109 protein-coding genes and 10 pseudogenes (2 of these 119 running past the window's edge) are annotated in these 112,325 nt (G+C 63.1%); 35 read left to right on the top strand and 84 right to left on the bottom strand.

Features of this window, described 5'->3' with window-relative positions:
- Both gltX and G5575_RS14700 read right to left on the bottom strand, forming a co-directional pair.
- A protein-coding gene (gltX, locus tag G5575_RS14705) for a glutamate--tRNA ligase (protein ID WP_164534992.1) crosses the window boundary here: on the bottom strand, positions 1-132 show its 5' end (the start). The gene continues 1,197 nt to the left of window position 1, outside the view; the window shows 132 of its 1,329 coding nt (coding positions 1-132); the start codon lies at positions 130-132; its stop codon lies beyond the left edge, outside the window.
- On the bottom strand, positions 129-1,796 hold the full coding sequence (locus G5575_RS14700; protein WP_164534991.1) for an NAD+ synthase: 1,668 nt from the start codon (positions 1,794-1,796) through the stop codon (positions 129-131). The genes gltX and G5575_RS14700 overlap by 4 nt, the downstream gene beginning before the upstream one ends.
- Positions 1,797-1,939: 143 nt before the next feature.
- Here G5575_RS14700 and G5575_RS14695 point away from each other — a divergent pair, with 143 nt between their 5' ends.
- Positions 1,940-2,434 (top strand): response regulator, encoded by a 495-nt coding sequence (locus G5575_RS14695; protein ID WP_328766313.1) that lies wholly within the window; start codon positions 1,940-1,942, stop codon positions 2,432-2,434.
- Here the strand turns inward: G5575_RS14695 and G5575_RS14690 are convergent.
- From G5575_RS14690 to rpiA, 5 genes and pseudogenes are all read right to left on the bottom strand, one after another.
- Positions 2,431-4,254, bottom strand: coding sequence for a PAS domain-containing sensor histidine kinase (locus tag G5575_RS14690; RefSeq protein WP_207633161.1), 1,824 nt, complete (start codon positions 4,252-4,254; stop codon positions 2,431-2,433). The genes G5575_RS14695 and G5575_RS14690 overlap by 4 nt on opposite strands.
- 173 nt (positions 4,255-4,427) lie before the next feature.
- Positions 4,428-5,804, bottom strand: a complete 1,377-nt coding sequence (locus tag G5575_RS14685) for a class II 3-deoxy-7-phosphoheptulonate synthase (protein ID WP_164534989.1) — start codon at positions 5,802-5,804, stop codon at positions 4,428-4,430.
- 79 nt (positions 5,805-5,883) lie between these two features.
- Positions 5,884-7,257, bottom strand: coding sequence for a glutathione-disulfide reductase (gene gor, locus G5575_RS14680; protein WP_164534988.1), 1,374 nt, complete (start codon positions 7,255-7,257; stop codon positions 5,884-5,886).
- A gap of 104 nt (positions 7,258-7,361) precedes the next feature.
- Positions 7,362-7,862 (bottom strand): DUF2059 domain-containing protein, encoded by a 501-nt coding sequence (locus tag G5575_RS14675; RefSeq protein ID WP_164534987.1) that lies wholly within the window; start codon positions 7,860-7,862, stop codon positions 7,362-7,364.
- Between the two features lie 39 nt (positions 7,863-7,901).
- Positions 7,902-8,599, bottom strand: a pseudogene (rpiA, locus tag G5575_RS14670) (ribose-5-phosphate isomerase RpiA).
- Positions 8,600-8,840: 241 nt separating this feature from the next.
- Between rpiA and G5575_RS14665 the strand changes: the two are divergent.
- A pseudogene (locus G5575_RS14665) lies at positions 8,841-9,433 on the top strand (L,D-transpeptidase).
- Between the two features lie 87 nt (positions 9,434-9,520).
- Positions 9,521-10,521, top strand: a pseudogene (moaA, locus tag G5575_RS14660) (GTP 3',8-cyclase MoaA).
- A 3-nt stretch (positions 10,522-10,524) separates the two neighbouring features.
- Here moaA and G5575_RS14655 read toward each other — a convergent pair.
- A complete protein-coding gene (locus G5575_RS14655) occupies positions 10,525-11,004 on the bottom strand; it encodes an Lrp/AsnC family transcriptional regulator (RefSeq protein WP_164535122.1) in 480 nt (159 codons plus the stop codon).
- Between the two features lie 239 nt (positions 11,005-11,243).
- On the opposite strand from G5575_RS14655, the gene G5575_RS14650 reads away from it, so the two are divergent.
- On the top strand, positions 11,244-12,770 hold the full coding sequence (locus tag G5575_RS14650) for a sensor histidine kinase (RefSeq protein ID WP_164534986.1): 1,527 nt from the start codon (positions 11,244-11,246) through the stop codon (positions 12,768-12,770).
- A gap of 52 nt (positions 12,771-12,822) precedes the next feature.
- Complete coding sequence (locus G5575_RS14645; RefSeq protein ID WP_164534985.1) at positions 12,823-13,437, top strand: DUF6683 family protein; 615 nt, start codon at positions 12,823-12,825, stop codon at positions 13,435-13,437.
- Positions 13,438-13,565: 128 nt separating this feature from the next.
- Here the strand turns inward: G5575_RS14645 and cobT are convergent, their stop codons facing one another.
- Positions 13,566-14,585: a nicotinate-nucleotide--dimethylbenzimidazole phosphoribosyltransferase gene (gene cobT / locus G5575_RS14640; protein ID WP_164534984.1), complete on the bottom strand. Its 1,020-nt coding sequence runs from the start codon at positions 14,583-14,585 to the stop codon at positions 13,566-13,568.
- A 140-nt stretch (positions 14,586-14,725) separates the two neighbouring features.
- Between cobT and G5575_RS14635 the strand changes: the two are divergent.
- Positions 14,726-15,436 (top strand): annotated as a pseudogene (locus G5575_RS14635) (adenosylcobinamide-GDP ribazoletransferase); the annotation flags it as partial.
- A gap of 63 nt (positions 15,437-15,499) precedes the next feature.
- Positions 15,500-16,186, top strand: coding sequence for a retropepsin-like aspartic protease family protein (locus G5575_RS14630; protein ID WP_164534983.1), 687 nt, complete (start codon positions 15,500-15,502; stop codon positions 16,184-16,186).
- On the opposite strand, the gene dusA is transcribed toward G5575_RS14630, so the two are convergent.
- Positions 16,183-17,184 (bottom strand): tRNA dihydrouridine(20/20a) synthase DusA, encoded by a 1,002-nt coding sequence (gene dusA / locus G5575_RS14625; RefSeq protein ID WP_164534982.1) that lies wholly within the window; start codon positions 17,182-17,184, stop codon positions 16,183-16,185. The two genes, G5575_RS14630 and dusA, sit on opposite strands and share 4 nt — an antisense overlap.
- Positions 17,185-17,281: 97 nt before the next feature.
- Here dusA and G5575_RS14620 point away from each other — a divergent pair, with 97 nt between their 5' ends.
- Positions 17,282-18,574, top strand: a complete 1,293-nt coding sequence (locus G5575_RS14620; RefSeq protein WP_164534981.1) for an NAD(P)/FAD-dependent oxidoreductase — start codon at positions 17,282-17,284, stop codon at positions 18,572-18,574.
- On the opposite strand, the gene G5575_RS14615 is transcribed toward G5575_RS14620, so the two are convergent.
- Both G5575_RS14615 and G5575_RS14610 read right to left on the bottom strand, forming a co-directional pair.
- Positions 18,571-19,482: a DMT family transporter gene (locus G5575_RS14615; protein ID WP_164534980.1), complete on the bottom strand. Its 912-nt coding sequence runs from the start codon at positions 19,480-19,482 to the stop codon at positions 18,571-18,573. The genes G5575_RS14620 and G5575_RS14615 overlap by 4 nt on opposite strands.
- A 353-nt stretch (positions 19,483-19,835) precedes the next feature.
- Positions 19,836-22,355, bottom strand: a complete 2,520-nt coding sequence (locus G5575_RS14610) for a beta-mannosidase (protein WP_164534979.1) — start codon at positions 22,353-22,355, stop codon at positions 19,836-19,838.
- A 203-nt stretch (positions 22,356-22,558) separates the two neighbouring features.
- Here G5575_RS14610 and G5575_RS14605 point away from each other — a divergent pair, with 203 nt between their 5' ends.
- Both G5575_RS14605 and G5575_RS14600 read left to right on the top strand, forming a co-directional pair.
- Entirely contained in the window at positions 22,559-23,053 is a 495-nt protein-coding gene (locus G5575_RS14605) for a hypothetical protein (protein ID WP_164534978.1), read from the top strand.
- Positions 23,053-24,519, top strand: coding sequence for a putative bifunctional diguanylate cyclase/phosphodiesterase (locus G5575_RS14600; RefSeq protein ID WP_164534977.1), 1,467 nt, complete (start codon positions 23,053-23,055; stop codon positions 24,517-24,519). Before G5575_RS14605 ends, G5575_RS14600 begins: the two co-directional genes overlap by 1 nt.
- Positions 24,520-24,524: 5 nt before the next feature.
- On the opposite strand, the gene G5575_RS14595 is transcribed toward G5575_RS14600, so the two are convergent.
- Positions 24,525-26,387 (bottom strand): ABC transporter ATP-binding protein, encoded by a 1,863-nt coding sequence (locus tag G5575_RS14595; RefSeq protein WP_164534976.1) that lies wholly within the window; start codon positions 26,385-26,387, stop codon positions 24,525-24,527.
- A gap of 444 nt (positions 26,388-26,831) precedes the next feature.
- Positions 26,832-28,682, bottom strand: coding sequence for an ABC transporter ATP-binding protein (locus G5575_RS14590; protein ID WP_164534975.1), 1,851 nt, complete (start codon positions 28,680-28,682; stop codon positions 26,832-26,834).
- 319 nt (positions 28,683-29,001) lie between these two features.
- Here G5575_RS14590 and pepN point away from each other — a divergent pair, with 319 nt between their 5' ends.
- Positions 29,002-31,635, top strand: coding sequence for an aminopeptidase N (pepN, locus tag G5575_RS14585; protein WP_164534974.1), 2,634 nt, complete (start codon positions 29,002-29,004; stop codon positions 31,633-31,635).
- Positions 31,636-31,837: 202 nt separating this feature from the next.
- Entirely contained in the window at positions 31,838-33,238 is a 1,401-nt protein-coding gene (locus G5575_RS14580; protein WP_164534973.1) for a sensor histidine kinase, read from the top strand.
- Between the two features lies 1 nt (position 33,239).
- Here G5575_RS14580 and G5575_RS14575 read toward each other — a convergent pair whose 3' ends face one another.
- From G5575_RS14575 to ccmI, 9 genes are all read right to left on the bottom strand, one after another.
- Entirely contained in the window at positions 33,240-34,583 is a 1,344-nt protein-coding gene (locus tag G5575_RS14575) for a DUF294 nucleotidyltransferase-like domain-containing protein (RefSeq protein WP_164534972.1), read from the bottom strand.
- A gap of 17 nt (positions 34,584-34,600) precedes the next feature.
- A complete protein-coding gene (locus tag G5575_RS14570) occupies positions 34,601-36,118 on the bottom strand; it encodes a [protein-PII] uridylyltransferase family protein (protein WP_164534971.1) in 1,518 nt (505 codons plus the stop codon).
- Positions 36,069-37,574, bottom strand: coding sequence for a sensor histidine kinase (locus tag G5575_RS20620; protein WP_164534970.1), 1,506 nt, complete (start codon positions 37,572-37,574; stop codon positions 36,069-36,071). Before G5575_RS20620 ends, G5575_RS14570 begins: the two co-directional genes overlap by 50 nt.
- 4 nt (positions 37,575-37,578) lie before the next feature.
- A complete protein-coding gene (locus G5575_RS14560; RefSeq protein ID WP_164534969.1) occupies positions 37,579-38,250 on the bottom strand; it encodes a response regulator transcription factor in 672 nt (223 codons plus the stop codon).
- A gap of 68 nt (positions 38,251-38,318) precedes the next feature.
- Positions 38,319-39,857 (bottom strand): Do family serine endopeptidase, encoded by a 1,539-nt coding sequence (locus tag G5575_RS14555; RefSeq protein WP_164534968.1) that lies wholly within the window; start codon positions 39,855-39,857, stop codon positions 38,319-38,321.
- A 123-nt stretch (positions 39,858-39,980) separates the two neighbouring features.
- Positions 39,981-40,445, bottom strand: coding sequence for a cytochrome c-type biogenesis protein (locus G5575_RS14550; RefSeq protein WP_164534967.1), 465 nt, complete (start codon positions 40,443-40,445; stop codon positions 39,981-39,983).
- Positions 40,442-42,415 carry a heme lyase CcmF/NrfE family subunit gene (locus G5575_RS14545; RefSeq protein ID WP_164534966.1) on the bottom strand — a complete coding sequence of 658 codons (1,974 nt, stop codon included), beginning with the start codon at positions 42,413-42,415 and terminating at the stop codon, positions 40,442-40,444. The genes G5575_RS14550 and G5575_RS14545 overlap by 4 nt, the downstream gene beginning before the upstream one ends.
- Positions 42,412-42,852, bottom strand: a complete 441-nt coding sequence (gene ccmE / locus G5575_RS14540; RefSeq protein ID WP_164535120.1) for a cytochrome c maturation protein CcmE — start codon at positions 42,850-42,852, stop codon at positions 42,412-42,414. The genes G5575_RS14545 and ccmE overlap by 4 nt, the downstream gene beginning before the upstream one ends.
- Positions 42,853-42,881: 29 nt before the next feature.
- Positions 42,882-43,946 carry a c-type cytochrome biogenesis protein CcmI gene (gene ccmI / locus G5575_RS14535; RefSeq protein ID WP_164534965.1) on the bottom strand — a complete coding sequence of 355 codons (1,065 nt, stop codon included), beginning with the start codon at positions 43,944-43,946 and terminating at the stop codon, positions 42,882-42,884.
- Here ccmI and G5575_RS14530 point away from each other — a divergent pair.
- The 4 genes from G5575_RS14530 (at position 43,936) to G5575_RS14515 (ending at position 47,129) form a co-directional block, all read left to right on the top strand.
- Positions 43,936-44,100 carry a hypothetical protein gene (locus G5575_RS14530; protein ID WP_164534964.1) on the top strand — a complete coding sequence of 55 codons (165 nt, stop codon included), beginning with the start codon at positions 43,936-43,938 and terminating at the stop codon, positions 44,098-44,100. The two genes, ccmI and G5575_RS14530, sit on opposite strands and share 11 nt — an antisense overlap.
- Positions 44,101-44,416: 316 nt before the next feature.
- A complete protein-coding gene (locus G5575_RS14525) occupies positions 44,417-45,172 on the top strand; it encodes a hypothetical protein (protein ID WP_164534963.1) in 756 nt (251 codons plus the stop codon).
- Complete coding sequence (locus G5575_RS14520) at positions 45,169-46,719, top strand: FAD-dependent oxidoreductase (RefSeq protein WP_164534962.1); 1,551 nt, start codon at positions 45,169-45,171, stop codon at positions 46,717-46,719. Before G5575_RS14525 ends, G5575_RS14520 begins: the two co-directional genes overlap by 4 nt.
- A 59-nt stretch (positions 46,720-46,778) precedes the next feature.
- Positions 46,779-47,129, top strand: coding sequence for a hypothetical protein (locus G5575_RS14515; protein ID WP_164534961.1), 351 nt, complete (start codon positions 46,779-46,781; stop codon positions 47,127-47,129).
- Here the strand turns inward: G5575_RS14515 and G5575_RS14510 are convergent.
- The 27 genes and pseudogenes from G5575_RS14510 to G5575_RS14380 all read right to left on the bottom strand — a co-directional run bounded on the left by G5575_RS14510 (position 47,126) and on the right by G5575_RS14380 (position 67,197).
- Positions 47,126-48,319: a hypothetical protein gene (locus G5575_RS14510; protein WP_164534960.1), complete on the bottom strand. Its 1,194-nt coding sequence runs from the start codon at positions 48,317-48,319 to the stop codon at positions 47,126-47,128. The genes G5575_RS14515 and G5575_RS14510 overlap by 4 nt on opposite strands.
- Positions 48,320-48,402: 83 nt before the next feature.
- Complete coding sequence (locus G5575_RS14505) at positions 48,403-48,885, bottom strand: RT0821/Lpp0805 family surface protein (RefSeq protein ID WP_164534959.1); 483 nt, start codon at positions 48,883-48,885, stop codon at positions 48,403-48,405.
- 17 nt (positions 48,886-48,902) lie between these two features.
- Entirely contained in the window at positions 48,903-50,321 is a 1,419-nt protein-coding gene (locus G5575_RS14500) for a sensor histidine kinase (protein ID WP_164534958.1), read from the bottom strand.
- A gap of 80 nt (positions 50,322-50,401) precedes the next feature.
- Positions 50,402-51,061, bottom strand: coding sequence for a response regulator transcription factor (locus G5575_RS14495; protein WP_164534957.1), 660 nt, complete (start codon positions 51,059-51,061; stop codon positions 50,402-50,404).
- Positions 51,062-51,095: 34 nt separating this feature from the next.
- Positions 51,096-51,395 carry a hypothetical protein gene (locus tag G5575_RS14490; RefSeq protein ID WP_164534956.1) on the bottom strand — a complete coding sequence of 100 codons (300 nt, stop codon included), beginning with the start codon at positions 51,393-51,395 and terminating at the stop codon, positions 51,096-51,098.
- Positions 51,396-51,471: 76 nt separating this feature from the next.
- On the bottom strand, positions 51,472-52,209 hold the full coding sequence (locus G5575_RS14485; protein WP_164534955.1) for a glycoside hydrolase family 108 protein: 738 nt from the start codon (positions 52,207-52,209) through the stop codon (positions 51,472-51,474).
- Complete coding sequence (locus G5575_RS14480; protein ID WP_164534954.1) at positions 52,202-55,897, bottom strand: baseplate multidomain protein megatron; 3,696 nt, start codon at positions 55,895-55,897, stop codon at positions 52,202-52,204. Before G5575_RS14480 ends, G5575_RS14485 begins: the two co-directional genes overlap by 8 nt.
- A 139-nt stretch (positions 55,898-56,036) precedes the next feature.
- A complete protein-coding gene (locus G5575_RS20615; RefSeq protein ID WP_235936031.1) occupies positions 56,037-56,180 on the bottom strand; it encodes a C40 family peptidase in 144 nt (47 codons plus the stop codon).
- Positions 56,177-56,440: a C40 family peptidase gene (locus G5575_RS21230; RefSeq protein ID WP_328766309.1), complete on the bottom strand. Its 264-nt coding sequence runs from the start codon at positions 56,438-56,440 to the stop codon at positions 56,177-56,179. Before G5575_RS21230 ends, G5575_RS20615 begins: the two co-directional genes overlap by 4 nt.
- A 14-nt stretch (positions 56,441-56,454) precedes the next feature.
- Positions 56,455-57,344: pseudogene (locus G5575_RS20605) on the bottom strand (DUF2163 domain-containing protein).
- The gene (locus tag G5575_RS14460; protein WP_164534951.1) at positions 57,341-57,958 is read right to left on the bottom strand and encodes a DUF2460 domain-containing protein; all 618 of its coding nucleotides are present in this window, start codon (positions 57,956-57,958) and stop codon (positions 57,341-57,343) included. Before G5575_RS14460 ends, G5575_RS20605 begins: the two are co-directional and overlap by 4 nt.
- Positions 57,959-58,115: 157 nt before the next feature.
- Complete coding sequence (locus G5575_RS14455) at positions 58,116-58,322, bottom strand: hypothetical protein (RefSeq protein ID WP_164534950.1); 207 nt, start codon at positions 58,320-58,322, stop codon at positions 58,116-58,118.
- A gap of 35 nt (positions 58,323-58,357) precedes the next feature.
- The gene (locus G5575_RS14450; RefSeq protein WP_164534949.1) at positions 58,358-58,663 is read right to left on the bottom strand and encodes a hypothetical protein; all 306 of its coding nucleotides are present in this window, start codon (positions 58,661-58,663) and stop codon (positions 58,358-58,360) included.
- The gene (locus G5575_RS14445) at positions 58,653-58,844 is read right to left on the bottom strand and encodes a rcc01693 family protein (RefSeq protein ID WP_164534948.1); all 192 of its coding nucleotides are present in this window, start codon (positions 58,842-58,844) and stop codon (positions 58,653-58,655) included. The genes G5575_RS14450 and G5575_RS14445 overlap by 11 nt, the downstream gene beginning before the upstream one ends.
- Positions 58,841-59,155 (bottom strand): gene transfer agent family protein, encoded by a 315-nt coding sequence (locus tag G5575_RS14440; RefSeq protein WP_164534947.1) that lies wholly within the window; start codon positions 59,153-59,155, stop codon positions 58,841-58,843. Before G5575_RS14440 ends, G5575_RS14445 begins: the two co-directional genes overlap by 4 nt.
- A 157-nt stretch (positions 59,156-59,312) precedes the next feature.
- Positions 59,313-59,726, bottom strand: coding sequence for a phage major tail protein, TP901-1 family (locus G5575_RS14435; protein ID WP_164534946.1), 414 nt, complete (start codon positions 59,724-59,726; stop codon positions 59,313-59,315).
- Positions 59,727-59,878: 152 nt separating this feature from the next.
- Complete coding sequence (locus G5575_RS14430) at positions 59,879-60,271, bottom strand: DUF3168 domain-containing protein (RefSeq protein WP_164534945.1); 393 nt, start codon at positions 60,269-60,271, stop codon at positions 59,879-59,881.
- A 3-nt stretch (positions 60,272-60,274) separates the two neighbouring features.
- Positions 60,275-60,619 (bottom strand): phage head closure protein, encoded by a 345-nt coding sequence (locus tag G5575_RS14425; RefSeq protein WP_164534944.1) that lies wholly within the window; start codon positions 60,617-60,619, stop codon positions 60,275-60,277.
- Complete coding sequence (locus tag G5575_RS14420) at positions 60,616-61,182, bottom strand: head-tail connector protein (RefSeq protein WP_164534943.1); 567 nt, start codon at positions 61,180-61,182, stop codon at positions 60,616-60,618. Before G5575_RS14420 ends, G5575_RS14425 begins: the two co-directional genes overlap by 4 nt.
- A 168-nt stretch (positions 61,183-61,350) precedes the next feature.
- Positions 61,351-62,577: a phage major capsid protein gene (locus G5575_RS14415; protein WP_164534942.1), complete on the bottom strand. Its 1,227-nt coding sequence runs from the start codon at positions 62,575-62,577 to the stop codon at positions 61,351-61,353.
- Entirely contained in the window at positions 62,574-63,065 is a 492-nt protein-coding gene (locus G5575_RS14410) for an HK97 family phage prohead protease (protein WP_164534941.1), read from the bottom strand. Before G5575_RS14410 ends, G5575_RS14415 begins: the two co-directional genes overlap by 4 nt.
- On the bottom strand, positions 63,065-63,205 hold the full coding sequence (locus tag G5575_RS14405; RefSeq protein WP_164534940.1) for a hypothetical protein: 141 nt from the start codon (positions 63,203-63,205) through the stop codon (positions 63,065-63,067). Before G5575_RS14405 ends, G5575_RS14410 begins: the two co-directional genes overlap by 1 nt.
- Positions 63,206-63,209: 4 nt before the next feature.
- Positions 63,210-63,398: a hypothetical protein gene (locus tag G5575_RS14400; protein WP_164534939.1), complete on the bottom strand. Its 189-nt coding sequence runs from the start codon at positions 63,396-63,398 to the stop codon at positions 63,210-63,212.
- A pseudogene (locus tag G5575_RS14395) lies at positions 63,395-64,398 on the bottom strand (phage portal protein). Before G5575_RS14395 ends, G5575_RS14400 begins: the two are co-directional and overlap by 4 nt.
- Before the next feature lie 222 nt (positions 64,399-64,620).
- Positions 64,621-64,860, bottom strand: a complete 240-nt coding sequence (locus G5575_RS14390) for a hypothetical protein (RefSeq protein ID WP_164534938.1) — start codon at positions 64,858-64,860, stop codon at positions 64,621-64,623.
- A gap of 639 nt (positions 64,861-65,499) precedes the next feature.
- Entirely contained in the window at positions 65,500-66,750 is a 1,251-nt protein-coding gene (locus G5575_RS14385; RefSeq protein WP_164534937.1) for a DNA-packaging protein, read from the bottom strand.
- A 3-nt stretch (positions 66,751-66,753) separates the two neighbouring features.
- Positions 66,754-67,197: a hypothetical protein gene (locus G5575_RS14380; RefSeq protein WP_164534936.1), complete on the bottom strand. Its 444-nt coding sequence runs from the start codon at positions 67,195-67,197 to the stop codon at positions 66,754-66,756.
- A 121-nt stretch (positions 67,198-67,318) separates the two neighbouring features.
- Between G5575_RS14380 and G5575_RS14375 the strand changes: the two genes are divergently transcribed.
- A complete protein-coding gene (locus G5575_RS14375; protein ID WP_164534935.1) occupies positions 67,319-67,564 on the top strand; it encodes a KTSC domain-containing protein in 246 nt (81 codons plus the stop codon).
- Positions 67,565-68,179: 615 nt separating this feature from the next.
- Here the strand turns inward: G5575_RS14375 and G5575_RS14370 are convergent.
- From G5575_RS14370 to G5575_RS14350, 5 genes are all read right to left on the bottom strand, one after another.
- Positions 68,180-69,064: a DUF2254 domain-containing protein gene (locus G5575_RS14370; protein ID WP_407924868.1), complete on the bottom strand. Its 885-nt coding sequence runs from the start codon at positions 69,062-69,064 to the stop codon at positions 68,180-68,182.
- Entirely contained in the window at positions 69,007-69,417 is a 411-nt protein-coding gene (locus G5575_RS21225) for a DUF2254 family protein (protein WP_164534934.1), read from the bottom strand. Before G5575_RS21225 ends, G5575_RS14370 begins: the two co-directional genes overlap by 58 nt.
- Positions 69,418-69,465: 48 nt before the next feature.
- Positions 69,466-70,725 (bottom strand): Hsp70 family protein, encoded by a 1,260-nt coding sequence (locus tag G5575_RS14360; RefSeq protein WP_164534933.1) that lies wholly within the window; start codon positions 70,723-70,725, stop codon positions 69,466-69,468.
- 64 nt (positions 70,726-70,789) lie between these two features.
- Complete coding sequence (locus G5575_RS14355; protein WP_164534932.1) at positions 70,790-71,395, bottom strand: diguanylate cyclase domain-containing protein; 606 nt, start codon at positions 71,393-71,395, stop codon at positions 70,790-70,792.
- A gap of 72 nt (positions 71,396-71,467) precedes the next feature.
- The gene (locus G5575_RS14350; RefSeq protein WP_164534931.1) at positions 71,468-71,923 is read right to left on the bottom strand and encodes a YcgN family cysteine cluster protein; all 456 of its coding nucleotides are present in this window, start codon (positions 71,921-71,923) and stop codon (positions 71,468-71,470) included.
- Positions 71,924-72,195: 272 nt separating this feature from the next.
- Here G5575_RS14350 and G5575_RS21220 point away from each other — a divergent pair.
- From G5575_RS21220 to G5575_RS14330, 4 genes and pseudogenes are all read left to right on the top strand, one after another.
- Positions 72,196-72,841 (top strand): annotated as a pseudogene (locus tag G5575_RS21220) (transglycosylase domain-containing protein); the annotation flags it as partial.
- A gap of 333 nt (positions 72,842-73,174) precedes the next feature.
- Positions 73,175-74,239, top strand: coding sequence for a transglycosylase domain-containing protein (locus tag G5575_RS14340; protein ID WP_407924867.1), 1,065 nt, complete (start codon positions 73,175-73,177; stop codon positions 74,237-74,239).
- A 255-nt stretch (positions 74,240-74,494) separates the two neighbouring features.
- The gene (locus G5575_RS14335; RefSeq protein ID WP_164534928.1) at positions 74,495-75,070 is read left to right on the top strand and encodes a DUF1214 domain-containing protein; all 576 of its coding nucleotides are present in this window, start codon (positions 74,495-74,497) and stop codon (positions 75,068-75,070) included.
- Positions 75,067-75,618, top strand: a complete 552-nt coding sequence (locus tag G5575_RS14330; protein WP_164534927.1) for a DUF1254 domain-containing protein — start codon at positions 75,067-75,069, stop codon at positions 75,616-75,618. The genes G5575_RS14335 and G5575_RS14330 overlap by 4 nt, the downstream gene beginning before the upstream one ends.
- Here the strand turns inward: G5575_RS14330 and chrA are convergent.
- The 3 genes from chrA to G5575_RS14315 are packed head-to-tail and all read right to left on the bottom strand — an operon-like array spanning position 75,610 to position 77,809.
- Positions 75,610-76,797: a chromate efflux transporter gene (chrA, locus tag G5575_RS14325; protein WP_164534926.1), complete on the bottom strand. Its 1,188-nt coding sequence runs from the start codon at positions 76,795-76,797 to the stop codon at positions 75,610-75,612. The genes G5575_RS14330 and chrA overlap by 9 nt on opposite strands.
- A 9-nt stretch (positions 76,798-76,806) precedes the next feature.
- Positions 76,807-77,628, bottom strand: coding sequence for a hypothetical protein (locus tag G5575_RS14320; protein WP_164534925.1), 822 nt, complete (start codon positions 77,626-77,628; stop codon positions 76,807-76,809).
- Positions 77,621-77,809 carry a hypothetical protein gene (locus tag G5575_RS14315; RefSeq protein ID WP_164534924.1) on the bottom strand — a complete coding sequence of 63 codons (189 nt, stop codon included), beginning with the start codon at positions 77,807-77,809 and terminating at the stop codon, positions 77,621-77,623. Before G5575_RS14315 ends, G5575_RS14320 begins: the two co-directional genes overlap by 8 nt.
- 172 nt (positions 77,810-77,981) lie before the next feature.
- Between G5575_RS14315 and G5575_RS14310 the strand changes: the two genes are divergently transcribed.
- Entirely contained in the window at positions 77,982-79,124 is a 1,143-nt protein-coding gene (locus G5575_RS14310) for a DUF2336 domain-containing protein (RefSeq protein ID WP_164534923.1), read from the top strand.
- Here the strand turns inward: G5575_RS14310 and G5575_RS14305 are convergent.
- Genes G5575_RS14305 through G5575_RS14295 form a run of 3 tightly spaced genes read right to left on the bottom strand, consistent with a single transcriptional unit; the run spans position 79,121 to position 82,518 of the window.
- Positions 79,121-79,456 (bottom strand): DUF1491 family protein, encoded by a 336-nt coding sequence (locus G5575_RS14305; RefSeq protein WP_164534922.1) that lies wholly within the window; start codon positions 79,454-79,456, stop codon positions 79,121-79,123. The two genes, G5575_RS14310 and G5575_RS14305, sit on opposite strands and share 4 nt — an antisense overlap.
- Before the next feature lie 30 nt (positions 79,457-79,486).
- Positions 79,487-80,710, bottom strand: a complete 1,224-nt coding sequence (locus tag G5575_RS14300; RefSeq protein WP_164534921.1) for a peptidoglycan-binding domain-containing protein — start codon at positions 80,708-80,710, stop codon at positions 79,487-79,489.
- On the bottom strand, positions 80,707-82,518 hold the full coding sequence (locus G5575_RS14295; protein ID WP_164534920.1) for a sensor histidine kinase: 1,812 nt from the start codon (positions 82,516-82,518) through the stop codon (positions 80,707-80,709). The genes G5575_RS14300 and G5575_RS14295 overlap by 4 nt, the downstream gene beginning before the upstream one ends.
- Before the next feature lie 335 nt (positions 82,519-82,853).
- Between G5575_RS14295 and G5575_RS14290 the strand changes: the two genes are divergently transcribed.
- Positions 82,854-83,147, top strand: a complete 294-nt coding sequence (locus G5575_RS14290; RefSeq protein WP_164534919.1) for a hypothetical protein — start codon at positions 82,854-82,856, stop codon at positions 83,145-83,147.
- 110 nt (positions 83,148-83,257) lie between these two features.
- Positions 83,258-83,683 carry a SufE family protein gene (locus G5575_RS14285; protein ID WP_164534918.1) on the top strand — a complete coding sequence of 142 codons (426 nt, stop codon included), beginning with the start codon at positions 83,258-83,260 and terminating at the stop codon, positions 83,681-83,683.
- Here G5575_RS14285 and G5575_RS14280 read toward each other — a convergent pair.
- The 13 genes and pseudogenes from G5575_RS14280 to G5575_RS22310 form a co-directional block, all read right to left on the bottom strand.
- On the bottom strand, positions 83,680-84,579 hold the full coding sequence (locus G5575_RS14280) for an acyltransferase family protein (RefSeq protein ID WP_164534917.1): 900 nt from the start codon (positions 84,577-84,579) through the stop codon (positions 83,680-83,682). The two genes, G5575_RS14285 and G5575_RS14280, sit on opposite strands and share 4 nt — an antisense overlap.
- Complete coding sequence (locus tag G5575_RS21215) at positions 84,576-84,707, bottom strand: hypothetical protein (RefSeq protein ID WP_268904437.1); 132 nt, start codon at positions 84,705-84,707, stop codon at positions 84,576-84,578. Before G5575_RS21215 ends, G5575_RS14280 begins: the two co-directional genes overlap by 4 nt.
- Positions 84,708-84,769: 62 nt before the next feature.
- Positions 84,770-85,276 (bottom strand): DUF6456 domain-containing protein, encoded by a 507-nt coding sequence (locus G5575_RS14275; RefSeq protein ID WP_164534916.1) that lies wholly within the window; start codon positions 85,274-85,276, stop codon positions 84,770-84,772.
- On the bottom strand, positions 85,273-85,626 hold the full coding sequence (locus tag G5575_RS14270) for a helix-turn-helix domain-containing protein (RefSeq protein WP_164534915.1): 354 nt from the start codon (positions 85,624-85,626) through the stop codon (positions 85,273-85,275). The genes G5575_RS14275 and G5575_RS14270 overlap by 4 nt, the downstream gene beginning before the upstream one ends.
- 139 nt (positions 85,627-85,765) lie before the next feature.
- The gene (locus G5575_RS14265; protein WP_164534914.1) at positions 85,766-86,188 is read right to left on the bottom strand and encodes a MucR family transcriptional regulator; all 423 of its coding nucleotides are present in this window, start codon (positions 86,186-86,188) and stop codon (positions 85,766-85,768) included.
- 122 nt (positions 86,189-86,310) lie between these two features.
- Positions 86,311-86,667 (bottom strand): monovalent cation/H(+) antiporter subunit G, encoded by a 357-nt coding sequence (gene mnhG / locus G5575_RS14260; protein ID WP_164534913.1) that lies wholly within the window; start codon positions 86,665-86,667, stop codon positions 86,311-86,313.
- A complete protein-coding gene (locus G5575_RS14255; protein WP_164534912.1) occupies positions 86,667-86,969 on the bottom strand; it encodes a monovalent cation/H+ antiporter complex subunit F in 303 nt (100 codons plus the stop codon). Before G5575_RS14255 ends, mnhG begins: the two co-directional genes overlap by 1 nt.
- Positions 86,966-87,445 carry a Na+/H+ antiporter subunit E gene (locus G5575_RS14250; protein ID WP_164534911.1) on the bottom strand — a complete coding sequence of 160 codons (480 nt, stop codon included), beginning with the start codon at positions 87,443-87,445 and terminating at the stop codon, positions 86,966-86,968. The genes G5575_RS14255 and G5575_RS14250 overlap by 4 nt, the downstream gene beginning before the upstream one ends.
- 4 nt (positions 87,446-87,449) lie before the next feature.
- Positions 87,450-88,630 (bottom strand): annotated as a pseudogene (locus tag G5575_RS20590) (proton-conducting transporter transmembrane domain-containing protein).
- 161 nt (positions 88,631-88,791) lie between these two features.
- On the bottom strand, positions 88,792-89,016 hold the full coding sequence (locus G5575_RS14235; protein ID WP_164534908.1) for a hypothetical protein: 225 nt from the start codon (positions 89,014-89,016) through the stop codon (positions 88,792-88,794).
- A 3-nt stretch (positions 89,017-89,019) separates the two neighbouring features.
- Positions 89,020-89,397 (bottom strand): Na+/H+ antiporter subunit C, encoded by a 378-nt coding sequence (locus G5575_RS14230; RefSeq protein ID WP_164534907.1) that lies wholly within the window; start codon positions 89,395-89,397, stop codon positions 89,020-89,022.
- Positions 89,397-89,825: an MnhB domain-containing protein gene (locus tag G5575_RS14225; protein WP_164534906.1), complete on the bottom strand. Its 429-nt coding sequence runs from the start codon at positions 89,823-89,825 to the stop codon at positions 89,397-89,399. Before G5575_RS14225 ends, G5575_RS14230 begins: the two co-directional genes overlap by 1 nt.
- A pseudogene (locus G5575_RS22310) lies at positions 89,822-92,222 on the bottom strand (putative monovalent cation/H+ antiporter subunit A). The gene G5575_RS14225 and the pseudogene G5575_RS22310 overlap by 4 nt, the downstream one beginning before the upstream one ends.
- Before the next feature lie 178 nt (positions 92,223-92,400).
- Between G5575_RS22310 and G5575_RS14215 the strand changes: the two are divergent.
- From G5575_RS14215 to G5575_RS14205, 3 genes are all read left to right on the top strand, one after another.
- Entirely contained in the window at positions 92,401-94,482 is a 2,082-nt protein-coding gene (locus G5575_RS14215; RefSeq protein WP_164534905.1) for a S9 family peptidase, read from the top strand.
- 69 nt (positions 94,483-94,551) lie between these two features.
- Positions 94,552-95,154: a superoxide dismutase gene (locus G5575_RS14210; RefSeq protein WP_164534904.1), complete on the top strand. Its 603-nt coding sequence runs from the start codon at positions 94,552-94,554 to the stop codon at positions 95,152-95,154.
- A 154-nt stretch (positions 95,155-95,308) separates the two neighbouring features.
- A complete protein-coding gene (locus G5575_RS14205) occupies positions 95,309-95,857 on the top strand; it encodes a response regulator (RefSeq protein ID WP_164534903.1) in 549 nt (182 codons plus the stop codon).
- A gap of 172 nt (positions 95,858-96,029) precedes the next feature.
- Here G5575_RS14205 and G5575_RS14200 read toward each other — a convergent pair whose 3' ends face one another.
- From G5575_RS14200 to G5575_RS14185, 4 genes are all read right to left on the bottom strand, one after another.
- A complete protein-coding gene (locus G5575_RS14200) occupies positions 96,030-96,497 on the bottom strand; it encodes a hypothetical protein (protein WP_164534902.1) in 468 nt (155 codons plus the stop codon).
- Positions 96,498-96,570: 73 nt separating this feature from the next.
- Positions 96,571-98,046 (bottom strand): helicase HerA-like domain-containing protein, encoded by a 1,476-nt coding sequence (locus G5575_RS14195; protein WP_164534901.1) that lies wholly within the window; start codon positions 98,044-98,046, stop codon positions 96,571-96,573.
- Between the two features lie 53 nt (positions 98,047-98,099).
- Positions 98,100-99,104 (bottom strand): asparaginase, encoded by a 1,005-nt coding sequence (locus tag G5575_RS14190; RefSeq protein WP_164534900.1) that lies wholly within the window; start codon positions 99,102-99,104, stop codon positions 98,100-98,102.
- Between the two features lie 71 nt (positions 99,105-99,175).
- Positions 99,176-99,505 carry an SH3 domain-containing protein gene (locus G5575_RS14185; RefSeq protein WP_164534899.1) on the bottom strand — a complete coding sequence of 110 codons (330 nt, stop codon included), beginning with the start codon at positions 99,503-99,505 and terminating at the stop codon, positions 99,176-99,178.
- A gap of 179 nt (positions 99,506-99,684) precedes the next feature.
- Here G5575_RS14185 and G5575_RS21210 point away from each other — a divergent pair, with 179 nt between their 5' ends.
- From G5575_RS21210 to G5575_RS14170, 3 genes are all read left to right on the top strand, one after another.
- Entirely contained in the window at positions 99,685-100,035 is a 351-nt protein-coding gene (locus G5575_RS21210) for a DUF3422 family protein (RefSeq protein WP_164534898.1), read from the top strand.
- On the top strand, positions 99,981-100,940 hold the full coding sequence (locus tag G5575_RS14175) for a DUF3422 domain-containing protein (protein ID WP_164534897.1): 960 nt from the start codon (positions 99,981-99,983) through the stop codon (positions 100,938-100,940). The genes G5575_RS21210 and G5575_RS14175 overlap by 55 nt, the downstream gene beginning before the upstream one ends.
- 85 nt (positions 100,941-101,025) lie before the next feature.
- Entirely contained in the window at positions 101,026-101,712 is a 687-nt protein-coding gene (locus G5575_RS14170) for an outer membrane protein (RefSeq protein WP_164534896.1), read from the top strand.
- A gap of 59 nt (positions 101,713-101,771) precedes the next feature.
- Here the strand turns inward: G5575_RS14170 and G5575_RS14165 are convergent, their stop codons facing one another.
- Positions 101,772-102,680, bottom strand: a complete 909-nt coding sequence (locus tag G5575_RS14165) for a LysR substrate-binding domain-containing protein (protein WP_164534895.1) — start codon at positions 102,678-102,680, stop codon at positions 101,772-101,774.
- 113 nt (positions 102,681-102,793) lie between these two features.
- Here G5575_RS14165 and G5575_RS14160 point away from each other — a divergent pair, with 113 nt between their 5' ends.
- Together G5575_RS14160 and ybaK are read left to right on the top strand one after the other, a co-directional pair.
- Positions 102,794-102,997: a hypothetical protein gene (locus G5575_RS14160; RefSeq protein WP_207633159.1), complete on the top strand. Its 204-nt coding sequence runs from the start codon at positions 102,794-102,796 to the stop codon at positions 102,995-102,997.
- Between the two features lie 37 nt (positions 102,998-103,034).
- The gene (gene ybaK / locus G5575_RS14155; protein WP_164534893.1) at positions 103,035-103,508 is read left to right on the top strand and encodes a Cys-tRNA(Pro) deacylase; all 474 of its coding nucleotides are present in this window, start codon (positions 103,035-103,037) and stop codon (positions 103,506-103,508) included.
- 69 nt (positions 103,509-103,577) lie between these two features.
- Here ybaK and G5575_RS14150 read toward each other — a convergent pair whose 3' ends face one another.
- The 4 genes and pseudogenes from G5575_RS14150 to G5575_RS22305 all read right to left on the bottom strand — a co-directional run bounded on the left by G5575_RS14150 (position 103,578) and on the right by G5575_RS22305 (position 106,860).
- Complete coding sequence (locus G5575_RS14150; RefSeq protein ID WP_164534892.1) at positions 103,578-103,724, bottom strand: DUF1127 domain-containing protein; 147 nt, start codon at positions 103,722-103,724, stop codon at positions 103,578-103,580.
- A 253-nt stretch (positions 103,725-103,977) separates the two neighbouring features.
- Positions 103,978-104,112, bottom strand: a complete 135-nt coding sequence (gene cydX, locus G5575_RS14145) for a cytochrome bd-I oxidase subunit CydX (protein ID WP_164534891.1) — start codon at positions 104,110-104,112, stop codon at positions 103,978-103,980.
- A gap of 10 nt (positions 104,113-104,122) precedes the next feature.
- Positions 104,123-105,268: a cytochrome d ubiquinol oxidase subunit II gene (gene cydB / locus G5575_RS14140; protein WP_164534890.1), complete on the bottom strand. Its 1,146-nt coding sequence runs from the start codon at positions 105,266-105,268 to the stop codon at positions 104,123-104,125.
- Positions 105,265-106,860 (bottom strand): annotated as a pseudogene (locus tag G5575_RS22305) (cytochrome ubiquinol oxidase subunit I). The gene cydB and the pseudogene G5575_RS22305 overlap by 4 nt, the downstream one beginning before the upstream one ends.
- Positions 106,861-107,034: 174 nt before the next feature.
- Between G5575_RS22305 and cydD the strand changes: the two are divergent.
- The gene (gene cydD, locus G5575_RS14130) at positions 107,035-108,723 is read left to right on the top strand and encodes a thiol reductant ABC exporter subunit CydD (protein WP_164534889.1); all 1,689 of its coding nucleotides are present in this window, start codon (positions 107,035-107,037) and stop codon (positions 108,721-108,723) included.
- Complete coding sequence (cydC, locus tag G5575_RS14125) at positions 108,720-110,372, top strand: thiol reductant ABC exporter subunit CydC (protein WP_164534888.1); 1,653 nt, start codon at positions 108,720-108,722, stop codon at positions 110,370-110,372. Before cydD ends, cydC begins: the two co-directional genes overlap by 4 nt.
- On the opposite strand, the gene G5575_RS14120 is transcribed toward cydC, so the two are convergent.
- On the bottom strand, positions 110,369-111,094 hold the full coding sequence (locus G5575_RS14120) for a Crp/Fnr family transcriptional regulator (protein ID WP_164534887.1): 726 nt from the start codon (positions 111,092-111,094) through the stop codon (positions 110,369-110,371). The two genes, cydC and G5575_RS14120, sit on opposite strands and share 4 nt — an antisense overlap.
- A gap of 152 nt (positions 111,095-111,246) precedes the next feature.
- Between G5575_RS14120 and G5575_RS14115 the strand changes: the two genes are divergently transcribed.
- Positions 111,247-112,325, top strand: the start of a protein-coding gene (locus G5575_RS14115) for a heavy metal translocating P-type ATPase (RefSeq protein WP_164534886.1). 1,138 nt of this gene lie beyond the right edge of the window; only the first 1,079 of its 2,217 coding nucleotides appear in the window; it begins with the start codon at positions 111,247-111,249; the stop codon falls past the right edge of the window.

Genomic DNA, 112,325 nt, shown 5'->3' with positions numbered 1-112,325 from the left:
GGTATCGTCCATGCGCAGCACGTAACGGCCGCCATGGCGGCGGGCGAAGAACCAGTTCAGCAAAGCTGGGCGGGCATTGCCCAGGTGAATGCGGCCGGTTGGCGACGGGGCCCAGCGAACGGTGACGCTCATCCGACGACGGTATCCTTGAAGCCATTGGTGATGGGGTAGCGGCGGCCCTGGCCAAACGCCTTGGGCGTAAGCTTTGGTCCGGGAGGCGCCTGGCGGCGCTTGTATTCGGCGATGTTGACCAGACGCTGGATGCGCAGCACGAGGTCGCTCTCGAAACCATCGGCCACCATGTCGGCAACCGATTGCTCTTCCTCGATCATGGCCGTGAGCAATGCATCGAGCACCGGGTAAGGCGGCAGGCTATCCTGGTCCTTCTGGTCCGGCCGCAGTTCGGCGCTCGGCGCCTTGTCGATGATGTTTTGCGGGATGACCATGCCGGACGGGCCAAGACTGTCGCCGGGGAGATGGGCATTGCGCCAGGCGGCGAGGCGATAGACGTCCATCTTCAGCATGTCCTTGAGCGGATTATAGCCCCCGTTCATGTCGCCATAGATGGTGGCGTAGCCGACGGCCATTTCGCTCTTGTTGCCGGTGGTCAGCAGCATGGAACCAAGCTTGTTGCTCACCCCCATCAACACCACGCCGCGCATGCGGCTCTGGATGTTTTCCTCGGCAAGGTCGGATGGGCGGTCCCCGAAGATCGGCGCCAGCTGTTCGAGCGCATGGTCGACCGGATCGCCGATGGACACCACATCGTAGCGCACGCCGAGCAGTTCGGCGCATTCCTTGGCGTCCTTGATGCTGGCCTCGGACGTATAGCGGTAGGGCAGCATGATGCAGTGCACCTTGTCCGGCCCGAAGGCGTCGACGGCCATGGCGGCAACCACGGCGCTGTCGATGCCGCCGGAAAGGCCGAGCACGACATGGTTGAAGCCGTTCTTGTGCACATAGTCGCGCAGCCCGAGCACACAGGCGCGCCAGGGGGCTTCGTCGACCGAGGTCAGCTCGGTGACGATGCCTTGCGTGCAAGTCCAACCCTTCTCGCCGCGCTGCCAGGTGCTGAGTATGAAATCGGCCTCGAATGACTTGCCCTGGAACACCATCCGGTCGCCCGGCTCCATGCCGAAGGAGGCGCCGTCATAGACGAGCTCGTCCTGGCCACCAACCTGGTTGAGATACAACAGCGGGATCTGATCTTCGCCGGTGCGGGCGCGGACGAGATTTTTGCGGACATGCTGCTTGTTGCGCCAATAGGGCGAGCCATTGGGGCAGAGCAGGATTTCGGCGCCGCGCATGGCGAGGTGTTCGCAGACCGACTGGTGCCAGATGTCCTCACAGATCGGAATGCCAATCGAGACACCCTTGATCGTCACCGGCTCAGCCAGTGGGCCAGCGGTGAAATAGCGCTTTTCGTAGAAGACGTCGGTGTTGGGCAGTTCGCGCTTGAGGCGGACAGCGACGATTTCGCCGTTCTCGGCAACGATCACCGCGTTGTGGAGCCCATTGCTGTCCTGCCAGATGGTCGGAAGGATCAGCGTGACATCGCTGCGATCGGTTTCGCGCGCCAGCTCTTGGGCCGCCTCGACGGCATCGCGGATAAACTTAGGCTTGAACAGCAGGTCGTCCGGAAAGTAGCCGGTCAGAAACAGCTCGGAGAACATCAGAATGTCCGCCTTGGCGGCCTTCGCGTCAGCAAGCGCTTTACGGGCAAGCGCCAGATTGCCTTGGAGATCGCCCACCTTGGGATTGAGCTGGGCGAGGGCAATGCGGAGCTGATCGGTCACGGTGGAGCGGGCCTGATAATCGGAAGGTGCTGGGCAGACTTAACTTCTCACCCGGGTGAGAGCAAGCCAAGCCAATTGCCCGGAGCTTGCAGCTTTGGTAACCGTTCGCGTCATAATCTGTTCACAAGCCTGCCAGCGCGAGAATTTTCTGCAACCAACGTCGGCAGGTTGAGTTCCGCGTACTCTGTTATTGTTTTCGAAGTTATGCCCTCCTCATGTACCGAATTCTGATCGTCGAAGACGAGATCATCGTCGCAACCGAAATCGAGTATGTCGTGGCCGACATGGGCCATGACCCCGTCGGCATAGCGGCGGATCAGAAGTCGGCATTGGCGAAGGCGCAGAATACCGATATCGCGCTAGTCGATCTTAACCTGCGCGACGGCCCGACCGGGGCAACGATCGGCAAGATCCTGGCGCAGACGCATGGGGTGACGGTGGTGTTCATGACTGCCAACCCGACCCAACTCGGAGACGGGGTGCCGGGTACCGTAGGCGTCCTGCCCAAGCCCGCAACCGAGCGCGATCTTCGCGATGTGCTGAATTTCGCGGTAGCTCGTCACGTAGCCGAAGAAGCCAAGCCGCCCAAGAAGCTCAAGCTTTTCACCTTTTCCGGCAATGCCGGCCTCGCCAGCTAGGCGTCCGGCGCCGAGCGCAGTCGCGACGATCGGCTGAGCGCATCCTTGGGCAGGGTCACCTCGACGACCAGCCCCTCTGGCAACCAGTGGCGCTCGACCTTGCCACGCATCTGCCCCTCGACCGACATCTGCACCAGACGCGTGCCGAAGCCGCTGAGCTTTTCCGGCTCGACCGTCACTGGGCCATCGGTCTCGCGCCAGGTGAGGCTGTACTCGTCTTCGGTTTCCGACCCGGTGATGACCACCTTGCCGTCGTCGCTGGAAAGCGCCCCATACTTTGCGGCATTGGTAGCCAATTCGTGGAACAGCAGCGCCAGCGGCGTCGCCGTGGCATCGTCGATAGCGATGTCGTCGCCGGCAAAGACCACGCGCTGCTCATCTTCCTGCCGATAGGCGCGCATCAGGCGATCGACCAGCGCCGAGAGCATGCCCTGTCCGTCCCGCGATGACGACAGATGGCTGTGCGGCCGCACGAAGTCATGTGCCTCGCCGAGCGCGAACACGCGCTGCCGGAGCTGATCGGCGAACGGCTTGGCTTCGGGATGATTGCGGGCGGACAGGCTGATGATGCCGGTCAGCACGGCAAAGATGTTCTTGATGCGGTGGCTGAGCTCCTGCGCCACCAGTTCGCGCTCGTCCGCGGCATGGCGCGATTCGTGGATATCGGTGCAGGTGCCGATCCAGCGCAGGATCTGGCCCTGCCCGTCGCGGATCGGCAGGGCGCGGCCCAGGGTCCAGCGATACTGCCCGCTATGGTGCCGCAACCGATATTCGATCTGGTAGGGCTCTCCGGTCTCCAGCGAATGGCGCCACGTGGCCCAGGCGCGGGCCTGGTCCTCGGGATGGAACACGTCGTTCCACCCCTCGCCATCGGTAGTGCCTTCCGGAACGCCGGTAAACTCATACCAGCGGGCGTTGTAATAATCGTGAAAACCGTCCGGCAGGGTCGACCACACCATTTGCGGCATGGTGTCGGCCAGCGTGCGGAAGCGCAGCTCGCTGGCCGAAAGCGCCTCCGAAACCTGCTTCTGCTCGGTGATGTTGACCGAAACGCCCGGGAACCGAACCGCCTGCCCTTGCTCATTCAGCCGCGGCCTACCCGAGGCCAGGACCCACACCACGCCGCTTTCGGTTACGACACGATATTCGGAATGAAAGGGCGAGCCGTCCGTCAGCACCTTTTCGATCTCGCGACCGACACGCTCGACATCGTCGGGATGGATGCCCTTGAAGAACTCTTCTATCGGCAGGCCGAGCGCCGCCTGTTCCGGATCGATGCCATAAAGTTCGGCAAAGCGGGCGTCGCTGGTGACGCGATTATTGAGCACGTCCCAGTCCCAGGTGCCGACCAGATTGGTGCCGGAGACCGCCATCGAGAGGCGCTCTTCGCTGCGCGCCAGGGCGCTTTCGGTCAAAACCCTCGCCGTGGTCTCATGCACGATGCAGAGCGTGCCGATGGGCTCGCCGTCATCGCTGACGATGGGGCTGTAATAAAGGTCCATCCAGCCCGGCTCGAGCGTGCCATGGCGATCGAGCAGCAGGTGCTGGTCCTGCAAGGTCCAGGACTCGCCGCGCATGCCGCGTTCGATATTGCCGCGGTTGAAGTCGGCAATCTCCGGCCAGGCCTGAAGTGCCGGCATGCCGAAAATGTGCGGATGCTTGTTGCCCGCAAACTTTGCATAGGCGTCATTGTACAGCAGTTCGCCCTCGTCGCCGACCAGCATGACCATGGGTGTTGCCGCCACAACCATGGTGCGCACCGCACCGCGCAGCAGCGTTCGGGCCAGTCCGGAATCGGGCCCAGACGCGTAGATGCCCAATCGAAGTCGTTGAAGAGCTTTATGGTCGGGTCTTGGTCGAGACGGGATCGCGTTGCCTCGCTTGCATTGGGGAACAAGGATGTCAGCATTCCGTGTCGGCCCCTACACCACCAAGTCTTACCACAACCGTAGCGCTACGCGTCTCGTCGAGCACCAGATCACCATATGGCGAGTTACTCGCCCGCCATCCGGTGTTCGCGCACAGGCTTTTGCGCATGCACTTCCTCGGCGACGAGGAAGGCCAGTTCGAGGGCCTGGCTCGCATTGAGGCGCGGATCGCAATAAGTGTTGTAACGGTCCGAAAGCGTCGTTTCGGTGACGGCAGAAACGCCACCGACGCATTCGGTGACATCGTCGCCGGTCATTTCGATATGGACGCCGCCGGCATAGGTGCCCATCTCGCGGTGGACATCGAAGAAGTTGCGCACTTCGGTCAGCACCCGCTCGAAGGGGCGTGTCTTGTAACCGGTCGAGGCCTTGATCGTGTTGCCATGCATGGGGTCGCAGCACCAGACGACGGTGCGGCCGGCCTTCTGCACAGTCTCGATCAGACGCGGCAGGTGCTCATGCACCTTATCCGCACCGAAGCGCGAAATCAGCGTGATGCGGCCAGCTTCGTCGGTCGGGTTCAGCCGGTCGAGCAGGCGCAACAGGTCATCATTGGCAAGGCTCGGGCCGCACTTGATGCCGATCGGGTTGTGGATGCCGGCAAAATACTCGACATGCGCCTCGTCCGGGTTGCGCGTGCGATCGCCGATCCAGAGCATGTGGCCGGAGGTCGCGTACCAATTGTTGGTGATCGAGTCGCGGCGGGTGAGCGCTTCTTCATAGCCGAGCAGCAGGGCTTCGTGGCTGGTGTAGAAGCTCGTCTGGCGAAGCGCCGAGGTGTTGTCCGGATTGATGCCGAGCGCCGACATGAATGTGATGGCGTCGTCGATCTTGCGCGCCACTTCCTCGAAACGGGTCTCCCAATTGGAGCCCTTCATGAAGCCCATGGTCCATTCGTGGATGCGGGTCAGTTCGGCATAGCCGCCGGTCGAGAAGGCGCGCAGGAGGTTGAGCGTCGCGGCCGACTGCCGATAGGCCTGCAGCATGCGATCGGGATCGGGAACGCGGGCGCCTTCAGTGAACTCGATGGCATTGATGATGTCGCCGCGATAGCTGGGCAGCTCGACGCCATCGATCACTTCGGTGTCGGCCGATCGGGGCTTGGCGAACTGGCCGGCGACGCGCCCAACCTTGACGACGGGCTTGGACGCGCCATGGGTCAAGACCACAGCCATCTGCAGGAAGACGCGGAAGAAATCGCGGATATGGTCGGCGCCATGCTCGGCAAAGCTTTCGGCGCAATCGCCGCCCTGCAAGAGGAATGCTTCGCCGCGGGAGACGGCGGCCAGGCGGGACTTAAGATCACGGGCCTCGCCGGCAAAGACCAGCGGCGGAAAGGTCGCAAGCTGCCGCTCGGCGTTTTCTAGCGCTGCCGCGTCGGGATAAGCAGGAACCTGCTTGATCGGCTTATTGCGCCAGGAGCTCGGGGTCCAGGTGGTCATCTTTGATCTCGCTTGTGCCGGTTCACTCGGCTGCCGGGCGATCTAGCAAGCCGCCGCCCCCGTGCCAAGGGACAAAGGGCTAGGCCTTTTCACCATTGCGGTAGACATATGTCGGAGCCTTGAAGGTCACGAGCTCCTCGGCGGCCGATGGGTGGAGCGCGATGGTGCGATCAAGATCGGCCTTGTTTGCCCCCATACCCACGGCGATCGCCACCATCTGGATCATCTCGGCGGCGCTCGGACCCTGGATGTGCACGCCCAGCACCTTGCCGCCGTCCTTTTCGGTGATCAGCTTGATGATCATGCGCTCGGTGCGGTCCGACAGCGTGTTCTGCATCGGCCGGAAGCGGGCAAGGTAGACGTCGATGTCGCCATGCGTCGCCGCCTCGATCTCGGTGAGGCCGATGACGCCGATTTCCGGCTCCGAGAACACGGCCGTCGGGATCAGCGACAGGTCCACCGCCTGCGGATTGTCGTTGAACACCGTCTCGGCGAAATACTGGCCTTCGCGAATGGCAACCGGTGTCAACTGGATGCGACCGGTCACGTCGCCCACCGCGTAGATCGACGGCACGGAACTCTTCGAATAGCGGTCGACCTCGACGGCGCCATTGTCATTAAGCTTGACGCCAGCCTCTTCAAGACCGAGGCCCTTGGTATTGGGCCGGCGGCCGGTTGCGAACATGATGGCGCCGAACGGCGCCGAAACCCCATCGCTGAAGGTTGCCGTGATGTCGTCGCCGGTCTTGGCCAGTTGCTCGATGCGTGTCTGGTAGATGATGCGCACGCCGCGCTCGGTGAGACCCGCCTCGAGGCCGACGCGCATGTCCATGTCGAATTCGCGCAGGATGCAGGTGCCGCGATAGACCAGCGTCACGTGGACCCCAAGGCCGGCAAAGATGGTGGCAAACTCGACCGAGATATAGCCGCCGCCTTCGATCAGGATCGAGCGCGGCAGAGAAGGCAGGTCGAAGGCCTCGTTGGAGGTAATCGCCAATTCCTTGCCGGGAATGTCAGGGATGAACGGGTGGGCACCCGTCGCGACCAGGATGATCTTGGCGCTGAGCTCGCGGTCGCCATTGATCAGCCGGACGCTATTGGGACCGGTGACCACGGCGCGGTCACGAATGACTTCGGCGCCGGGCTTTTCGAGATTGGAAACATAGGCGTGCTCGAGCCGGGAGATTTCCTTCTCCTTGGCAGCGACAAGCGTCGGCCAGTCGAAACTTGCATCGACCTGCCAGCCAAAGCTTTCGGCAATCTCAAACTGGTCCTTGAAGCGCGAGGCATAGACATAAAGCTTCTTGGGCACGCAGCCGCGGATGACGCAGGTGCCCCCGACCCGGAATTCCTCGACGATGGCAACCTTGGCGCCATAGGTCGCCGCCATGCGCGCAGCACGAACGCCGCCCGAACCGGCGCCAATGACCACGAGATCATAATCGAAGCTCATCCGTATCGCCCCCGTTCATCGTCAACTGCCGATGAATGTAATGTCAGTGCCCGCACAAAAAAGACCCCGCTCTCGGGCGGGGTCGATGCTCGTTTATCGCTCGCTCAGAGCTCGACGCCCCTGGCGCGAAGGCCGCCGCGGACCTTGGCGAAGAATTCGGTGCGCAGGTTGTTGGTATAGACCTGCAGCACGCGGCTCAGATCCTGGTTGAGCTCGCTATTGGCGCTGGCAAGCTTCTGGCCGGTCGGCGATTCATAGAAGGCGACGATGGCGGTCAGCTCTTCCATGGTGAAGCGCATGGCATAAAGGCGCGCGAACTGGTCGAGCAACTCGCCCTTGCGGCCATTATATTCCTTGATGACCTCGCCGATCACTTCCTCGGTCTGGACGCCGAGTTCGGGGTTCTGCTGGGTGATCTGCTGCATGGTGGCGATGCCGGTTTCGACCACCGTGGTTTCGAAGATCGCTCCATTGTCGGTAAGGTCGACATATTTGCGGGCCAGCGCCAGCTGTTCGGGCGCCACTTCCTGTGCAAAGGCCGGCGCGGCAAAGGTAAACACGCCCGCAGCCATTACCGCACACAGCAGCGCCTTGGCACCGCGCATCCCCGTCCCGTTCAATGCCATCTTCTCTTGTGTCCCCGATCAGAAATCTCGTTGCAGCGTTTCGACGCCATTGGGCGTCGCCACGTAAGCCTTGCTGCACATATGCAGGAAGAGCCCGTGCTGGACAACTCCCGGAATGTTCAGAAGGTCAATGGAGAGCGCTTCTGGATCGGAAATGCGGCCAAAAAATGCGTCGAGGATCAGGTGCCCACCATCGGTCTCGTAGGGCGTCCCGGCTCCCCGGCCGCGCAGTTTCAAGTCACCAGTGCCGCCGTGACGGCGCATGGTTTCCTCGACCAGGTGCCGCGTGGCGCCGAGGCCGAAACGGTTGACCTCGATCGGCAGCGGATACTGACCGAGCGTTTCGACGAGCTTGGAGCCGTCGGCAATAACGATCATGGCATCGGATGCAGCAGCGACGATCTTTTCGCGCAGCAGTGCCCCTCCCCGCCCTTGATCAGATTGAGCGCCCCATCCAATTCATCCGCGCCGTCTACCGTCAGGTCGAGCCGGTCCAGTGTTTCGAGATCCGAAAGCGGAATGTGGAGGCCCTTCGCCTGTGCGGCGGTGACTTCGGACGTGGGTACGCAGATGACGTCGAGCCCTCCGGCAACCTTTTCACCCAAAAGATCGACGAAGTGGCGCGCCGTCGATCCAGTCCCCAGACCAAGTCGCATGCCGGACTGCACCTGCGTCAACGCCATGGCGGCCGCTTCGCGCTTCAATGCTTCGCTCATCTTCCCTCCCGAAAGCACCGCGCATGCTGTCTTGCCGATCATCCTGTCAAGCACAGCATCGCGCAGTTTAGAACTTGGTAAACATCCACTGTAACCGCGCAGCAACACAATAAGGCGATGATGAGGCACTTGTGGCGGAAACGAGGCGTTTGATCTTCCGCGTTTTCACCACTCGAAGTAAGTAGCGCTAATTGTCGCGGTATCGAATCGAGCCTGCGCGTTTCCCCTGAGGCCAAGTAGAATGAACATTCTCAAATTTGCTCTGGCGATCGGCATGTCTGCCGTGTTGTCGGTGAGCGCAATGGCGCCTGCCGCGGCGGCGCAGTGGTATAACCCGTCGACCAACCAGTTCGAGAATGTGGAGGCTTCGGCGACCCCGGGCCGCTCCGGCAGCCCGATCAAGAAGTCGATCGTCGATTACGAAACCACCCAGAAGCCGGGCACAATCGTGATCGAGACCAGTGAACGCCGCCTTTACCTCGTGCTTGAAGATGGCAAGGCTCTCAAATACGGCATCGGCGTGGGCCGCGAAGGCTTCACCTGGTCCGGCACCAACCGCATCACCCGCAAGGCCGAGTGGCCCGGCTGGACCCCGCCCGCCGCCATGCGCAAGGCGTTCCCGATCTTCCCGCCTATATGCCCGGCGGCCCGGACAACCCGCTGGGCGCCCGCGCCCTCTATATCGGCTCGACCCTATATCGCGTGCATGGCACGTCAGAGCCGTGGTCGATCGGCCAGGCCGTCTCCTCTGGCTGCATCCGCCTCACAAATGAAGACATCACCGATCTTTACGAACGCGTCGCCGTCGGCGCCAAGATCATCGTCAACCACTAAGGTCTGACACCAAGCTTTGCGATAAGGCCGCCACCTGGGCGGCCTTTTTCGTTTTCGCAGGGGCCAACTTGCGCTAGCATAAGCGTCATGACTGCCCGTCCCCTCATCGACAGCTTCGGCCGCCAGATTTCCTATCTGCGGATATCGGTAACGGACCGCTGCGACTTCCGCTGCGTCTACTGCATGGCCGAAGACATGACCTTTTTGCCCAAAAAGGAAGTGCTGAGCTTTGAGGAAGTCGAGGCCATCGCGGGCGCCTTTATCGCGCGCGGCACGACCAAGATCCGCCTTACCGGCGGCGAGCCCCTCGTGCGCCGCGACATCATGGATCTCGTGCGCAGCCTTGGCAGCCGCATCGGCCATGGACTCGAAGAGCTGACCCTCACCACCAATGGCAGCCAGCTCGCCAAGCATGCAGAGGGCCTGTTCGCAGCCGGCGTGCGTCGGCTTAATGTCTCGATCGATACGCTCGACCCGCAGCGCTTTGCCGAGATTACCCGTCGCGGCCGGCTCGACCAGGTCATCGCTGGGGTCGACGCCGCGCAAGCCGCGGGCCTCAAGATCAAGATCAACATGGTCGCCATGCGCGGCATCAACGACGACGAGATCGAGCCGATGATGGCTTGGGCGCATGGCCGCGGACTGGGCCTGACGCTGATCGAGGGCATGCCGCTCGGCGAAGTCGGGCTCGACCGCGTCGACACCTACGTGCCCCTGCGCGAGCTGCACGACCGGCTGTCGCGCCGCTATACGCTCACCAAGCTCGACAAGCGCACACCGGCGGCCCTGCCCGCTATGTCCATGTCGTCGAGACCGGCGGCACGCTGGGCTTCATCACGCCGATGAGCCACAATTTCTGCGAAAGCTGCAACCGCGTGCGCCTCACCGCCACCGGCCAGCTCTTTCTCTGCCTTGGGCAGGACGATCAGATGAACCTGCGCGATGCCCTCCGCGACGGTGGTCTCGAAGGCCTCGACGTCGCCCTCGACCACGCCATGATCATCAAGCCCAAGGGCCACGATTTCGTGCTCGACCGCACCCGCACCGAGCCCGCCGTCGCCCGGCACATGAGCGTCACCGGCGGCTAGAGCCTATTTGTCGTCGTCGACGACGATGGCAAAGTCGAGCGGCAGCGCTGTCGTGTACTTGATCTGCCCCATGGCGAAGGCTGAGCTCACGTCGGTGAGATTGATCTTGCTGATCAGCCGCTTGTAGAACGTGTCATAGGCGTGGATGTCGGGCACGACCACGCGCATCAGGTAATCGACATCTCCGCTCATGCGGTAGAATTCGACGACTTCGGGGAACTCGTCGATCACCCCGGAAAACTTGCGCATCCAGGCTTCGTTGTGCTCGTTGGTCTTGACCGAGACGAACACCGTCACCCCGACATTGACCTTGCTGGGATCGAGCACGGCGACACGGCGCTGGATGACGCCGTCTTCTTCCATCTTCTGGATACGGCGCCAGCAGGGGGTGGTGGAAAGCCCCACCTTGCGGCCGATTTCGGCCACCGGCATGGTCGCATCCTTTTGCAGCAGCGACAAAATTTTCCGATCGATCTTGTCCAGCGCCACCTTCTCCCCTGAAATCAGATTGCGTTCTGACCGTTTGAACCCCGCGTCAGCGCTGTGATCAGTGCCATATCGGCCCATCCAGCGCAATAAAATTGCGCGACCATTTCGCAACCGCGTTCTCCACAATTGGCCGTCGAGGCGAAACCGGGTGTTAACCACGCTCCCCTAAGGTCCTCCGCATAGCGTCGCGAATGCGTTCTTTTCGCACTGTTTTAGTAACGAGTATGAGTCCCATGGCGTCCCTGCCGGCCACCGATGCCGAGGTCCGTGCACGCGTTGCCGGCGACGGCAAGCGCACCGCACAGAAGACCGTGCTTGAAGCACGCCAGCGTCTGACATCGAGTTCGGGCACGCGCGCCGATTTCGATTTCGAACTCATCAACGATTATGCCGCCTCGCGCATCAATGCTGCGCTGCCGATGGCCGCCATTGTCGGCATCCTGGCGATCGTCGCGAGTTTTTGGGTCCCGATCATCATTGCGGCGCTGTGGGCCGGCCTCGTCATTTCCTGCCTCCTGATCGTCGTGCTCGCGGCGCAGCGCTTCAAGCGCAGCGACCCGGCCAAGTTCAACGCGGCGCGCTGGACCACCAATTTCGTCGCGGCAGAATCGGTCAGCGGCATCGCGCTGTCTTTGCTCGCGCTCTTCACCTTCTTTGCCCATTCTCCAGACCTGACGCCGGTGATGTTCGCCATGGCGCTGGTCGGCGTCGCCAGCAACGCCGTCGCCACGCACACCCTGCCGCCTGCGACGATCATGAGCACCCTGCCGGTGACGCTAACGGTTTCCATCGCGCTCCTCACCCAGGGTGGGACGCTCAACTACACGCTCGCCGCCGTCACCATTTGCGGCGAGGTCTTCTTCGTTTTCCTCGCCCGCCAACTGCACACGTCCGAGCTCGAAACCATTTCGCACCAGTCCGAAAAGGACACGCTGATTTCCGAGCTCGAAGAAGCGCGCAACATGTCGGACGAAGCCCGCCGCCATGCCGAGCAGGCCAATATCGCCAAGTCGCAGTTCCTTGCCACGATGAGCCATGAGCTGCGCACGCCGCTCAACGCCATTATCGGCTTTTCCGAAGTGCTGAAGTCCGAGCTCCTGGGCTCCCACAATGTGCCGCAATACAAGGAATATGCCGGCGACATCCATTCGAGCGGCCAGCATCTTCTCAACCTCATCAACGAGCTGCTCGATCTCAGCCGCATTGAAGCGGGCAAGTATGAGCTCAATGAGGAGGCCGTGTCGCTCGTCGATATCGCCGCGGACTGCAAGCGCATGATGGAGCTGCGCGCCAAATCCAAGGGCATCGAGCTGGTGTTCAGCGTCGGCGACAATCTGCCAAAACTCTGGGGCGACGAGCGTGCCATCCGCCAGGTGGTGCTGAACCTCCTCTCCAACGCCATCAAGTTCACGCCGCAACAGGGCCGCATCGTCCTTGTGGTGCAGCGCAGCGGCGACGGCGGACAGCTAATTTCGGTCAAGGACAATGGTCCCGGCATTCCCGAAAACGAGATCGAGACCGTGCTCTCGTCCTTCGGCCAGGGCTCGCTGGCGCAAAAAACCGCCGAACAGGGCGCGGGCCTCGGTCTGCCGATCGTGCAAAAGATTATGGACCTTCATCAGGGCCGCTTCGATCTGTTCTCCAAGCTCCGCTTCGGCACCGAAGTGATCGCGACCTTCCCGCGCGCGCGCGTCATGGACGCTCTTGCCCCGGTGATCGAGAAGCGCAATCGGCTCGAAATCTATTCGGCTGCTGGCTAGCACCTTGCGGTTCGGTCAAGTTTGCGCCTCTATCGAGGTCGATGGAGGCCTCATGATCCGTTTTGCCGCGCCCGCTTTGCTCTCCCTTATGCTCGCCGTTGCCGCGCCCCTCGCACAGGAGGCTCCGGCCTTCGACACCAGCTATCGTGCGTCGCCGACAATATCGGCGCGCCTGCAACGCGAATATCTGACCAACATTCGCTGGTCCGCAGGCGTTAAGACTCGCGAGATGCTGACCGCGGCCTTCGCCGAACGCACGCCAGCCGAAATCTGGCAGGAACTGGTCGCCGCCGACGGCTTGAGGACGGGCAATGTCGCCGATGCGCTGACATCCTTCTGGGTGCTCAACTGGATCACCGCCAATGGCGCCTACGGCACCAAGATCGACAACGCCCCGATCAAGCGACAGCTCGAACTGGCCTTTGCCGGCGACAGCGGTTTCCGCACCACGACGGACCAGCAGCGGCAGCAACTGGCCGAGGGCTATATTCTCGACTTTCTGGTCCTGCACGCGGCGCTCAACGATGCGGTCGAGCGCAAGGACGTGGCAACGCTCAAGAAACTCGCAGCCGCTTCGGTACTGCGGTTCCGGCAGCAGATGAAGGTGGATTTGCTCAGCCTTGCACCCGGACCGGAAGGGTTCCAGCCGAAGGCTGTAACTAAGTAGGCCCCCTCACCCGCCGCGTCGCGGCGACCTCTCCCCCAGAGGGAGAGGTGGGGGCAAGCGGCGGTCGCGGAGCGACACCTCTCCCTTGGGGGAGAGGTCGGCCCTCTTGGGCCGGTGAGGGGGCCTTTTTAGGCGTTCCCACTCACACCAGCGCTTTCAAACGTCGCCATGTTCTCGTGCAGGTGCAGCGCGGTCTTGGCCATGACCGCGGCCAGCGCCGCCCCGCTCCCTTCGCCCAGCCGCATGCCGAGGTCCAAGAGACCGGTCTGGCCCATCTTCTCCAGCACCAGGGCATGGCGGCCCTCGGCAGAGACATGGGCAAAAAGGCAGTGGTTGATCGCTGCCGGGTTAACGGCATGCGCGATCGCGGCCGCAGCGGTCGCAACATAGCCATCGATGATCACCGGCACCTTCTGGTGCCGCGCGGCAACGATGGCGCCGAGCATCGCGGCAACCTCGCGGCCGCCGAGGCGGGCAAGTATATCGAGCGGATGCTCGATGCCCTCGCGGTGAAGCGCCAGGGCCCGATCGACGGCGTCGATCTTTCGCCCCAGGCCGGCATCGTCGACGCCCGTGCCGCGGCCCACCCAATCGGCACCCGTACCCCCATAAAGCGCAGCATAGATTGCCGCGGCGATTGTGGTGTTGCCGATGCCCATTTCGCCAAGGCAGATGAGGTCCGGCTTGCCTGCCACGGCTTCCATGCCATAGGCGATGGTCGCCGCGCACATGTTGTCGTCGAGCGCCGACTCGCGCGTGATGTCGCCGGTCGGCAGTTCCAGCGCCAGTTCGAAGACGCGCAGATTGATCTCGTGCAGGGCGCAGATCTGCGAGATCGCGGCGCCGCCATTGGTGAAGTTGGCGACCATCTGCGCGGTAACTTCGCGCGGAAAGGCCGACACGCCCTGGTCGGTCACGCCATGATTGCCCGCAAAAATCGTGACCATCGGATTGCCGAGCCGTGGTTTGGCGCGATGCTGCCAGCGGGCCAGAAACTCCACCAGCTCTTCGAGCTTGCCCAGCGAGCCTGGCGGCTTGGTCAGTTGGCTATCGCGCTGGCGCACGGCCTCCACTGCCTTATCGTCGCCATCAGGCACTGCGATCAGCAACTCGACAATATCGGCAAAGGCAGGGTTGAGAGCGGGCATGGCTGGCTCCAGCATGCTAGGAGGGGTCGGGGCGCCGCCTTGTTGCCCATTCCGGAGCCGATTGCAATTGACGCCAAATGCCAAAGCCCATGTCCTGCGGTTGAGGGACGACCTCCTCATGGCATTGCGGGTTCTTTTCGCGCCTGCCGACGGGTCGCGCGCCGCATGAGCGCCCTGAGCTCGGGCGCATCGCCGTGGTGCTGCCGGTCGCTGCCGTGATCATGGGCGTAATTCCGATCGCCATCCTGGTGGGCGGCGTCGCGCTTGGCCTGCCGCTCTTTTTTGCCGCGGCCCTATCGGTCGCGAGCATGGTCGTGGTCGGCGGCGCCATGACGGAGGACGCGCTGGCGGATGCCGCCGACGGACTCTTTGGCGGCCACACACGCCTTCGCCGCCTCGAAATCCTGAAAGACAGCCGTCATGGCAGCTACGGCGTTGCCGCGCTCTGCCTCTTGCTCCTGATCCGGGTGACGGCGCTTGGCAGTGTGGCTCTTACAGATCCGCTGCTGGCCGGCCTGCTGTGGCTGGCCGCCAATATTGCGGGCCGTTCGGCATCGCTGTGGTTGGCGGTCGCACTGCCGCTTGCGCGTCCCGAAGGCGCGGCCGCGACGGCCGGTGCCCTGCCTCGGCGACAGTTTGTTATTGGCGCGGCAATAGCCGTCGTCTTGATGTTTCTGAGCGGCGTTCCGGCGATGGGTGTACTGGCCGCTCTGCCGGTGCTTACGCTTGTGATATGGTCCTGGAGCCTGCTCTGCCAACGCCTCGTAGGCGGGCAAACCGGCGACCTCGTTGGCGCGGCCGGCGCTCTGGGCGAGGTCGCCGTGCTCACCGTCCTATTGATCTTCGTCTGACGCCTTGAAATCGCCGCTGCTAGTCCCTTTATCGGAAGGGTAGACCAAGGGAGAATCGCCAGCATGATCTTTATCGGCATCGCCCTTCTGGTCGCAGCTGGCATCGTCCTCATGATCAGCGCCGATGCCGGCAGCATGATAGGGCTGTCACAGATGCAAACGGCGCAGCTTTTGCCGCTGGTCATCATCCTCATCATCTTCGCCGGCGGCCTCTTCACCCGCACCCACCGCTTCCGTGAACTGGTCGGCGGTCTCTTCATGTGGGCGGGACTGTTTGCCGTCGCCATGGTCGGCTATGCCTATCGCGACGAGCTCACCGGCATTGTCGGCCGCGTCGCCGGCGAGATCCAGCCCGGCGTTGCCCTCGTGGATACCGAAGGCGGCACCGCAACCTTCCGGCGCGGCATGGGTGGACATTTTGAGGTCAATGCCACGATCAACGGGCACACGACGCCCATGGTATTCGATACCGGCGCCAGCGCCGTGGTCCTGACCGTTCGCGACGCCCAGGAAGCGGGCATCGATACCGACAACCTGCGCTATTCGGTGCCGGTTTCGACCGCCAATGGCCAGGGCATGGCGGCACGCGTCCGGCTCGAGTCGATCGAGGTCGGCGGCATATCACGCCGCAATATCACGGCCTTTGTCGCCAATGCCGGCGCGCTCGAACAGAGCCTTTTGGGCATGACATTCCTTGAAACGCTGAGCCGCTACAGCGTCACGCAGAACGCGCTGGAGCTGGTCGACTAGACCGCTTCGGCAAGCGGCTCGACGGCGGCCAGGGCCCGCATCATCACCTCGGGCCCCGCCCCGCGCTTAGCGGCATCGACGCTGAGGATCTGGCGGAACTGCTTGGCACCGGGCCGGCCATTGGCAAGGCCCAGCATGTGCCGTGCGATATTGTTGAGCCGGGCATCGCCAGCCGTCAGCTCCGCCTCCGCATACTCCGCCATCGCATGCATGATCGCTGCGAGATCCGGCACCTCATGCACATCGCCAAAAATGCGGGCGTCGACCTCCGCCAGGAGCATCGGATTGTTGTAGGCGGCACGCCCCAGCATCACCCCGTCCATGTGCTTGAGGTGCGCTTCTGCCTGCTCCAGCGTCTCGATGCCGCCATTGATCGCCATCGGCAGCGGCTGCAACCGTTCGCGCAGGCGATAGACGCGCGGATAATCGAGCGGCGGAATGGTGCGGTTTTCCTTGGGGCTCAGCCCCTGCAGCCAGGCCTTGCGGGCATGCACGTAAACGGCGTCGACCCCGGCCGCGACGATCCTGTCGGCAAACCGATCGAGGCTTTCCTCGGTATCCTGGTCGTCGATACCGATGCGGCACTTGACCGTCACCGGCCGGTCCGTCGCCTCGCGCATGGCGCGCACGCAGTCGGCTACAAGATCGGGCTCGGCCATCAGGCAAGCGCCGAACTTACCCGATTGCACCCGGTCGGAAGGGCAGCCGACATTGAGGTTATATTCGGCAAAGCCGAAGGGCTCAGCGATGCGAATGGCCTGGGCGAGATCGGCCGGGTCCGAGCCACCCAGCTGCAGCGCCACCAGCCCCTCATGCGCGCCGAAGCGCAGGTGCCGCTCGGCATCGCCATGGACGATTGCGCCGGTCACGATCATCTCGGTGAACAGAAGCGCATTGCGCGTCAGCAGCCGATGCAGCGTCCGGCAATGCCGGTCGGTCCAGTCGATCATCGGTGCCACGGAAAAGCGGCGCGTCCGGTTTATCTCGGCAGTGCTCATGGCGCTGCTTTAGCGCATAAGTGCGGCGGCGCCAAATCCGCCATGCAACCGGAACCGGGCCCGCCTGTTCCCCAATAGGCAGCAAGAGGGAGACCCAATGGCAGACCGCAAGCACCGCGTCGTCATCGTTGGCGGAGGCTTTGGCGGCCTCTTGGCGGCCAAGTCGCTCGGTGCGGTCGATTGCGACGTGGTGCTGATCGACCGGCGCAACCACCACCTCTTTCAGCCCCTGCTTTATCAAGTCGCCACCGCGGCGCTGAGCCCCTCCGAGATCGCCTGGCCCATCCGCCACCTCCTGCGCTACCACCAAAACGTCCGCGTCATCATGGCGACCGTCACCGGCGTCGACGCGGCCGATCGTGCGGTGCTGCTCGAAGACGGCTCGCGCGAAAGCTATGACAGCCTCATCCTCGCCACCGGCGCGAGACATGCCTATTTCGGTCACGACGAGTGGGAGGCTTTCGCGCCCGGCCTCAAGACCGTCGAGGACGCCACCGCCATTCGCCGCAAGCTGTTGCTGGCCTTCGAAGCTGCCGAGCGCGAGACCGATCCGTCCCGCCGCAAGGCGCTGCTTACATTCGCGCTGATCGGCGGCGGTCCGACCGGCGTCGAAATGGCCGGAGCCATCGTCGAACTCGGTCGCGCCAGCCTCCGCGGCCAGTTCCAGACCATCGACCCGCGCGAAATGCGCGTCGTCCTGATCGAGGGCGGCGACAAGATCCTCGGCAATTTCGACGACGATCTTTCCAGCTACGCGCTCCGATCGCTGCGCAAGATGGGCGTCGACGTGGAGCTGGGCAAACCCGTCACCGCAGTCGATGCGGACGGCGTCACCTTTGGCGACCAGCGCCTCGAGGCCAAGACCATCATCTGGGGTGCCGGCGTTGCAGCCTCGCCCGTGGCAAAATGGCTGGGCATCGAGGGCGACAAGGCCGGCCGCATAAAGGTCGCGCCAGACTTGTCCGTGCCCGGCCACCCCAATGTCTTCGTCATCGGCGACGCCGCCTCCGTGCTGCGCGAGAACGGCAAGCCGGTACCCGGCATCGCTCCCGCCGCCAAGCAACAGGGCCGCTACGTGGCCGACTTGCTGCGCCGAAAATTTGCCGGCCAGCCCGCGCCCGGCCCCTTCCGCTACAGCCACGCCGGCGATCTCGCCACCATCGGCAAGCGCTCCGCCATCATCGATTTCGGCTGGATCAAGCTCAAGGGCGGACTGGCCTGGTGGGTCTGGGGCCTCGCCCACATCTACTTCCTGGTCGAAACCCGCACCCGTATCTTCATCACCATCAGCTGGCTCTGGATCTACCTCACCGGCAATCGCAGCTCAAGGCTGATCACCCACGGCATGGCGCCACACACCAAGCCGCTGGAGGAAGTCGACAAGGGCTAAGGATCGATGTCCAAAGCCGATGCGCGCTTGGCCAGTTGCCGTTCGCGCAGCCAGATATAGAGCCCGCTGGCGACGATCACCGCAACGCCCAGGATAAACCACTGGTCGGGCGGCTGCTTGAAGATCAGCCAGCTGGCGATCGAGAGGTAGATAAGGCTCAAATAGCTGAACGGCGCCAGCGTCGCGGGCGAGGCGAAGCGATGCGCCACCGAGTTGAGGAAGTGCCCGCCAAGCCCGGCCGCGCCCATGATGAAGAAGGCGACCCAGGAGATCGGCAGGCTCGGCCAGGTCCAGCCGGTAAAGGCGATCGGCAGCAAGAGGATGATGGGCGTCACCCCGGCGTAAAATTGCTGCGTCAGCGCGGTGTCGACGCCTGCAAGCTTACGCGTCAGGATCGAGAACAGCGCCAGAAAGAATGCGCATCCGAGGCTCAGCAGCGCTGCCGGATGGAACGCTTCCGATCCCGGCCGCACGATGATCAGGATGCCGACAAAACCCACGCCGATGGCGAGCCACCGCCGCCAGCCGACTTTCTCTCCCAGCAAGGGTCCGGACATGGCGCAGATGATCAGCGGCGAGGTGAACTGGATGGCGCTGGTCACCGTCAGCGGCAAGAACTTCATGGCCAGGAAGTTGAGCCCGGTGGTGACCAAAAGACAGGCCCCGCGGAGGAGCTCAAGCTTGAGATTATTGCTCTGAAACAGCGCGCGTCCGCTGACCGGCAGAAACAGCAACACCAGCAAAATCAGATGCATGCTGTAGCGCATGAAGACGATTTCGGTCGTCGGTATCCCCTCGACCGAAAGCCATTTGGCCGAGATATCGAGCACCAGCAGAACCAGCTGCGAGGCCAGAACCAGCATGATGCCGAAATTGGCACGGCTCTCGATCGGGGAAACGGCGGGCATCAAACATCCAGGTCGCCTTCAGGGGCGCAGGCGAGCGATGGCTGACCGGGCGCGGCAAGTCAACCGGTGAGTGCACTCTCGACCAGGCTAAAGCCCAAGGCCACCAACACATCACGTCAGCCCCTCCCTCCCCTTGAGGGGGAGGGGTAGCGAAGCTGGGCCGGCAGGCCTTAGCGAAGCTGGGTGGGGTGGAGCAAAGCACACAGGTTAGAATGCGGCCCCACCCCCCACCCTCATTCCCTCCCCATCAAGGGGAGGGAGGCGATGAACAATCCTATCCGCGTCTTTATGAACAGCGCCCTCCTAAAGGGGAGGCCGGGTGGGGGTCAGGCAACCTTCACCGCACCCTCAGCTCAAAACGTCTCTGCCAAATGCCGAACCTGCAACGACCCCGCCAGCTCAGCCGAACGCACCTGGCGGCCATGGCGCGGGTGGAAGACCAGTTCCACCAGCCGCCCCGGCAACAGCGTTAGGGCATTGTCGGAGAAATAGCCCGGCGCATCCACGGTTGCCGTGGCAAAGAAGGCGGGCTTGTCCGCCTCGAGCGTCAGAACGGCTAGCCCGTCCCGATCCGACCATGTGCTCGAAACCGTCGCCGGCACCAGTTCATACGCCTTGTAGGGCTGCGGGAAATAGTCGTTCTCGCCCAGCACCCTACCCTGCGCGTCGGTCCAGACGAAAAACAGGAATTCGTCGGCCGCAAGGTCCCCATAGGGAATCTCGGTCACGGCGATGGCCGCATCGGCGCCCACAGCCGAATTGCCGCCGAAGAGCCTGCGGCTTTCGCCACTGACCTTGACCGCTTGAACCTCGAGCTTGATCGAAACCGGCCGGCCGGTGTCGTTGATGGCCTTGAGCACGATACGGTCGGGCAGCTGGTTCTCGACCGGCGTCCCGCGTGAATTGGTGCGGACTTCGGTGATTTCCGGCACGGCGACGACGTTGACCAGGTTGTAGAAGCGACGCGCCATATAGTGCATCAGCTTCCACTGCCCGCCATAGTCGAGGCTCGACCAGCTCGCCACCGGCCAGATGTCGTTGATTTGCCAATAAAGCGTGCCCATGCAGCGCGGCTTGGTGGAGCGCCAGTATTCGATGGCGGTTTTGATCGCGAGGCCCTGCTGGATCTGGCTCAGGAACACCATTTGGTCGAAATCGCGCGGAAAGCGGAAATAGCGCGTCATGGTCTCGAGGATGCGTGCATTGCCGCCATTGTTGCGCTGGTGGTTTTCCATTACCGGCGAGGACGGATTGCGATCCTTGGGTTCCGCAAAGGTCTCGATGACATTCATCGAGGTAAAGCTCTGAAAGCCGAATTCGGAGGCAAAGCGCGGATTGACCGTGCGATAGGCGTCAAAGCTCTTGGCCGAGTGCCAAACGTCCCAATAATGCGTGTCGCCGCGCGTATCGGCATGCCAGCCGTCGGAGAAATCGAGATAGCCCATGGACGGCGAGGACGGCCAGAAGCGACGGGCCGGGTCTTCGTCCTCGACGATATTGCCGAGCATGGAGTTGAGCCGGTCGTAATTGGCGACGTAGCGCTCCGGCGCCGCCTTGGTTTCGGGATACCAGCCGAGCGAGCCGATGACCTCGTTGTCGCCGCACCAGAGGGCAATCGAGGCATGGTGGCTAAGGCGGCGCACCTGTTGGGTGATTTCGATCCGCACGCTGTCGAGGAAGGGGCGATCGGACGGGTAGCTCATGCAGGCAAACATGAAATCGTGCCAGATCAGGATACCGAGCTCGTCGCAGAGATCGTAGAAATAGTCCGGCTCATACTGCCCGCCGCCCCAGATGCGCAGCATGTTCATGTTGGCGGCCTTGGCGCTATCGAGCAAATCGCGGATCACGTCCGGCGTCACGCGGCTGGGAATGGCGTCGGCCGGGATCCAATTGGCGCCCATCATGGTGATGTCGCGGCCGTTGATACGGCACTTGAATGTGTGATCGATCTCGTCTTTTTCGACGACCCATTCGAGTTTGCGCAGGCCGATCTTGCGGGTCGTCACTTCGCCTTCAAGATTGGTGGTCAGCTCGTAAAGCGGCTGCTCGCCCTGCCCGGCCGGCCACCAAATGCGCGGGTTCTGGATGGTGATGTTGTGTGTGAAGACGTTCTCGCCCTTTTGCACTGTCACGGTGTTGGTCACGACCTGACCATCGATCCTGTGCTCAAGTTCCACCTCACCATGAGCGAAGGCAAATAGACGAGTCTTTACAGCGAGTTTGACCAACTTCTCGCCGTGGGTCTGGTCGACCTGCACGCTTTCCTGCCGCGCCAGCCGCGCCTTGCGCAGGCTCATCGTGCCGTAGACGCCGATTGGCATGGTGCAGATGCCCCAGTCCCACCCGGCATGGCAGGCAGCCTTGCGGATGAAGTTCATGTGGATGCCGGCCAGGCCGTTGGTCTGGTAGTTCTTGGTGAACGGGATCGGGAATGGATGGGCGTCAGCGCGGGCCTTGGCAACGTCCGGCGCGATATCGAAATCAATGCGCATCGTATTGTCGCCGGCGTGCACCTTGCCGGTCACGTCGATGTCGTGACGAACGAAGCTATTGTCGGTGCGGGCCACCACTTCGCCGTTGAGGAAAATGGTCGCGATACAGTCGACCTCGGCCAGCGTCAGCGTCAGGTAGCCGTCGACATCTGTTTCCGAGGCTGTGAAGCGGCGCTCGACCGACCAGGCGGTCTCGTTGACCCACATCACCACCTTCTCGTTCTCGCCGTAATAGGGATCGGGAATGAGATCGGCCGCCAGCAGCGCGCCATGGACGTCACCGGGCAAAGTGATCGTCGTCGCGATTTCGCGCGTTGGGCTTGAAAGGCTAAACTCGCCGTTCAGGGCAAGGGCAGTGTTGTGGCTGGCAATGGCCATAGTGGTCTCCTCGGCCCGGCTTGCTTTGCCGGTGCAATCGATTTCGATGCCTGTTCTAGCGGGAGGACCGCGTCGTTCCAATGGGGTCGCCGAGGTTTTATTCGGCTTCGGCATTTACGGAACAACCCGAGCGCAGAAGCCGCGTTTTGCCTTACGAAACTATTAGGCTTTGACCGGCTACTTTCTTGCCGAAAGGCCAGTACATGTCCGTTTTACGACAGTATCGCGACATCGCCACCGATCCAGCTGCAGCACCCGACCTCAAGGTTGCGCAATGGAAGGCCGTCCGTCGGCAAGTGCCGCTGCTTTATGCAATGCTTGTGGCCAATACCGTTATTCTGGCGTCGACCTACCATGGCGTCGCGCCGATCGAGCTGACTGTTTATATCCCCGCAGTCCTCACCCTGGTCTGCGTCTTCCGTACCCTCATGTGGTATCGCACGCGTAGCGAGGATGTGAGCGTCGCCTTGGCCGATGTCCGCCTGCGCGCCATGGTCTGGGCAGGAGCAGGCCTCGCCATCGGCTTTACTGCCTGGAGCTTTAGCCTCTACCCCTATGGCGATGCCTTTTTGCGCTCGCAGATCGCGTTCTACATGGGCATTACCACGATCGGCTGCATCTTCTGCCTGATGCATGTTCGCTCTGCGGCCCTCGCCGTCGGCATCTGCGTCCTCGTGCCCTTCACTGCTTTTTCCTGATGACCGGCGAGGAAACGCTGATCGCCATTGCCATCAACATGGTCCTGGTCGTGGCCGTGTTGTTGGTGATCCTCCTCAACAACAACAAGGATTTTGCGGCGCTGATCGCATCGCGCGCTAATATCCTTGCAAGCCAGGGCGACACGCTGCGCCTGCTCGACGAGAACCACAAGCTGGCCAATCTCGACAGTCTCACGGGCGTGCCCAACCGCCGGTGTTTTGAGCGGCAATTGCGCGAAAAACTTGCCGAAGCGCAGCAGTCCGGCAAGTCGATCGCGGTTGCTCGCATCGACATCGACAACTTCAAATCGGTCAACGAGATCTTTGGCCAGATCACCGGCGATCAGGTCATGGCCGAGATCGCCCGCCGCATCGAGCAGGTCAAGCGCGACACGACGTTTCTGGCCCGGCTCGAAGGGGGCACCTTTGCGCTGATCATGCCGGAGCCCACCGACACCGCTGCGCAGCAGCGCTGCGCGGAAGTGATCCGCGGCGTCTTCAGCCAGTCCTTCGAAATGCCGCTCGGTACCGTTCGGATCACCGCCTCAATGGGCATTGCCGCATCGCGCCCGGGCGATACCGCCGATAGCCTCTACGACCATGCCGATTACGCCACCTGGGTCGCCAAGCGCGAAGCCCGCGGTGGCGCAGTGCTCTTCACCGAGCGTCACGCCAGCGAGCTGATCAAGGTGCGCCAGATGGAGCAGTTGCTCCACAGTGCCGATCTCGACAACGAGATTTACATCCTGCTGCAGCCCCAGTTCGACGTCGCGGCCGGCGTCACCACCGGCTTTGAGGCACTGGCCCGCTGGCGCAGTCCGATCCTGGGCGAAGTCTCGCCGGCCGAGTTCATCCCCATGGCCGAGCGCATCGGCCAGATTTGCCGCATTACCCAAATCGTCCTGCGCAAGGCGCTCGAAATCAGCGCCACCCTGCCGCGCGGCATGCGCCTCTCGGTCAATCTCTCCGCCCACGACATCGGCTCACTCGCCGCCATCGAGCAGCTGGTCAATCTCGTCAAAGCCTATCCCCGCCCCTGCCGTCTCGATTTCGAGATCACCGAGACCGCCGTGATGCGCGATCTGCGACAGGCCAACGTTTCGCTCCTGGCGCTGCTTGGCCTTGGCGCCCGCATTGCGCTCGATGATTTCGGCACCGGCCACTCGAGCCTCACGCATGTGCAGAAGCTGCCGCTGCACCGCATCAAGATCGACCGCTCCTTTGTGGCCGAAGTGACCACCGACGCTGCCAGCCGCGCCATCATCAAGACCATGGTCGACCTCTGCCGGAACCTCGGCATTTCCTGCGTGTTTGAGGGCATCGAGACCGAGGAGCAGCTTGAGGCACTGGTGTCGCTTGGCGGTCACGTCATGCAGGGCTACCTCTTCGGTCGCCCGATGCCCGTCGCCAAGCTGGAAAGCTATCTTGCCAATGAGGACAGCCGGCGGCTCAGCGCCGCCAGCTGATCGTTCTACGCCGTCGCGCCGGCGTCGAGATCGAGGAAGCCGCCCGACTGCCGCTGCCAGAGCATGGCATAATGCCCGCCCCGCGCCAGCAGCTGGGCATGGGTTCCCTCCTCGACGATCCGCCCCTGCTCCAGCACCACGAGCCGGTCCATGGCCGCGATGGTCGAGAGGCGATGGGCGATGGCAATCACCGTCTTGCCCGCCATCAACTGCGTCAACTGCTCCTGGATCGCCGCCTCGACCTCGCTGTCGAGCGCCGACGTCGCTTCGTCCAGAACCAGGATCGGCGCGTTCTTGAGCAGGACGCGGGCAATGGCGATGCGCTGCCGCTGCCCGCCGGATAGCTTGACGCCGCGCTCGCCCACCTGCGCCTCGTAGCCCCGCCGGCCCTCGGGGTCGGAAAGGCCCATGATGACGTCATGCACATTGGCCTGCACGGCGGCGCGGATCATCTCCTCCTCGGTAGCATCCTGGCGACCGTAGATGAGGTTCTCCCGCACCGACCGATGCAGCAGCGACGTGTCCTGGCTGACAAGCCCGATGGCCGCCCGCACGCTTTCCTGCGTCACCTCGCGCACGTCCTGCCCGTCGATGCGGATCGATCCTTCCTGCACATCGAACATGCGCAGCGCCAGGTTCACCAGCGTCGACTTGCCTGAACCCGACCGGCCGACGAGCCCGATTTTCTCGCCCGGCGCCACCCTGAGCGAGAACTCGTCGATCACCGAGCCGGCCTTGCCGCGCCAGTAGTTGAAGCTGACATTGTCATAGACCAGCTCCCCCTTGGTGACCTCGAGCGGCTTGGCCGCGGGCGCGTCGAGCATGGTCAACGGCTGGGCGATAGTTTCCATCGAGTCCTTGGTGGTGCCGACCTGGCGGAACACGTTGGAGCCGATCTCGAGGATCCAGCCGCTCATGTTCATGATCTGCAGGACGAAGGGAATGGCCGTCGCCACCGCCGCCGCGCTCAGCGTGCCCTGGTTCCAGCCAGCCAAAGCCAGCCAGGTTACCGAGACCACCAGGCCTGCATTGAGCAGAAACAGCACCGACCACATGTACGTAAAGACCCGCATGAGCTTGCGGAACTCGACCACATGCAGCGTGACGCTTTCGGCGACATACTGGTCCTCGTGCTCGCCACTGGCGAAGGTCTTGAGCGTCTGGATATTGGTGTAGCTATCGACGATGCGCCCCGTCATCACCGACTTGGCTTCCGAAAGCGTTTCGGAATAGCGGGCGATCAGCGGCATGGTGATGGTGAAGAGCACGGCATAGACCAGCAGCCACACCCCGATGGGCAACAACAGAACCGGGTCGAGTTGCGCCAGGACGACCACCGCCACGATGACAAAGACCAGCGCGTACCAGGCTGCGTCGATCGTGAGGTTGACCCCGATCTCGATGGCCTCGCCGGCCTGGATGACCTTGTTGGCGATGCGCCCGGCAAAGTCGTTCTGGAAATAGGTCCAGCTCTGTCGGATGACGTGCCAATGGCTTTGCCAGCGGACGATATCGACGAGGTTGGGCACGATGGCATGGTTGCGGATCAGCGTGTCGAGGAGAAAAGTTGTCGGCCTCACGAGGACGACGACCACCACCATCAACAGCAGGGTCCGGCCGTGCAGGTCGAAGATCTGCCCCGGCGGCGTGGTGGCCAACATGCCGACCACGAGGCCGACAAAGACAGGCATCAGCGCATCGGCGACGGCACCGATGGCGACACAGATGATGCGAAGGATAAAGGCGCCCCGGAATTGGCTGACGAAGTAGCCAACAAAGGCATTGATGCCCATGGGCGGCTGGCGGTCTTGGGCCAGTGCGGTGGGGGCATAAAGGTTGTCGAAGTAGTTGATGACGCGGTTGAACATTGTTCTGAGCTCTTAGCTGAGCCGCGCCTGATGGGACTTTCGTGGGTCCGGATCAGGTTCGGTATCGGTCCGATTTGGTGTGCCTGGCTGCGCTTGCGCCGGGATGGGAAAGGTCTCGGATCGTGATGATGTCACCCATCTGGGTTCTCCTTGGTTTGTCGTTTCTTCACCTCTCCCTTCGGGGGAGAGGTCGGATCGCTCTTGCGAGCCGGGTGAGGGGGCCTTTGGATCATCGCAGCAGGCCCCTCACCCGCCGCTGCGCGTCGACCTCTCCCACAAGGGAGAGGTAAACAAGGGCCGCCTCCGCCTCCCTTCTCCCCTCGCGGGGAAGTGGATCGGCCGTAGGCCGAGACGGATGAGGGGGTCTCCGCTCGCTCGAAGTCAGTGAAGGACCCCTCATCCGCCCTTCGGGCACCTTCTCCCACACGGGGAGAAGGAAGAAGACTACTCCGCCGCGTCCTCGGCATCGTCCAGTTCCAGGAAGCCGCCGCTTTGGCGGTTCCAGAGCTGGCTATAGATGCCGCCGGAATTGACGAGTTGGGAATGCGTCCCCTGCTCGACGATGGCGCCCTTGTCGAGCACCACCAGCCGATCCATCATGGCGATGGTCGAGAGGCGGTGGGCGATGGCGATCACCGTCTTGCCATGCATCAGCATCTGCAACTGGCTCTGGATTGCGGCTTCGACCTCGGAATCCAGCGCCGAGGTCGCTTCGTCCAGCACCAGGATCGGCGCGTTCTTGAGAAGCACGCGGGCAATGGCGATACGCTGCCGCTGTCCGCCCGAGAGCTTGACGCCGCGTTCGCCGACATGGGCATCGAAGCCCGTGCGGTTCTGCGGGTCGGTCAGCCCACCCACGAAGTTGTGCGCCTCCGCCTGCTCGGCTGCCGCCAGCATCATTTCTTCGGTCGCGTCTGGGCGGCCGTAAAGGATGTTGTCGCGTACCGAGCGATGCAGCAGCGATGTGTCTTGCGTCACGACGCCGATATTGGCGCGCAGGGAGTCCTGCGTGACATTGGCGATGTCATGCCCGTCGATGAGGATGCGCCCTTCCGCGCGGTCATAGAACCGCAGCATCAGGTTGACCACGGTCGACTTGCCGGCACCCGACCTCCCCACCAGGCCGATCTTTTCGCCCGGACGGATGTGAAGGTTGAGGTTCTCGATGACGCCCGACTTCTTTCCATAATGGAACGAGACGTTCTCGAACTTTATGTCGCCCGTAACCGGCGGCAGCGGCTTGGCGTCCGGCTTGTCGGCGACGACGCGCGGCAGCGAAATCGAGGAAATGCCGTCCCGCACCGTGCCGATATTTTCGAACAGCGAGGACATTTCCCACATCACCCACTGGCTCATGCCCTGGAAGCGCATGACGAGGCCCAGCGAGACGGCGAGTGCACCCGGCGACATCAGCCCGTTCAGCCAAAGCCAGATACCGGTCGCTCCAACCGAAAACAGCAGCAGAGCATTGCTCCACAGCACCAGCATGTTGAGCATCGAAAAGAACCGCATCTGCCGGTAGACGGTGTCCAGGAACTGGTCCATCGCCTCCTTGGCAAACGTTTCCTCACGGTTCGAATGGCTGAAGAGCTTGACGGTCGCGATATTGGTGTAGCTGTCAACGATGCGGCCGGTCATCAGTGAGCGCGCATCGGCCTGCGCCTGGGAAATCTTGCCCATGCGCGGGATGAAGTAGACCATGATTGAAATATAAGCGACGAGCCAGGCGATGAACGGCAGAGCCAGGCGCCAGTCGGCGGACGCTGCCAGGATTACCGCGCCGGTGAAATACACCGTCACATAGACCAGCATGTCCAGGAGCTTCATCACCACTTCGCGGACGGCGAGCGAGGTCTGCATCAGCTTGGCGCCGATGCGGCCGGCAAACTCGTCCTGGAAGTAGCTCATCGACTGACGGATCAGGTAGCGATGCGCCATCCAGCGGATGCGCTGCGGGAAATTGCCGAGCAGCGTCTGGTTCATCGTGAGTGTCGAGACCAGCGCGATGCCGGGCACGATGAAGACGATCATCGCGCCCATCAGCGCCAGCTTCCAGCCATCGGTCTGGAGAAACGTCTCCGGATTGGCATCGGCCAGCCAGTTCACCACGTCGCCGATAAAGCCGAAGACGATGATTTCGCCGATGGCAACGCCAGCCGCAGCGGCGGCCATCAGCGCCAGCCACTTCTTGGCGCCATGGCTATAATGAAGACAGAATGCCAGGAGCCCTTTGGGCGGCTCAACCGGTTCGCCGACTGGATAGGGATCCAGCCTTTGCTCAAACCAACGAAACATTGTCGCTACCTTGTTTTTCCTGCAGTCGTCGGGACATCGCGCCCGGCCGGCTGCGTCCTCTCGCAGCAGGCAGGGCTTCTCGTATGACGAACGAGACTGCTTTATTTCTTCAGTCGAGCGCTCTTGCCGTCGCAATTTCGAGGCAGAGGAGCGATGGGCGCAAGGCCCTTCCCCAATCCCGTCTTAATTGACGGTGAGAACTGGGCTATGCAGCCAAGAGCCGCGTAGAATACATGGAACGGCAGAGTCGGCTGTAACCTTCCAGCCACAGATTTCACGCTTCCGTGTTCTCCACCCACGATGCAAAACTGGATCTTTCATGCGCACTGACACCGAACAGACCATCTACCTCAAGGACTATGCGCCGACCCCATACCGCATTGTGTCAGTAGATCTGGACTTTCGGATCCTCGAGGAAGCGACCCGCGTACGCGCGCAACTGACGATCGAGCCGCGCGATGACACTGCGCCGGGTACGCCGCTGGTGCTGAACGGCGATGGCCTCAAGCTTGAAACCATTGCCATCGACGGGCTGCCGCTGGTGCTTTCGGCCTATGCCGCGGATGCCGATAGCCTGACCGTGGTCGAGCCGCCAAATCGTCGCTTCGTGCTCGACACCGAAGTCATGCTGCAGCCCGAGGCCAATACCAAGCTCATGGGCCTTTATCGCTCGTCGGGCACATGGTGCACCCAATGCGAGCCCGAAGGCTTCCGCCGCATTACCTATTACCTCGATCGCCCGGACGTTTTGGCGCCATTCAAGGTCCGGATCACGGCACCTTTGGCAGTCGCGCCTGTGCTGCTTTCGAACGGTAACCTGATCGACAAGGGCGATGCCGGCGACGGCCTGCACTTTGCGCTTTGGGAAGACCCCTTCCCCAAGCCGGCATACCTCTTTGCGCTGGTCGCGGGCGATCTTGGTTCGATCACGGACAGTTTTACCACGCAAAGCGGCCGCAAGGTGGACCTCGCCATCTACTGCACCCATGGCAAGGAGAACGAGTGCCACTACGCCATGGACAGCCTCAAGCGCTCCATGGCCTGGGACGAGCGCCGCTTCGGCCGTGAATACGATCTCGACGTCTTCAACATTGTCGCCGTTTCCGATTTCAACTTCGGGGCCATGGAGAACAAGGGCCTCAACATCTTCAACGACAAGCTGGTGTTTGCCGAGCCGAACACGGTAACCGACGCCAATTATCACTCCATCGAGCGCGTCATTGCGCACGAATATTTTCACAACTGGACCGGCAATCGCATCACCTGCCGCGACTGGTTCCAGCTCTGCCTCAAGGAAGGCCTGACGGTTTATCGCGACCAGGAATTCACCTCGGACGAACGCAGCCGCCCGGTGCAGCGCATCCATGACGTGCAGAACCTGCGCAGCTCGCAATTTCCCGAAGACGGCGGTCCGCTAGCGCACCCGCCCCGTCCCGATAGTTTCCGCGAGATCAACAACTTCTATACGACCACGGTCTACGAAAAAGGCGCCGAGATCGTCCGCATGCTGGCGACGCTTTTGGGCGAGGCCGGCTTCCGCAAGGGCATGGACCTTTACTTCGAGCGCCACGACGGAGAAGCGACGACCATCGAGGCATTCCTCAAAGTCTTCGAAGACGCGACGGGAACTGATCTCCGCCAGTTCGGCATCTGGTACCTGCAGGCCGGGACCCCGCAGATAACCGTCTCTGACAGCTATGATGCGGCGAGCCAGACCTATTCGCTGACCCTTACCCAGAAGGTCGAGCCGACTCCGGGCCAGCCGGACAAGCAACCCCTGCTCATCCCGGTGCGCTTCGGTCTTGTTGGCCCGAACGGCAGCGAGATGAGCTGGAGCGGCGTTTCGGGCGGTACGGTCAAGGACGACCTCATCCTCCTTGATCAACCCAGCGTCACGCTGCGATTTACGGGCATCGCCAACAAGCCAATCCCGTCGCTGTTCCGCGGCTTTTCCGCGCCGGTGAAGGTCAGCTCCAGCCTCAGCCAGTCAGACCTCCTGTTCCTGGCCGGCCATGACAGCGATCCGTTCAACCGCTGGGATGCCTTGCAGACCGTTCTGACCAATCTGATCGCCGGCGCCGCCCAGGGCCGGCCTCGGGCAGACAGCGACCTTGATGGCCTGCGGCAGGCGATCGTCGATACGCTTGAGAATCCGGAACTCGACGAAGCCTTCAAAGCCAATGTCATCGCCATTCCGGGTGAAAGCAGCATCGGCCGTCACATCGGCAAGGATGTCGACCCCGACGCCGTTGCCAAGGCGCGGCACGATCTGCTGGTCGCTCTGGTCAAGCCGATCGAAGCCAGGCTTGAGGCCATGTACCGATCGCTCGAGACTTCCGCCGCCTATAGCCCGGATGCGAAACAGGCCGGAGAACGATCGCTCCGCACCGGCCTGCTCAATCTCCTGGTGGCCGGCGCCGGTCGCAGCGACCTGGCCGAAGCGCAATACAACGCCGCGACCAACATGACCGACCGATACGCCGCCATGGCACTGGCGGCCCGGCACTGGACCGGCAATGCCCAGGCTCTCCTCGGCGATTTCCGCACGCGCTTTGCGGGTGATCCGCTGGTCTTCGACAAGTGGCTCACCGCCTCCGCACAAGCCTCGGACGACGGTGTCATCGAGCGCATGCGCGCCACGCTCGCCGCGCCGGATTTTCCCAAGACCAATCCGAACCGCCTGCGCTCGCTGCTCGGCAGTTTCGTCATGACCAATCCCAGCCAGTTCGCGCGCGCCGACGGTGCCGGCTTCCGCTTCATCACCGAAGCGGTCGCTGAAATCGACAAGGTCAATCCGCAGGTCGCCTCGCGCGTGCTCACCGGCTTCCGCGTCTTGCCGACGCTCGAGGCGGGCCGTCGCGAGAGCGGGAAAGCGGCTCTGGAAGCGCTTAAATCCCAGCACCAGCTGAGCCGTAATGTGGGAGAAATTCTCGACCGCATCCTGGGCGCGTGAAAGGCTAACCCTCCGCTAGCACATCGCCTTTCAAACGCTAGAAAACTATTTCTTTCGGCTAAGTGATTCAGCCGATTCCGCTTTTTTCCATCCTTCCCGAAACCACCATTTCGGGCTCTGGACAGCCTGCCCCAAACCGATTCATAACTTGTTCAGGGTTAGTTTGGTTTGGGGCTAAACCCCTTCAATAATGGAGAATTTCATGCGGTCGTCGGAGGTATCCGGCGCCGGCGCACTCGGATTCCGCGCCGGCCCAGGAACAAAACGCCGACTTCGGCCTCATAGCTTCCGCCTCCACCGCCTCGCCCCGGTCGCCACCACCGCCTTCCTCGCCGCCACCCTCTTTCTCGCCTACGACACGGTCACAAGTCTCAACGATCTCAGTGACTTGGAGGGTGTTGCCGGTCGCGGCGCCATTGCCTTTGCCTTGGCTGCCATCTATACCGCCCTCGCCACGCGCCGCCGCAGCAGCGCCACCGATCCGGTGCAGCGCGACAGCTACCTCGAGCTGGCTGCAGCCATCCCTATGGGCGTCGCCTGCTGGACTACGGCGGGCCAACTCATTGTTTGCAATGATCAATATCGAACCAGACTCGATATCGACGACGCCGACATCACCTACCATCAGGCCGTTAGCCGCCTGATTGCCGGCGGCTATATGAAGGTGGTCGGCGAAGACAACAGCAGCCGCCTCCTCGAACTGCACCGCGACGACGGCTCCGTCCTTCGCATCGACGAACGCCCGCTCGGCGCCGGCGCCTTCATGACCCTCGTCTCGGACGTCACCGAGCGCAAGCGCACCGATGCCCTGATTACGGCGATCCGGGAAGACCAGCGGCAGCTCGCCCGCCGCTATCACGAGGAAAAGCTCAAGGCCGAGGCCGCCAGCCAAGCCAAGACCAACTTCCTCGCCCATCTCAGCCACGATATCCGCACGCCGCTCAATCACATCATCGGCTTTGCCGACCTGATGAGGCATGAGACCTATGGTTCGCTCGGCGACCGGCGCTATGCCGAATATGTCCAGTCGATCAAGGCCTCCGGGGAGCATCTGCTCTCTACCTTCGCCGCGATCCTCGATCTCACGGAACTCGAAAGCGGCCAGAGGCCGCTGCGCCAGGACGCGATCCTCCTTGATGAGGTGATCGACACTGTAGTGCGTCGCTTCCAGGGGCAGATGCAGCGGTCAGGTATTCGGTTTGTCGTCGGCAAGAGCACAGGTGCGGTCCTGCGCGGCGATCGGCTAGGGCTGACGCGCATGCTCGGCAATATCGTCGACAACGCGGTGCGGTTCACGAGCCGCGGTGGCTCGGTGACCCTGGCCAGCTTTGCGGCGGATGACGGCGTCGTCATCGAGGTCAGCGATACGGGCATCGGCATGGATGAGGAGCGCCTCGCAAGCCTCAGCCAGCCGTTTGCGCTGGGCGACGCGACCTTTACCAAGGATGGCGTGGGCCCAGGCCTCGGCATATCCATCGCCCGCGCTATCGCCGAACTCAGCGGCGGTCACATAGCGATCGACTCGAGCCCATCGCTCGGGACCACCGTAGCGATCTCCCTGCCCATCGAGCCCGCAGCTGCCGCCCTGGTCGCCGCAGAGTAGGCTAGAGGCTTCTCGCCTTCTCGTACCAGGCAGCAGCTGCCGCCGAGACTTCGGCCTGCATTGCGGCAACATCCAAAGCCAGTCGGTCGAAATCGGGATAGTGCGCGAGCTGCGCCAGCAACTCCTTGAAAGCTGGTGACCACGCTTCTTCCTTAAACGGGCTGATGAGCGCTGAACTCATGACCTGAAGGATGGTGGAATAGACGCCATGGATTTCCGCCAGTCTCTGCCCTTCGGGAACAAGGCCGATGCGCCCCGCCTGAGCGAGCACCTTGGCAGTGGGTGCCTGGGGAAGATCGATGGCAGCGCCCGAAACCAGCTGTGAGGATTGAGCGATGAACTCAAGGTCCACCAACCCGCCCGCAGCGAGTTTGAGATCGAAGGCATGACGTGGCTTGCGCTCCCTAGTCATCAACGCGCGCATGGACAGGACGTCGTCGATGGTTTTCGACAGATCACGAGGGCGCTGCATGATTTTGCCGATGGCGGCATCGACCTCGGCGCCGAAGTTGGCGGTCGAGGCGATAACCCGCGCGCGGCTCAGCGCCAGATGTTCCCAGGTCCAGGCGTTGTCGCGATGGTAGGCTTTGAAACCGGCAAGGCTGGTGGCTAGCGGCCCTGCATTGCCGGAGGGGCGCAGCCGCATATCGGCTTCGTAGAGCACGCCTTCCGAGGTCGGGGCCGATACCGCCGCCACAAGCCGCTGGGTGAGCCGAGCGAAATAATGTGCGGGCCCAAGACCCTTTTCGCCGTCGGAGTCGATTTCGGGCGCGTCATACAAGAGAATGAAGTCGAGATCGGAGGTAAAGGTCATTTCCCCGCTCGCCATCTTGCCGAAGCCCAGCAGCGCGACTTTCGCGCCCTCTATGCGACCGTGGCGGATGGCGAACTCGTCCTGGACGCGATCAAAAAGCCGGCGCAGCAGCGTTTCGGCGAGGGCGGTGAACTGCTCCCCTGCCCCGGCAGCGCTGACCGTGCCGGACAGAAGGCCAGCGGCGATAAGGAATTTTTGCTCCTGGCCGATGATGCGAGCGCGGTCGATCAGCTCTTCGTAGGAGCGCGCATCGCCCAGAAAGGCGTCGACTTTTGCCACAAGCACATCGCGATGGGTGACATCGTTGGCAAAGGCGGGGTCGATGAGCCCATCGACCACATGGGCACGGTGGATCACGGCCTCCGCCATGCGTGGCGCGGAGGCCATGAACTGCACCAGCAGGGTGCGCAGCTGCTCGTGATTGCGCAGCAGGGCGAAGAGCTGAACCCCGCCGGGCAGGCGCGACAGGAAGTTGTCCATGCGTGCCAAGGCTTCGTCGGCATTGCCGGCTCGACCCAATGTCGTCAGCAAGGCGGGGAGCAGTTCGGTCAGGTGAGCGCGAGCTGCGGCAGTTCGGGTCGCGGCATAGCCGCCATAATGCCATTTGCGAACGGTCTCGATCGCCTTGTGCGGATCGGCAAAGCCGAGGCCTGAGAGGGTTTCGAGCGTTCCCGGGTCATCGTCGCTGCCGGTGAAGACCAGGTTGCCTTCGCCCGATCCAAGGGTGTCGCCTTCGGTAAAAAGCTCGGCGTAATAGCGTGCAACAAGTTCAAGCGCCGCACGGTAGCGCTGCTCGAACCGAACCTGATCAGGCTCCCCATTAGTCGCGCGATGACGGCAACACCCTCGGCGGTGTCGGGCATGATGTGGGTCTGCTCATCCCTCAACATCTGCAGCCGATTTTCCACGGCTCGCAAAAACCAATAAGTCTCGGTCAATTCTTCGGCCGTTTTCGGCGCGATCCAGTTCGCTGCGGCCAGTGCCGCCAAGGCCTGGGTCGTCGGGCGCACGCGCAGAGCCTTGTCGCGACCGCCGGCGATCAACTGCTGCGTCTGGGTAAAAAACTCGATCTCGCGAATACCGCCGCGGCCGAGTTTGACATTGTGGCCCTCGACGCGAATATCGCCGACCTTCTTGGAAACGTTGATCTGGCGCTTCATGGCCTGAATATCGGCGATGGTCGCGAAATCGAGGTGCTTGCGCCAGACATAGGGGGCCAGTTCCTTGAGGAAGGCCTCGCCCACCGCCTTGTCGCCGGCGCAGGGCCGCGCCTTGATCCAGGCCGCGCGTTCCCAGTTTTGCCCACGGACTTCGTAATAGGCCAAGGCAGCGTCAACAGAGAGCGCAACGGGGGTGGAGCCAGGATCTGGGCGCAGTCGCAGATCGGTGCGGAATACGTAGCCACCCGCCTGCTGGTCCTGCATTAGCCCGACCAGCTTCTGCACGATGCGCGAATAGATCTTGGTGGCTTCGCTCGGCTCCTTCAGCACCAGTTTTTGCGGATCGAAGAAGGCGACGATGTCGATGTCCGAAGAGTAGTTGAGCTCGCGACCGCCATGCTTGCCGAGTGCAAAGAGCGCGAGGCCGGAATTGGCTGCAATCGCCTGATCCGAGGGGATCGCGAGCTGACCTTTTTCCGCGGCTTGCCGCATCAGGAGATTAAGCGCCGCTTCCAGCGCAGCGTCGGCCAAATCCGACAAGGCCTCGGTCGCGCGGGCGGTGGTCCAAACCCCACCCGTCTCGGCGACAGCGGCCAGAAGCGCCGTGCGTCCTTTGGCACGGCGGAGAGCTAGACTGACAGCCAGCTCATCCCCGTTAAGCCCAACTTTCTCGACCTCGGCGAGCAAATCGGTAAAAGCTTGATCGGCACTGCCCTCCAGTGCCTCGGCCAACCAAGCAGCATGTGTCTTCGCCAGGTTCAATAGATAAGGCGCCGATTGAAGCAGCGGGCCGAGCAGGCCTTCGGCTTTCCCGAATGCAGTCGCTTCCGCCGGTCCGAGCTCAGGCAGCAGGGCGTCAAACGAAGAATGAGGGGTAGATGGCAGGGGCGAGAGAGAGGTGCTCATTTTTGAGGCATAGCGCGCTGGCCGGGGGACGGGCAAGACGGGCTAGCTGGCTGGAAGCTCCAGCACGGCTCGCACGCCGGGGGCGTTGTCCTGGATTTGAAACTGCCGCCATGCAGGCGCGCCACGGCGTTGACGAGCGCCAGACCAAGACCGGAGCCAGGCTCAGACCGGCTTTTTCCAAACGCACGAAACGTTCAAGCACCCGCTCGCGATCGGCCGCCGGTATGCCCGGTCCATTGTCGGCGACAACGATCCGCACCCAGTCATTAGCGCGCTCGAGCTCGACCGCGATCTTGCCGGGACCGCCATCTTCAGGCTTGGCGTATTTGATCGCGTTTTCAAGGAGGTTGACCATAGCTTGGCCGATCAGTTCGCGATTGGCATTGAGCGTCACGCCTTCGGCAATGGCGCTGACGATCTCGATACCGTCATCTTCCGCGACCGGCCCATAAAGCTCGGCCACATCGGCGACGATGCTGCTGACGTCGATTTCCGTGAGGGCGCCAGAGGGTGCGCCGGCTTCGGCACGAGCGATCATCAGCAGCGCATTGAAGGTCTGGATCAGTCGGTCACTTTCTCCGATCACAGATGCCAAAGCGCGCTCGCGCGTGTCTTCGGTCGCATTATCGCGAAGCGCAGCTTCCGCCTGATTGCGTAGACGGGTCAGCGGGGTCTTGAGGTCATGAGCAACGTTGTCGGTCACTTCCTTGAGCCCCTGCAACAGCTTTTCTATTCGGTCGAGCATGGCGTTCAGATTTGTTGCCAGCGCGTCGAATTCGTCATTACGCCGGGTGACCGGTACGCGCTCGGACAGGTTGCCCGACATGATTTTGGTCGACGTCTGCTGGATCGTATCAATGCGCCTCAAAACCCGCCGCGCGGTAATGCCGCCGGCGATAAGCGAGAAAAGGATGATGCCGACGACGCCGACAAGAAAGCTCTGGAGAATGATGGCAGAGTAGCCGCGCCGCTCGACCACGTCCCGACCGACCACAAGGCGCATGCCGTTGTCGAGTTCAATTGAGCGCACGACCGCAACGCCGCCACGAGGCTTGGGAGGACCGTCGGGTCCCGGCGGACCGGCTCCCAGTGGATCGGGGCGTTCGTAGTCGAAGGTATAAATGCCTGGGTCGATCAGCACCTCAGCCGGAACGTCGGTGACATTGCCTAGAAGATAGAGGCCGGAAGCATCGCCAAGGAAGTAGATGCCGGGACCCGGATTGCTCGACAGGCGGCCGACGGCAAAAGCCAGTGCGCGGATCCCCTGGTTGGCCTCGATACGCTGAAATTGGCGCACTTCGCGATCGATGTCGTCGGTCTGCTGGCGCTGGATCTGGATGCTCGACTGCCAGCCGATAAAGGCCATCAGCAGAATGGCGAAAACGATGAAAATGGCGATGAATGTCGCCGTCAGCCGGACCGTCGATGTGCGCCAGACCTGCGCGAAGCGGCTCACGAGCTTAGTCCCGGATCATATAGCCGGCGCCACGCACGGTGTGCAGCAATGGGCTGGCATGACCCTTGTCGATCTTGGAGCGTAGACGCGACATGTGGACGTCGATGACGTTGGTCTGGGGGTCGAAATGATAATCCCAGACATTTTCGAGCAGCATGGTGCGCGTCACCACCTTGCCGGCATTCTTCATCAGGTATTCCAGGAGCCGGAATTCGCGTGGCTGCAGCAGGATCGTTTCACCATCGCGCTCGACCTTGCGACTGAGGCGATCGAGCGACAGGCCGCCGACGCTGTAATTGGTTGCCGCCTCCGATGGGCTGGAGCGACGGGCGAGGACTTCGACGCGCGCCAAAAGTTCGGTGAAAGCATATGGCTTGGTCAGGTAATCGTCGCCGCCGGCGCGGAGGCCGGTCACGCGGTCGTCGACTTCGCCAAGCGCAGATAGAATGAGGACCGGGGTCTGGTCGTCTTCCGCGCGCAGGCTTTCGACGATGCTAAGACCATCGCGACGCGGCAACATGCGGTCGATGATAAGGACGTCGTAGTCCATGCCGGAGGCCATTGCATAGCCGCTCTCGCCATCGGCGGCATGGTGGGTAACGTGGCCGGCTTCGTCCAGCGCCTGCATGAGATAGCTGGCGGCTTCTCGATCATCCTCGATCAGCAAGATCTTCACGGCCGACGCTCCGCTGTGATGGCAGACAGATTGCGGCCCCGGACCGAAGTTCGGGGCCGCAAGGATCTTTACTCTTCGATCGGCAGGCCGATGAACTGGACGTCACCGTTGCGCGACACCTTGAGCAGCACCGTGCTCAGACCCTTGCCTTCAACGCCGGCCAGAGCCTGGTCGAATTCGGCGGCCGAAGCGACCGGAGTGTTGTCGACTTCAAGGATCACGTCGCCCGTTGCGAGGCCACGCTGGGCTGCCGGAGTGTCTTCCTCGACGCTCTGGATCAGCAGACCACCCGAGCCGTCACCATTGGGAACGACGGTCATGCCGAGGCTGGTTGCGGCTTCAGGGATGGCTTCCGGCGGGGTCGGTTCCGCAGGCTGCTCGGGAGCGGCGGCAGTCTCGTCGAGAACCTGGAGCTTGACCGAAACGGTGGTTTCGGCACCATCGCGCCACAGGGTCAGTTCCACGGTCGAGTCCGGGGACTTGCTGCCAATGGTGCGGCTGAGGTCGAGGGCATCGGATATGTCTTCGCCATCAACCTTAAGGATGATGTCGCCAGACTCGATGCCAGCAGCGACTGCCGGGCCATCTGCGGTCGGTTCACGAACGATCGCGCCGCTTGGGGTAGGCAGACCGACACTATCGGCGATGTCCTTGGACACGTCCTGGATGGAAACGCCGAGATAACCACGGGTCACCGTTCCGTTGGTCACCAGCTGATCGACGATTTGCTTGACCGTACGCGCCGGGATGGCGAAGGCGATACCGACATTGCCGCCGTTGGGCGAGTAGATGGCCGTGTTGACGCCGACCACTTCACCATTGGTGTTGAAGGCCGGACCGCCGGAATTACCGGTGTTGACCGCAGCGTCGATCTGCAGGAAGTCGCCATAGTTGGAGCCACCGATATCGCGGCCGGCACCGGAGATAACGCCCACGGTCACGGTACCGCCGAGACCGAACGGGTTACCGACGGCAACCACCCAGTCACCGACGCGGCTCGGTTCGTCGTCGCTCTCGAAAGTCACGAAGGGAAGGTCTTCGCCTTCGATCTTGAGCACGGCAAGGTCGGTACGTTCGTCGGTACCAACAACTTCTGCAATATGCTCGCTGCCGTCATCAAAGATCACGGTGACCTTGGTGGCGTCCTCGACGACGTGATTGTTGGTCACGACATAGCCATCAGCCGAGGTGATGAAGCCTGAACCGGCAGCCATGAACTGGCGCGGACGAGCTTCCCCACCGCGACCGCCTGGACCGCGCGGACCTTCCTGACCGAACTGGTCGAAGAAGTCGCGGAAGGGGTGGTCTTCTGGAAGATCGGGGAAGTTGAATTCAAAGTTGCGGCCACCGCGCTGCACGCTCTCATTGGGGGCCTGGGCCTCGACGAGAATGGACACGACGGCGGGCTTTACGGCCTCGACGAGGTCGGCAAAGCCCTGCTGGACAGAAGCCTGCGGCACAACGATCTGCGCGGCGTTCTGCACCTGGGCATTGGCGGCCTGACCGGTCATGACGAAAGCGGTGGAAACGCCGCCTACGCCGACCATGAGGGCGAGCGCGGATGCGCCAAGCCAACGACGGGTACGGGTAAGGATAGTCGAACGCATCGGAACTGGTCTCCTTGGATAAGCTCTCAACAGCTTGTGCCTAGAGATATGGAACGTCCCGCCTTTCTGTGAAGTTGCGCCAACATTAAACCTTGGCAATGTTGGCGGCGGGATTGCGGCGGTCTAAGCCCGCGGCCCGTCCCGGTCGAGTTCCGCCAGTGCAGAGGCTTCCTCCGGCGTCAACTCGGCAGCCCCGGTAGAGTGGTTTTTCCGTCTCGCCAGCAGCAGCGCCGCAAGGCCTGTCAGCAGCAGAACAGGAGCGGCCGCCCATAACAGGATCGTGTGAAGTCCTAGACGTGGGTTAAGCAGCACGTACTCGCCGTAGCGATCGACCAGAAACTGCTCGACCTCGGCATTGCTGTCCCCTGCCACCAGGCGCTCGCGCACGAGGACGCGAAGGTCGCGCGCAAGATCGGCATCGCTGTCATCGATGGACTGGTTCTGGCAGACAAGGCAGCGGAGGCCGGCCGAAATATCGCGCGCCCGCTGCTCGAGCGCGGCATCGGGCAGGATCTCGTTGGGGCTTAGCGCCATAGCCGCACCAGGCAATGACAGCAGCACGCAAAGCATAAGGACCCGCAGCTTCATTCAGCTGCCTTCGGCACGGCTTTGCGGGATGGCTGCGGTGCACCGACGCGCAGGCGGCGATCGGTCAGCGACAACACCCCGGCCCCGGCCATCACCAGCGCGCCAAGCCAAATCAGCAGGATGTAGGGCTTGTGCCAGACGCGAATGACGTGGGTGTCGTCCAGCGGCTCGCCGAGCTGCAGGTAAAGCTGGGACAATCCATAGCTCTGGATCGCCGCCTCGGTGGTCGGCATGCCACTCGCGACATAGGTGCGGCGCTCGGCATCGAGTTGCGCCGTTCTACCGCCTGGAGCGGTCACCGTGAAGCGCCCGGTATCGGCCACGTAGTTGGGACCCGCCACCTGATCGAAGCTGTCGAAAGCGATGATATAGCCCGAAAGCTCCGTGCTCTCGCCGGGATTGAGCGTGGTGACGATCTCGGTTTCCCAGGCACTAACACTGACGACGCCGAGAACGGTCAACCCTAGTCCCAAGTGACCAAGCGCGGTCGACCAGATCGAGCGCGGGAGGCCGATCAAGCGGCGCAGGCTCTCCCGTGCCGGAATGCGACCGATGCGGGCGCGTTCGATCACCTCGGCAAGAGCACCGAAGGTGACCCAGAAGCCCAGCAGTAGCCCAAGCGGCGCCAGCGAGATCGACACACCGCCCAAAGCGGAGATGAGAATGGTGAGGAAGATGGCCAAAGCAGCCATGCCGATCAGCCGCTGACCGGCAGCAACAAGATCGGCCCTTTTCCAGGGCAGCAGCGGCCCGAAGGGCAGGACCAGCAGCAACGGCGCCATCAATGCACCGAAGGTGAGATTGAAGAAGGGCGCGCCGACCGAGATGGTCGTACCGGTCAAGGCATCGAGCACCAGCGGATAAAGCGTACCGACCAATACCGCGCCCACCGCCGTGGCCAGGAACAGGTTGTTGAGGATCAGTGCACCCTCACGGCTGATCGGCGCAAAGAGCCCACCCTGCCGCAGCGAAGACGATCGGAGCGCAAAAAGCAGGAAAGCGCCGCCGATCAGGATCGCCAGCATCGACAGGATGACGAGGCCCCGCGTCGGGTCGCTCGCGAAGGTATGCACCGAGGTGAGGATGCCCGAGCGCACCAGGAACGTGCCCAAAAGCGACAGCGAGAAGGTGATGATGGAGAGAAAGACCGTCCAGATCTTGAGCGCATTGCGCTTTTCCATCACCAGCGCTGAGTGGAGTAGCGCCGTGCCGGCCAACCAAGGCATGAAGCTTGCGTTCTCGACCGGATCCCAGAACCACCAGCCGCCCCAGCCGAGTTCGTAATAGGCCCAGTAGGAGCCCATGGCGATGCCCAGCGTCAGGAAGATCCAGCTCAGCATGGTCCAGGGCCGCACCCAGCGCGCCCAAGCCTGATCGATCCGCCCCGAGACCAGCGCAGCGATCGCAAAGGAGAAGCAGATCGAAAAGCCGACATAGCCGGCGTAGAGCAGCGGCGGATGGATTGCGAGGCCGATGTCCTGCAGGACCGGGTTGAGGTCAGCGCCTTCCAGCGGCGGCTGTGTCAGGCGCTCGAAGGGATTGGACGTGAAGAGCGTAAAACCCGCGAACGCCGCGGTCAGCAGGCTCTGCGTACCAAGAACCAGATTGCTGAGGTCGGACGGCAAGCGCCGGCCAAAGGCGGCGACCAGCGCGCCAAAGAGCACGAGGATGAGGATCCAAAGGACCATCGACCCTTCGTGGTTTCCCCAGACCCCTGAAATCTTGAAGATCAGCGGCTTCAGCGAATGGGAATTGTTGGCGGCCAGGGCAAGGCTGAAGTCGGAGACGACAAAGGCTTGCACCAGCGCCAGGAATGCCACGGCCACCAGCACGAATTGCAGCACCGAAGCCTGCCGCAACACCATGGCCAGCCGATCACCGCGCTGCCAAAGCACAAGCCCGCCCAAGGCCGAAACGGCCGCGATGGCAAAGGCCAGGATCAGAGAAAAATGGCCGAGTTCGATGCTCACTGGCCGCCCTCCGGCCGCCACTCGCCCTGCGCCTTGAGCGCTTCCACCACTTCCTTGGGCACGTAATTCTCGTCGTGCTTGGCAAGCACATTGGTTGCGGTGAAGCGCCCGTCAGTGCCCATGCTGCCCTCAGCCACGACGCCCTGCCCCTCGCGGAAGAGGTCCGGCAGGATGCCGACATAGCGGGCGGTGATGTCCATGCCGCCATCGGTGACAACAAAGGTATTGTCCTGCCCGCTGCGCACCCAGCTTCCATCCTTGACCAAGCCGCCCAGGCGAATGGCTTGACCGGGAGCGACATCACGAGCCGTGACATCGCTCGGCGAATAAAAGAACACGATCTGGTCACGCAGCGCCGTCAGCACCAGAGCCGTCGCGATTGCCAGCACTACAGCCAGACCGGCGATCACCGCCAGGCGCTTCTGCTTGCGTGTCATGCCCTTGCGGCGGGCGGGAGCAGGTGCGGTCACTGGCTACCTCCATTCAGAACAAGGCCGGCACCGAGCGCGAGCGTATCGAGTTCGCCACGATCGAATGCGGCCGGGTAAGCGGCGACGGCATCATCATAGGCCGCCTGCGCGTTGTCGAGATCGTCGAGCACAATGTAGGCGCGCACCAGCTGCGTCCACTCCTCGACCGTTCCACCCTCAGTCGCCAGCCTATCGGAGAGCCCGGTGACCATGCCGCTGATCATCTGCTGCTGGTCTTCGGTTGTCGTGTCGACGCCATCATTTTGCGCCACGGCAAGTCCCTGGCGCGCGGCCGGAAGCCAGGCTTCATCGCCGTTCGCGGTGTCGAGCACGGCCGACCACAGCGGCACGGCTTCAGCATAGCGACCGAGCCGCATGTATTCGGCGGCAAGGTAAAGCCGCGAACGGACATGCGCCGGATCACTAGCGACAGCACTTTGCAGCAACTGCAAGGCTTCGTCCGATCCTGTCTCCCCAGCGCCAAGCAGCAAGGCTTCGGCTAGGTCGGTCTGCAATTCGGCCGTCGGTCCGGACAGGGCGATCACGCGGCGATAGGCCTCGGCGGCGTCATCGAAGCGGCCGAGTTGCACATAGGCAGGCGCGACGACGGTCCAGCCCCGGACGTCGCCAGGATCAGCCGCCAACCGCGTTTCGATCTGCGCGATCGCAGCGTCTAGATCGAGATTTTGCGCAGCGACATCGGTGCGCTCGGCGAGCGGCTGCGCCGGCATGTCGGGGTGTCCCAGAACGGCGTAAAGACCCAGGCTCAAGGCGGCCACTGCAGCCAGTCCCACGAGCACGGTACCCTGGCTCAGCGGCTTGGCTTCAGCTCTCTGGTCGCCTTTGCTGCGCAGCACTTCGCGGGCAAGTTCTGCCCGTGCCGCCAGCGCCTGATCAGGGCCGAGCTTGCCGCTCGCGACGTCAGCATCGATGCCGGCAAGTAGCAGCTTGAAATGGTTGTTTGTTTCGCCCGATTTCGGGATGGCCGCGTTGACCTCGCGCCCAGCTGCCGCGTAAAACAACGCAGCGCAGGCGACGGCGGTAACGGCTATGGCGATCAACCAAAAAATCATGGGCCCCAAACGCTTGATTGCCACGCGCGGCAAGGCATGGCTTTCTATAGGCCCAATGCGGCAGAAAGCCATTAAAACCAAGCGTGAAGTGGCGGACGCATTGCCACAGGGGCCGCTTGTCGCAGAATTTTGCCTGGCATGAGCGACGCGCCAGCCGATTTTGCGGTCTTCGGATCCACGCCTCTCGCCAGGCTTCTGGCAGGCCTTTTGGCCAGTACTCATGGCCGCAGGGTTGTCTTTGTCGGGGAGAGCCAATCGGGGTTTCGCCTGCCCCGCAGCATCGAGCTTTCTGTTGCGCCGATCACCAGACCCGAGACTTGGGCCCTCCTTGCCGAGGGCGTTGCCGAGACGATGCGCATCATCGGCAAGGTGGCGGGGCGCGGCGCCTCGAGCCGGGTCGATCCGATCTTTTTGCTGAAAGTCCCGCGGGCATTGAAGCCCTGTCCCACATTCGTCACATGGCGCAGGGCTTTCGCATCGCTGCCGAACCGGTCGCGCCATCGGTACTCGGAGGAGCCCGCAGCGGTATCGTGCTGCGCGATGCGATCCGTCTCAACCGACCCGTGCTCGAACCGTCACTCGACATATGGCTCGATCGTCTCGGCGTTCCACGCCTGTCGCCGGACCGCGTACAGATCGCCCTCGACGGATCGGCTTCGATCGACGCTAACGGGCACACGATTCAGGCGCAGCAGGCGATCTTGGCAGATGCCGAATCCATCATGGCATGGCTGCCGCTGCGACAATGGCCGACGCTCTTTCGTCGGCAACCAGCGGCCACTATTCTGACCACGCCAACGCAGCCGATCGCCGCGCCGGTCATGCTTGAGATCGGCGAGGGAACGACCCTGCTGCAGCAAGCCGAAGGCGGCATCGCGGGCATCGGGCGGGGTGATCTTGCGCTCTTTTCATCTTCCATGCGGAGCCTTCTCGGCGCCGACCGGCAAGTCGAGCAAGCGGGCCAGACAGCGTTCTCCGCGCTGGTCACAGACGATGGCGCTCCTGCTGTCGGGCGCGCGGCGGGCTCGGGGGCGGATGTGGTGGCAAACCTAGGCATGGCCGGCGTCTTCCTTGCCCCTGCCCTCGCACGATGGCTGGTGGGCGAGGCACAGCATCATCAATCCAACTGGTTCGGCGCCCGCCTCGTGAACCGCAACTTGCGCACGTCCAGCGTCGCCGAATACGCGCCGCACCTTGAGGACCGCGTCGCATGAGGCCGCAGCACAATCGCCTGCCCGCCGATACGCGCCGCGGCTTTGCCGGCTCCGCGATCGACCGTTCCCGACCGCTGAAATTTCAGCTCGATGGTCACCAGATCTCGGGCTTTGCCGGCGACACCGTGCTGAGCGCCGTGCTTGCATCGGGCATCGACACGATCGGGCAGCATGCCAATCAACCGCTCGGCCTTTCCTTGCGAAGCGCTCCGGCGATCAGCCATGCCAGTTTCGTCAGCGATCCCCAGCATGCCCTCCCCATGGCCCGGACCCCTGCCACCAATGGCGCCGAGTTCGTAACGCTTGGCGGCAACGCCGCCGGCGCTCTCGGCCGCTTGTTTCAGCCCAGCCGCACGCTTGGCCTTGCGCTCGATAAGCCGCGTGCCCTGGCCCATCCCTGGCGGGCCACGACCGGTTCCACCGAGCAAGCCGGTGATCTGGTCGTCATCGGCGCTGGCGTTGCCGGACTATCGGGAGCCTTGGCTGCCGCGCGCGCGGGCTTGCGCGTGACTCTGGTCGAAGCCAATCCGTATCTTGGGGGACATTCTGGTCTCTTCGGTACGCAGGAGGGTGAGGACAGCCCGGACGAAAGCATGTCGCGGCTGGCGCGTGAGGTTTCGGCCAACGCTGCGATCACCGTGCTGCAATCCACCCACGCCTTTGCAATTCGTCCTGGTTCGGTCCGCGTCCATCGCGTCGACTTGGACGATGGCTCCCCTCAAGGCCGGGTCATCGATCTCGAGGCCGCACGCATCATCCTTGCCACCGGCTCGCTCGAGCGTTTGCCGATTTTCGCCGGCAATCGCCTGCCGGGCGTCACCGGCACGCTAAACGCCTATGAGCTTGCCTACCGTTTCGGTGTTTGGCCCGGCCGCTCCGCCGCATTCGCGACATCCAGCAACCCAGCCTATCGGCTCGCGACGCTTGCCAGCGACATCGGCGTCTCCGTTCCCCGCATCGTCGACAGCCGACCGTCGCCTGCCTCGCGCTTTATCGAGTTCTCGCGCGCCTATGGCATCGTGCAGGCCCCCGGCGCCGTGACTTCGCTCGCCACCATGTCTCGCAATGGCGCCATGCTGACTGTGGCGCTCGAAGGCAGCGCTGCCCCTGCCCTTTCCACTGAGCGCCTTCTCGTTTGCGGTGGCTGGCAACCTGACCTGACGCTTTGGCACGTGGCCGGTGGTGAAAGTCGCTGGAACCCGGCGCGCCACCGCCTCGAAGCCATCGGCCTGATCGACACGATCGCGCTTGCCGGCAGCGCCGCCGGCTTCTTCACGCGCCGCGGCTGCATCCAGAGCGGCGCCAATGCGGTCGATGCCCTTCTCGGCCGCCCCCGCCATCCGGTGGAAGATCCTCTGATCGACGCGGCTTATGAAACACCGGACGCGGCCTGCCCTGTCGGTCCGGTCCAACGCGACACCGAAAGTTATTTGGACAGCGGTGCGCAATTGCTGACGCGCCCGCATCCGCCCCGCCGCCGCTGGCCCTTCGCCAAGGCCAAGGGGCCGACCGGCGTCACCGCGCTCTCCGAAGCCCCGCAGCCCTGAGCATTGCCGAGGTTGCGGCTGGCGTCGATCTCGGCCTCATCCCGCATGACGCTGCCGGCGTGGTTGCCCAAGAGCGTGTCGCCCTTGTTCCGCTCGCTCTACCCGCCTCCAATCAGCCGATCGCTGCCGGACCACCTGAGCCTGATCACGTGCCCGCCTATCTCGCCGGCCGTTTTGGTGCCGATGCCCAGATCCTGCGGCTGATCCCCCATGAGCCACGACGCTTCGATCCTGGCACGCTGATCTATCGCAGCGCCGACGCCGATCAGCCGCTACTGGCCGTCGGTGTCGTGCTGCGTCAGGCCGACAATGCCGCTATGGCGCTGGTCGAGCGATCCGCAGCCGCTACCGCCGCGCCGCTCCACATTCGCGACCATGGCCGCGCCGTTAGGGTGAAAATCGAGAGCTAGACGCGCCGCTCAGCCGCAGCACGAGCGCGCTTCAGCGTTTCGGCATATTCGGGATTGAACCGGATCTCGGCCATCTTGATCGCCGCATCAAGCCGCGCGCCGCTGGTCGCCTCGCCGGGGTTCTGGCGGATCAGGTCGAGACTGCGCTGGATGTGAATTTCGAGCGCCTGCCCCGACTGGTTCCAGGCCTGGTCGAACACAGCATTGAGCGCCAACGAGTCGCGGCTGTCCCGAACAGCCGACAGCAAATACATGCCGTTGATCGCCGCCAGCAATCGATCTTCGTCAATCCGGTCAAGGCCTTCGCGTGGACGGCGCATGGCTTGGTTGAGGTCCGTGACGACTTCCTTGAGCCGTGGTTCGATCCGGTCCGAGACCAGCTTGGTGATCGTCGAGAGCACCTGCGTCGCCCGGCTGCCCCGACCGAATTCGATATAGCTCGTCAATGCCCGCACCAGCCGGTGAAAACGCTCGAGGCTTTTGCAAACGAGGTCGGTATCCGCAAACGGTCCGCTGACCTGAAGGTGCTGCAGCTGGTTCTGAGCGTGGGCAAGATAAGCGTCCACCAGCGGCGAAAACCCATTCCGTGCAATCGCCGCTTCGCTGGCATTGCCCGAAAGCTTGATCACCACCGAGATCAGCCGCGTCGGGTTCGCCACCTGCCCCACCGCGGCATGAAACAGCAGCGCCGCGATCTGCGCATCCTGTAGCGGCATGGATTGGAGCGCCGTGCCCACCGCACCATCCTCGGCGATCGTGTTGATGGCCTTGCCAAAGCCCTGCGCCTTGGTCAGCAACGCCCGCGCCCGCAGCGCTGCCAGCACGACGCTCAGTTCTTCCCTGGCGTGTTCACGCGCAAACTGGGCACGGAAGCGGCGCATGCTTTCGGTGTCGCCGTCGATCTTTTCCAGCGCCGCCTTCATCCGCACCAGCAGTTCGGGCATCAGCGGCTCGAGATCTGCCGCCTTGAAGGCGCCGTTGGCGACGCCCTCGGCCGAGATCAGGTCCGGCGCGATGTCGCGCAAAACCCAGGTCCAGGCCGCCGCAGCACCGGCGCGATCCACCGAGCCGGCAAAACTGAACGCCACCGGGCCTTCCACCAGGATGGGATCGATCAGGCCGCAAAACGGCTTGCGGACAACGGCGGCCGAACGGGCGGCAGGTCGAGCAATCTGGGCGGGCTGGTTCATCAAGACTACGGAAACGGGGACTATTCGCCCTCGACCCTATAGCGGCTAGGTAAAGAAACCTTGTTGCCCGGCCTTAGTCCGCGTCAGGCAGCGCCGTTCACCACGTTCCAGTTGCCGTTCTGCTCGCGGCAGGCCGTGCCCTTCTTGACGAAATCGGTGCCACCGATCTTCACCGTATGGGTAAAATCGCGGCAGTCGAGATTGTTCACGCGTACATAGGGACCGACGGCGACCGAACCGGTCGTGCCCTTGTCGCCGGCCCACTGGCGCGGGGCACCGGGACGGCCGAACTGCAGCGCGTAGAACTGCGCGCTATTGGCTTCGTTGGAGTCCTTGGCGGTCATCTGGTTGAGCGCCGACGCGTCGACGAAGCCATTGGCGATGCTGGTGGTCAGGCGAGCCGTCTGAACCGTTTGCGCCGAGGTCGGCACCATCGGCTGGGCCACGACGGGCTGCGGCTGCTGCACAACGACGGGTGCCGACGCCATCTGCGTGGTCGCGGTGCTCGAGCAACCGGCGAGAGCCAAGGCAAACAGGGGAAGGGCGAAGAGGGTCGAGCGGTTCATGTCGGTTGGGCCTTTGGCTATCGGTCAGATGCTTCTTGTGACGTATTACGGCGAAAGTGCGTCAGTCCAGGGCTGGCCGCGCCGGCCCTCCCAGGCGCCGTTGGCAGGCGTACTTCAACCAGCAGCCCGCCAAGCGCACTGCGCTTGAGCTCCAGGCTGCCGCCATAGACATCGACCAGTTCCTTGACGATATCCAGCCCAAGTCCGGTGCCCGGCGTTTTCTCGTCCAGCCTGACACCGCGCCGCAACACTTTCGTCGCGTCTTCCTCGCTGAGGCCCGGCCCATTGTCCTCGATCGCCAATACCAGCTGGGTCCCCTTGGCGCCGCGCTCGCTCCCCAGCCGCACCTCGACCGCGCCCCGCGACCACTTGCAGGCATTATCGAGAAGATTTCCGGCAACCTCTTCGAGGTCCGCTTCATCACCCCGGAACCACGGAAGCGTTGCATCGGGCGTATCGAACGCTATGTCGATGCCCGGATAGATCTTGCCCATCACCCGGGTCAAGCGCTGCAGGATCATCGACGCATCGGCCTTCTTGCCCACCACCGAGGTGCGAGCCGCCAGCCGCGCGCGCTCGAGATAGGTCGAAACGAGGCTGCTCATCTTTTCGGTTTCGGAAGTAACGACGTCCGCCAACCCATCCTTTTGCGCCACCGCCTCATTGCGCAAGACCGCAATCGGCGTCTTGAGGCCATGCGCCAGGTTTCCGACCTGGTTGCGCGCCCGCTCAATGATCTGCGCGTTGGAGCGCAAGAGCTCGTTGACCTCTTCCGCCAGCGGCGCGATCTCGGTCGGATAGGTGCCCGAGACCTCGGCTGCGTCACCCTCGCGCACCTGCTCGATGGCCGTGCTGAGACGCGAAATCGGCCGCATGGCGATGCGCGCCACTATGGCGCTCATGATGGTCAGCATGACGCCCACCGCGCCCAGAACGATAAAGGCCTGGCCGCGGAAATCTTCGACGAGTTCCAGGATTTCGGTGAGGTTGCCGGCTACCGTGATGGCATAGCGGCCGCTTTCCAGCGTCACGCTGCGCTCCACCACACGCAGGCGCGTTCCGAACGGGTCATCCACCACTTCCGTGCTGCGCCCCAGGGCATCGGCGCTAGCCGAAACACCCTGGAGATCAATACCGACCACCGACGTCGAGAGATTGACCAGTCGCCCTGCGTCGTCGCGGATGATCCAGTACCAACCCGATCGCGGCCGCTCGAAGCGCGGGTCGGCCAGGGCTATCCCGGGGTCCTGCGGATCGCGCGTGTCTAGCAGCGCGCCGGCCAGGCTCTCGACGTGAAAGTCCAGCGTTTCGGAAAGGCTGGTATCGAGTGCCCGCGAATAAAGGTCCGACAACAAATAGCCGGTCGTCATCATTGCCAGCACGAGAAAGCCGGCTGTCAGCCAGAACAGCGACGCGGCGATGGAACCCTTGCGCATCTGGCCGCCCCAGGAGCGATCCGAAATCCGCTTGAACCACGACACCCTCGCCCCGCTGGCAGGTTCAGGCTGCAACGAACTCAATCTTCAGCGATCTGGTAACCAAGCCCGCGCACGGTCTGGATACAGTCGTCCGGCAGTTTCTTGCGCAGCCGGCCCACGAAAACTTCGATCGTGTTGCTGTCGCGATCGAAATCCTGGTCGTAAAGGTGCTCGGTCAGTTCGGTGCGCGAGATCACCTTGCCCTTGTGATGCATCAAGTAGCTCAGGAGCCGCAATTCGTGGCTAGTGAGTTTTACCGACTGCCCGTCCACCGTGACCTTGCCCGAGCGCGCATCGAGCCGCACCGCACCGGCAACGATCTCGTTGCTCGCATGGCCAGCCGCCCGGCGCACCAGGGCACGCACACGAGCAAGCACTTCTTCCATGTGAAAGGGCTTGGCGACATAGTCATCGGCGCCGGCATCGATGCCTTGCACCTTGTCGCTCCAGCGATCGCGTGCCGTCAGCAGAAGGACGGGCGTCGTCCTGCCCGCCCGCCGCCATTCTTCGAGCACTGAAAGCCCGTCCATCTGCGGCAGGCCGATATCAAGGATAATGGCATCATAGGGTTCGGTGTCGCCGAGGAAATGCCCTTCCTCGCCATCGAACGCGACATCCACCGCATAGCCAGCTTCGGTCAGTGCATCCTTGATCTGCCGATTGAGGTTCGCGTCGTCTTCGACAACTAAAATACGCAATGCTCAGGCCCCCACCCGATCAAGTGTTCAGCTTCTATTGTGCGTTCAGCACCAGGTTCTGCGCCTGTCCGTCGCTGCTCAGCACGCCGATAACATATACCAGCGCACCGCCTTCGTCACAGACCTGAACATTGAGGATATCGGTACTGGAGTCGACGCCAGCCGAGGCCAGGACCGCATCGAGCGACATGATCTCACCCGATGCGACGGCTTCCTGAATCTGCCGTTTGTCGAGGCATGCCTGCGCCTGCGACTGGCCGGTACCGGCCAGTGCCAAGGCAAGAGCCAGTGCCATCGCGGCCACGGCTGAAGGTTTTGGAGCTTTGAGTTTCATGGTCCCAAATCTAGCGGCAGGTTGCTGAATGGGACATGAATGGGGCGAGGACCCAATCGGATCCGCCCCTTCGGCCCTAGACTTTGCCGATATCGGTCTTGAGGCCCTGCCGCAGGAAGATGATGGCTAGAGCCTCAAGCACGAGACTGCCGGCCGATCCGCCTTCGAGCGAAGGAACTTCGAGACCCATAATCTGCGCGATGCCCGCCAACAGCATCAACGCAGCGACGATATAGGTTTTGTAGCCTGAAAGTGCATCCATCGTCTTTTCTCCTTTAGTGATTGTGATCGGCCGGACCGCCTTGAGCGCAGCGGCACGCACCGCGACGACCCGTCTGGTCCAGCCGCGCCCGAAAGTCGGAAAGGTCGCAAGAGTGCGCAGGAAGCTGAGCCGTCCGTCGCAAAGAGCATTGATCGTGCGCGTGCCATCGGCCCGCTGCGCAGCCGCAAGGGTCACCGGACCGACGACCCCGTCGGCGGCGACACCCAACACCGCCTGCAAAGCCTTTATGGCCCGGTCGGGTCCGGAATTGACCGCATAGTCGAAGACCGCGAGATCGATGCCAGTGGGCAGGCGGTCGGCCCCGGACGTTTCCCAGTAGAGCGCCCGATAAATGCGCCCAGCCTCAGCCCGGCCCAGCTTTCGGACCTCCTCCTTGGGCAGCGCCGTCCAGGGCGAGACCTGCCGCCATCGCGCCAGCGTCTTGCGAGTGATCCCCATATTGGTGGCGCCGCCCGGATCGGTCGGATGATCCGAGTAGCCGCCCTCGTGCTTCAACACCTCGGTGAGACACGTCTCGAACCGGTCAGCCATTGAATCTTCCCCTTCCCCGATGTCCCGCGCCGAGCACGGGACTGACCTGCGCTACGGCAAATTCGAACGCCACCGCCGGTCCAGCGAAGTCCGCGAGCTGCTCTGCAACCAGATAGCTGGCGACGTTCTCCGCCGTCGTGATCGTTCGTTTGAGCGTCACACCGTCATAAATCTCGACCCGCCAGCTTTCCGGTCCGAACTCCTGGCCCGGTTCGGCCACGCCCCAGCCATCGCCATCGGCACGGCTGCGGCGCATCCAGCGCAACAGCACCGACCCATCCGCCTGCCGCTCCGCCGCAAGGTGAACCGGCGCCAGTGGCAGGGCCGGCCCGGGATCGAGGTCGACGACCAATGTTCGCCCAGCCATGTCGGCAGCACCGGCAAACACCCGGAGCGTGCGGCTTTCTCCGATGCGGTGCGCCTCGACCGGCAGGCTTACCGTCCCGGCGCCCAGCACCATGACACGCCGCCCGCCCGAAACTGCCGCAGTTTGCGAGCCTTGCAGCCCCCGCAGCAAACGCGTCAGCCGGTAGCGGCCGGCGCTGATCAGCTCTGCCTCCGCAAAGCCGATCACTTCCCAACCGCCGCCATCGGTTTCCACGGCCAGCCAATTGCTCCCGGCTAGCGCCGCAGCCTCGGTTACATCGGCCAGATGCCCCGAGCGCAACTCGATCTCGAGCACCGAACCAAGGTCCCAAACCGCCTGGGGTCCCGCCCCAATGCCCGTGACCACCGTGCCGATCGCCGCCGGGCGCACCAATCCTGCCAGCGTCGCGCCGGTCACCTCATCGGTCACCCGCACAGATCCCGGCCACGGCTTGGCGAAAGCACCCAGCACCAGCCGTGTCCTGTTCGGATCATCAGGCAGCGGCGGCAGATGTGCTGCCACCACGATCGGCACCACTGCCGGCATCGGCACCCCGCCGCCACCGCGCGGCCGATCCACTCCGGTCGCCACCGCATCTCCCCGCGCCACCGCCGTCGCCGACACCCGCCGCACCGCTCCGTCCCGGATTTCCGTAACTTCGAACGGCCCCTCGGCCAGTTCCGGCAAAGCAATCCGGTCACCCAGTTCGAGCGCCACCCTGTTCGGTGGCAGCGCCAGTTCGACGCGATCGCCAGCCACCCCCTTTGCGTCCAGCAAGCGCTCGGCGGCCAATCGTGCACCCGCTCCGTCCAGCACCATCGGCAGGCTCTGGCTTTGCAGCGGCCCATTGCCCGGTCGCAAGGCGGTTGCCGTCGCCGTTAGGTAATCGCGTTCGCGATCGAAATAGCCCAGCCCTAGCCGCCCGGCCTTTTCCGCCCCATCACCCCGGCGACGCGTCACAACCGGTGCATCCACCTCCGCCAGGAGGTCATGCTCCAGCGTCACCACCACACCGCGCAATAGGCCGACCAGGCCCCCGTCCCGTGCCATCAGCTTCTGACCGGTGATCTCCAGCACTGGTTCGATCGCCTCGCGCGCCGTCCCCGGCCCGCCCACCAGCACGCCGCCGATCAGCGGCGCTGCCGGCGCCGCCTTGACCGCGATGCCATGATCGGCCGCGATCGCCCCGATCAGTTCGTCGCTCGCGGCGCCACCCAGCCGCCCGGTCAGCCAATGCCCGGTGCGATGGTTCGGCCCATCCGACCAGATCTCGTCGAGCGCCGGAAAGCTTGGAAATGGCCGCGCGTCCCAGGTCCAGAGGTAGACGCGGTCGGTATCGACCATCCCCGCCGGATTGTTCGCCGGATCGCGCCAGAACTGCTGATGCGCCCGCAGAAACTGCCGCTGCATCAAGGCATCCGGCATGCCGCTCGAAAAATACGGCCGCCCGCCTTCGGCGCTCTTGCCGTCACCGAAGATGTTGGGCTGGTTCGCCCCCTTGTTGACCGCCCCACAGCCCAATTCTGTCAGCCAGATCGGTTTCGACCCCGGCACCCATGCCGTCGGCGTCGCGCTCCGCACCCCACCCGGACGGTCAAAATGCTGCTGGCTCCAGAAGGCGCGGATATCCTTGTAGCGCCACACCCAGGGCTCGCCATAGGCCCCATCAGTAATCGGCGTCCTCGCCTGCGCGCGCCGATCCGCATCGCTGGCATAAAACCAGTCGAAGCCCTCGCCTCCCGCGACATTGCCCTGGAGATATTCGAGCGCATAGCCGGTCTCGGCCAAAGCCGCATCGAGGTGACCCTCGCCATCGCGCCAGTCGCTGAGCGGCATGTAGCAGTCGATCCCCACCGCATCGATGGGCGGTGAGGCCCAGAGCGGATCGAGGTGAAAGAACTTATCCCCTGCGGCCTGATAGCCGGAATACTCGCTCCAATCCGCCGCATAGCTGAGCTTTACGCCCGGCCCGACCACCGCGCGCACATCGCCTGCCAGCGCCACCAGAGCATCGACAAACGGGAACGTATTTCCCGCCCCGCGCACAGTGGTCAGCCCCCGCATCTCCGACCCGATCAGCAGCGCATCCGCCCCTGCCGCCGCCGCGATCGATGCATAGTGCAGCACCATTGCCCGGTAACCCGGCACGAAAGCCGCAACATCAGCCTCCGAAGCACCCGTGATCCGCCCGCGCCACGGGTATGCTGCCTGCTCCTCCCCGCCATAGGGGTCCGGCAGGCCATTCCCCGCCGGCACATCCATCATCAACAGCGGATAAAGCGTGACCTTGACGCCCCGCGCCCGCAAGTCGGCAATCGCCGCCAAGACCGTGGCATCCGAAGGCGTGCCGCCATAAGCCGGCCCGCCATTATGCGTCGACACCACCGGCACATCGCCGCGCCCCAGGCCCGCGACGCTCCAGCTCACGCCCTCGATCTCACGCCCCGCCGCCTCCACCCGTGGGCTCACCTCGCAGTGCGCGCATCTCAGATCATCGCCGAACCAGCTCACCACCAGTGCCACATGCTCGAGGTTGGGGCACAGCGCCATTAGCTCGTCGATGGACCAGCTCCAGTTGCTGACGCCGGGCAGGAGATGGGCGTTCTCGCTCACCCCCTCGCCCTCGCCCAGCACCCGCACGCGCGGCACCGGGTCATAGCCGAACTCGGTCGCCCCTGGGATCACCGTCACGGCGCGAATGGAGGGTTCGAGGTCGCCCACCACTCGGCAAAGCTCCACCGAAAGCTGCGGAATGCGATTGCCGAAGCGGCTCAGCGGCAGGTTCTCGACAACGAGATAACATAGACCCCGATAGGCCGGGGCATTGCCCACCCCCTGCACCGCCTCTATCAAACTGTCCGGCAGTTGCCCTTCGTCGCCATGATAGAACCGCAGGTTGAGCCCGCGCGTGTCGAGCAGCTGCCCGTCCGCCCAGATCCGCCCGAGCCGCGCCACCCGCCCTTCGCAGAAGCCGACGGCAAAGCTTGCCAGCACCTCTTCCTGGTTCTCGGGCTCGGGCTGCATAAACCCCTTCGAGCCCGCCGTTTCGGTCACCTGGTGCAAGAGCTCGCGAGCCCAGATGATATTGCCCGAAAGCCGCCCCCAGCCATAAAGCCGCGGGATCGCCGCTCCCTCCGTGGACCCGCCCAGGCGCACGTCGAACATCGGCGCCTCGCCCGCCTGGCGCTTGTCGCCGAACAGCATGCCGTCGACCGCCGACCCCGCCAGCGCCCCCAGCGCCCGACCAATGGTTGCCCCGATCGGCCCGCCAAACACGCCGCCAACAAACTGCCCGGCAACCGAAAGTGCCAGAGTTGCCATGTCTAATTCCTATCTTGGTAAGCGCATCGGACTGCTCCCCTCCCCTTGAGGGGAGGGGTTGGGGGTGGGGGTCCATCAGCTGGCCACCCAACCACCCCCACCCTCAGTCCCTCCCCTCAAGGGGGAGGGAAGCCGAGCCTCAGATGTTCGGAAACTCAAACCGTCCGCTCACACGCCGCGCCCAGCCCTCGGTCAGGTTCGCCTCCACCACGCCCAGATGCTCCTGCGCATGGATGAACCGGGTGGCCGAAACCATGATGCCGCAATGCCGCGCCTCGCTCATGCCACCGAGCCGGAACAACACCACTTGCCCCGCCCCCCCACCGGCCCCTCGACGGGGAGCAGAAACCGCCCGGCCGCCGCCCGAAGCGCCCCATCCGCCTCGCCGCGCCAGTCCGCTCGATAGGCCGGCACCGCCACCGGTTCCGCGCCATAAAGCTGGCGCCAAACCCCGCGCAGCAGCCCCAGGCAGTCGCACCCTGCCCCCAGCGTCGACGCCCGATGCCGATAGGGAGTGCCCAGCCATTCTTGTGCCGCCGCCACCACAAGATCCGCTTTCACGGCACCACCGCCCGTCCATCCATGGCATCGCCGCTGCGCGGATGGCGCAGCACGTAGTCGCTGCCCGGCACATGCGGAAAGCCGCGAAAGTTGACGCCATTGCCGAACCGCGCCTTGCAGGTCGCAAAGCGCCGGTCGCAGCCCACCGTCACCTCGAGCACATCGCCCGACTCCACCCACTCGCCGACCTTGGCGGCAAAGCCCAGCACATCGCCTTCCGGCTGCCGTCGATGCGTCAGCACCGGATCGGCCAGGCCCTCGCGCCTGCCCGCACCCCAGTGCCCCACGCCAAACGCAAACCAGCCCTCGTCGAACCCGCCCAGGCCCGCCACCAGCACCTGAAACGGATCGATCACCGCCAAAACAGTCGCCGTGCCCCGATGCGCCGGCAACGTCAGGTCGATGCCGCAGCGTGCGTCCCCGACCACCGCATCGCAGAGCCCCTGATAAAGCCGGCCCCGCACCGCGTTCAGCGCCTGCTGCGGCGATCGGAGCTCGGCCCGAAACACCCCATCCTCGCGCACGATCTCGCCGATCGTATCGACCCGAAGGCGCAGTCGCTGCTCCGGCGCCGCCCAGTTCACCAGCCAGGTTTCCACCTGCGCGCCGTCATAACGACCGAGCAAAATATCGTCCTCGGCGATTGCCGCGCTGGCTAGCACGCCCAGCACCTCGCCCGTCTCGACCTGTGCCCCCAGGCGCGCCGGCACCTCGCCGCCATCGAACCCATGCATCGGCGCGCAGCGCGTTCCTCGACCACCAGCGCCCGATCATGATCGGTAAAACCCAGGACCACGCCATCGCTGCGCAATACGCGCCAGCAATGCGCCGTCGTCGTCTCGCCCTGCGCCAGGTGCGCGGCAAAACCGTCCGCCACTGCCCTCATGGCAAAATCTCCACCAGCGGTATGCTCGGCGCCTCGGCTCCATCGAAACTCGTCAGCTCGATGTCCAACCGGTCGGTATCGAAGCGCACCGGCACATCGAACAAGAACCCCGCCGTCACCGCCGCGCCACTGGCCGGCGCCACCGCAAAGCCGACGATCCCGGTGGTCACATCCACCGTCCAGCCACTTAACTCGACGCCCCCGACCGCCACCCGCACGCTGCCCGCCACCGGCTTGGCGATGGTCCGCAGATAGGGGTCGAACGCCGCCCCATAGCGCTTGCTCAACTGAAACTGCGTGCGCACCCCGTCGCCGGTCCCGATCAGCTGGTCGGTCGGCAGCGGCACCGCTCCACCCGAAGAATGATCCAGCCCGTCGCGCCACAAAAACCCATGCAGCCGCCCGCGCCTTTCCTCGAAAAAGGCCAGCACCGCCTGCATATCGGCCCGCGATTTCACCCCATAGCCGGCATTGTAGCGCCGCCGCGAATGGTGCCACCGCCCATTGCGCCGCTCGCCACCGCCCGCCAGCTGCACGACATCGGTCTTCCGCTCCGGCCCACCCCGCGCCCCAAGCGCGATGTCGAGCGGAAACCTCGTATGATGAAAGGTCATCTCTTTTTCTCTCAGTATGGCACTACAGCGCGTGGAGCTTCAGGTCAGGCCGAGCCGAAAGGGGTGGATTTCGAGAACCGGAGCGCAGCGTACGTTTGGGTACGTGAGCACCGGAAGCGGAGAAATCTACCGCTTGCAGGCCGGCATCACCTGAAGATCAAGCGCTGCGAGAACCCCGCCGGACGGCCCGCAGGAGCATCGCGCTCACTTCTGCCTCGCTCTGGGTGAAGCTCCGCGCATCGCTCGCCGTCACATTGAACGTCACGTTCACCGCGCCACCGCCACCCGCGACCCCCAGCCGTCCATCGGCCCCACGCTGCAGCGGCATGATCGCTTCCGGTCCCGCCTCGCCCGCCAGCCCCATGCCCTTGCCCAGCGGAAAGTAACTGGGGCTCGCGATCACCCCGCCCTTGGCAAAGGCCGTAACCCCGCCGAGCGCCGGATTGGTCGCGGTAAAAGGTTCTCCACCAGCCCGCCGACCAGCGTGCCCAGTGGCTTGAACGCCGCCTTGAGCGCGATATCGGCAAAGGCGCCGGCAATATCGCCCAGCACCGATCGGAACGACTTGCCATCGGTCACCGCGCCGCGAAATGCCCGGCTCACCGAGCGCGCAACCCCGTCCGCCAGGTCACCGATGCGGCCCAGTTCCACCGAAACGTCGCTCAGCTCGTCGCGGAAGCTCTCGCCAAAAAGATCAGTGGCCATCGGGAAAACGCTCCATCAGTTCCTCGAGCCCCGGCCGATCCAGAGGCCCAGCCCGCTCGCCCATCACCGCGCCCCAGGCGCACGCCAGCTCGCGCGGCGTCATGCGCCAGAACTGGTCCGGCGGAAGCCGCAAGACGCCGAGGCCAAATCCCATCGCGTTCTTCCAGGGAAAGGGCTTCATTCCCCATCCCCAAAGGTTGCCTTGAGCAGCCGCACCGCAATCTCCGCCGCCCCGCGCAGTCCGCCCTCGATGGTCAGCCGCGCCAGATCGTCATCGGTGATGCCATTGCCACCGCCCCGCAGCCCCGCCCCCAGGATCGCCGTCAGATCCCGCGCCGAAATCCTGCCCGCCGAAAACCGCTCCGCCAGCCCGGCGAGGTCACCAGCGCCCAGCCGCGCCTCCAACTCGGCCAAAGCCCCAAGCGTCAGACAAAGCGTCACCCGCTCGCCGCCGATCTCGGCCGCGATCTCGCCTCGATGTATGTTCGTCATTCTTTTCCTCGCGCCGCACTATCGGCCCTTTTGCACCCCTCCCCCCCTGAGGGGAGGGGTTGGGGGTGGGGGTCCATCAATGGACCACAAAACCACCCCCACCCTCGTTCCCTCCCCTCAAGGGGGAAGGAGGCGACAGACCAACCGTCAGGCCAGCCTAAACCGCCACAAACGTCACTTCCCCAGCGCTTTCCAGCGCCAGGTCGAACGTCACTTCGCCCGCATGATCGGCGGAAAATTCCAGCGCCACGATCTGAAACGGTCCCGCCACGGTCCCAAAATCTGGCAGGATCAGCTGCCAGTTGCGGATCGTCCCGGCAAAGAACAGCGCCCTGATTGCCGCGTCCGAAGCGCCGTCCTTGAACACGCCCGACCCCGAGACCGAAGCGCGCTTGACCCCGCCGCCCGCCAGCAATTCCCGCCAGCGCCCGGCACTTTCCTGGTCGGTCGTATCGACGCTCGCCGCATTGAAACTGATGCTGCGCGTACGCAGCCCCGCCACCGTCAAAAAGCTCCCCGACCCCGTCTGGTCGAGCTTCAAAAGCATATCCTTGCCGCTCTGCGCCGCCATTTTGATCTCCTTTGAGAAAGACCCCCACCCGACCTCCCCTTCAGGAGGGGGAGGAGTTGCTTCGGTGCTTGCCGCGCACTCGCCGCAAACTCGATCGGACTCCTCCCCTTCTGCAGGGGGAGGCGGGGTGGGGGTGGCCCCGGCCCCGGCCCCTACTCCGTCAAAAACCGCAGCATCACCGCCGCCTTCGCCTGCCCGGTTTTGCCGTCGATCACCGTCTCGGTCCGCATATGCTCGGCATGGGTGACCACGAGCCCTGCCGGGCTCGCCTCCAACCCCGCCGCCACCACGCGCGCGACCATCTCCAGCGCCAGTTTCCGGCTCGGCTGGTCGCTCCAGCAATGGATCAGCACGCGATGCTCCTGACCCTTGGCCTCGTCGCCATCGGTCTGCCGCATGTCGTGCCGATCGATCACCAGATATGGCGCCGGACGGCCACGCGGCGGCGCGTCGAACACGCCACCCGCCCCAATCAGTGCCGTCAGTGCCGCATCGCCCTCCAGCGCCTCGACCAGCGCCGCCTGCAGACTTGCAATCGGGTGCATGACCTACCCCGTAAAGCTGGTTTCGCTGCAGGCGCAGCTCAGATATGCCCGCCGCCCATTAAGGTCGGCTGCGCTCACCACATCGAGGTTGCGCCCGCGATAAACGATGCGGTCGCCGGCCGAAATATCGCTGCGAAAGCGCATCACCACGCTGTGCGACACCGCCACCGCCTGCCCGTCGGCATTGGTGCCCTGCCGCCCAGCTAGGCTGCGCACGCGCGCCCAAACTGAATTCAGCGGAACATAAATGCGCCGGTGCCCGCCGCCGCCATCGCCCAGGCTTTCGCGGCGTTTGAGCTGCACCCGATCGGTCAGCGTGCCGATCGGCGGCACCTTGTCCCCGCTCATAGCCGCACCCGCTTGTGCCGGCTGACGAGGCGGTCGAAACCGCTCGGCACCACCGCGCCGGACCCGGCAATGATCACCGCATCGCGGTGCTCGTGCCAATGCGCCACCAGCGCCAGCACGGCCTGGCGCAGATCGGCCGGCACTTCATGCGGCGCCGTCGCCAGACCCGCGACATAGTCGATCTCGATGCCACCCCTCTCCTGCAGAAGCGGCATGCCGACAACCACGCGGGGTACCAGCAAGCGGTCCCGTTCCGAGCCGAACTGGCCAAGCGCGATATCGTGGCTGCCGCCATTGTCATCGGTCGCCGTGATCGCCGTCACCGATTGCAGCGGCGCCACCGGCAGCTTGACCACGCCATTGGCCGGCCAATCGTCCAATACCACGCGCCAGGTCTGCGGCATCATTGCCTGCCCCGTCACGCCTTCCACATGCAGCCGCGCCGCGCCGATCAGCGTGGTGATCAGGCCATCCTCGGCCGCATCATCGACCTTCAAGAACAGCTTCGCCTCTGCAAGCGAAACCGGCTCCGCAGCGGGCCCCGCCAGGAGATAGGACGTCATGTTTTTTGATCCTTGGATTGTTATGCGCGGGCAGTGCAGTCGTCTCCCTCCCCTTGTGGGAAGGGATCAAGGGTGGGGGTGTCGTAAGAGCAGCGAACTCAGTGCCTGCAGAACTGCCGGCACCCCCACCCCAACCACTCCCCACAAGGGGGAGGGGCTTACGAGAGCTCAGCTCACGCCGAACTTGAGGAGCTTGATCGCGTCGTAGTCCGCGATGCCGCCACCCACGCGCTTGGTCGTGTAGAACAGCACATACGGCTTGCTGGAGAACGGATCGCGCAAGACGCTCACGCCCTGGCGATCCACGATCAGATAACCCCGCTTGAAGTCACCGAAGGCCACCGAGAACGAATTGGCCGCGATGTTGGGCATGTCCTCGGCCTCGACCAGCGGAAAGCCCATGAAGCTGGCCTTGCCATCGGCCGCCGCTGCCGGCTGCCAAAGATAGTTGCCGTCCGCATCCTTGAGCTTGCGCAGCGCGCCTTGCGTCTTGCGATTCATCACCCAGCTGGCATTCTGGCGATAGCCGGCCTTGAGCGCATAAACGAGGTCGATCAGGATGTCGGAAGCGTTGCTCGTCGGCAGCGCGCCGGACTGGCCGGTGGCCAGATACCCCAGCTTGCCCCAGGCCCAGCTGGCCTCCGCCACCGTTTCGGCATGAAGGAAGCCCTCGGGCTTGTTGACCCCGTCGCCGGAGACGAAAGCCGTGGTTTCCTGCGCCGCAAAGGCTGCATTGACCTCGTCGGCAATCCACTGCCCCACGTCCACCGCGGCGTCGTCGAGAAACGCCGTGGTCGCCGCCGGCATGGCATAAAGTTCGGTGGTCGGGTAGCTCAGCTCCGCCAGCGTCGGCGAACTGGTTGTGGGACGGCTCGCCGTCTCCCCCACCCAGCCGGTCTGCGGACCCGAGACGGTGATCGGACGCTTATAGACCGCGCCCGACACCTGTCGCACGCCAGCAATGGCGCGGATCGGCGACAGATGCGTCATCAGCCGCGTGATCTCGCCCTCGACCTCGGCCGGCACGACGTAACCGCCATCGGCCGCGACGCCAGTCTGCAGCGCCTTTTCCTCACCGCGCTTCACATAAGAAGAGAACGCTTCCTTATATTCGCCATCCGGCAGGCCCACGCCCTTGCCCTCGATTGCCGGGCGGCCCCGCTCGGCCTGCGCGCGGTCCAGCGCCGCCTTGTGCCCGTCGAGCACGCGGTTTAGCCGGTCGAGCTTGCCTTCCAGCAGGCCATCGGCGGTGCCGCGCTTTTCGATCTCGCCCAGGCGCTGGTCGTTGGTGCGCTTGAATTCCTCGAACGCGGTCGAAAATTCGCTGAACAGCTGGGCAATATCGCCCCCTGCGCCGGCCTTGATTTCAAGGCCGTCGTCGATCCGATCCATCATCGGTTTCCCCTATCGGTTGCGGATTTGTCGTGTGGCGGCGGCAATCGCCGCGCCGGCCGTGAGGGGGCGGCGATGCGCGCGTCCTCCATCATCGGAAAGGTCACGATCGACACTTCGTAAAGGTCGATCTCATGAAGCAGGCGATGGCCTGTCCCCGGCTCGCGGCTGGCCTTGACCGTGCGAAAGCCGATCGAAAGCCCATCGAGCGCCCGCGCCTCGATCAGCCGCCGCAGCGCTTCCGCCCGCGGCACGCCGCCGGTCAGTTGCCCGGAAACGAAGAGGCCGTGGCTGTCCTCACCCAGGCTTTCCCATATGCCCACCGGCTCCTTGGGATCGTGCTGGAACAAGAGCCGGATGCGCCCGCGCTTTCGGCTGAGGCTCTTGCTGAACGCGCCCGGCAACACCACGTCGCCGCCGCCGTCGAGCCGGTTAAAGACGCTGGCATAGCCCGAAAAGCGCCCGTCGCCATCGATCGGGATCGCCCCCATCAGCGCTTGCCCCCGGCCGACCCGCGCCGCGTCTGCCCTTTGGCCGCGCCCCGCTTCTGGTCGGCGATCGTCCCTGCCAGGTTCCACGCAAACTGCTTAAACGTCTGCTGCGCCGCTTCGCGATTTCCCTTTTCGGCCATGGTCTTAGTCCTCCTTCCGGAACAGCTGATTCAACGCGGCAATCTCGCGCACGAAGTCGTTGAAGTGCCGGTTCACCTGCGCCATTTCCTTGAGACTCCACACCAGGAGCGCACTCGCCCCGCTCGCCCACATAAACAGCGCCAAATGCGCCAAGTCGCCGCGCTCGATGATGGTCTTGGTCAAGTCGGTCATTTGAGCCCCACCAGCGCCCGCTTCTCAGCGTCCGTCAAAAACTCCGCCGCGCTCACCCGTGCCCACAAGCTCGCCTTGTCGTCGGCCAGTGCCTCGACCCCGTCGAAATCAGGTACCACCTCAGCCCCATCAAACGCGGGCCCCAACCAGCCGCTCAGTTCCTCCGCCACACGCACCACGAGCGGCACCAGGGTTTGGCGCCAGAGTGCCCGATTGGCTTCGGCGAGGTTGGCGTAGGTGTTGTCGCCGGGGATGCCGAGCAGCATGGGCGGCACGCCAAAGGCCAGTGCAATGTCGCGCGCCGCCGCGTGCCGGGCCTCGATGAAGTCCATCTCGCGCGGGCTCATGGCGATGGCCTTCCAGTCCAGCCCGCCATCGAGAACCATCGGCCGGCCCGCATTCGCCGCCCCCGAAAACTGCTCCTCCAGCTCGCCCTTGAGCCGGCTGAACTGGTCTTCGGTGAGGTTTCCCCCGCCGCCGAATAAACCAGCGCCCCGCTCGGCCGCGCCGCATTGTCGAGCAGCGCCTTGTTCCACTGCGCCGAGGCATTGTGGATATCGAGGCTGGTCTGCGCGGCGTCGAGCGGCGCCATGCCATAGTGGTCGTCCATCGGGTGGAACAGCGCCAGGTGTAAGACGCCCGGCACCGGCAGCGGCTCCTGCGAGATCCGCGTCGTCCTGCCCCCGGCCTTATAGTCATAGGCCACCGGCCAGCCGTCGCGCCCCGCCACCACGCTCATTCGATCCGGCCGCAGCACGAAAAGGGTGCGCACCGCACCATCGACGATCCCGGCCTGGAGATACGCGTTTCCCGCCGTCTGCAGATAGGCATAAACCGCTTCCAGCAGTTCCGCGCCGGACTGCCGGCCGTTGGGCCGCGCCAGCAACTCTGCCAAAGGGTGATCGGCCACCTTTTGCCCGTCCGCCACGACGGTGAGCGGCACCCGGTTGGCCGCCTCGGCAATTAGCCTGATGCACCGATAAACCACCGGATTGCGCATGAACCCCTGGTTGACGAGGCTGGCATAGCCGCGCCCGCTCCATTGCGCCGGCCCCAGCTGGCTCAGGGTCAGCATGGTGTGGCCCGCAAAAGCCTTGCTTTCACGCGGCGTGTTCGATCGCCCGCCCAAAAGGCGGTTCATCCAGTTCAGCATCGCATTACTCATGAGGAGGAATAAAAAAGGCCCGCAGTAAGCGGGCCTTAAGAATCGATAACCTTGGATTTACGCAGCGACTGGCAAGATGTCATCCTCGTATAGTCCATCTAGACCATCAGAGTCTAAGACGTTTGGGTTTTCGTTACTAGCATCCCAGCTGTCCCAATCTACCTGCCCGATACTTTCCACTAAATTTGCTTGTGGATCCAAGCCCAAGGCCTTAATGCGTGCCATGGCAGCCTCGAACCCAGCCTTCATTGCGTCACCGAGTTCAACGGTCGCTCCGGTCGTTTCGTAGTTGTCCATTTCACAGTTCCTTACTGAGGTAATCCGCCCCCTTGGGGGCATCGTCAAAAGGCGCGTAGCCATATGTTGCGAACGCATTAGGGTCAACTGCATTCTTAATCAACACACGTTCACATCCTAACAGCTTTGCATAATGCTCAACTGAAGCCAAGATCGGCAACAAAACGCCTCCCTTGAAATCAGGTTCCTAGTAACTTCTTTCAAGCCAGTTAACGGAGATGTGCGATTTCGCGTGAGATGGACGCGCCAAAGCCAATCCGCGCAAGACCTTTCGATCCTCAACTGTCTGCCAAACCGCTATATTAAAATGAGCTGGAATTCGCATATAGCTCATGTAGAGCTTTTCCCAACTGTGTGAGGCAGAGCTTGACGAGTTTCTCCATTGTAAAACTTTGGCCAATTTATGCGAGCATACTCCACTGCTTCATTGTCCATGGATGCTAGCGCCATCCCGGACCAGGTGGCATTGTGTTGGGAGGATCGCACCTTCCTATTAAAAGCCGATACTACCACTGACCGAGCCTCTAATCGCAAGGTCTGGTAATATCCATACGAGTACTCGTCCATCGACATTGGCGGCTCACATTTGAAACAGCGTAAACGCCTTGTAACAATAGATTCTACTCTTCTACAATGGCGCTAAAGTCCGCGGATGCGCGGCCGTCTCTCGTTCAGCACCAGCTCGGTCAGCGCCCAGACCAGCGCATCCACCCGGTCCGGCGAATGCCCGTCCGCCTTGCCATCCGGTCCAAAGGCGCAAAGTTCGTCTTCGAGCGCCGTCAGCCCCTCGACATGGCGCACCAGGCCCCTTGCATAAAGCGCCGCCACCGGCTCGGCGCGCACCCATTTGCCGCGCGTCGCCCGCGCCTCGCGCACCGGCACGCTTGGGTCTTCCCCATGCAGCATCTGCTTGACCAGATCGCCGCCCTGGTTGACCTCGACCACGATACAGTCTGCCTCATGAGCATGAAACGCCGCCACCGCGCGCTTGGCCCAAACCGTGGGTTGCACGCCGCGCAGCGTCGCATCCTCCAGCACCACGGCGCCCTCCCCGCTCCGCCCCGCCACGACGATGCCACAGGCATCGGAGCGCGATGTGCCGGTCACTGCCGGATCCACCGCCACCACAACCCGTCCGTCCGCCCCCTCGCTACCGTGCCGAAACATCGCGCGCTGCCACAACGCATCCTCGCGATCCTCGATCAGCTCGCCATCGAGTTCCTGCCGGCCAAGCGTCGTGCCGCGATAGCGCGACACGACCGCATCGAAAAAGGCATTGGCGAGGTGCGGGTTGACCTTGGTCGCCGCCCGCGTCGAAACGCATCTGTCATCTTGGAGCAGGCGCTTGATCAGGGCCGTCGGCTTCGGCGTCGTCGTCACCAGCTGCCGCGGCCATTCGCCCAGGCGCAGGCCAAACTGCAGCATGTCGAACGCTTCTTCAGCCTTACTCCATTTTGCCGCCTCATCGCACCAGGCTGCCGCAAACTGGGGTCCACGAAATCGCTCCGGATCCGACGCTGGAAGCAGATGCGCTTCGACCCCGTTGGGCCAGGTCAGCACGTTTTGCGTAAGCTTGGGTTGAAACCAGGGCGGACATACGCGCAGCACACCGCTGTCGCCCTTGACCATCACCGCTTCCGCTTCAGTCATCGTTTCGCCAACCAGGGCGATCGGCCCGATGCCCTGTTCTGCAAGCGACCGCACCCATTCCGCACCCGCCCGGGTTTTTCCTGCGCCGCGACCACCAAGCAACAGCCATGTGGTCCAGTCGCCCTTGGGCGGCAGTTGGTGCGGCATGGCCCAGAGTGGCCAGTTGAACATGATGTCCTTGAGTTCACCCTCCGGAAGCAGCCCGAAGTCGCGAAGGAGGTTGGACCGCAGCGTGACCATGCGTCATGCCTGCCCCTTGGTGATCGCATTGATGCGTGCTTCGAGTTTTCGACGCAGCTCTGAAATCTCACCGCGATTTTTGAGCGGGCTCTCTTGCCGCGCTTCAATACGCTCGATTGCGATGAGCTTGTCGATGTCTCGTATCAGATCGCTCAAGACCTTGCTCTCGGCGGCGTTCCCATTGCTCATTCCCATCTCCAGCACATCCATCTGCCGCTCCAGCAGACCCAAAGCTTTCTTGATCAGCAGGCGGCGGTCGATGTCTTCATCGCTTCCGGGCCGAAGCCATTTGTTGGCCTTTGCTCGCTTATCGAGTTGGTCGCGTTTCAACTTGTAGCGATGCGCGATGCCGTTGCAGGTCAGCTGCCCACCTTCATAGTCCCGCCGGACCTCGTCCCACGCTACCGGCGCCCCGTTGCGGTCGAGTTCGGGATCGTCATTGTCCATTGCCATGCCCCTACCGGACGTCCCCCGCTGCCATGTCGTTGACTCATATGTGAATCCCGCGGCCGGAACGGGCTGGAATCGAGCGGGATTCGTCTTTGCGGAGTCACATGGGAGAACCCCGATGTCCGCAGGAATCCGCAAGATCCATTACAAGCCAGACCTCGAGGAACTCTCGATCTGGTTCGGCCCGAATTTCCGCCGCTACAAATATTTTGGTGTGCCCGAACACATGTTCGAAGCCCTGCGCGATGCCTCGTCCCGCACCGGCTTTTTCAACGCCTTCATCAAAGGTCGCTTCGACTGCGCCCTCGCCGACCCCTCCGCCCTGCGCAACCAACGCTGGCAAGACATCCGCTCGGCTTCCTGACCCAACTCTTCGACTATGCCTGAACTATAGCCCAAGGCCGTGACGCGAGGATAAGTGGGATAAGTTTAGCGCCGGAATATCGGCACTCCCTTACCCTCCCCCCTTGAGGGGAGGGTGGCGCCGCTAGGCCACTAGGCCGTAGCAGAGCCAGGGAGGGGGTGTCGGGCCGTGCCAAGAACACCATTATCGAACGCCCCCACCCCGCCTCCCCGGAAGACGGGGGAGGAGTCCGTCAGTAGATGTTGTAAGTCAGCGGGCTAGCACCAGCCAGACTCCTCCTCCTAAATGGCACTGTTCAGGATACTTGCGCGATGGGATTGTTCATCGCCTCCCTCCCCTTGAGGGGGAGGGAATGAGGGTGGGGTGGGGCCGCGCCTTCCAGCTTGTGTGTTTTGCCTCACCCCACTCAGCTTCTCTAAGGCCTGCCGGCCAAGCTTCGCTACCCTCCCCCTCAAGGGGAGGGAGGGTCAAAACTGATGGTTCGGATCAAAGAAGGTCCGATGTGAACAGTCCGCTTTGAGGGAGATCGTCCCCGGTGAGAACACCTATCTGGGTTTAGGCACAATGCAGCTCCTCCCCCTCCTGAAGAGGGAGGCCGGGTGGGGGTCTCTAAGCCTAAGCTAATCCTTGGCTCCAACCCACCCCGCCACAACCCTCAAATCCCCGCAAATCGCTCTCCGCCGTCATCGCCGCCTCCGCCCGCGCCACCACATCCTGCGCCATTTCCCGCGCCGCCGCGGCAAAAGTCGGCTTCGTCGCAGCCACGGTCTCGAGGCTCTTGAGCACTCGCGACACCACTTCGATGATCCCTGCCCCGTCCCGCGCCAGCGGCCGGTAGAAGTCCACCAGCACATCGCGTGGCACCAGCGGCGCGACCAGCACGCGGTCGTTCTCGCCGCTCTTGCGCTCGTCCTGCCATTCCAGCAGCAGGCGCGTCACCGTATCAATGACGATGATCGCCGTCCCTGGATCGTTGATGCCGGGTGAGACCGCCTTGTCGGCAATCTCGCCCAGCACGATGAATCCAAACCGGGGATCGCTGTCATAAGCCCGCTGCTCGCCAAGGACGAAGCAGTCCAGCAATGCCTTGCCGACATCCTCGTCGAAGGAACCCTCAACCATCATCAGGGGGCGCACAGGCGTTGCATAAGTGCCAGGCCGTCCGAGGACGCTGACCTTCAGGTCATTTTCTTCCGCCAATGTTTGCAAGGTGTTGGCATCACAGTGCTGCACATAACCCGGCCGCTCGGCGCTCAATGGCTGCCCTTGCGCTTCGCCATCGAGCCGCCCGCAATCGAACAGCGGGTGTTCGCTCATGGTTTTGAGCGATTTGCGCGTCGCTTCCTCGACCACCCCGATCGTATGGCCCACTCGCCCGATCACCGAAATATGGCCGATCCAGCGGATCAGCGACGCGACGACCAGCACCAAAACGCCCAGCGTCATGATGAACAGGAAGACCCGTCCAGTATCGTTGTAGAGCCCCGCCGACAGGCCGATAATGCCGACGATCGAATACAGAAACGCGCCGATAAAGACCGAGATCGAGGTCTGGGCGCGCAGATCCCCGCGATCAGCGGCACGGCGCGCGGCGTCGTCGCGCTCGATGCGGCCGAGAAGGCACCGACCACGGTCGAGAGCGCGAATACCGCTACCGTCAGCAGGCTCGATGCCAGGATTTCAAGGATCGTCTGCACGGCATTGCTGGGCAGGACGAAAGGCAGTTCGTCCGGCGCATAGCGCGCCAGAATATAGGCGATCACCACCGTCAGCACCGCGAGCAGCGAGAACGCCGCCGGCAAGAACCACATGCGCTGCAACAGCTGGCGCAACTTGAACTGCAAATATGTCATCGAACCCCCTTGCCTTCATCGCTAACGCATAAAAGGCCGGGGAGATGCTCAGTCGCCGAAGATGCGCCTCGCTTCGATTGCCAGCCCCAGCCCGACGCTCCCCAGCACGTCGGTCCGCACCACCTCGGCGCCCTTAAACATTGCCTGCAGCCGCCCGGCGACTGCCGGCACCAGGGTCGAACCGCCTGTCAGGATCAGGCTGTCGACATCGCCGGCCACCACCCCTGCCCGCTGCAAGGTTTCGGCGATCGTCGTTTCCAACCGCCGCACCGATTGCTCGAGCGCCTCGCCCAACTCGCCCACCGTAATCGCTGTCGAAATCTCGCGCTCGCGCACCGGGAAAGCGAAGGCCGTCCTGTCCCGGTCCGACAGGTCGATCTTTGCCGCCTCGACCGCCCCCACCAGCCGGTGCCCCAGCCGGTCCTCCACCAGCATCACCATGGTTTCGACCCGCTCGGTTTCCACCGCCTCGCGCATGGTGGAGCGCAGGTCGCGGATGGCCTGCGCGTCATAAAGCCGGTTGATCCGGTGCCAGGTCGACAGATCGTAGTATGGGGCGACCGGCAGGTGGCGCTTGCCGTCCCTGGTCCGCGACCCCAGCCCCAGTTCGGGCATGACCCGGCTCATCGCCAGCAATCGATCGAAGTCGGTGCCGCCGATATGGACGCCCGCCGTCGCCAGGATATCGCCCGAGCGATCCGCCTTGCCGGCCCGGTCGGGCGACACCCGCACCAACGAAAAGTCCGATGTGCCGCCGCCAAGGTCGACGATCAGCGCTAGTTTTTCGCCGCTCACCTGCCGCTCGTAATCGAGCGCTGCCGCAATCGGCTCGAACTGGAACGCGATCTCGGCAAAGCCCTGCGCCCGCACTGCCGCTTCGAGCTGATCCTGCGCGGTCCGATCGGCCACGGGGTCATCGTCGACGAACTGCACCGGACGGCCCATCACCACCTGCGTTAGTTCGGCGCCAAGCCTTGCCTCGGCGCGGCGCTTAAGCTCGGCGACATAGATGCCGATGATTTCGCCGAAGCCCAGCCGACGGCCCTTGATCCGCGTCGTGTCGGCAAACAGCGCCGTTCCCAGCACGCTTTTCAGCGACCGCATCAGCCGTCCCTCGGCGCCGGTCACATATTCGGCCACCGCCGCGCGCCCGAAATAGGTGCGGTTGTCCTCAAAGCCGAAGAACAACACGCTGGGCATGGTCTGGTGCTCGCCTTCCAGCGCCACGAGAAGCGGATGTCCATCCGCCGCGACACGGCCGAGCGTGGAATTGGACGTGCCGAAGTCGAGGCCGCAGGCGAGGGTCATGAGGTCCGTCCGAAAAATGGGGACGGACCTCTTAAGGGCTCAGGGCAAAAGTGGCAACCCGGCGTCAGGCGGCTTTGGCGCGCTTTTCGTCCATGCCGCGATAGTCGACGATTTCGAGCCGCCCGATGCCGCGGCGCTGCGCCTTTTCCACCGCCTCGGTGGCGCCGCTGAGGACGGAGCGGTCGAGCGGGCCTTGGGGATTGACCACGCAGAGGCCCATGCTGAGCGTCACGTGCCCGGCATGGCTGCCCCGATGCGCGAGGCCCTGGCGACGCACTGCCACTGCGATGCGCGAAGTCAGTTCGCGCGCCATCAGCCGCGGCATGTCGGGCAAAACGATCACGAAGCCGGCCTGTTCGCCGCGTACGCAAAGGTCGCCATGGCGCGGTAGCACGGCGTTGATCGCCGCCTCGAGGGTGGTCAGGCTTTCCTCGACCGCCTCAGCGCCATAGGCGGCAAAATACTCGGCATAAAGGTCCATTTCGAGCGCCAGCACGCAGAGCGAGACCTTGTGCTCGGCGGCCTCGTTCCAGCCCTTGCGCAGTTCTTCGTCGATCCGCTGTGGCGGCAGCATCTTGCGGCCGGTCGCGTCCGTACCCTCGTCGCCACGGCCCAAAGCCGCGCGCACCCGGGCCCAGAAGCCGTCCTTGCCGCTTGAGATGGAGTTCATCTAGCCTATCCTGGGCCGTTCGCTAAGTGCCGATCAGGCCACAGGAGTGGTTAACGCCCGGTAACCACCCCCTCACAAATGGTCGGGCGGCTCGTATTCCGGCCAATCCACGGCATGGGCTTCCCATTCCTCGGGATCGACTTCGGTCTCGAGAAAGGTCCGCCCCTTGATCGAGACGCCAACATCCACCACCGTCTGCGGATCGCCCGAAACCAGCGGATGCCACCAGGCCAGCCCCTTGCCCTCCGCCATGCGGCGATAGGCGCAGGTCGTCGGGATCCAGGGGATGGTGCGCACATTGACCGTATCGAGCTTGATGCAGTCGGGCACCTTGGCCTGCCGGTTGGGATAATCCGTGCAGCCGCAGCCATTGCCGTCCAGTAGCTGGCAGCGCACGTCCGAGGTGATCAGCGTCCCCGTGTCCTCATCCTCGAGCTTGATCAGACAGCAGCGACCGCAGCCGTCGCAGAGCGCTTCCCACTCTGCTTGCGTCATTTGTTCGAGGGTTTTTTCTTCCCAGAAAGCCATCCGAAACCGTTCTGAATTAAGTTGTGGCCGGTTTGCGCTTGCCGGGGCGGGAACGCAATCATATTCCAGCGATTGTGTTGTCCTCTATCCCGCTGCGGGGCAACATTGCAGCTGGTCGAACAGGGTTGGGGCAAGACGTGCAGGATCCGTTCTACACCAAGGAAAAGCGGCGCAAGCCGGCCGGCATTCTGGCGGCCGACGCCTGGCTCGATTCGTCGCTCTATGAATTCTGGCAAACCGCCGGCCGCGGCTATACGCGCTACCAGGATTTCATGTCCCGGTTTCACGTTTCCGGCATCAAGCGCCTGATCGTCGAGATTTTATCCGACGCCTTCAGCTTTGCCGCCATCGGCGTTGTGCTGGTCGTCGCCCTCGCCCTCCCTGCCTTCGACATCATCGACCGCGGCGCCTTCAACAAGGCCGAGGACTACTCTGTCGTTTTCCTTGATCGCTACGGCACCGAGATCGGCCGACGCGGCATCCGCTCCGACGACAGCGTCGCCCTCGACCAGATGCCGGATTATCTGATCAAAGCGACCCTCGCGACCGAGGATCGACGCTTCTACGAACACTTCGGCATCGACGTGGTCGGTACGTTACGTGCCGTTGCCACCAATGCCCAGGGCGAGCGCGGCACGCAGGGCGGTTCGTCGATCACCCAGCAGCTGGCGAAAAACCTCTTTCTCTCCTCGGAACGCACCATCAACCGCAAGATCGTCGAGGCCTTCTTGGCCGTCTGGCTCGAATGGCATTATTCCAAGGACCAGATCCTCAAGCTTTACTTCGACCGCGCTTATATGGGGCGGCAATTTCGGCGTCACCGCCGCTTCCGAATACTATTTCGGCAAGCGCGTGCAGGACATTTCCCTCGCTGAAGCGGCCATGCTCGCCGGCCTCTTCAAGGCTCCAGGCAACTACGCGCCGCATGTCGATCTTGCGGCGGCCCGTGGCCGTGCCAACCTCGTTCTGACCAACCTTGTCGCCTCGGGCTTCCTCACCGAAGGCCAGGTCACCGCTGCCCGCCGGCACCCGGCTTCCGCCATCGATCGCACCGCCGATATCAATTCGCCCAACTACTTTCTCGATTATGCCTTCGAGGAAGCCAAGCTCCTGATCGAAGCTAATAACGCACCGGGCAACAATTTCCAGGTCCGCACCACGATCGATACGACGCTCCAGAGCTATGCCGAGGAAGCGATCAATTCGGTCATTCGCGAACAGGGCGAGCAGTATCGCGTCGAGCAAGGCTCGATGGTCGTGACCGATACCGAAGGCGCCATTCGCGCCATGGTCGGCGGCACCGATTATGCCAAGTCGCAATTCAACCGCGCCATCGTCTCGACCCGCCAGCCGGGCTCGGCCTACAAAGCCTTCGTTTATGCCGAGGCCTTCGAGCAGCTCGGCCTCACGCCCTCCGATCCGATCACCGACCGCCCGGTCTGCATCGGCGACTGGTGCCCGCAGAATTATGGCCGCAACTACAAGGGCACGGTGAGCCTTCAGAGCGCATTCGCCCAGTCGCTCAACACCGTCCCGGTCACCCTTTCCATCAAGACCGGTCGCGACCCGATCGCTGCGCTGAGCCACCGCATGGGCCTGCGCGCAGAATACCCGGTCACCCGCTCGCTGGCGCTGGGCGTGGCCTCGGTGTCGGTCATCGACATGACCTCGTCCTACGCTGTCTTTGCCAACCATGGCCTCAAGACCCCGGCCTATGGCATCACGCGCCTTACCACGCTCAACGACCAGGTCATCTGGGAGCATGATATCGAGGCACCCAAGGAGCGCGTCCTCTCCGAACAAACCGTCGCCTATATGAACCAGATGTTCCGCGCCGTGGTCACCGGCGGCACCGGCACCCGAGCGCAGATCGAGGGCGTGCCGACACTGGGCAAGAGCGGCACCACGACCTCCTATCGCGACGCCTGGTTCTGCGGCTTTACCGGCAATTTCGTCGCCGCCGTCTGGTTCGGCAATGATGACTACCGCCCCACCAACAACCTCACGGGCGGCTCGCTCCCGGCCATCGCCTGGCAGAAGTTCATGGCCTATGCCCACACCAATATCGAGGTGCAGCCGGTCTTCGGCATCGACTTCGAAATGCCGCAGACCATCATCGCCGATGCAACGGATGAAGAAGTCGAAGAAGTGGTCCAGCGCCCCCCAGCCTCAAGCCCGCCGCAGCGCGCAAGCTCCTCGACCTCGCCGGGCGCCTGGAAACCACGCTTGCAAATGCCCGCCCGGTCACCGACACCGCCGACGCTGCGACGCCTGTGGCAACGACGGGGCTCTGAGGCCAAGCCTCACCAATCATAAAAAGCGCGCGACCTGAGTGATCATCGCCTCCCCTGCCCTTGATGGGGAGGGAGGGCAGGAGCCAATGGTTCGATCGGCAGAAGCGTCCCTATTACAGCCCCCTAGTCGGTGGGATAATCCCCCAAGCGTTGCCCAACCAAACCTCTTCTCCTTCCAGAATCGCTTTCGCCCTGCCCAAGCCGTTGGTATAGCCATGGGTAACCGAATGTTCGCCGGTCCAGCCCCTATGTTCCCAGTCGCGAGAAGCTGAGCCCCGTGCGTTTCGTCCTCCGCCTCCTGATGATGATCGCGGTGGCCCTCGTGGTCGGCTTTGGCCTTAGCTACTATGCCCTGACCGACGGTCGCCTCTTCGGCGCCGTGCAGCTTGGCCCCTGGACGGCCTGGCCCGACATCGGTTCACCACAACCCAATCCTTACACGCGCGGCCACATCACCCGCGAAGCAGCGCTGCAGCTTGGGCAAAGCGAAGGCCTGACCTTTATCGCCAATCAGGACAGCGATGGCGCGGCGCTCGACCTTCGCTGCTCCTATCGCCTCGATGGCCGGGTACCGGTCTCGACGTTCTGGACCCTTGAGGCTATCGATCCGGTCACCTGGGCCAACCTCTCGGCGCCCGGCACGGACGCCGCAATGCGCTCCAGCGAGATCGTTCGGGTCGACAATGCCATGCTGATCCATGTCGGCACGCGATTGCGACCGCTCAATTGGCTTGAGCTTACCGGCACCGGCCCGTTCAGTCTCGTCATGACGCTCTATGACACCACAGCCCTTCTCGGCTTCAGCTCCTCAGACACAGTCATGCCGTCGATCACCAGCGAGGGCTGCTCATGATCCGCACGCTGCTTTGGCTGATCGGTGGCGTGCTTTTAGGCGGCGTCATTCACATCGTGGCCATCCTCACCCTGCCCCTGCTGGCGGAGGAAACCACCTGGACCCGCGTCGCAGCGCTCGATGCGAAAAACCGTGTCCTGGTTTTGCCGCCCATTGCCCAAGGCCAGCCCAATCCTTTGCATCTCGACCCGGAGCTGAGCTACGGCCTCTGCCGCCTCGACCTTTCGGAAGGTCCCGCCTATCTCAGCGGTTCCCTTCCAGACGCCTTTTGGTCGGTCGCCCTCTTCAACACTTCGGGCATCGTCACCTATTCGACCACCAATCGCGACGGCATTGGCCAGACGGTTGAAATGGGCATCTTCAATGCCGCGCAGACGCGGCTCCTGGCCCAGCAGCAGATCGATGTCGAAGAAGGCTTGCTCGTCGTCGAAGCCAGCAGCAACGAACTTTTCGTTCTGCTCCGCCTCTCGCCCCCGCACGAAGTCATGCGGCCCCGGTTCGAGGAAGCACTGTCGCAAATTACCTGCGGACCGCGGCCGTCAAATTAGGCCGATCAAGGCTCCTGCGAGGCCAAGGCCGACCACGACGATCCACGGCGTCACTTTCCAGGACACCAGGGCGACAAAGCCAGCGAGAGCCAGGGCAAAATCGAGCGGCGTCAGGACGGCGCTGGTAAAGACCGGATCGTAAAGCGCCACGCCCAGAATGCCGACCACAGCCGCATTGGCGCCGCGCATCGCAGCCTGCGCCCCCGGCCAGCGGCGGAGCGTGTTCCAGAACGGAAGCGCCGCCACGAGGATCAGCAGCCCGGGCAGGAAAATGCCCACCAGCGCGATTGCAGCTCCGGGCAAACCATTGCTCACCGCACCTAGATAAGCGGCAAAGGTAAAGAGAGGCCCGGGCACCGCCTGCGTGGCGCCATAGCCTGCGAGAAACGCATCGGGCGACACCCAGCCGCGCAAAACAGTTTCCGCTTCAAGAAGCGGCAGGACCACATGGCCGCCGCCGAACACCAGCGATCCCGCTCGATAAAAGGCGTCGAACAGAGCCACGCCCTGCCCCGCCCCTGCAAGCCAAGGAAGCCCGGCCAGCAGGACCACGAACAGGACCACTGCAACCAGGCCAGCTTTCGGCGAAATCGGGAAAAACAGCTGATCTGTCTTAGGCTCCTCGTCCCGGCGCAACAGGACAAGACCTGCAACAATGCCAAAGACGATGGCGCCCAGCTGCCCCAATGCTCCGCCCCCGAGCACGACAAGAAACACCGCCAGTACAGCAATCGCTGCGCGCTCCCGATCCGGCGTCAGCGACCGGGCCATGCCCAGCACCGCTTGGGCCACCACCGCGACCGCGACAAGCTTCAGCCCATGCAACACACCCTGCGCGAGAGGCCCCTCCAAGGCGGCCGCGCCATAGGCGAAAAGCACGAGAAGCAAAGCCGACGGCAGCGTAAAACCGGTCCAGGCCGCGAGGGCGCCGAGCGGTCCGGCGCGCCTCAGCCCAAGCGCAAAGCCGACCTGGCTCGATGCAGGCCCCGGCAAGAACTGGCACAGCGCCACAAGATCGGCATAGCCGGCTTCGTCGATCCAGCGCCGCCGCACCACCAGTTCGTCGCGGAAGTAGCCGAGATGGGCGATCGGGCCGCCAAAGCTCGTGAGCCCGAGCTTCAGAAAGGCCCAGAACACTTCAAGCGGCGTGCCCCGCTCCGCCTCGATTTCGCTCGTCACCCTGCCGGCCTATTTCTGCACGACCACTTCGGTGTCGATGCGCATAGTTTGATAGCGTGACGGTATGGTGACACCGCCGCCCGTCCCCACAGCCGTCGCGCCGGAGCAAAAATCGCCGCGATTTGCTCGGTCCACCCAGGGCCGCATTTGCCGCAGGCTTTCGTCGACGCTGATCGACTGCTCATGCGGCGTTTCGACCAGCAGGTGGTCGAGCGCATAATCGTAGCTATCGTAACGATAGGTCAGCGCTCGCACAAACCAGTCGATATGCCATTGGTTCTCCGCCCGCCGCGCCGCGACATTGTCGGCGACGCCCTGTTCGAGCCCGCCGATCTCTGCCAGCGCCATCCGACGCTGCCAATCGACTTCGAGCACGGCGCAGATCGACTGGAAGGTGGCGGGCAAAGTATCGAGATCGGCCAGGATGTGGCGACCCACCGTCGAATAGCGCGTCGGCGACGACCGGTATTCGGTTGTCCTGAGCCAGGTGTAATAGCGGTCGCGCGAAAACTGGTAATCGCGCGCCCGCCCGATGCGGGTGCGCTGCAGCTCGACCGAGCTATCGAACATCCAGTCCTTGCCATGCGCCGCCACCAGGAACCGCCAGGTGCGATCATGCATCAGCACTTCCTGGTCGGTCTGGTTGAAGTCGGAAACCGGCTCCTTGCGCACGCGCGCCAGCTGGTCGCCGGCATAGGGCATGATGGCGTCATGCAGAACGCTCGGCTGCGCCCGGCCAAAATCGCCCACTGGCCGCGCGACGCAGCCGCTCAGCGTAGCAAGAGCCAGGGCAACAAGAACGGGCCGGCCAAGCGCTAAAAAGTCAAACACGCTTGCGCTTGCGTCCCTTGGCGGCAACGCCCGCTGCCGGTGGTGGCGGCGCCCCGCGTTCGTACCGCACCCCGGTAAAAATCAGGATCTGCGCCCCGCCGGTAAATGATGCTCCGGCCTCCGCAGATTTCTTGTGCCCGTCAAATTGTAGAAGCGTACCCAAAATGGCCTCCATAGCCACGAATGCTCCCCGTCCCTAGTGGGGGCAGCGGTCTAAAAACGATGTGCGCGACGCCCCTCGCGCTTGATGGCCATTAAGATGTCGTCAAGGTTAACAGTCTGCTAACGAATTGACGGCAAGAGTGATCTGGCATCGAATTTGGTGCAGATAACGAGTCGACGGTTCCGCCAGAATGCTTGGATTTCAGCCCTACGAAACCTTTCAGCTGCTGATCGAAACCGGCGGGGTCGATCGCACCAATACGCTGCTGATCGCCGCTTGCGACGCTTATGCTCGGCGTGGCAAGCCGACCATTCCTGAAATGGAACAGTTTGAGACGCTCGCCAATCGCCTCTTCCCCACCGCCGGTCCGCAGGCGCGCGCCAAGGGTGCCGCCATGCTTGGCCGCGCCGAAGTGCTGTCGCCGACGCTGGAAAAGCTCGTCGTCGATAATATCGGCGAAGACCTGATCCCCTTCCTCGAAAACGCTGCTGAGTTGTCCGACCAGACCATGCTCGACATCATCGCGCGCTATGACGTCCCGGCCTGCGCCACGCTCGCGACCCGCGCCGACCTCTCCAACGTCGTCCTTGCCAAGCTCTTCCAGATGAATTCGCGCAAGGTCTACCGCGCCCTAGCCGGCAATACCTATATCGTGCCGCGCGGCGCCTACCTTAGCGCCCTGGCGCGCTCGGCGCAGATGGACCACCTTGTTGCCGAAGCCCTCGGCCGCCGCGACGATTTCGACGCCGCGCTCCTCGCACCGGCATTCTTCGATCTTTCCGATGCCCACCGCGTCAAGGTCATCGAGGCCTTCGCCAATCGCGAAACCCCTGCTGCGCCGATCTCGCGCACCATCGAGCAGCTTTCGGTCGCCACAGGCGAGTTGACCAAGGCGCTGATGAAGCTCTTTTCCGAGAACCGCCGTCCCGAGGTCACCAAGCTCCTCTCGCAGATCACCGGTCTTGACGAAGTGCGTTGCGGGCAGATCGCCCACGACGTCACCGGCGCATCGCTCTTCGTGATCCTGCGTGCCTTCGGCGCAACTGCCTATGACGGGCTCAAGGTATTGATCCACGCCACCAGCCACGATGGCGAGCGCTCCAAGGATCTTGCCGACTTCGCCGGCCTCTTCAGCGCCGTTTCGCCCGAATCCATGGCTTACCTGATGAGCGCCTGGCGCGGCGAAGTGAACCTCCTGGAACTCTCCAAGCAGCAGTACCAGCCCTTTACCCAGACCAGCCGCCGCACCGAAAAGATGGCTCCGGCGCACAATCCGGTCGTCGATCAGGCCATTGAGGCCCTCGCCCGCATCGGCATCCGCCGCGCGAGCTAAGCTTTTGCCAGCTCGATCCCCGGATCGTCACCGCGCAGGTCAACGCTGATGACCCAAAGGTCGGGATCGAACCCGGCCTCCTGGGCGATCCGATCGCGCTTTTTGCGGCTCCACCCGACTGAACCGACGCTGGAACACCAGCCCTGCCCCCTCCCCCGGCTTACCACGGGGGCGGGCGTGAACAGCGAGCGCGTGCCATCGAGGTGGTCGAGTTCGATAAAGACCTGGCCGGCAATAGGATCGCCGCGCCGGGCAATGACGCACATATTGCCCAAGTCATTGTGCCGGCGCACAAAGGCCATGCACCAGAGGTCGCTGCGCAGCGTCGCCATTAAGAACCCTATCGGTCGCGTGCGACGGTTCTAGATGGTGGCGCCGGCCTTGAGCAAGAGCTCGACCAGGTCGGGCTTGACCTGACCGGTCATGCGATAGCTGTGAAAGTTCTCGAACTCGCGAATGGCGCGCGCCGTTTCTGCGCCCGGCTTGCCGTCGATCGGTGCGCGGAAAAAGCCAAGACTCGCAAGCCCGCGCTGGATTTGGGACACCAGGGCGCTGTCGGTGGCCGGAGCGACATAGGGCACCGGATCTGCGGCCGGGGCGCGAACCGCTGGAGCCACAGGCGCTGCCGCCTGCTGTGTCGCAGGGCTCGGCGCGATCGGGGCCGGCATTGGCTGCTGGCTCTGCACGACCGGCAGGCTCGCCTTCGGCACAGGCGGGTTGGCAACGGGCTGTACATTCGTCGTCCGCGGCGTATCGACAGCGGCGATGATCGAATCGATCGTGCTGGCGGCACTCTGCGCCACGCCGTCGAATGCTTCTTCGGCCCGCGTCAGACCTGGCACGCGCGCGACGAGCTGATCCTGCTGCGGCTCGGCGGCGACCGGCACGGTCGGCGCCACGGCCAGGGCAGCCTGCTGCACAACAGGGGCCGGCGGCTGCACTTGCGCCGGGGCGGCCTGCGCTTGCGGCTGAGCCACGACTGGCTGCGCAACAACCGGCTGCGTAACCCGGCCGGAAGCGTCCGAAGAAAGGATTGCCTCAAGCACCGCGGCATCGGTCGAGCCGGTCAGCTTCATGCCGTTGCGCTGCTCGAAAGCGCGAATGGCCTCGGCGGTCTTGGGGCCGTAATAGCCGTCGACCTTTCCGCTGAAGAGCTGCAGCTCGAAGAGCTTCTTTTGCACTTCGAACATCTTGGCATTGCCCACCGGTCCGTCCGGCATGGGCGGCGGCACGCTTCCGGTGGTCTCGTTGCTGGTGACCATCGGCGCAGCCACCTCGGTCGCCGCGGGGATCGGCGGCAGGGCCGGCACTGTCTCCGCGAGCTCAGGACGCTCCGCCACGGGCGTCGGCGCGGCGGCAAGGCTTTGGTGCGCAGGCGCGAAGAACGGAGACGGATGTTCCGCGGTCTGGAAATAAAGCGCGTTGCTTCCGGCCAGGGCAGTCATGGTCACCATCGCCAGGATGCCGGTGGAGGCCATCGGCGCTTTCATATAGCGCGAGAAAGTCCAGAGCCCCGCCCGGCTCAAGGTGCCAAGCAGGGCGCTGCCAGCCATCAGCGGCAGCTGTGTCAGGGTGGAAGCCGTCATTGCGCTTTTCTTGTTTCTTTTTGCCATAGAGGTAAGGCGGCAGCCAAAGGCTCACGGTGAAGAGGAACGATCTCGGCAGTTTCGCTGGCTTTGGTTGCCGGACCGTTTATGGGCAGAAGAACTGTGATGGTTGTCCCCGTTCCCACTTCGGAAATGGCGCGCAACGTGCCGCCATGCAGCTCGACCAGGCCCTTGACGATGGAAAGGCCAAGGCCGGTCCCCTCGTATTTGCGGGTCAGGCCGTCCTGCACCTGGAAAAAGGGTTCGCCGATTCGGTCGAGCGCGGCCGGCGCCATGCCGATGCCGCGATCCCGCACCGAAAGGCTGATCGACTGACCCTGGCGCTTGACGGCGACCGACACCTGCCCACCCTCGTGGCTGAACTTGATGGCGTTGGAGAGGAGATTAATGAGGATCTGCCTGCATACGCGTTCGTCGGCGGTCAGCATCGGCAGGTCGGCCTCGATCTCGGACAGGAGGCGAACGCTGCGGGCCTGGGCCATGGTTTCGACCATGGCAAAGCATGCGGGCACGATATCGGCCGGGGCGATCTGCTCCGCCTGGATTTCGAATTTGCCGGCCTCGATGCGCGACATGTCGAGCAGCATGCTGACGACCTCGAGCAGATGCCGGCCGCTCTGGTGAATCAGCCCGGCATATTCCTTGTGCGTGCCGGTAAGCTGGCCGCCAATGCCACTGGTCATCATCTCGGAGAACCCGACAACGGCGTTGAGCGGCGTGCGCAATTCATGGCCGATGGTCGCGAGGAACCGCGACTTGGCCTGCGACGCATCTTCGGCAACGCGGCGCGCTTCGGCCATGGCCGCCTCGGTGTCCTTGCGGCTGGTGATGTCGCGCAAAAGGGCAATGACCTCGTGCGCCTCTTCGCTCGCCGTCTCATCGAGGATCGGGGCAAGCTGAGCCTCGACCCAGATAAAGCGCGGAACGCTCGAGCCGGCACGCGGATCGTCCTGGCGCATGCGCACCTCGATCGTACGGCTGCGGCCAAGCTGGCTGGCATCGGAAAAGGCCGTGAGGAATGCCGGGCGGTCGAGAACATGCACGCGCTCAACCAGCGAATTGCCGGAAAGCTGGTAGCGCGCGCAGCCGAAGAGGGGCTCTGCCGAACGCGACGCCAACATGACCTGGCCGTCGGCAGCAAAGCGCAGCACCGCATCCTGGACGTGTTCGATGAGGTGCCGATAGGCATCGATCTGCGCCTTGTCGTGGACCTCGAAGGCGCTGTTGATATGGTGCGCACTATAGGCGACCACGGCAAAAGCAATGGCAAAGCCAAGCCCTGAAGCAGGCAGCAGCTGGGCATCGGGCAGCGGATTTGCCGGCAAGCCGAGAAGCGTGCTCGCGAGCGCGATGGCAATGATCGGCAGCAAGGCAAGCCAGCTGACCCGCCGCATGCTGCTGCGCGCGACCAGGGCGGCGAGCACAGGACCCAACAAGGCCATGGCGAGGCCGGCATCTGCGAATCGCGGATCGGCAATGGTCAGAACGAGGCCGGCTGCCATGAGCGTTGCGACCTGAGCCATGGCGGAATGATCGAATTGGCCACGCTGGTGCATGGCAAGCGCCGTCAGCGCGCCACCGAGCACGATGGAGGTGACGAGCAGCGCCAGCGGTGCACCAGTGACGAGCGCATAAAGGGCGGGGCCGACGGCCAGAACTCCGGCAGCAAGCAGCAGGCGGGAATTGTTGCCGATGGTCTTGCGGCGCAGCAGCTCGGGCCGGTTGCCGACCCCGGCCAAGGCGGGGTCGCGTCCGTTTCTCGCTCCGAAGACCTTGAGACTACGCATAAATGAACTCACAACACCGACGCCCTAAACCCGGAAAGAACGCTCCGGACGACCCTTTCTGGGTCTTGGATGCCCGGTTCGATGGCCGGGTCTTTTGTCGGATCAACCTCGTCCGCCAACCGCTAAGACAGGGTTTAAGATGGCGCGGCCTCGGGCTTTTCGGTTCCCTCCAGGCGAGGTTTTGGCGTTTAGCGTAAACAAGCCGTTGCCCCGGGCGCCGCAATCGCCAGCGATTTGATTCAAATTTTATGCAATTGCCACAGACCCGTTTAAGCGGGAATCGCTAGGATCATTTCATCGAACGGGAATAGGCCCGTCGCGATGGGATGAAGCCGATGTTCCTGCTGCGCTCCGCGTTCTGGCTGATCTTGGCCTTCGTGCTTATCCGGCCCGAAATGGATGTTCGCGATACCGCGGAAAGCCTATCCAACGAGGCGTTGTCGCAAGGCGGCGCCTTCATCTCCGAGCAGATCTCTGCAATCGACTGTACCGAACTCGTCTGCCACGGTGGCAAGGCTCTTGCCGTGGCAGCCCTCCAGAACACTCAGCAGGCCGGCGATCCCATGCACACGACCCCGGCCAAGCCTGCCATTCCGTTGCCCCGGCCCCGGCCGGACCGCCCGGTCTGACACCTAATCGAACTTCGCCTCCGGGCGTCTGCCGCAAGCACAGTGCCCCGTGCTTGCGGCATTTTCTTTGGCCACTGGCAAAGGCGCGATACGTGGCCTAGATAGAGAATATGACCCAGCCGCAAGCCTTTCAGGACATCGCCGAGAACCTTTCCTTCCTCGATGATTGGGAAGATCGCTACCGCTATCTGATCGAACTGGGGCAGGCTTTGCCGCGGCTCGACGACGCCGAGCGCAATGCCGGCAACAAGGTCAATGGCTGCATGTCGCAGGTCTGGCTGGTGGCCGAGCCGGAACAGGTCGACGGCGAAGCCGGACTGCGGTTCCGCGGCGAGAGCGACGCGATGATCGTCCAGGGGCTCGTCGCCGTACTGTTGGCGCTTTACTCGGACCGCACGGCCCGCGACATCGCCGAAACCGACGCCATTAGACTCTTCGACGAACTGGGCCTGCGCGAGCATCTGACGACGCAGCGATCCAATGGCCTCGTCGCCATGGTCAATCGCATCCGCAACGAAGCCAAGGCGCTCGCCTAGGCGTAGCGGCGGAGCCTGCCGATCAGCGGCTTTTCGATCGCCCGATAGATTAGGTAGCCGACAAAGACACCGCCAAAGATCGCGGCAAGCTCCGCGGCAAAGATCAGCACCGGATCGTCGGTGCCCATCATGCGCAGCAGAACGCCGGCAATCGCCGCCACTGAAAACATGTGGACCAGGTAGATCGAATAAGACGCATCGCCCAGCCGCTCGAGCGTCGGCAGATACGGAACCTGCCGCTCCCTCGCCACCAGCAGGGCGACCGTCGACGCGGCAAAAGACAGCAGCCCCACAAAGGCGCTCTGATCCTCGACCAGGCCGCGGTCCCAATAAAAGCCCTCGAACAGCCCAAAGACCCCGACCAGCCCGAGCAGGAACAGGACCTCGACCCGCAGCACGCTCAGCCAACCGCGGATATAGGCAAGGCCCAGCCATGCCCCGGCCACGAAGGCGAGCGGCATGAAGCTCGTATAGAAGGCCGGGATCGCATCGGTCGGACGGAACACCATGCCGATAATCGCCAGCGCAACATAAGCAATGGTCAGCACCCAGACCCTGCTGGTGGCGCCCAGAAACGCCAGTGCGGCAAAGCAGATGTAGAAGAACATCTCGTAGTTTAGCGTCCATCCGAGCTTATAAAGCGGGTGAAAGCCGTGCGAGGCCGGGTTGTAGAAGGGAATAAAGAACAGCGACAGGATCAGCTGTTCACCATCGAATACCGTGGTCTTGAACACACTCGGCAGCAGCAAAGCCGCCAGCGCCGCCACGGCTGTCGCGGCCCAATAAAGTGGCACGACGCGCAGGATGCGGCGGCGCATGAACTTGCCGGCGTCGAAGCGCCCGTCCCCGGTCACCGCCACCATGATGAAGCCCGAAACCACGAAAAAGAGGATCACGCCCAACCAGCCCAGACGCCCATAAAGCAGCGTCTGCTCTGCCAGGGGTAGAGCAGCGCATGGGAGGCAAGCACCATCAGCGCCGCAATGGCACGCAGGTACTGAATGGTGTGGAGCTTTTTGTTCATGGGGCCGCAACAATGTTCGAGGCGTTTTATCACGTCCCAAAACCCGCAAACATGAACAAACGTTACATCGTTAACGGCGCATCCTGGAACATGGGTAAACGCTCCTCCAGCCAGCCTTCCACCCGATGCCGGTCAGCGCCCTCAGCCTCCGCGGAAAGGCCAAAGCTGATGCACAGCTGATCGAGCCCAATCCGGAGCACCAGTTTCGCCCCGCGCCGCGGCCAGCCGCGCTCGGTTTCCACCTGCTGGAGGCCCTTGTCGAAGGCGCAGATGTCGGTCAACACCGTCCAGCAATCCGGCGGCAGGGCTCGCGCCAACATATTGAGCCGCTTGCGAGCGTCTGCAGCGCTATCGGCGAGCATGCCCTGCTGCGGCGCCCCGCCCTTGTCGCCAAGCCTTGTGGGATCATAGGACATGGTGACGCGTTGGCGCAGCCGCGATCGTTCGAACAGCCGCGTCAGCATCCGCGCCGCCTCGACATGGTGCGGACCAAGAAACGCGCCATCCTTGCTCGCTGCCGCCAGACGCAGAACGGCATCAGGCGCGATTTCACCCAGGGATGTGGTCATGCCTGGCCCCCATTGAGGATGGCCTCGAAACGATCGAGCCGGGCGTCGAACTCGAGATCGTCGCGCTGATCCTCGATCAAGCCACAGGCGTGGGAGACTGTAGTCCTATCCCGCCCAAAGGCGCGACCCACATCCACGAGGCTCTGACCGAGCACCACATGCGATAAATACATCGCCACCTGCCGCGCCCGCGCAGCACTGGCGCGGCATCGCGAATGATGTAGTATCAGCAGTTTGGAAACATCATATTCCCGCGCCACCAGTTCGATCACCCGCTCGATCTTGCGCTGGTCCGAAGCGTCTGCGCCTGACGGGAGCGGATCGGAGTCGGAATATGGGGTAGGCATCATGGCACTGGCCTCGTCGATATAGGACTATATTCCTATACCTTCGACCTTGGCCATGGGTGCGGGGATAAGTTGAACAGCTTTCCGCGCTAAAGAAGGCCGCCCCGAAGGACGGCCTTTGTGGACGCTTGTGCCTCTCGGCCTATTCGGCCTTGCGACCGAGCCCGTTGTCCTTGGCAAGCTTGGAGCGAGTCGCCGAATAGCTGGGAGCAACCATCGGATAATCAGCCGGAAGGCCCCACTTCTCCCGATATTCTTCGGGAGACAGGTTGTAATGGGTGCGCAGATGGCGCTTCAGCGACTTGAACTTCTTCCCGTCTTCCAGGCAGATGATGTAGTCCGAAGCGATAGACTTCTTGACGGGCACGGCAGGCTTGAGTTCTTCAACCTGAACGGGCGCCTCATTTGTCTGCAGCGCGCGCAATGCACCGTGAACCTCGGCGATCAACTTGGTAAGATCGCCTGGGCTAACAGAATTATGGCTCACATAAGCCGAAACAATATCGGTGCTGAGACCGATCAGGTCCGTATCAGCAGCCACGAACGCGCCGGTGTCGTCGTTCATATCCAACCTTCCAGTTCTTATTTATTGGCGGCCATTGGGGAGGAGCCGCGTTGCCTGGTAACTAGGCCTGTTCTGCAGGCCATGCAACCAAAATTGCCCGTGTCGACGAAAAGTATTAGTCGTTATTCAGCAACGGACTGTTTAGCGACAATTGTAATTGTCTCGTCAGCCACAGTTTTTTCCCAAGGCTTGTATCCTGCAGCAAGACTGGCTTTCGCCAGAAGATGTGCTGCGACAGGTGTCGTCAGTAGAAGAAAAATAATGCCAATGATGGCGCGAATTGCAACAGCGGCGTCCTGCGACATAAGAGCTATGACAAACAGAATCAGCCCGCCGCCTACCACCCCGGCCTTCGATGCTGCGTGCATGCGGGTATAAAGATCGGGAAAACGCAGCACCCCGATGGCCGCGAGCAGCGTGAACAGGGCTCCAGCCAACAAAAGCACGCCGCTTCCATAGACGACAACATCGTAGAGCATCAGCGCCTCTTCCCGTCGGTTGCGGCGTCATTGCGCAGCATGATGTAGCGAGCGAGCGCAACGGTGGCGAGAAAGCCCAAGAGGGCCAGCGCCAAGGCGATATCGAGGTAGAGCCAGAGACCGGTCCTGACGGCGATGGTGCCAACAAAGCCCATGGCGACAATGGTCAGAAGATCGAGGGCGAGGACGCGATCGGGGAGACTTGGCCCGAGTACGATGCGGATGACCGACACGATTAAGGCCGCTGCCAGAAGCGCAAGCGCGATCGTTGTCGCCCAATCCATGAACAGCGCGGGGCTCATTCAAACACCTCCCGGACCTTTTGCTCGACACCGCTGACGATCCCCGTGATCACAGCCTCGCGGTCTTCATGCGTCAACGCATGGACATAAAGCTGCGAACGATCGGCCGACACATCGACGCTGAGGGTGCCCGGCGTGAGAGTGATCAGGTTCGCCAACAAAGTAATTTCGCCATCCGATTTGACCGTCAGCGGCACAGCGATGATGGCGGGGCGCAAGGCCGATCTAAGATTGGGCTTGATGGTCAGAAGCGCCACTTTGAAAGCGCTGAGGAACAGCTCGTAGACGAAGAGGAGCGCCAGCGATCCGATCCGGCGCCATCGCCTGAGCCCATTTCTGCGCACCAGGGAGTTGCGGAGCAGGGACACGACCACGGCGCCGACAAGGCCGCCGAAAAGAAGATTGAGCCCTGAAAAGCTGCCGGTGACGGCGGCCCAGATTAGCGCCAGGACCACGACGAGGAGGCTGGTGCTCATGGGGTCACCTCGGCAAGCCCGGTCGCGTCGACATAGCGCGACGGATCAAGAATATCTGCCGCCCCCTGCTCGCGCCTTCCATCAAGGGCGATGGCCAAAGCCCCGCGATCGCCACGGCAGCAACCAGGACGCCGGCGGCAGCGAGCCCAAGTCGCTCGCGCTGCGTGCCGACACGGACCGGAAAATCCACCGGAGGGTTGCGCCAGAAAACATGTGCCCAAAGACGCGTGCCGGCAATGAGGGTGAGGACGGCATTGACCAGGAGCGCCAGCGTCAGCCCCAAGCCGATCCAGCTTGGCTCCGATCCCGTTACGCCATCGGCGAGGCTGGCTTGCAGCAGCAAAAGCTTGGGCCAGAAGCCCAAGAATGGCGGCACGCCGGCGGCCGCCAAAATGAGGACCAGGAACAGAATGGAAAGCGGCGCGCTCGCCGCATAGATGCCGCCCATCTGCCGTGTATCGCTGGCGCCGGTCGTTCGCTCGACCAGTCCGGCAATGAGGTAGAGGCCGGTCATAGTCAGGATCGCGTGGAAGATATAAAGCCCCGATCCGGCGATGCCGTCTGCCGTGGGCAAAGCAAGGCCTGCCACGACTGCGCCAATGCCGCCGATGACGACAAAGCCGATGGCGCGGCGAAGGTTGGTTTCGGCAATCGCTCCGAGCGGCGCGGTCAGCAGCGTTGCGATGGCGATCAGCGCAATGGCCGGTTCCAACAGATCGCGGCTGCCCGGCAGTATGGCGACGAGCGCGCGCAGCATGGCATAGGCACCGACCTTGGTGAGGAGGCCGGCAAAAGGGCAGACACCGCGGCCGAAGGCGTGTGGTAGGACGCAGGCAGCCAGGCATTGACCGGAAAGGCTGCCGCCTTCATGCCGAAGGCGAGAAGCAGAAGCGCCGCGACACCGGCCATTGCGCCCGGATCGGCAAGTGGCGCCACCCGCATGATGTCGGCCATGTTGAGCGTACCGAGCAGCCCATAAAGCAGGCCCAAAGCCATCAGGAAGAAGGTGGTCGCGAGGAAATTGAGGAAGCCGTATTTGACGGCACCGTCGAGCTGGATGGGCTTTGTGCCTTGCACGATCAGCCCAAACGACGCGATCAGCATCACCTCGAACCAGACATAAAGGTTGAAGAGGTCGCCGGTGAGGAAGGCGCCAGTCACGCCCGCGAGAAGCAGCAGGACCATGGCATGGAAATCATCCCGCTTGCTGTCCCTGCCCCCGTCGATCTCTGCATAGAGCAGGACGATCAGGCTGACGGCGGAGGCAGCGAGGGCAAAGGCGGCGCTGAAGAGATCAGCCGTGAGGCTGATGCCGAAGGGCGGCAGCCACCTGCCCATGGTCATGCTCAGCGGACCTTCCCCGCGACGCGCACAAGCAAGGCTATCTCGCAGGCGATGACTGCAAGCACCGTCATCAACGTCACGACCAGGGTCAGGACGCGGGTGCGGCGCAGCGCCAGCACGGCCGCAGCGCCGATCAGGCAGAGCACGACGGGCAGGACCAGAACCCAGTCTGCAAGGCGTGTCGCCCCCTCGATCATCGCTTGAGGCACGTTCGCGTGAGTTTCCATGGGTCAGTAGCTCAGCGGCGGTTGCGGCGAGCGCTTGGGCTCGGCCAGCCGCATCGTGTCGGTATCGTCGGCATCGAGGCTGCGATAGGCGCGAAAGGCCAGCACAAGAAGAAAGCTGAACATCGAGAAGCCGATGACGATCGCAGTCAGGATCAGGGCCTGCGGCAGCGGATTGGCGATCGGACCTTCGGGCGTTTCGAGACCCGGCGGGACGATCGGCGCCACTTCGCGCATCAGCCGCCCGGCAGTGAAGATGAGAAGGTTCACGCCATTGCCGAGGATCGTCATGCCGATCAGCATGCGGATCACCGAGCGCGACAGCAGCAGATAGATGCCGACCGTGGCGAAGAGACCGACCAGCATGGCCATGATGTAGTCCATCAAAGGTCCTCTTCGTCAAATTCGCTAGCCAGGGCCAGACCGATGGCAGTGAGCGCACCAAAGACGGTGAGATAGACGCCCAGGTCGAAGACCAGCGGTGTCGATAGCGGCACCACCGTGTCGCCGATTGGGAGATAAGCCCAGATGCTGGTCATGAATGGAGAGCCGGTAAAGGCGCTGAGCAGACCCGAGACCGCGGCCAGCAGCACTCCGCAACCTGCAGCGGCCAGGGGATCGAAGCGCAAGGCTTTGCGGGTTTCGGGAACGCCTAGGGACAGGCCGAGGACCTGGATCGCGGCCGCGGCGATCAGCCCGCCGATAAAGCCGCCACCGGGTTCGTTATGACCGCGGAGGCAAATGTAGAATGAGAAGACCAGCATGATCGAAACGAGCAGCGGCGAAATGGTGCGGAAGATCAGCGTGTTCATGTCGCCGCCTTTCGCGTGCGTGCGGCGCGCGGCTTCTTGGTCACCACACGCTTGCGCACGCGCATGAGGGCAATGATGGCGATGCCGGCGCCCATGACCACCGAGATTTCGCCCAGAGTATCGAAGCCGCGATAGTCGACGAGGATAACGTTGACGATGTTGTGGCCATGCGCGATCGGCACGCTGGTGGCTGTGAAGAGATCTGACAGGCGTGTATCGAGCGTACCGCTTAACACTTGCATCAGCAGCAGCGAAACGCCGATGCCGCAGGCAGAGCCAACGCGCCATCGCGCAGCCAATCCTCCAAGGGCCGGGCATCATGCCGGTCGAGATTGAGCCGGGCCATGACGAAAGCCAAAACCGCCACCGACAGAACCTCTACCATGAACTGGGTGAAGGCGAGGTCGGGCGCGCCGAACAGCAGGAAGATCAGCGCCAGGGCCGTTCCCTGTACGCCCAGCGACAGGATTGCGGTCAGCCGCGTTGGCGATATCACGACGACAACGAGCCCGATCACAGCGAGCAGCACCACGCCCCATTCATAAAAGGTCAGCGACGTCACATTGAAGCGGCTCCACCAGCTGCCAAGATCGGATGCCGGCACCATCCAGCCAAAGCCACTCCAGGCCAGAAGCGGTCCGAAGAGGGCAAGCGCCAGGGCGGCAAAGACGACGACGAGATAGAGCTCGAGCCGGCCATGATGGAGGAAGCGGGTCACCGCTCCGGAAAAACGGATAAGACCGAACATGGCCGCATCGAACACCGTGTCGGCATTCCAACGCACCGCATGGTCGATGCGCCGTAGCACCGTTCTGGCGCCATCGGCCTGACGATAAACGGCAATGCCGAAGAGCCATGTCAGCACGGACAGCCACAAGACGAGGCTGGTAAAATCGAGCGCCAGGGTGAGGTGGGCCTCGACAGGCCGTCCCACGACAGCCAGCGCTGCCGGCCCGATGACGTTGTGACCGAGCCACTCGGGCGACAGGCCGGCAACGATGGCAAGCCCGCCCAAGAGGAGCGGACCGACCAGCATGGCGATCGGCGCTTCGTGCGGCTCGCGCGGCGTCGGCACGGCCTCGCCAAGGAAGGGGCGGATCATGATCAGGATGGCGACGCCGGCCAGCAAGGCATTGCCGACCACAAGGACAATCAGCGTTGCGATCTGCGTCGGGTCGCCGCTGAGAAGGCCGAGATACATTTCTTCCTTGGCGAAATAGCCGATCGTCAGCGGCAGGCCGATCATGGAGAGGGCCGCCAGGGCAGCGGCGATAAAGGTCACCGGCATCTTGTCGGCCAGGCCGCGTAAAACGGTGATGTCGCGCGTCCCCGTCCCATGATCGACGGCACCGGCCACCATGAAGAGGCCTGCCTTATAGAAGGCATGGGCCACGAAATAGACGATCATGGCGGCAATAGCCGCTTCGCTGTTGAGCCCGATCAGCAGCACGAGCAGCCCGAGCGAAGCGATCGTCGTTTGCGCAAGTATCTGCTTGAGGTCGGTTTGCCGCAGCGCGCCAAGCCCGCCCCAGATCAGCGTCAGGCCACCGAACACCACGAGAATAGTGGTCCACACCTGCGTACCGCCCAGCACCGGCGACATGCGTGCCAGAAGATAAACGCCCCCTGAACCATGGTCGCCGAATGAAGAAAGGCCGACACCGGCGTCGGCGCCTCCATGGCATTGGGCAACCAGAAATGGAGCGGAAACTGCGCCGACTTGGTGAAGGCCGCGCCAATAAAGCAGAAGAGGACGAGACCATAGAACCCGCTCTGCCGCATCAGGTCGCCGGTCTCCCGCAGCGCGCTGATCTCCCACGTGCCCGCGACCTGGCTGACGATGATGGCACCGGCAAGCAGCGCCATGCCGCCGATATTTGTGATCACCAGCGCCTGGATCGCGCCGCGCCGCGCCGCCTGCCGCCCATGATCGAAGCCGATCAAGAGGAAAGAGGTAACCGATGTCAGCTCCCAGAACAGGAACAGGGCAAGCAAGCTATCGGCCAGCACCAGCCCCAGCATCGCTCCCATAAAGCCGAGCATGAAGGCAAAGAACCGCCCCTGATGCGGATGCCCACGAAGATAGGCGCCGGAGTAGAGGATGATGAGCGCGCCGATCCCCGAGATGGTCAGCGCAAAAACGAGACTCAGGCCATCGAGATAAAAGCTCAAATTCAGATCGTAAGCCGGTATCCAGGCGAAGCTGACGCTGATGCCTTCGCCGCCGACTACGCGCTCGACGAAGCTGAGCAGGAAAACAAAGATCGCCGCTGGTAGCAGCGCCAGGATCCAGCCGCTGAAGCGCCCGGTGACGTGATGCAGCAATGGCGCCAGCAGCGCGGCCACGAATGGGACCACGGCGACAAGAGCAATGCCGGCGTCGAAAGGCGCGTCCACCCTGTCCCCACTCCCTTGAAGATTCACTCACGAGCGCGGTGACCTTACCCAACAACCCTTTTTGGGCAATCGCTTAAGATCATCGCGCGAAGCAATCGAGATGTTTTCAACCGTTTCCGGGGCTGGCAAAGCGCGTCACTGGCGCCTATGTCGGTCGGACCCAGTTTTCGGAGCCCACATGACCCAGGCCAAGCCACCCGTCGCCAAGCGCATCGATCACGCCCATACCCATCACGGCCGGCGCGTCGAGGACCCATATGCGTGGCTGCGGGCCCCTAATTGGCAGGAGGTGATGCAAAAGCCCGAGACGCTGGACGCCGAAATCCGCGCCTATCTTGAAGCCGAAAACACCTTTTACGAGGCCGAGTTCGGCAAGCCCACCGCCGTACTCCAGGACAAGATCTATCGCGAGATTCGCGGCCGCATCAAGGAAGACGATAGCGGCGTCCCCTCTCCCGACGGACCCTTCGCCTATAATTCGCGCATGCTCGAGGGCAAGCAGTACCCACAGGTCGTGCGCACCCCGCGCGATGGCGGGCCGGAACAGGTTCTACTCGATTGCAACGTCGAAGCCGGCGAGGGCTATTTCGGCTTTGCGGGCGCCTCCCACGACCCGTCGCACCAGATCCTGGCCTGGGCCGCCGATCGCGCCGGCTCGGAATATTACGACATTGTCCTGCGCGACCTTGCCACCGGCGCCGACCGCGACGACGTCATCGCCGAAACCGCCGGCTCCTATGTCTGGAGCAATGACAGCCGCTCCATCTACTACACCGAATACGACGACAACCACCGCCCCTATCGCATCCGCCGCCACGACCTCGGCACGGCCAAAGACGCCGATCCGATCATCTACGAGGAAAAGGACCCCGGCTTCTTTGTCGGCGTCGGCAAGACCCTCTCGGACCGCTTCATCGTCATCGACGCGCACGATCACCAGACCTCCGAAGTATGGCTGATCGATGCCGCGACCGGCGGCGAACCGCGCCTTGTCGCGCCGCGCGTCGCCGATCGCGAATACGATGTCGATGAACGGAACGGCGTTCTTTACATCCGCACCAATGCCGATGGTGCCGAGGACTACAAGATCGTCACCGTTTCGGCCGACAATGCCGGGGCCGAGAATTGGACCGATCTCGTCCCCCATCGCGAGAGCGTGCTGATCCTCGACATTGCCCTTCTCAAAAACCACCTCCTCCGCCTCGAACGCGAAGACGGCCTGCCGCGCATCGTCGCCCGCGACTTGCGCACTGGCAAGGAAGAGACCGTGCGCTTTGAGGAAGAGGCCTATTCGTTGGGCATGTCGACCGGCTACGAGTTCGATACGTCGGTGTTCCGCCTCAGCTATTCCTCGCCGACGACGCCAAACCAAATCTGGGATGTCGATCTCGAGACCGGTGAGCGCACCCTGCTCAAGACCCAGGAAGTGCCATCCGGTCATGATCCCGAGCATTACGAAACACGGCGCCTTTTTGCCACCGCTGCGGATGGCGAGCAGGTGCCGGTGACCTTGCTCTACCGCAAGGGTCTCGAACTCGACGGCAGCCACCCCGCTTTGCTCTATGGCTATGGCGCCTATGGCATGTCGATGCCTGCGTCCTTTTCGGTCTCCGTCTTGTCGCTGGTCGATCGCGGCTTCGTTTATGCCATTGCCCATATTCGCGGCGGCATGGAAAAGGGCTATCGCTGGTATCGCCAGGGCCGGCGCGGGCACAAGACCAACACTTTTACCGACTTCATCGCGGCAGCCGAAATGCTGATCGCCGAAGGCTATACCGCCAAAGGCAAGATCATTGCCCAGGGTGGATCGGCCGGCGGCATGCTGATGGGCGCCATCGCCAATCTGCGGCCCGATCTATGGGGTGGCATCATCGCACAGGTCCCGTTTGTCGACGTGCTCAACACCATGCTCGACGACACCCTGCCGCTGACGCCGCCGGAATGGCCCGAATGGGGCAATCCAATAACGTCGGCCGATGACTACCAACGCATCGCCGCCTATGCTCCCTATGAAGCGGTGAGCGAACAAGATTATCCGCCGATCTTTGCCCTGGCGGGCCTCACCGATCCGCGCGTCACCTATTGGGAGCCGGCCAAGTGGGTAGCCAAGTTGCGTGCAACCAAAACCGGGGATGCGCCGCTTTACCTCAAGACCAATATGGGGGCCGGTCACGGCGGCGCCTCGGGACGCTTCGATCGCCTCAAGGAAACCGCCGAGTGCTATGCCTTTGCAATAAAGTCCGCCGGATTGGACGCTTAGTTCTCCCGGCGACATTGTTGCCCAAACCCCTGACGCCTATAAATACCTTCTCAAGCCAAGGAGCTCACCATGACCTTTGAACTGCCGCCCCTGCCCTATGCCTACGATGCTCTGGGCCCGTACATGTCCAAGGAAACGCTCGAGTTTCACCACGACAAGCATCACCAGGCCTATGTGACCAACGGCAACAACCTGCTCAAGGACTCGGGCCTTGAAGGCAAGAGCCTCGAAGAGATCGTCAAGGAGAGCTATGGCAAGAACCAGGGCCTCTTCAACAATGCCGGCCAGCACTACAACCACATCCATTTCTGGCAGTGGATGAAGCCCAATGGCGGCGGCAAGTCGCTTCCAGGCAAGCTGCAGGCTGCGGTCGATAGCGATCTCGGCGGCTTCGACAAGCTGCGCACCGATTTCATCGCTGCCGGCACCACCCAGTTCGGGTCCGGCTGGGCCTGGATCGCGGTAAAGGACGGCAAGCTCGAAATTTCCAAGACCCCAAACGGCGAGTCGCCGCTGGTCAATGGTGCCCACCCGATCCTGGGCGTCGACGTCTGGGAGCACTCCTATTACATCGACTACCGCAATGCGCGTCCGAAGTACCTCGAAGCCTGGTTCGATAACCTCGTGAACTGGGAACATGTCGAAGAGATGTACTCCAAGGCCACTGCCTAAGCTCTGATCTGGAGCAATTCTGCTTCGTTCGAACCCGCCGCTCACCGCGGCGGGTTTTCTGTTTTCCCCCAGCCTCTTCACCCTATTGGAACAAACTGATTCAATCCCTCGTTCGGTCGTGTTAACGAAGCATTTACCAAGAGGGGAATCGAGCGTGACTGCAGCGGGCAAGACCATTGCTATTTTGGCCGCCAATCCAGCGCTCAATGCGGTGCTCACCATGGTCCTGGCGGGAGACTCGCGCCTGCGCGTGCGCCCCTTCGACAGCGAGGCAGAGCTCTTTGCCTATATGCGCATCGTGCCGCTCGACATGCTGGTCGTCGATTTCGACCGCGATGGCCGCCCGGCCTATGAACTGGTGGAAGCCATCCGCCTCGATCCCAGCATGGTGTCGCGCGAACTGCCGGTGATCGCCCTCACGCGCGCCATCACCCCGCCCATGCGCCAACAAACCATCAGTGCCAGCATCGACGAGGTGGTGGTCAAGCCAATGTCGCCGCGTCACCTGTTGCAGCGCATCCAGGCTCGGCTCTTGAAGCGCCCGATTGTGGGCGTTCCCGGTTCAGGCTATAGGGGCCCCGACCGGCGCAACAGGATCAGCATGCGCGCGCCGCAGCCGCATCCGAACCGCCGCGTCACCGACAATGTGGTGCAGCTTTTCCCCGATCGTCGCGCGCGTCCCGAAATGGAACCGCTGGTCTAATCCGGCTTCGCACACGCCGGCGTGGACCTCGTCTTGTTGCTAAGTTGGAGACCTCATCCTGCTGCGCACAGTAGACCTCATCCTGAGCTTGTCGAAGGACGAGGTCGTGGCAGGAACTGCTGAGCCCGACCTCGTGGTTCGACAAGCTCACCATGAAGTCTTATAGGCATCTTTATCGTCGCTGGTCGACCGCCGCGACCTTGTTCCAGAGATCCTCGACGGTTTCAGCGAACTGGATTTTGCGATCATAGTGAGGCACCGAGGCGGCAACCACATCGGTGGCAAAGCCGCGCAAAACCTCGAAGGCCTTGTGCCGGTTGAGCAGCACGACGGGTTTTCCCCCGCTGCTTGACCAGGCATCAAAGAGCGCCCTCACCGATGCAAGCGACCCCGGCAGTCCGACGAAGACCGACGCCTCAGCCGCAAGACTTGCAAGGCGTTCTGCGCGATCCGGCACAACGCTCATCGGCACTCCGGACAGCGCCGGCGGCAGCACGATACTGGCATCGGCGATGATCTGCACCGAGCCACCGGCGGCGCGCGCTGCCGTAATCAAGGGCACGGGCAGTATGCCATCTTCGGCAAGGCACACGATCCTGGCGCCCCTGCGGGTGAAGATCATGCCGAATTCGCTCATCATGCTGGCGCGCTCGGGGTCCCCGGGCCCCGATCCGAGGCGAAGACGGCGACCACGGGTCCGGCTGGCGCAGCCATCAGCGTTTTCCTCGCAGGCCGCCAAGGATGCCACGCATGATTTCACGGCCCAAGGTGTTCGCCACCGAGCGGGCAAAGGAATTGACCGCAGCCTCCACGGGCGTTTGCCTTGTCGAGCGGCGCGGCGCGGCTGCGCGCTCCGCCCGCGCGGCTTCGACTTCACCCTGCGTCCGCTCGGTCGCCAACTGCTTGTCGCGCGCCCGGCGCTCCAGGATCTCGTATGCCGACTCGCGATCGATGACCGTGTCGTAAAGACCGCCGACCGGAGAATTGGCCATGGTCGCATCGCGCTCCGCCCGGCTGATGGGCCCGACCTGAGCCGATGGCGGGCGGATCAGCGTGCGGCCGACGATCGATGGCACGCCCTTTTCCTCCAGCACCGAAACCAGCGCTTCGCCGACGCCAAGTTGCGTAATCGCTTCTTCGGTCGAAAAGGCCGGGTTGGGACGGAAGGTTTCGGCCGCGACACGCACCGCCTTCTGCTCGCGCGGCGTATGGGCGCGCAGCGCATGCTGGATGCGATTGGACAGCTGGGCCAGAACACTTTCCGGGATATCGACGGGGTTCTGCGTGACGAAATAAACGCCGACGCCCTTTGAGCGGATGAGTTTGACCACCTGCTCCACCTTGTCGATCAGCGCCTTGGGCGCGTCGTCGAAGAGGAGGTGCGCTTCGTCGAAGAAGAAGACCAGCTTGGGTTTTTCGATATCGCCCACTTCCGGAAGCTCTTCGAACAGCTCGGACAAGAGCCACAGGAGGAAGGTTGAATAAAGCCGCGGCGACTGCATCAGCTGGTCTGCTGCCAAAACCGAAACGAAACCACGGCCATCGGTGTCGGTGCGCATCAGGTCGGCGATCTCGAGCGCGCGTTCGCCGAAGAAGTTGTTGGCGCCCTGCTGTTCGAGGATCAGCAGCTGACGCTGGATAGCGCCAATGGAGGCGGCCGCGACATTGCCGTAGCGGCTCGAAATCTCCTTGCCGCGTTCCTGAATATGGACCAGCAGCGCGCGTAAGTCCTTCAAATCCAGCAGCAAAAGACCATCATCGTCGGCAACGCGGAAGGCGATGTTCAGCACGCCTTCCTGAGTGTCGTTGAGGTCGAGAATACGGCTGAGCAGAACCGGGCCCATTTCCGAGATCGTGGCGCGCACCGGGTGGCCCTGCTCGCCGAACAGATCCCAGAACATGGTGGGGAAGACGTCGCTGGCGTAGTCGGTGAAGCCGATGTCTTCGGCGCGCTTGGTCTGCCACTCCTGGGCTTGGCCAAGCTTGGACATGCCTGAAAGGTCGCCCTTGATATCGGCGGCAAAAACCGGGACGCCGGCCGCCGAGAAGCCCTCTGCAAGTGTTTGTAAGGTGACGGTTTTACCGGTGCCGGTGGCGCCGGTGATGAGGCCATGGCGATTGGCATATTTGAGGTGCAGGTATTCCGGCCGTTCACTCGCGCCAAGAAAGATTTTGTCGTCCACGAGCATAAGGCACCTTTGCGCAAATCGAGCCCGTTTATAGCCGCAGGCAGGCGCCGCGGCTAGAACGCGTCGGTCGCCCGCAACTCACCCACGATCGCGCCGCGGACATTCCTGGTTGGTTGTGACGCGAACTGCTCCAACACGTTGCGCTGAGCTGACGTTGGGTCAGCATATTTGAGCAAGAGTGCTGCAATCATGGCGTGACTTGCGGCCATGTTGCCATCGTCGCATTTGAGCGCATAGCCCCAGCCCTTGTCGCGGATCGAGCCGCACTGGACGCCCTCGGCTCCGCCCTTCTGCATCAGCCGACCGCCAAAGGCCTCCATCACCAGAGTGTCGAGGTGACCGGTGCCAGCAACGAGGTGGGGATGGCTGGTCGCGGCATCGAACAGCGCCTGGGCACCGGCAGCATGGCCGGCATCGAGCCCCCTGCCCGTCGTCATGCGGGCAAAGCCGAGGGCCCAGCTGCGCAGCGGCGCCGCAAAAGTAGGGATGGAGCAGCCATCGGTGCCGCAGCGATCTTCGGTCAGGTCTTCGCCGATCACATATTCGACCGCGGCCCGAACCGCCTGCTGCACCTCGTGCTCGCGCGCAACATACCCCGCCGTCGGCACGCCCATGGCGAGGGCGACGCTTAGCATGCCGGAATGCTTGCCCGAGCAATTGTTGTGCAACGCACTCGGTTCGGCGCCCTTGGCGCGCAAAGCGTCTCGCGCCTTGGCATTGGTCGGCATATGGGCGCCGCATTCGAGATCGGCGGCCGAGAGCCCCATGCGCTCAAGAAAATGGGCGACATTACCCACATGCTCGTCCTCGCCATGGTGGGAGGCGCAGGCGAGGGCCAGCTCCTGGGTGGTATGGTGGAACTTGTCGGTCGCGTGCCGGTCAAAGATCGCCAGCGCCTGCATCGACTTGATTGCAGACCGTGGAAAGACGGGTCGCTCGACGTCACCGTTCGAGGCGATCACCGTGCCCTGGTCGTCGACGATAATGAATGCCCCGCGATGACGGTTTTCAACCCAGTTGCCGCGCACGGCCTCGGCAAGAATCGGGTTGGCGTCCATGGGCGATCTCCGGTGGGTCTTACCTTCACGAACAAGGAGCGGACCGGAAAGTCAACATGGCGGCGTTGAGCTCAGTCCTCGACCTGGGTCAGGTAGCGGGAATTGACCCAGCCGCTTGTCCCATTGCGATCGACCAGGCACCAATCGGCGCTATTCTCGACCTCGATGCAGCGCTCGACCCAGACATGGACGCCGGGCGCGAAGCTGCCGACCTTGCGCGAATAGCTGGCCGGCCATTTGCGGACATTGAGCTTGTCCCAGCGCGCGACGCCGGTGACCTTGGCCAGCGTTTCGACCGAATAGCCGGCAGCCATGGCGGGCTGCACGGCAAAGCCGGCGGCGGCGGTGATGATCAAGCCACAAAGCGTGGCGACGAGAACTTTTTCCTGGGCCTTGTTCATTTCAAAAATACCCTGACTACGTTGAGCTTGCTCTACGCCTACACACGGGCCTTTGAACCCACTCTGATGGGTGGGTTCAGCTTGCGTTCATCAAAGGGGTCCAGGACCTCGTGCAGAAAAAAGCACGCGTGGTCGAATGTCTCATTGCAAGACGCCACGACGCGGCGCTTTTTAGACCCATGAACATTCCACCCGACCACCCCAATCGCCAGGCCATCATGGACGAAGTCCATGCCAGGCCTGTAGAAATTGTCCCGGAGGCCTGCCGCGTACGGCGGCTGGTGCTGGTCATGCCGGGCGAACCCGGCGCCATGCACCGCGCCTTCGGACGGTTCGCTGCATTTCGCAGCGCCGACGGCATCGCCCTACCCCAATCCGGCAGCCGGCAATATAGTTTTAGTACGCGAAATCATGAAGTTACGTGGGAGTTCCACACCGAGTTCGTGACCATCACCTGGCGCGCCGCCCCGATGACATGGAAAGCTGGCCGGACGATATCGGGCTCGATGCCATTGGCGAGGGCATGCTGATCGGCGCCATGCGCATCGACGTTATCGCCGATCAAACCGTCCCCGAGCGCCTCCTGCCGGCCTTCAACCTCCCAAGCCTTTGCTTGTCCGATGTGGACAATGGCAAAGGTCAGGTTGTGACGGACTTCACGCCGGATCGGGATCGCTTCACCCGCTTCGAGTTTGCGGCAGGTGGGCTAACAACCCTCCGCCGCTCGATATTGTTGCGGCGGCTGCTCGAAGTTGAGGCCTACCGCAACATGGCCCTACTTGGCCTTCCGCTTGCCCGTGCAGCCTCGCAGGACCTGCGCGAAATGGAAACCGAGCTGTCGCAGGTAATCGGCGATCTCTCCGAGGCCACGACGCCCAAGGGCGCGCAGGTCGTGCTCGACGCGCTCCATCGCCTCTCGGTTCGCTCGGGCCAGGTTTCCGAGCGGCTCGGCTATCGCTTTGCCGCCGGCCGCGCCTATGGCGAAGTGCTCCACACCCGCCTCGCCGGCCTGCGCGAAACCGGCACAAACAGGGGTTCGACGTTGACCCACTACATCGGCAACCGGGTCGATCCCGGGCTAGCAACTTGCGCCGCGATCGAGCAGCGACTTGCCGTCCTTTCGAGCAAGATCGAGCGCGCCATCGGCCTCTTGAACGTGCGTATCGGCGTCGATATGCAGGTCCAGAACGCCACGCTGCTGGACAACATCGCCCGCACGGCGCGCAGCCAGTTCCTTTTGCAGCGCACCGTCGAAGGCCTCTCTACCATCGCCATCAGCTACTACCTTCTCGGTATCGTCAGCTATCTCCTGGCAGGGCCTCTGACGCATTTGCACTGGGACAAGACCATGGCGCTGTCGATTGCGGCGCCCTTTGTTGTGCTCATCGTCTGGCTGATGGCCCGCTCGGTGCGGAAAGCGCATGAGATCAAATAGCGACAGCAGCTAAACTATTCTCAATACTGTATTAACCATAATCGTGCATTTGTTGTTCACCATATTTCAGGCTCCGGTGAATTTCATGAAGCGCGTTGCCGCCTCTCTGCTTGCTCTCTCCTTCGTCATGCCGGCTGCCCACGCTGCCGATCTGATCATCGACACTCCTGTCGAACCCATTGCCGTCGCCGGCTTCGATTGGAGCGGTTTCTACGCAGGCGTTTTTGCCGGCTATGGCGGTGGTCGCCCTGAAAGCTTCATCGCCGCTACCGGTGCCGTCAGCCCGGTCGATACACGCGGCGGCCTGCTCGGCGCGACCGTCGGTGCCAACGCGCAGTTCGACATGTTCGTGCTCGGTGTTGAAGGCGATATTGCCTGGAGCGGCATCGAGGGCAGCGACGCTTGTGAAGGCGCACCGGGCTTCCAGTGCAATGGCCGTCTCGACTGGACCGGCAGCGCCAAGGTCCGCGGCGGCGTAGCGCTCGACCGCCTCCTGGTGTTCGGGACCTTGGGCCTTGCTGCTGGCGGCATTAACGCTTCGACCACTCCAACCCCTGCCGGCACGACCGGTCGCTATGAGACCACTGTCTATGGCTGGACCATCGGCGCAGGCGCAGAATATGCCGTTACCGACGCCATCAGCGTCAAAGCCGAATATGCCTATACCGACTTCGGCACTACCCAGGCGCCCGCCGGCACTCTCGCGGGTTCGCCGGACGATCTGACCATCGGCACCCATGTCGCCAAGGTCGGCGTCAACTTCCACTTCTGATCGGGAAACGGGCAGTGCCTCGGCACTGCCCCGCGCTATCGTCAATATTCGTCCAACCGCTACTTTACCGCGATCCCCCGCTGCGATTGCCGGAGCGGGGCCGTTGCGTCGACGATCCAGTCTCGGAACGCCCTGATCTTGGGCTGATTGCGACGTGTCTCGGGGTAGACCAGGTAATAGGCGTGGCCGTTCCAGCCTACGGTTTCAAAGGGCTGCACGAGGCGGCCTGATGCCATCTCTTCGGGGTAGAAGGCCGGCGTCATCATGGCAAATCCCCGTCCCGCCGCCACGGCCGCGGCCTCCATATATTGCGACTCGAGGCGGCTGAACGGCCGGTCGTCGAATTTTGGCGGCTCGATGCCGCTGAGTTCGAGCCACTTGATGAACCAGGGATCGTCCGGCGTGATCTGCGGCACCCGCAGCAGGTCACGGGGCTCGCGGATCTGGTATTCTTCCATGAGCTTGGGGCTGATCATCGGCGCGAACTCGGCGTCGAGCAGCCGATGATAGACCAGACCCTCGACCTCGTGGTTGGTGGCGCGGATGACGGCGTCAAACTCCTCGGCAGCGAAGTCGACAAGATGGCCCGAGCTTTCGACCCGCACTGCAATATCGGGATGGGCAAGCTGGAACAGCCCGATATTGGGTGCCAGCCACTGGCTGGCAAAGGTCGGAACGCTGCTCAGTGCAAGCATGCCATCGACCTGGCCGCGCGATCGGGCGAAACCGCTCCGTAGAAGCTCGAAGGCTTGGGCAACCTCGGGGGCCAGACGCAAACCTGCCGCGGTCAGTTCCACCTGCCGCGGCTTGCGCAGGAAAAGAGGCGTACCGACGCGCTCTTCAAGCAGGCGGATCTGATAGCTGACCGCTGCCTGCGTCATGCCGAGTTCTTCGGCGGCGCGGGTGAAGCTCAGATGACGGGCAACGGCCTCGAAGGCCCGGATAGCGGCCAGGGGCGGTAGCGTCATGCATAAACCCTCCTTATGCACCCCCGTTGACGTTTGGTTGGAATGCGCAGGCAGTCAGGCGCATGATTTGGTCCAAGTCAACCAGATTGGAGCACTGACCATAAGGCCAGTGAATGAATGCCATGTTCACCTTGCCCAGTTTTCTAGCACTGCTACTGCCCCTTCCTGCCTTGGGAGACCATGAGGGATCGGAGCGCCGCCGCAAGCTCAACCTGCTCCGCCTCCCCCACCATCTGCGGCGGGATATAGGCGCCGATGATTACGAGAACCCTGCCGATGACCCGCGCTGGGCGCGGCGCTTCGATCTTGAACGCTAGCGCTTGAGGTTTATCGGGCTTGGCCTAAAACAGCGTCATGTCCAAGACCACGCCCGCAACTCTCGCCCTGACCAAGGCCGGGATCGCCTTCAGCCTCGCCACCTATGCGTACGACCCCAATGCGGAACGCGTGGGTTTGCAGGCGGCCGAGGCAATGGGGGTTTCTGCTTCGGAAGTGTTCAAGACGTTGATGGCAGAGCTCGATGGGAAGCCGATTTGCGCGATCGTTCCTTCCGATGAGGAGGTGAACATGAAAAAGCTCGCCGCAGCTTTGGGCGGCAAGTCAGCGCAGATGATGAAGCCTGCCGATGCCGAGCGCCTGACGGGCTTTAAGGTCGGTGGCATTTCCCCGCTCGGCCAGCGCAAGCTCGTGCCGACAGTGCTGGACGAGCTGGCGACGCTTTATGACGAAGTCTATCTTAATGGTGGGCAGCGGGGCCTTCAGATCCGGATCAAGCCGGACGATCTTGTCTCGGCCTTAAATTGCGTCACGGCAGACGTCGTTCGATAATTACCCGCCCCAAACGATAAAAGGCGCCCTGGTGGACGCCTTCATCGGACACTTAGCGATGTTTAGAACTTAGGCTGCGTAGGTGCCGCGAGCGATGTTCTTGATGTCGCCCTTGGTGATGCCCAGATCGTTCAGCTGACGGCTGTCGAGCGAATTGAGCTCACGCATAGTGCGCTGGTAACGGGCGAAATCTGCAAGCTTCTTGGTGATGTTCATTTCGGTTCCCCTTCGTTGGTGACCTCTATGTAGATCGGCGGGGTCGTGATTAGTAGTTGGCCTTGCTGCACATCCGTTATGCAGTCGATGCAAACGAAATAGGCATTTGGGTTCATGAAGGGTTCATCTTTCGCTGGAGCTTTAAGGAAGCCTTAGCAAAGGTTAATGCGGTAAGGTGTTGTTTCAAAAACAAAATGCCCGCATGTCCAGCCGGACATGCGGGCATTTAAATTTTTGACCATTTGGTCAGGAGCTATGCGTCTGCGCGGACCTTCTCGCCCTCTTCTCGCGCGACCCGGCGATCTTCGCGCAGCTCGAACCACATGGCGTTGAGGATGCCGAAGGCACAGGCGAGGCCAAGGCCAAGGATCCAGGAAAAATACCACATCTTAGATCTCCTAATAGGCGTTGGGGTTCTTGCTGAGGCTGTCTGTCGACACTGTGCCGCGCATCACCCGGAACACGAAGCCGGTGTAGAGAATGATGATGGGCAGGAATAGCAAGGTCATCAGCAGCATGATGAAGAGCGTGAGATGGCTCGACGAGGCGTCCCACAGCGTAAGGCCGGAATTGGGCTGCGTGGCCGAAGGAAGGAAGAACGGGAAGAGCGACAAACCCGCCGTCGAGATGATGCCAAAGATTGCCGTGCTCGACCCGAGCAGAGCGAGAGTTCGGGCTCGGCCGCGGAGCGCGATGGCCGCCACGGCGAGGCCGGCAAAGGCAATGATAGGTGCCGAGAGCATCCAGGGATAAAGCCGGTAATTGTTGAGCCAGCCGCCAGTGACCAGTTCAACGGTCTTGGATAGAGGGTTGATCGGGCTATTGGGGTCAATGACGCTGGTGACGACGTGACCAGGAAGGAATCCAAGCCAGAAGCCGGCAAGCGCAAACAAGGCAGCGGTGACGAGCGCGGCAAGAACGCCATAGGTTCGTGCCCGCTCCGCCATGGCCCCTTCGGTCCGGCCGGCAATCACCGAAGCGCCCTGCACCACGATCATGCCGACGCTGACCAGCCCGGCCAGAAGCGCAAAGGGCATCAGGAGGCCCAAGAAGTTGCCGGTGTAGAAGATGCGCATGGTGTCATCGAGGTGGAAGGGTGCGCCAAGGAGAACATTGCCGACGGCCACGCCCATGATCAGCGACGGAACGACACCGCCGACAAAGAGGCTCCAGTCCCAGACGGCGCGCCAGCGCAGGTCTTCGACCTTGCCGCGGAACTTGAAGCCGACAGGCCGCAGGATCAGCGCCAGGAGGATCACCAGCATGGCGAGGTAAAAGCCCGAAAAGCTCACCGCATAGAGTGGCGGGAAGGCTGCAAAGATGGCGCCGCCGCCCAGGATCAGCCAGACCTGGTTGCCTTCCCAGGTCGGTCCCACGAGATTGAGCAGAATACGCCGCTCATCGTCGGTGCGGGCCGCGAAGGGCAGAAGCGCACCAACGCCCAGATCGCGCCCGCCCATAATGGCAAAGCCTATCAGGAGCACGCCAAGCAGCAGCCACCAGATCAGCCGCAGGGTTTGGTAATCGAGGGGAATGCTGCTCACGATCCGAGCTCCTGGGTGACGGGGTTTTTCGGCAGGGCTGCGATAACGAAATCGTCTTCATCGTCAGCCGCCAGGAACTTGTCCTTGGGACCTGCCTTGACGGTGCGGATCATCAGGAAAACCATGACAATGAGCAGGGCCGTGTAGAGCAGCACAAAGAAGCTCAGGGACAGGACGAGGTCGAGCACGGTGAGGCCCGACGCGGCGTAGAAAGTGGGCAAGACGCCTTCCACGACCCAGGGCTGGCGGCCGAACTCGGCGATGAACCAGCCCGACTCGATGGCGATCCAGGGCAGCGGCAGGGTGAAGACGCTGAACCAGAGGAACTGGCGGTTTGTCTCGATCCAGCCGCGCGAGGCACGGTAGAACCAGACCCCGAAGAAGGCGATGAAGAAGAAGCCCAGGCCCATCATGATGCGAAAGGTCCAGAACAGCGGCCAAACGCTGGGGCACCGTATCGGCGGCAGCCTGGGCAATCTCCGCATCCGTGGCGTTCTCGACATCAGCGCGGTAGCGCTTGAGCAGGAGCGCGTAGCCAAGGTCGGGCCAAGTCTCCTCGAACACAGCGCGCGCTTCAGCATCGCCCTTGGCACGGATCTCTTCGAGCGCTTGGTAGGCAACGAGCCCCGAGCGGATGCGCTCGTCAGCGCGGGCGACCAGCTCGTTGATGCCGTCGAGTTCTTCGGTAAGCGAGCGCGTGGTGATCAGACCACCCAGCCACGGGACCTGCAATTGCCAGATCGGCGTGCCATCTGCGCCGGGGATGGCCAGCACCGTCCAGGGGCTGGTGCCGGTTCGGTGTGGAAGCTGGCTTCTATGGCCGCAACCTTCATCTTCTGATGTTCGGTCGCGACATAGCCGCTCTCGTCGCCGAGGACGACGACCGACAGGGCAGAGGCCAGACCGAAGCTGGCCGCCACGACCATCGAGCGCTTGGCGAGTTCAATATGCTTGCCCTTGGCGAGATAGAGCGCCGAGATGGCCAGCACGAAAACGGCGCCGCAGAGATAGCCAGCGCTAACGGTATGGACGAATTTGGCCTGCGCGACGGGGTTGAAGATCACCGCGATGAAGTCGGTGATCTCCATGCGCATTGTGTCGGGATTGAACCGGGCGCCGACCGGGTTCTGCATCCAGCCATTGGCGATCAGGATCCAGAGCGCGGAAAAGTTTGCGCCGATCGCGACGAGCCAGGTGACGACCAAGTGACCGATTTTGCTCAGACGGTCCCAGCCGAAAAAGAACAGACCCACAAAGGTGGCTTCAAGGAAGAAAGCCATCAGCCCTTCGATAGCGAGAGGCGCACCGAAGACGTCGCCGACATAGTGGCTGTAATAGCTCCAGTTCATGCCGAACTGGAATTCCATGACGATGCCGGTGGCAACGCCCATGGCGAAGTTGATGCCGAAGAGCGTGCCCCAGAACAGGGTCGCCTTGCGCCACACCGAGCGCCCGGTCATCACATAGACGCTTTCCATGATGGCCATCATGAAGGAAAGGCCCAGAGTCAGCGGTACGAAGATGAAGTGATACATGGCGGTGGCAGCAAACTGCCATCGCGAAAGGTCGACAACGAGACTGTCGATCGGCATTAGGATGCCCCATGGTTGCGGCGGCCGGAATCGGGGCTGCCAATAGCCCTTCCCTACGCTCCTCGGGTGGAGCGTACCTTGATCCAGATCAAGGCGGGTCCATCCTAACCCGACTAGGGTAAGCGTTAGTTGAATGGAGCGCCCGTGACCGCCCGAGGCCAAACATCGAGGAAGATGCTGAACCGCTTGCAGCGGCATGGCGGGGCTGCCTTGTGGCTTGCCATGATCTTGCCGCTGATCGGCGGCGGGCTTCTGGTCTGGCAGGCCTGGACGCTGGCGCATGTCCTGGGTGAAACGATCGAAAACCATGCGGCGCCCCAGGCGCTGATGCCGTCGGTGTTGCTGATCTTAGGGCTGCTGATCGTCCGGGCGGGTCTCGGTGCCATCGGTGAACAGGCAGGACTGGTCGGCGCCGAGGCGATCAAGCAGCAGCTTCGGCAGGTGTTGTTCGCGCAGCGGCTGGCGCGTTCGCCGCGGGATGCGGATGCGCCGGCCTCGGGACTTTCGGCCAGTGCCATAGTGGACCAGGTTGAGGCGCTCGATGGCTATTTCGCGCGCTACTTGCCGGCATCGATCCAGGCGGCGCTCTTGCCGCTGGTGTTCGGCGCGATCATCCTACCGCTCGACTGGGTCGCAGGGGTGCTGTTTCTCGTCACCGCACCGTTGATCCCGATTTTTATGGCGTTGGTGGGTTGGGGCGCGCAACTTGCCACCGACCAGCAGGCACAGGCGCTGAGCCATCTTTCCGGCCGCTTTGCCGATCGGCTTCGGGGCATCCTGACGCTCAAGCTCTTTGGGCGCGCCGAGGCCGAAACAGCTGGAATTGTTCAGGCAAGCGAAGCCTTGCGGGTGCGTACCTTGCGGGTACTGCGCATCGCCTTCCTCTCCTCGGCAGTGCTGGAGTTCTTTGCGGCGCTGGGCGTCGCGGGCGTTGCGCTTTATGTCGGCCTCACCTTTATCGACTACCTGCAGCTGCGGACAACGCCGCTGACACTTTCGACCGGCATGTTTTTGCTGCTGATGGCTCCAGAAGTTTACAACCCGCTCAGACTCCTGGCTGCCCATTACCATGACCGGGCGACGGCGAAGGCGGCATTGCTGGAGATCGAGACGCAGCTTGGCGATTTTCCGGAGGCTGCATCGCCGCTTGCCGACATCGAACCGCGAGCAGGCACTCCAATCGGGGTGGAGCTCGTTGGGCTGACGTTGCGGACGCCCGACCGGATGCGGGCCGTGCTCCAGGATCTGTCGTTGAGCGTCAAGCCCGGCCAGCATGTGGCCCTGCTTGGTCCGAGTGGGTCGGGCAAGTCGACCTTCCTCGAGCGTCTAGCGCAACTGCGCGAGGCGGAGGGGTCCGTGCAATTGGATGACCGCGCCATCTCGGATTGGCCGGAGGCGGAGCTGCGGGGCCGGAGCTTCCTGTTGCCGCAGAAGCCGCGGCTGATCCACGGCAGCATTGCCGACAACATCGCGCTAGCCCGCCCTGGTGCCTCGCGCCGGGACATCCAGCGGGCGGCGGAGCAGGCCTTAGTGGCGCCGTTTGCCGCGGCGCTGCCGGACGGGCTGGATACCATCATCGGCGAGGATGGGCTGGGGCTTTCCGGCGGACAGGCGCAGCGGGTTGCCGTTGCGCGGCTCTTTCTGCGTGAGGCAGGCTTGATCCTCCTCGATGAGCCAACTGCGCATCTCGACCAAGCGCTGGAGGCTGAAGTCATGGGCAATATTCTTGCTTTTGCCCAAGGCCGCACCTTGATCGTTGCCACCCATTCGCTTGCCGTGGCCGCAAGCATGGACAAGGCCTGGCGCATTGCAGGTGGTGGGCTGCTCGATATGCCGGTTCGCCGGAAAAGGGGCGCAGCATGAGGGCTCTTCTGACATTTCTGCCGCTCTACAGGAGGCGTCTGGGGGCATTGCTGCTGGCGCTTCTTTTGTCGCTGGTCACCATTGTATCGGGTGTCGGACTGCTGGGGACGTCCGGGTGGTTTATCACTGCATCGGCACTGACCACAGCTGGGCTGGCCTTCAACCTCTTTGTTCCATCAGCTGGGGTGCGCGCTTTTTCCTTCGTCCGCATTCTCGCGCGCTATGGGGAACGACTGATCGGTCATGACGCAACGCTGCGGTTGCTGAGCGATCTGCGCGGCTGGCTATTTGCGGCGCTGTTTCCGCGCCTGCCGCTGCCGGATCGTTCGCTGCGCCATGGCGACCTCGTCAGCCGGCTGACGGCTGATGTCGACGCGCTGGACACGGCCTTCCTGGTTGCGGTCGGTCCGCTGGTTTCGGCAGTGGTCGTCGGTGCCGGAATGACAGCGGTGATGGTCTGGCTGCTTCCGGGAGCCGCCCTCCCCTATGGCTTGGCCATGGCCGCGGCTGCCCTCGTTGTGCCAACGCTGATGGTCGTGCTTGGCCGCAATGCCGGACGGCGGAGTGTCGAGGCCAATGCGGAATTGCGGGCGCAAGTCTTGGACGGCGTTGCGGGGCATGCCGATCTCACCTTGCTCGGCGTGCTCGGGACCGCGGTGCGGCGTTTCGCCGGGGCAGGTCTCGTCGCCAGTGGGGAGCGGCTTCGGCTGGGTGGACTGGCGACCGCAGGTGGCTTTGCCGTCCAGGTGCTGGCGGCGCTGGCGCTGGTCGGCACTCTGCTCGCCGGGCTGGATGCGGTGGCCGCCGGTAGGCTGGAGGGGCCGGTAATGGCGGGGTTGCTGCTGGCCGTGCTCGCGAGCTTTGAGGTGACCAGCACGATCGTGCGCAGCGTCAGCAAGGCCACCAGTGCCATGGCTGCGGCGGAACGGCTGCAAGCCTTGGCTGCCCTGCCGCCAGCTGTCGCTGAACCAACGCAGCCCCAGGTCATAACTCCGGACGCCTCGATTGGCTTTGATCGTGTCACCTTCGGCTACGGTTCGCTGCCTCCGGTACTCGACGATTTCTCGCTCGCGATTGGCGCTGGCGAGCGGGTTGCGATAAGCGGGCCGAGCGGCGCGGGAAAGTCCACCATCCTGCGGCTCCTGCTGCGGCTTGCCGAACCGCGTCAGGGGCAGGTTACGCTAGGCGGTACGAAAGTGGACCAGTTCGCCACGGCTGATCTGCACGCCCATATGGCGCTGCTCAGCCAGGATAGTCCGGTGTTTATCGACACCGTCCGCAACAATCTGCTGATCGGGCGCGACGATGCCAGCGACGAAGAGTTGTGGGCGGCGCTGGGGAAGGCGCAACTGGAAGAGCATGTTGCGAGCTTGCCCAGGGGGCTCGATACGCTGATCGGCGAGGCAGGCCGTACCCTATCGGCAGGCCAAGCGCGGCGGCTGTGTCTCGCGCGGGCGCTGGTCTCAGCGGCTCCGGTGCTGTTGCTGGACGAGCCGACCGATGCGCTGGATCGCGAAACGGAGTTGGCCTTCTTCGAGACTCTGGCCGAAGCGACAAAGGGACGTACCGTGGTGCTGGTCACCCACGCCAGCCTGCCAGAGGGTACCGTGGACAAAATCTACACGCTGCGAGGCGGCCGCCTGCGCTAACCGCAGCGAAGGCGCAGGCGGGCGAGGTCTGGAACCGTCACGTGGCGGTAATTTTGGATTTCGATGATGCCGTCGGCCTTGAGCCTCGTCATCTGACGGCTGACGGTCTCGATGGTGAGGCCTAAAAAGTCGCCGATGTCGGCACGGCTCAATGGCAGGTCGAAGGTCGTGACTTCGCCCTCGTCGGTCGGATCGATGTGGGTCGCGATGAGATAAAGGAAGCTTGCGACCCTTTCAGCGGCACTTTTGCGCCCCAGCGTCACCATCCAGTCGCGCGCTTCGTCGAGTTCGCGCAATGCCTGCAGCATGACGCGGCGCTCCAGAGGCGCGCTCTCGGTCAACATGGATTCAAGGACCGGCTTGGGGATGAGGCAGAGGTCGACCTCAGAGGCCGCTTCGGCGCTGACCCGGCTCTCGGTGGCAAAGGGGCGGCCGAGAAGATCGGGTGCAAACTGGAGACCAACGACCTGTTGCCGCCCGTCTTCGAGCACCTTGGTGAGCTTGACCACGCCGCGCAGCACATTGGCAAAGGATGCGATCGGCTCGGCATCAGCCATCAGTTCCTCGCCCGGGGCGCGGCGAACGCGGCGGGTGGATTTGGACACGGCGACGAGCTGCTCGGGCGTGAGCGAGCCGCAGATGCCCTGATGCCGGGCTTCGCAACTTTGGCAAAGCAGCGGAATGTCCGAATTGTGGATGTCTTTGCGAACCGTCTGTATCATCTTGGCTCCGGTGACAGAGCCGAAATAATCCTCGCGCGTCGCAACTATAAGACGCGTGAATGTCGCTGTGCCAACTGGTCGCAGCGATTTGCACCCAACCCTTGACCTTACCATAATGGGAAGGTCTATATGGATGAGGACGAGGTGAAACCATGAACCAGCACGTCCCGCAATCAGTAACTCTCGACATCGCCGGCATGACCTGCGCTTCCTGCGTGGCGCGGGTGGAACGCGCCCTGCTCAAGGTTCCGGGCGTCGAATCGGCCTCGGTCAACCTGGCGACGGAGCGCGCCACCATTGCCGGTGGGGACAGCGGAGCGCTGCTCGAGGCGGTGCGCAAGGTGGGCTATTCCGGGGCTCTCCGGCAGGCCGATGCGCCGGCGCGGGACCATGACCACCATGACGAGGATGCGGCGGCGCTGCGGCGTGACGTGATCATTGCGGCCATTCCTACCGTGCCGCTGTTTGCGGTGGAAATGCTGGGGCATGTCCATATGCCGTTCCACATGTGGCTGATGTCGGTCGTGTCCATGGACGTGCTTTGGCCGGTCTATTTCGTGCTCGCCACGTTTGTGTTGTTCGTGCCGGGATTGCGGTTCTTCCGCCATGGCATTCCCGCTTTGTTGCGGGGCGCACCGGAGATGAATTCGCTTGTGGCGCTGGGGGCTGGAGCCGCCTGGCTGTATTCGAGCGTTGTCACTTTTGTGCCGCAGCTGGTGCCGGCGGAGACGCGCTTTGTGTATTTCGAAGCTGCAGCAGTGATCGTGACGCTGATCCTCGTAGGGCGCTGGCTGGAGGCTTTGGCGAAGGGTCGGACCGGGGAGGCTATTCGCCGGCTGGTGCAGCAGCAGGCCAAGACAGCGCGGGTCGAGCGGCATGGCGCTACCATGGACGTGCCGGCAGAAGACGTGCGCGTCGGCGACATCATCGTGGTGCGGCCGGGCGAGAAGATCGCCGTGGACGGCGAAGTTGTGGATGGGGCGAGCCATATCGACGAGTCGATGATCTCGGGCGAGCCTCTTCCCGTCTCGAAAACTCCGGGTGCAGCCGTGATTGGCGGCACGCTCAACACGTCTGGCAGCTTCCGCTTTCGAGCCACCAAGGTGGGTGGCGATACCATGCTGGCGCATATCATCCGCATGGTCGAGGACGCACAGACGGGAAAGCTGCCGATCCAGGCCGTGGTCGACCGCATCACACTGTGGTTTGTTCCGATGGTGATTGGGCTCGC

The sequence above is a fragment of the Devosia aurantiaca genome (assembly GCF_011058215.1).
Lineage (GTDB): Bacteria > Pseudomonadota > Alphaproteobacteria > Rhizobiales > Devosiaceae > Devosia > Devosia aurantiaca.
Note: the sequence above shows the minus strand (reverse complement) of the source record. Positions and strands in the feature narration are given on the sequence as shown.

Excerpts from the sequence above, each read along its gene's own strand:
- G5575_RS20615 (WP_235936031.1), bottom strand. The coding sequence starts at position 56,180 with ATGAGCGAGGCGCGGCATTGCGGCATCATGGTTTCGGCCACCCGGTTC.
- G5575_RS21225 (WP_164534934.1), bottom strand. The coding sequence starts at position 69,417 with ATGACATATTTGCAGTTCAAGTTGCGCCAGCTGTTGCAGCGCATGTGG.
- G5575_RS14310 (WP_164534923.1), top strand. The coding sequence starts at position 77,982 with ATGCTTGGATTTCAGCCCTACGAAACCTTTCAGCTGCTGATCGAAACC.
- G5575_RS14235 (WP_164534908.1), bottom strand. The coding sequence starts at position 89,016 with ATGGAAACTCACGCGAACGTGCCTCAAGCGATGATCGAGGGGGCGACA.
- G5575_RS14165 (WP_164534895.1), bottom strand. The coding sequence starts at position 102,680 with ATGACGCTACCGCCCCTGGCCGCTATCCGGGCCTTCGAGGCCGTTGCC.
- G5575_RS14595 (WP_164534976.1), bottom strand. The coding sequence starts at position 26,387 with ATGTTCAACCGCGTCATCAACTACTTCGACAACCTTTATGCCCCCACC.
- G5575_RS14190 (WP_164534900.1), bottom strand. The coding sequence starts at position 99,104 with ATGGACGCCAACCCGATTCTTGCCGAGGCCGTGCGCGGCAACTGGGTT.
- cydX (WP_164534891.1), bottom strand. The coding sequence starts at position 104,112 with ATGTGGTATTTTTCCTGGATCCTTGGCCTTGGCCTCGCCTGTGCCTTC.
- G5575_RS14350 (WP_164534931.1), bottom strand. The coding sequence starts at position 71,923 with ATGGCTTTCTGGGAAGAAAAAACCCTCGAACAAATGACGCAAGCAGAG.
- G5575_RS14300 (WP_164534921.1), bottom strand. The coding sequence starts at position 80,710 with ATGACGGCTTCCACCCTGACACAGCTGCCGCTGATGGCTGGCAGCGCC.
- G5575_RS14415 (WP_164534942.1), bottom strand. The coding sequence starts at position 62,577 with ATGATGGATCGGATCGACGACGGCCTTGAAATCAAGGCCGGCGCAGGG.
- G5575_RS14570 (WP_164534971.1), bottom strand. The coding sequence starts at position 36,118 with ATGAGCACCTCTCTCTCGCCCCTGCCATCTACCCCTCATTCTTCGTTT.
- G5575_RS14520 (WP_164534962.1), top strand. The coding sequence starts at position 45,169 with ATGAGGCCGCAGCACAATCGCCTGCCCGCCGATACGCGCCGCGGCTTT.
- G5575_RS14175 (WP_164534897.1), top strand. The coding sequence starts at position 99,981 with ATGGAAAGCTGGCCGGACGATATCGGGCTCGATGCCATTGGCGAGGGC.
- G5575_RS14430 (WP_164534945.1), bottom strand. The coding sequence starts at position 60,271 with ATGCACCCGATTGCAAGTCTGCAGGCGGCGCTGGTCGAGGCGCTGGAG.
- G5575_RS14160 (WP_207633159.1), top strand. The coding sequence starts at position 102,794 with ATGAATGCCATGTTCACCTTGCCCAGTTTTCTAGCACTGCTACTGCCC.
- G5575_RS14375 (WP_164534935.1), top strand. The coding sequence starts at position 67,319 with ATGTCCGCAGGAATCCGCAAGATCCATTACAAGCCAGACCTCGAGGAA.
- ccmE (WP_164535120.1), bottom strand. The coding sequence starts at position 42,852 with ATGACACGCAAGCAGAAGCGCCTGGCGGTGATCGCCGGTCTGGCTGTA.
- G5575_RS14645 (WP_164534985.1), top strand. The coding sequence starts at position 12,823 with ATGATCCGTTTTGCCGCGCCCGCTTTGCTCTCCCTTATGCTCGCCGTT.
- G5575_RS14225 (WP_164534906.1), bottom strand. The coding sequence starts at position 89,825 with ATGAACACGCTGATCTTCCGCACCATTTCGCCGCTGCTCGTTTCGATC.
- G5575_RS14550 (WP_164534967.1), bottom strand. The coding sequence starts at position 40,445 with ATGAAGCTGCGGGTCCTTATGCTTTGCGTGCTGCTGTCATTGCCTGGT.
- G5575_RS14460 (WP_164534951.1), bottom strand. The coding sequence starts at position 57,958 with ATGACCTTTCATCATACGAGGTTTCCGCTCGACATCGCGCTTGGGGCG.
- G5575_RS14455 (WP_164534950.1), bottom strand. The coding sequence starts at position 58,322 with ATGGGGCTGGCGGGCGAGGCGGGACCGGAAGCGATCATGCCGCTGCAG.
- G5575_RS14265 (WP_164534914.1), bottom strand. The coding sequence starts at position 86,188 with ATGAACGACGACACCGGCGCGTTCGTGGCTGCTGATACGGACCTGATC.
- G5575_RS14615 (WP_164534980.1), bottom strand. The coding sequence starts at position 19,482 with ATGCCCGCCGTTTCCCCGATCGAGAGCCGTGCCAATTTCGGCATCATG.
- G5575_RS14530 (WP_164534964.1), top strand. The coding sequence starts at position 43,936 with ATGGCGATCAACCAAAAAATCATGGGCCCCAAACGCTTGATTGCCACG.
- G5575_RS14210 (WP_164534904.1), top strand. The coding sequence starts at position 94,552 with ATGACCTTTGAACTGCCGCCCCTGCCCTATGCCTACGATGCTCTGGGC.
- G5575_RS14200 (WP_164534902.1), bottom strand. The coding sequence starts at position 96,497 with ATGATGAGCGAATTCGGCATGATCTTCACCCGCAGGGGCGCCAGGATC.
- G5575_RS14605 (WP_164534978.1), top strand. The coding sequence starts at position 22,559 with ATGTCCGTTTTACGACAGTATCGCGACATCGCCACCGATCCAGCTGCA.
- cydC (WP_164534888.1), top strand. The coding sequence starts at position 108,720 with ATGAGGGCTCTTCTGACATTTCTGCCGCTCTACAGGAGGCGTCTGGGG.
- G5575_RS14600 (WP_164534977.1), top strand. The coding sequence starts at position 23,053 with ATGACCGGCGAGGAAACGCTGATCGCCATTGCCATCAACATGGTCCTG.
- pepN (WP_164534974.1), top strand. The coding sequence starts at position 29,002 with ATGCGCACTGACACCGAACAGACCATCTACCTCAAGGACTATGCGCCG.
- G5575_RS14555 (WP_164534968.1), bottom strand. The coding sequence starts at position 39,857 with ATGCGTTCGACTATCCTTACCCGTACCCGTCGTTGGCTTGGCGCATCC.
- G5575_RS14390 (WP_164534938.1), bottom strand. The coding sequence starts at position 64,860 with ATGGACAACTACGAAACGACCGGAGCGACCGTTGAACTCGGTGACGCA.
- gor (WP_164534988.1), bottom strand. The coding sequence starts at position 7,257 with ATGAGCTTCGATTATGATCTCGTGGTCATTGGCGCCGGTTCGGGCGGC.
- G5575_RS14630 (WP_164534983.1), top strand. The coding sequence starts at position 15,500 with ATGATCTTTATCGGCATCGCCCTTCTGGTCGCAGCTGGCATCGTCCTC.
- G5575_RS14610 (WP_164534979.1), bottom strand. The coding sequence starts at position 22,355 with ATGGCCATTGCCAGCCACAACACTGCCCTTGCCCTGAACGGCGAGTTT.
- G5575_RS14445 (WP_164534948.1), bottom strand. The coding sequence starts at position 58,844 with ATGAAGCCCTTTCCCTGGAAGAACGCGATGGGATTTGGCCTCGGCGTC.
- G5575_RS14330 (WP_164534927.1), top strand. The coding sequence starts at position 75,067 with ATGATCCGCACGCTGCTTTGGCTGATCGGTGGCGTGCTTTTAGGCGGC.
- G5575_RS14340 (WP_407924867.1), top strand. The coding sequence starts at position 73,175 with ATGGTCGTGACCGATACCGAAGGCGCCATTCGCGCCATGGTCGGCGGC.
- G5575_RS14450 (WP_164534949.1), bottom strand. The coding sequence starts at position 58,663 with ATGGCCACTGATCTTTTTGGCGAGAGCTTCCGCGACGAGCTGAGCGAC.
- G5575_RS14480 (WP_164534954.1), bottom strand. The coding sequence starts at position 55,897 with ATGGCAACTCTGGCACTTTCGGTTGCCGGGCAGTTTGTTGGCGGCGTG.
- G5575_RS21215 (WP_268904437.1), bottom strand. The coding sequence starts at position 84,707 with ATGAACAAAAAGCTCCACACCATTCAGTACCTGCGTGCCATTGCGGCG.
- G5575_RS14500 (WP_164534958.1), bottom strand. The coding sequence starts at position 50,321 with ATGCGCAAGGGTTCCATCGCCGCGTCGCTGTTCTGGCTGACAGCCGGC.
- G5575_RS14620 (WP_164534981.1), top strand. The coding sequence starts at position 17,282 with ATGGCAGACCGCAAGCACCGCGTCGTCATCGTTGGCGGAGGCTTTGGC.
- G5575_RS14400 (WP_164534939.1), bottom strand. The coding sequence starts at position 63,398 with ATGACCGACTTGACCAAGACCATCATCGAGCGCGGCGACTTGGCGCAT.
- G5575_RS14425 (WP_164534944.1), bottom strand. The coding sequence starts at position 60,619 with ATGAGCGGGGACAAGGTGCCGCCGATCGGCACGCTGACCGATCGGGTG.
- G5575_RS14650 (WP_164534986.1), top strand. The coding sequence starts at position 11,244 with ATGGCGTCCCTGCCGGCCACCGATGCCGAGGTCCGTGCACGCGTTGCC.
- G5575_RS14290 (WP_164534919.1), top strand. The coding sequence starts at position 82,854 with ATGTTCCTGCTGCGCTCCGCGTTCTGGCTGATCTTGGCCTTCGTGCTT.
- cydD (WP_164534889.1), top strand. The coding sequence starts at position 107,035 with ATGCTGAACCGCTTGCAGCGGCATGGCGGGGCTGCCTTGTGGCTTGCC.
- G5575_RS14490 (WP_164534956.1), bottom strand. The coding sequence starts at position 51,395 with ATGAAACTCAAAGCTCCAAAACCTTCAGCCGTGGCCGCGATGGCACTG.
- G5575_RS14675 (WP_164534987.1), bottom strand. The coding sequence starts at position 7,862 with ATGCGCGGTGCCAAGGCGCTGCTGTGTGCGGTAATGGCTGCGGGCGTG.
- G5575_RS14510 (WP_164534960.1), bottom strand. The coding sequence starts at position 48,319 with ATGAACCAGCCCGCCCAGATTGCTCGACCTGCCGCCCGTTCGGCCGCC.
- G5575_RS14285 (WP_164534918.1), top strand. The coding sequence starts at position 83,258 with ATGACCCAGCCGCAAGCCTTTCAGGACATCGCCGAGAACCTTTCCTTC.
- dusA (WP_164534982.1), bottom strand. The coding sequence starts at position 17,184 with ATGAGCACTGCCGAGATAAACCGGACGCGCCGCTTTTCCGTGGCACCG.
- G5575_RS14485 (WP_164534955.1), bottom strand. The coding sequence starts at position 52,209 with ATGGCTGACCGGTTCGAGACGTGTCTCACCGAGGTGTTGAAGCACGAG.
- G5575_RS21210 (WP_164534898.1), top strand. The coding sequence starts at position 99,685 with ATGAACATTCCACCCGACCACCCCAATCGCCAGGCCATCATGGACGAA.
- G5575_RS14270 (WP_164534915.1), bottom strand. The coding sequence starts at position 85,626 with ATGATGCCTACCCCATATTCCGACTCCGATCCGCTCCCGTCAGGCGCA.
- cobT (WP_164534984.1), bottom strand. The coding sequence starts at position 14,585 with ATGCCCGCTCTCAACCCTGCCTTTGCCGATATTGTCGAGTTGCTGATC.
- G5575_RS14120 (WP_164534887.1), bottom strand. The coding sequence starts at position 111,094 with ATGATACAGACGGTTCGCAAAGACATCCACAATTCGGACATTCCGCTG.
- G5575_RS14170 (WP_164534896.1), top strand. The coding sequence starts at position 101,026 with ATGAAGCGCGTTGCCGCCTCTCTGCTTGCTCTCTCCTTCGTCATGCCG.
- G5575_RS14150 (WP_164534892.1), bottom strand. The coding sequence starts at position 103,724 with ATGAACATCACCAAGAAGCTTGCAGATTTCGCCCGTTACCAGCGCACT.
- G5575_RS14385 (WP_164534937.1), bottom strand. The coding sequence starts at position 66,750 with ATGGTCACGCTGCGGTCCAACCTCCTTCGCGACTTCGGGCTGCTTCCG.
- G5575_RS14185 (WP_164534899.1), bottom strand. The coding sequence starts at position 99,505 with ATGAACAAGGCCCAGGAAAAAGTTCTCGTCGCCACGCTTTGTGGCTTG.
- G5575_RS14230 (WP_164534907.1), bottom strand. The coding sequence starts at position 89,397 with ATGGACTACATCATGGCCATGCTGGTCGGTCTCTTCGCCACGGTCGGC.
- G5575_RS14275 (WP_164534916.1), bottom strand. The coding sequence starts at position 85,276 with ATGACCACATCCCTGGGTGAAATCGCGCCTGATGCCGTTCTGCGTCTG.
- G5575_RS14215 (WP_164534905.1), top strand. The coding sequence starts at position 92,401 with ATGACCCAGGCCAAGCCACCCGTCGCCAAGCGCATCGATCACGCCCAT.
- G5575_RS14410 (WP_164534941.1), bottom strand. The coding sequence starts at position 63,065 with ATGGGGGCGATCCCGATCGATGGCGACGGGCGCTTTTCGGGCTATGCC.
- G5575_RS14250 (WP_164534911.1), bottom strand. The coding sequence starts at position 87,445 with ATGAGCACCAGCCTCCTCGTCGTGGTCCTGGCGCTAATCTGGGCCGCC.
- G5575_RS14525 (WP_164534963.1), top strand. The coding sequence starts at position 44,417 with ATGGCGCAGGGCTTTCGCATCGCTGCCGAACCGGTCGCGCCATCGGTA.
- G5575_RS14295 (WP_164534920.1), bottom strand. The coding sequence starts at position 82,518 with ATGCGTAGTCTCAAGGTCTTCGGAGCGAGAAACGGACGCGACCCCGCC.
- G5575_RS14590 (WP_164534975.1), bottom strand. The coding sequence starts at position 28,682 with ATGTTTCGTTGGTTTGAGCAAAGGCTGGATCCCTATCCAGTCGGCGAA.
- G5575_RS14405 (WP_164534940.1), bottom strand. The coding sequence starts at position 63,205 with ATGGCCGAAAAGGGAAATCGCGAAGCGGCGCAGCAGACGTTTAAGCAG.
- mnhG (WP_164534913.1), bottom strand. The coding sequence starts at position 86,667 with ATGCTCTACGATGTTGTCGTCTATGGAAGCGGCGTGCTTTTGTTGGCT.
- G5575_RS14355 (WP_164534932.1), bottom strand. The coding sequence starts at position 71,395 with ATGAACTCCATCTCAAGCGGCAAGGACGGCTTCTGGGCCCGGGTGCGC.
- G5575_RS14360 (WP_164534933.1), bottom strand. The coding sequence starts at position 70,725 with ATGACCCTCGCCTGCGGCCTCGACTTCGGCACGTCCAATTCCACGCTC.
- G5575_RS14305 (WP_164534922.1), bottom strand. The coding sequence starts at position 79,456 with ATGGCGACGCTGCGCAGCGACCTCTGGTGCATGGCCTTTGTGCGCCGG.
- G5575_RS14580 (WP_164534973.1), top strand. The coding sequence starts at position 31,838 with ATGCGGTCGTCGGAGGTATCCGGCGCCGGCGCACTCGGATTCCGCGCC.
- ybaK (WP_164534893.1), top strand. The coding sequence starts at position 103,035 with ATGTCCAAGACCACGCCCGCAACTCTCGCCCTGACCAAGGCCGGGATC.
- G5575_RS14505 (WP_164534959.1), bottom strand. The coding sequence starts at position 48,885 with ATGAACCGCTCGACCCTCTTCGCCCTTCCCCTGTTTGCCTTGGCTCTC.
- G5575_RS14440 (WP_164534947.1), bottom strand. The coding sequence starts at position 59,155 with ATGACGAACATACATCGAGGCGAGATCGCGGCCGAGATCGGCGGCGAG.
- G5575_RS14685 (WP_164534989.1), bottom strand. The coding sequence starts at position 5,804 with ATGACCACCTGGACCCCGAGCTCCTGGCGCAATAAGCCGATCAAGCAG.
- G5575_RS14255 (WP_164534912.1), bottom strand. The coding sequence starts at position 86,969 with ATGAGCCCCGCGCTGTTCATGGATTGGGCGACAACGATCGCGCTTGCG.
- G5575_RS14380 (WP_164534936.1), bottom strand. The coding sequence starts at position 67,197 with ATGGACAATGACGATCCCGAACTCGACCGCAACGGGGCGCCGGTAGCG.
- G5575_RS14420 (WP_164534943.1), bottom strand. The coding sequence starts at position 61,182 with ATGACGTCCTATCTCCTGGCGGGGCCCGCTGCGGAGCCGGTTTCGCTT.
- G5575_RS14435 (WP_164534946.1), bottom strand. The coding sequence starts at position 59,726 with ATGGCGGCGCAGAGCGGCAAGGATATGCTTTTGAAGCTCGACCAGACG.
- G5575_RS14195 (WP_164534901.1), bottom strand. The coding sequence starts at position 98,046 with ATGCTCGTGGACGACAAAATCTTTCTTGGCGCGAGTGAACGGCCGGAA.